Below are 115343 nucleotides of genomic sequence, written 5' to 3' on the forward strand. Positions count from 1 at the left end.
CAAAGTGTTTGATTCCCATTGTCTTCGCCATCCTGGCGCATGAGTTTTCGCACCAATGGTGCTCAAACAGATTTTTATTATGTGATGTAGAAAAGGTTCTTCGAACCTTTTCTACATCACATAATAAAAAGGGCGCAGGCGCGCCTGCGCCTGCCAGCAGGTATCCCGATGGTGATGGGAATCAAACACTCTCTCAGAGTGTGTCAGCCTCCCGTGGTCTCCACGGTCTCTGTGCATGAGTTTTCGCACCTGCGGTGCTCAAACATCTTTTTAGTGTGTGATGCAGAAAAAGTTCTTCGAACTTTTTCTGCATCACACACTAAAAAGGGCGCAGGCGCGCATGCGCCTGCCAGCCAGTGAGCAGCAAGATCCCGCTGGTATTGGGAGGCTGACACATTCTCAGTGTAAAAAATGGTTCCCGGGCTGCCAGCCCTGCGCACAATACACATCCAGTGTCTGCTGATCCCCCGGTACATAGCTCACCATCGAATAATTGGAGAGATTTGTAAATACCGTGGTCGCGGTGCGCAAGGTGATACGACCCAGATCATCATGCTGGATTTGAAAGACGAATGACGGCGCAGGCTTACTGCGTGTATATACCGAAGAGGCAATACGCCGATATTCAGGATAGTCGCGCAAGGTTTTAATCAGTGCTTTATACTCACTCAGATGGGTCAGAGTACGCGTGTTATACAAAAAATCGCTGACGAGGCGACGAGCTAAATTCTCCCACCCATGAAAACGCTTGCGCATCTCTGGATCAAAGACCAGTTCCAAGAGATGAATATGTTCGTGGTTCTCCAACACTTTCTGAACCTCAAAAAGATAGATTGATGCCTCATTCCAGGAATGAAGGAACCATAAATTATCCAATGAGTGCGCTGGATAAGAGGTATTTAATACCAGCAAACGAGCCAGTGCGCCCAGATCAAGCAGGGTACTCTCCATTTGATCAGTATCCACAAATTGTCCCGTCTGACGGTTATACGCTTCAAAGAAACTGACACGATCTCCTGTGCTTAACTCAAGCACCCGCGCTATATTTTGTACCACCTGCGGTGAGGGATTGGCACGCTGTCCCGTTTCTAGATGATAAACATAGGTGCGTGAGAGGCGCGTCGCCTGCGCAAGCTGACCTTGCGAAATACCACGCCTCTGGCGGTAATATGTTACCAACTGAGCAAACGGTGAAATTTCATGAGTCTTATCAAGCATCCCTATATCCTCAACAGTTACATTTTCGTTAGCTATCTGCACATTATGACGTAAAAAATGTTAGCTGGCAACATGTTCATATTCACACAGGTACCATATAATTATGAATAGTGGGTTGTTGCTTGTAGGTAGCGACAAAGTTGTCGCCCAGGTGTCCTATATGGGATGCCCCTATGGAGAGGAGCTATTACCGAATGTCTGATCCGTCGTTAATACACAACACACAAGCAGAGCAGCACTCAATCAAGCCAACGAACGTTGATCCGGTAATGCCTTCTTATCCCTGGCTACACCACTATGATGCTGGTGTTCCAAGACAGCTTGACATACCGGAAAGATCCCTTACCTCGATTTTAGATAATGCAGCCAAAAATTATCCACATCAGACTGCCTTTATCTATTATGGGAACAGGATCTCCTATGCTCAATTTTCAAATCTCGCGAACCGTTTTGCGATTGAGTTGCAACGTCTGGGAGTGCAAAAAGGGGACCGCGTCGCCATTGCACTGCCAAATATTCCACAATTTCCGATTGCTTTCTTTGGAACCCTGCGCGTAGGGGCGGTTGCCGTTCCTACCAATCCATTGTACACCGAACGCGAGATGCAACATCAACTCGCCGATTCTGGAGCCAAAGTGCTGGTTGTCCTTGATAGATTTTATCCTATAGTTCGCAATATTCGTCAGCAAACAAGCCTGGAACAGATCATTGTCACCAGTCCAGCGGATTTTCTGCCACCCTTGCTCCAGAAATTGTATCCCTTGAGCTTACGAGGCACCAAACAACCTCAACTACCTCTGACCAAAAGGGAGGTTGCGCAAGATCCAGGCTTGCATTTCATGCAACCCTTCTTGAAGTCACGCACAAAAGGTGGGATCGAGCTTTTCCATTTACCAGTCCATATCCAGGGCAATGATCTGGCGATACTTCAATATACAGGTGGCACAACTGGCCTCTCCAAAGGAGCCATGCTGACGCACCGCAATGTCCTGGCAAATGCGATGCAAACACGCTATTGGGTACCTCGCGTCAAAGATGGCACGGAAATAACCCTCTGTGTCACGCCGCTTTTCCATGCCTATGGTTTGACAGTCGGCATGAATCTCTCTATTCTCGCCGCCGCTACTATGGTTTTACTGCCACAGTTTAAAGCAAAAGACGTGCTCGAGGCCGTTCACCGCTATCATCCCAGCATGTTCCCTGGTATTCCAACTATGTATGTCGCTATTATGAGAGAAGCAGAGAAACATCCCGAATATCTAAAATCTGTAAAATATTGTATTAGCGGCGCATCTCCGTTAGCAGCCAAAATCCAGGCTGATTTCGAAAAGATTACCAGCGGCAAACTGGTTGAAGGCTATGGATTAAGCGAGGCTGCACCGGTCACACACTGCAATCCTCTCTCAGATCAGTGCCGTAACGGCAGTATCGGTCTGCCAGTACCCGACGTTGAGGCCGCGATTATCAATAGCATAACCGGCACATCTCTTCCAGCGGGCGAGGTGGGTGAAATCGTGGTCAAAGGCCCAAACATCATGCAGGGCTACTGGCAACGTACCACGGAGACACAGGAAATGTTTATCAATGGCTGGATGCGCACCGGCGATATCGGCAAAATGGATGAGGATGGCTTCTTTTATGTAGTGGAGCGCGCCAAGGATATGATTATCGCCAGCGGCTTCAATGTCTATCCGCGTGAAATCGAAGAGGTGCTCTTCCAGCATCCAGCTATCGCCGAGGCTGCGGTTGCGGGTGTGCCGGATTCCTATCGTGGAGAAACTGTGGCAGCATTTATTGTCCTCAAGGAAGGATTTACTCCCTCGGAAAAGTTAGAACAAGAGATTGTGCTATTCTGTAAGCAACAACTTGCAGCATATAAAGTTCCGAAACGCCTGGAATTCCGCGACCAATTGCCAAAATCCATTATTGGCAAAGTCTTACGTAGAGAATTACGCAAACAAACCTGATACTCATTCTTTCTACGAGCAATAACAACTGATACATCATTGTAAAGCGATGTATTAGAACAGAATGCACCCTGGCAGGCGCAATGGTGCGCCTGCCCATTCACACAAGTAGTGTCTGCATATTCGGAGGAGAAGAACGACCATGTCAACGACCACGAAACCAATGGAAGCAGGGACAGCATTTCTTACCAATCCTGTGCATGAGAATGCAGCCAAGATATTCACATTGGAGGAGCGGGATGAGGAGCAGCGCTGGATTGAGGAGTCGGCGCATACCTTTGTGACACGCGAAGTATTGCCGAAAGTTGAGGCCATTGATCGTCAGGAACCGGGTGTAATGCCTGGATTGGTCAAACAGGCTGGCGAGCAGGGTTTGTTGATGATCGATATCCCAGAGCAATATGGTGGCGCTGAATTGGGATTACTGACCAGTGCGCTGGTGGCTTCTCAGTTGCGCGAGGCTTCGTTCAGTGTGGCTTTCGGAGCCCATACCACCATTGGAACTCTGCCCATTGTCTATTATGGGACGGAAGAGCAGAAACAGCAGTATCTCCCCAAATTAGCCAGCGGCGAGTGGATCTCAGCCTATGCCTTGACCGAGCCAGGCGTGGGTTCAGATGCGATGGGACTCAGCACACACGCCAAGCTTTCAGAGGATGGTACCCATTATATTCTCAATGGTACCAAGCAGTGGATCTCGAATGCGGGCTTTGCTGATCTGTTTGTCGTCTTTGCTCGCATTGGCAATGAGCGTCCTTCGGCCTTTATTGTGGAAGCAAGCTGGCCTGGCATCTCGCTGGGAAGCGAAGAGAATAAGATGGGTATCAAAGGCTCATCTACCCGTCAGGTGATCTTTGAGGATGCGAAAGTTCCGGTCGCGAATGTGCTGGGTGAACTGCATAAAGGCTACAAAATTGCCTTCAATATCCTCAATATCGGACGCTTGAAGTTGGGCGCTGGCAGCGTTGGTGGCTCAATCTCAGCATTGGGTCTGGCCGCAACATATACCACCGAGCGCAAAGCTTTTGGGAAATTCCTGCATAATTTCGGTATGATCAAAAAGAAACTCGCACGCATGGCCGCGGAAACCTATGCCGCCGAGAGCGAGGTATTTCGGACCGCTGGCAATATCGCACAGGCCCAGAAAAGCGCGGGCTCTGATACCGAGACGGTCTTCAAATCCATTGAAGAATATGCTATCGAGGCTTCTATCGCCAAAGTCCATGGCAGCGAAGTGCTGGCTCTGGTCGTGGATGAAGGCGTACAGATCTTCGGCGGCTACGGCTTTATGCATGAATATCCCATTGAGAAAGCCTACCGCGATGCGCGTATCCAGCGCATCTTCGAAGGCACCAATGAGATTAACCGTATCGTCGCAGTCACAACACTCTTCCGCCGCGCTATGGCTGGCAAGATCGATCTGATGACAAAATATCCTGCCATCGAGGCACGTATGAAGGCGGATCAGGTACCTGCTGGTGTAGGTGAAGAGGTACCTGCCGAGTTGCGTGAGGGCGTCAATGCCCTGGAACGCGCAAAAGACGCTACCATCTATGCCACCATGCAGATCGCACTTAAGTACATGCAGAATCCCAATGCACTGGCTGAAGAGCAAGAGTTTATTGAGTATCTGGCAAACCTGTTGATCGATCTCTACGCCGCCGATAGCGCGCTGGCACGCGCCATCAATGTCACGAAAGCGGGAGATGAAAAGAGCAGTACCCATATCAAATTGGCCCAACTGGCAACGCTGACCGCACTGACACGTATCCGTAGCAATCTGGAGCAGTTGATTAGCGCCTATGTGGATGAGGCACGGGCTGAAAAAGTTCTGAGCCGCGTACGCACCTATGTCGGTGACTATCGCATCAACGGTGTTCAGTTACAACGCGAAATTGCCGCTCTGGTCATTGAAAAGCAAGGTTATCCATTGTAGACCAATCCCGGTATTCCATCCAGGCACCACTATGTCGGGATCGCAAGCGCACACGGCATAGTGGTCGACCACACTCTGAAGAGAGAAGGCACCATGCAAATCGGAGACATTAAAAAGTGGAAACGTACCTTCACAGACGAAGATGTACGCCTTTTCGGCAAGGTATCCAGAGATATGGGTACCCACCATATCCTGCCAGATGAACAGGGACGCGTCATGGTTCATGGCTTATTAACAGCTACCCTGCCTACCAAGCTCAGCGGAGAACTTAATTTTATCGCCCATGACCTATCTTTTGAATTTATTCGCCCTGTCTTTGTCGGAGATACCGTTCACTGTATGGTCACGATTACTCATCTAGAGCAGGTGGATAATCGCACCAAAGTGACGGCAGCGGTTCTTTGTCACAATCAGTATGGCAAAATTGTGCTGCGCGGCCATACGGCTGGAATTATTCGTGAGCCACAACCAATGAGTGTTGGTCTGCTTTAAGCGCCGCTCTATCTTTTAAAACAACAATCATTGAATTGACAAAATAGTCCATCATGCACGGCGTGCCGGATACATCTACCTGATACGCCATGTGTGGTGATGCAAAGGAGCAAGTAGCCATGGCTGAAGCTGTTATTGTCAGTGCCGTCCGTACGCCAATTGGACGTGCCCATAAAGGCTCTTTAAAAGATGTACGCCCGGATGATCTGGCCGCGCTCGTTGTCAGAACGGCGGTTGAGCGTGTCCCACAACTTGATCGCGCCTTGATTGAGGATGTTATTTTAGGCTGTGCCTTTCCTGAAGGTGAGCAGGGTATGAATCTGGCTCGCCTTGTCGGAGCATTAGCCGGTCTGCCCGAAACGGCTGGCGGTGTTACTGTCAATCGTTTTTGTGCCTCAAGCTTACAGGCAGTCAATATGGCAGCGCAAAATATTCTCCTGGATCTGGGAGAGGTGATTATCGCCGGTGGCGTGGAAAGCATGTCCCGTGTGCCCATGGGCGGCTTCAATCCCAGCTATAATCTTCGCTTGCTGGACTCACTCAGCGAACAGGAAAAGCAGAAGCTCCAGGCCAGCCCTTATCCTTCCTGCGAACTGGAATATGCTCATTCCAGCTATATCCCTATGGGTCTCACCGCTGAAAATGTCGCCAAACAATATCAGATCAGCCGCGAAGCCCAGGATGCCTTTGCTTTACGCAGTCATCAACGCGCTATAGCTGCCATGGATAATGGAATCTTTCAGCGCGAAATAGTGCCCGTTCCCTTGCCTCAAGGCGGTGTCCTGGAGCACGATGAAGGACCACGCCGGGATACCTCTCTGGCAAAACTCGCCAGCCTGGAGCCAGCCTTTGTCAAAGATGGTACCGTCACTGCTGGCAATTCCAGTCCCCTCAATGATGGCGCTGCCGCGCTCGTGATGATGTCAGCTGACCGCGCTCGTGAACTGGGCATTGCCCCTCTGGCACGCGTCCATACCATGGCTGTCGCGGGCGTCCGCCCCGATGTGATGGGCATTGGTCCGATACCAGCAATCCGCAAAGTGTTAAAACGCGCCAATATGCAACTTAGCGACATCGATATCATTGAACTCAATGAAGCCTTTGCCGCGCAGAGTCTGGCCGTGGTACAGACGCTGGGCATCGATGAAGAGAAGCTTAATCCCCATGGTGGCGCAATTGCAATTGGACATCCTCTGGGCTGTAGTGGCGCACGCCTGGTTGGCGCGCTCATCAACGATCTTCAGACCAGAGATAAAACGTTCGGTATTGCCACGCTCTGTATCGGTGGCGGGCAGGGACTGGCAACATTGATTGAGAGGATATCGTAGCCATGGCATATACTATTCACAGCGCAGCTGTCATTGGGGCAGGTGTTATGGGAGCCGCAATTGCGGCTCATCTCGCCAATGTGGGCATCCCCAGTTTGCTGCTCGATATCGTGCCGGAGAACGCCAAAGATCGCAATAGTATTGCCCGCACCGGCCTCGAAAAGACGCTCAAATCTCGACCAGCCTCGTTCTATAGTAAACGCGGTGCCCAATTAGTCACTATTGGCAACATCGAGGATGACCTGGAAAAATTAGCACAGGTCGATTGGATTATCGAGGCCGTGGTTGAACGTCCTGATATCAAACAGCAACTCTATAACAAGATTGAGAAAGTCCTGCAACCGCACACGATTATCAGTTCGAATACATCGGGCCTGCCAGCTCACCTGTTAATTGAGGGACGGTCAGAACAATTTCGCCAGCACTTTCTGATCACCCACTTCTTTAATCCAGTGCGTTATATGCGCCTGCTGGAACTGGTCCCCACGGTGGATACCGATCCGGCCCTGCTGCAATTTATGCGGATCTTTGGGACGGAAAAATTGGGTAAAGGCATCGTAATCTGTAAGGATACACCAAACTTCATTGCCAATCGCCTCGGCGTCTACGTCTCCTTGAATACTATTCAGCATGCGCTCAACGAGGGCTATAGTGTCAACGAAGTAGATACCATTCTGGGCACGAGTATGGGGCGTCCGAAATCAGCTGTCTTCCGTACAGCCGATCTCTCTGGCCTGGATACGCTGATGCATGTGGCAAACAATCTGTATAAAAACGCCCCGGACGATGAGCAGCGCGAGACGTTCCGCATACCACCTATCGTCCAGCAAATCATCGACAAGGGATGGCTCGGTGAAAAGAGTGGTCAGGGCTTCTACAAACGGGTCAAGGGACCGGATGGAGCCTCAGCCATCCTTGAGCTGAACCTGCAAACGCTGGAGTATGAACCACAGACAAAACAGCGCTTCGCCTCCCTGGGCGCAGCTCGCCGTCTGGATACACCGGCTCAGAAAATCAAAGCCGTCCTGCAGGGGGATGATCGTGCCAGCCATCTCGCGCGCGAAACGACTGCCGCAGCTCTTACGTATGCCGCTAATCGTGCGCAAGAGATCGCGGAGAGTGTGGTGGATATTGATAATGCCCTGCGCTGGGGCTTCAACTTTGAACTGGGCAATTTCGAGCTCTGGGATGTTCTCTTGCAGGAACCGGCCTTACTGGCACAAATCTTTCCAGAGCAAGAGCTACCCGAACTCGTCCGCCGCGTGCAGGAAAAAGGACAGGGTACCTTCTATATCACCGGCAATGGACAAAAACAGTTCTTCGATTTCCACACGGATACCTATCAACCAGTCCCTACGACAGAGAATGTCATCTCTCTGAGTACCTTTAAAGCTGGCCCAATCACCCAGGGCCAGGGTGTCATTAAAGACAATGGCTCGGCATCCCTCATCGATCTCGGAGACGGCATTGCCTGCCTTGAGTTTCATACCAAAATGAACTCGATTGATGAAGGGATCATCGAGATGATGCGCTACGCTGTTGAAGACGGAGCAAAACAGTTCAGAGCACTGGTTATCAACAACGAGGCACCTGATTTTTCGGCTGGTGCCAATCTATTCCTGGTATTGATGGGTGCACGCCAGGGAGCCTGGGATATGCTAGAAGGTGCTATTTCAGGATTACAACAGGCGCATCAACTACTGAAATACAGTTCCCTGCCAGTCGTCGTAGCGCCACGCGGACGTGCTCTGGGAGGTGGTTGTGAAATTATCCTGCATGCTCACCACACGCGAGCCCTGGCGGAGTCCTATATCGGTCTGGTTGAAGTAGGTGTTGGCTTGATACCAGCCGGTGGCGGGAGTAAAGAGTACCTCTTGCGCATGGGAGCTGGTGTTGAGAGCCAGAAAGATGGCAAAGGAAACGGACCATTTACACCAGCGCGGCGTGCCTTTGAAACCATCGCCGTCGCCACGGTCTCAACCAGCGCCGTTGAAGCACAGGAACTTCGCTTCCTGCGTAAAACGGATGCCATCACGGTCAATCCAGAAACCCTCTTACGCGACGCCAAAGCTGATGCCATCAAACTGGCTGAAGCCAAAGCCGCTGGAACCTGGCAGCCAGCTCAACCACAGCAGTTGCTCCTACCGGGAACAGGCGCACGCCTTGTGCTTGAGCAACAGATTGAAGGTATGCTCCTGACAGGGAAAGTCAGTGAACATGATGCCGTGGTGGGACGTCATCTCGCTCACGTGCTCACAGGAGGAGACTGTTCGCCCATCACACCGGTCAGCGAACAATACGTCCTCGATCTTGAGCGTGCGGCCTTCTTGAGCCTCTGTGGCATGGAGAAGACCCAGGAACGTATCCAGTATACCCTGGAAACAGGAAAGACACTGCGCAATTAAAACCCGCGTCTCCTCCTTGCATAACAAAAAGGCAACCTCTTATTCCCAAACGAAAATGAGGTTGCCTTTTTGTTATGCTACACCGGCTCACTCCAGCAAGACGGGGACCCTATACAGTGTAGTAGGATAGGAAAAGCCGCTTTCAGCCCTTACTTAATCTAAGCGAAGCAGGAATTCTTCCACCTCCTCGCCGCGTGCATGAGAAAATCCCTTGCCCTCTCCGATCCTCAAGAACCCACATTTTTCCAGAACGCGCAGAGAGCCGATATTGTCTTTAGCAGCACGAGCATACAGGGGGCGATCTTTTATGTGATTCAGAAAGGCGATCAGCGCCCTGGTCGCAATACCCTTACTCCAGTAGGGCTTTCCAATCCAATAGGTAACTTCTGGCTGCTCGTCTTCATCAATATATTTCGAGACCGAGCCTGCCACCTGCCCATCGAAGAGGATCGTTTGTATGCTGCTCGTCTCATCACTCAAAATCCTTGTCCAGTGTGCCATAAAGGCATCCTTATCCGCCGGATCTTTGGTGGTGAAGGCGGCCATATAATTCGCCTCCGGGTCTAACTGCTGGTCGAAGAAAATAGGGAGGTCATTCATCGTTACGTCCCGCAAGACAATGCCGGGGGTGAATGCTTGTCTTTCCATTTTACCCTCTCATCTAATCCAAAGTAGCAGCCACCCTTCATGGGTGGAGAGAACCGACCCTCTTACTTCCGTGCGTTAACGCAACCCCGAAAAATATATCACCTGATGTTTGGCGCGTCTTCGGAACGAGACGTATGTACGACTCCACTCGTGAAGGACAATATCGCTTAAACAAAGGGTGGCTGCTACTTTGCATGCGCGATACTCAAAAAAAAGCAACAGTGCATATATTCATATTGTGCACTGTTGCAAACATATGAATGTGGAGCTACTCCTGGCTCCTCATGCACATGAGATAGCTATTTAGTTAGAAAATAGCTTCGCCGGTGTCAGTATCGAACAAATGAATCTGATCGCTATCAACAAACAGGCGGATCTTGTTACCGGCGGTAACATGAGCACGGGGATCAAGGGTTGCGACGATATTCTTGCCACCAGTGGTGAGATATACCTGTAATTCGTTACCAAGGTTCTCGACCACATCAACAGAAGCATCGATAGCCGAGCGGATATCTCCATGGTTGCTATTGGCGCTAACCAGGTTGACATCTTCCAGGTGAACCGGGCGGATACCAAAGGTAAGATTGCGGTCAGCAGCAGCACGAGCGCGCTCCTCATAAATCTGAGGAACTTCTACTTTACCAATGCCCTCAAGAATCACCGAGGTGCGGCCATCAACGGTACCAACTTTAGCTCCAGGAATGAAGTTCATAGCAGGGGAACCAATGAAACCAGCTACAAAAATATTGGCAGGATGATCATACAGTTCCTGTGGGGCACCCAGCTGCTGGATAACGCCACCATTCAAGACGGCAATGCGATCACCCATCGTCATGGCTTCAACCTGGTCGTGGGTTACATAGACCATGGTTGTCTGAATGCGCTGGTGCAGTTTGATGATCTCTGCACGTGTCGCAACACGCAATTTAGCATCCAGGTTGGAAAGAGGCTCGTCCATCAAGAAGACTTGCGCTTCACGGACAATAGCACGTCCCAGAGCAACACGCTGACGCTGACCACCGGACAACTCTTTTGGCTTACGTTTGAGGAATGGCTGGAGACCAAGGATCTCAGCGGCTTCTTCCACGCGTTTCTTGATTTGATCTTTGGGGAAGTGACGCAACTTCAGACCGAAAGCCATGTTGTCAAATACGGTCATATGGGGATAAAGAGCGTAGTTCTGGAAGACCATGGCGATGTCGCGGTCCTTAGGATCTACACCATTGACGACGCGGTCGCCAATATAAATTTCACCCTCGGTCGGCTCTTCCAGACCTGCAATCATACGTAAGCAGGTACTTTTACCACAACCGGAAGGTCCAACGAGGACGAGGAATTCTTTGTCTTTGACATCAATGCTGATGTCGTGCACAACTTCGACCTTATTGAAGGTCTTGTATACATGGTCAAAACGTACTTGTGCCATGAAGGTTAACTCCTTTTTCGCTTCTGTAACAGGTTCATTCCTGTTACCCCTCACATTATTTAAAGAAGCATTCGCTTAGTGCCAGCATTGCAACTGATCCCGTATCAGCTGGGAGTCAATGTGGCCTCTTAACATCATACCGTCCATTGAGTTTCGAAAAGCTCTTGTTTTGTAGATGTTAAACGAGAGTATACCATATCGAGTGCTGAAAGTGAAGCTTACAAGCGCTGATTTTGAGCAGTTTTCTGGCGTGGGTAAAAAATTGGGATCATCCCAACATTTGGGGAATAAAGCTTGCTTGTTTGCCTCTCTACAGAGAGAATAGAGAGCCTCTGTTCAACTGCTCATCGAAGCAGATATGTTTCCTGCTCGCATCCTACGTCCCTTTTTTGCCTTTGTTTTGATTCTGTACAAAGTCATGTGCGTGGTGATAGAGTAGGAGGAAAAAGCCAAAGAGAAGGGATTATCAAATCATGATCAAATCTCTAAACGAATATCTACATGTATTGCCTAATAGACTTTAACGTCTCATGGTGTGGCCTCTCATCGTGTTTATCTATGCCTGGTCAGATAGGAGTGGAGCACATCCAGTTCCTGGACTCAGCATCGTAGTGGCTGCGCTCTGGTTCGGGTGTATTTCACTTCCACTCTTGATCCTGAACCTTCCCATTTTCCTCATATGGAAGCTCTTCCTCAACAGGTATACTATTTCCCAAACCTGTAAATTGCATCTTAATGCCAAGATGTACAGGTTTGGAAAACAGAAAAGCTTTGATGATGAACGTTTCCCCGTTGTAACTTTGTATGACTCTTCCTATCATTTCCATCACCAAGGCTTCCGCGCTAGTGATCAGACATGCTAGCTATTTGTACGCGTAAGCCGAATAACTGGAATTTCACGTATGCCTTTTGTTTGCTCTAAATTTAGAGCAAAATGAGAAGACAGAGAGAGTGCTTGTGCATAAAATCGATCCCATTCTGGTTTCGGCACGAGAGAGGCCCGTACGTTCACTACCTCCTCCCCTAGTTCAATAGATGCTTGTGGATTCGCCAGCAGATTATAGTACCATCCAGGATAGCGAGGGCGGCCGTTATTAGAGGCCATGACAAACCAGTGATCACCCTCGGTGATGTAGCCTGTAGGGTTTACTCGATCCTCCCCACTTTTTACACCCATTGTATGAAGAAGGAGTACAGGGACACCTTCAAAAACTCCGCCAAGCGTGCCCTTGTTTGCACGGAATTCCTGCATAACCTGTTGATTCAAATTCTGGTCGGCCTGATTTGGGGTTGACATAGTTTTCTCCTATGAAACTGGTACTTGATCAGTTTCTTGATAGTATTTGGAACGGTAATGGTAAATGACTTGAAAGGTAGGCACAAGTTGACCCGAATGTTGCACAGTTGCCCTCACTGTTGAGCCTCCGTGATGTATCGGATGCTCGCAGGCTCCTGGAGCCAATCAAGGTGTTCGAGAGAGGGGAATGCATGAGCCGGGTGAGCGAGCAATTTCCTCCTGCACTTCTGTACTGCTCTCAAGATAGCCTCAGTGTTCTTCAAGCGCAATGATTTTCATATCGTTTTTTCTTTCCGTTTCCCCAATGCGAAGAGTACACTCACGCCACGCGCTATTTATTATGGCACCATAGCATCGGGGCAAAAAAAATTAAGATGAAAGAGCTTGAACCAACTGGTGGTGCAACTTGACGAGTAAGGTACGCAGTTGCTCCAGTTCTTCTTGCGTGAATGGAGCAAGGAGCGCCTTGATCTTGTAGAAACGCTCGGAGAAGATCTGGTCAAAGAGGGCAAGTGCGCTGGGAGCGAGGGTAATGGTTGCTTTGCGCCTATCGGTTGGATGCTCCTCGCGGCGAATATGTCCCGAATGCTCCAGCCCGACCAGTAAGCCGGTAATGGTTCCCGGCGTCACCTTGAGCGCCACTGCCAGTTCAGACGGAGTAGACTGACCAGATGCTTTGAGAAAGGCGAGGACGGCCATCTTTCCTTCGGAAAGGGCAAACTGGTCGAAAAATGCTTGTCGATCGTTGAAGCCCTCCCCTGCAACTTGCAAGAAAAGGAGGTAGGTTTCGACCTCACGCATCTCTTCAGTGTGCATCACCTGACGGAACTCTTCCAGAAGCGGCTGGTGATCGATTGCGCGTTCCATGTCTGTCTCTCTCATTGCATCTATATTCGCCTCTCATTATTCTATGGCACCATAGTGTTTTTGTCAAGGAGGGCAAACAAGAGATACCGTGCCGTGTTCTGTGTAAGCTAGAGGCTGAACGCTCCTGGTGGTTGGCGTCAAAGCAACCTGCCGATCTTGGAGGCGAGTATCCCTTGTTTTCCTGGAGGGAGAGGCCCCACTAACCAGCGTAGATGGTGCAGTAGTTTTTGGAACGAGAAGCGGATCTACACTGCATGCAGGACTTTTACCCGTAACAAGTTGAGATGGGCACGACCGAACATTTGACGCTTCAGAAATTTCAGGCGATTGACATGCCCTTCGGTGATGCCATTGCTCCATTTGGAAGAGCAAGCGGCGTGAACAGCGGCGTAGTCTCGGCTGATCTTCTTTTTACGCTCGGCATATGTCAAGCAAGAAAATTCTTCCTCTGTTGTAGCGCTTTGTCCTTCTTGTCGCCTTGATGAAGGGAGAGCGATTTGCTTAGCAAACAACGGTAAACAACATATCATACATGCAACAACAAAAATTTCTTTTTTTAAGTCTTGCAAATCTCACAGTCTTATATAAGAGAAGCACATAAAAATTTCATTAAAATGGTCTGAATTATTTAGAATATGAGTGCATCTCTGCTACATTGCAACATATCTTTTACATCCCAAAGGTACTAAGTACGGCACAACAAATCTGAACATTTTGCATTACGGCAAAAAACTGCTATTTCATTACATATTTGCACTTTGTAAAGCTTGAAAAGTAAGAACAAATAAGGAGCGTGCAGGTTACTCTGTTCAGAGTAATGTAAAAATATTATGAAGATTTGTATAGTTTGTGTAATAAATAGCATTAAAGCACTGGACAAGCACATAAGCAATAATGCATAATAGTCATATGCATTGTTAATCTTGTTTTTACAAAGAACGAACAATGTATTTACATCGTTTGTAAGCTGTTGAATGTAGTAGCAAAGAGATAAAAACACCACCTAGAGGGTTAGGAAGGATTGGAAAAACCATGCTTGAAGCATACGAACAACGCAGCGAAGTGGCCCGCTTATTGTCTCAGATCAGCTCAGAATACGAAGCTGCACAACGTGGCCTCACAGGGTTGTCATACGGTATGTCACAACATGACTTTATTACCGCTCGGATGGAGAACATGGGCCAATTACATACACAACTACAATCAATTGTTGGTGATGTTGCAATTGCAATGATTGCAGATCGCTTAAATACAGTCCATTCATAACTCATGTGCAAGAAGAGATGGCCTTCCAATTTTTATCTCATTAATCAATCTTCGTAGCAGTGCACGTTCTTTTCAAAATATATTGTTGTAGCCATCGCCTTTAGTAATGAATCTATACAATTTTTCCTGGCATTTCCTCACTCAAGCTGAAAGGGTATCTGGCGACAGGTCAGATGTCCTTTCAGCTTGAGCGCTTTGTAGCTGGTAGCCTCCTCTATCTTCTCCCCTCTTCACAGATGATTTTTCGTGCTCAATGGCGCTCCAAAAGGGTTTATTTGTGGAATTGTTCAAGCGAAAGAAAATGTCAGGTACTTAGAGAAAGGAGGAGAGGGGCATATGAATAGAAAATTATTCTAGAGGATGAGGAAAAATCCTACCCTGCACTGTTTTTTCTCAGGGGAAATGAAACAGCGCAGGACAGGCATGGGCGCATTTAAGTACGGCAAACAGAATGCAAAGCTACTTACTAACCATGCTAAGTGGCTCTATGTGCTCAATATCAACATGCATATCTGCAAAGAAGCGTGGCTGAACCACATCCCAGACACCAGACACCACAAACTCAGTTTCTTCGTAAACAAAATTCTCGCGCTCCAGCATATTTCCCGGATCATCAGAAAAACATTGTAACCACGCTGTGACATCATCAGGGGAAAGATAGGGTGCTCCTTCACAGACAAACCATTCAGCAATACCGCGCAGATAAAAACGGAAATTCTCTGGCAAGGGATAATGGCGTACAATACGGTAAGCCTTCTCTTCTACATCGCGATAGCCAGCAGCACGTAAGTATTCAGATAATTTTGAGCCGACCCAGCTATCCTCATACGCATAGCCATTGTCTGCACGTTCCGCCTCCCACCGTTCACGCGCCTGGAAAACACGCGCCTGTAACATTGAATCAATGGTATGGAAACACATTGTCCCAAAGTCGATATCTTTGATCACCAGCCGTCCACCGGACTTTAAATACGGGCCCATAGCCGCAAATGTCTCCGCAGGCTCAGGTAAGTATTGGCTAACGTTAGCGCTAAAAATGAGATCAGCACTCCCGCATTCAAGTGGGAGCTGCTCTAACACGGCTTGCTTGTATTGTACATTCTGTCGGTACCAGGTATTGCTACTTCTCCGTTGTGCGGTCACTAACGCCTCGGCCGAAATATCAATACCCAGCATTTTTCCCTCCGCCCCAATTGCCTGGGCAAGGAGAGGCGTCCACAATCCAGGGCCGCACCCTGCATCCACAACCAGACTCCCTGCGACCAGATGTAAATCTTGAATCATCTGGCTTCTTTCTTGCAGCTTGCTCTGATGGTGCTTCATCAGCCAATCTACTGCATTTAGTGGGAGTCCACACTCATTGACATGCACAACATTGTTGACTGCCATCTTCTGCCTAATTCCTCCAGCCATCAAATGTATTATACTTTGTAAACACGTTTCATTATAAGAATTACTATACATGCCATATCACAAAAAATCAATAGTTTGTTAAACATTGTAGTTTTTCCGTTTAAACATTGTAATTTACAGGCATTAATACTAATATATATTAAAATTTGTTAATATTACTGACAACGTTTGACTTTGTTCAGGAACCATGCCCGGTAGAGGTAACTTCATGCATAGTGATATAAATAGAGCCACGAGCAACAACAATTTCTATATAAAGATGGTGTAAAGATTTTTAAATCATGTAACATTCCCTATCTCACCTATGGTATAATAACAACTGTGCATCTTATAGATATTGTGTATCTCTCAACTGAGAGAAGGAAGGTAACATGGCGAATAGACTCCCCCCGAATGAACAAGTCAAAAAGAAACGTGGACGCCCTCCTGGTCCACTGAAAGAGAAAACAGCACTTCCTCATAAGCGGGAGAGACGCTCAAGTGCTACCTCAAAGTTGAATCCTGTGTATACAGCAACAATAGAAACAAATGGTTATACAGCAAATAGTGCAGATCAAGCAATGCACAATACATCGAATGAAGAATATATAACGCCTTTTAGTACGTATATGCAAACAATTATGCATCGAGACCGTATTGAGATTGCGCGTGTCGCAAGAGAATTAACGGTTGCGGAAAATACCGTGTATCGATGGATGAATGGTACCTCGGAACCACGTGCAAACTATTTGAAACGATTGCCTGAAGTATTTCCTGAACATCGCACCCAATTGATTAATGTGATTAATGAAACATTTGGAGAGGTCATTGGAGCGCCAGTGTTAACTATCCGTGAGGTTCAGGCTGACACCTATCGGCGTGCGTTGGAAATAACAGCCAACAGCCAGGATAGCGATACACTCTTCTGGCAGATTTCTGAATTGATCTTTGATGATGCGTTAACGTTACTGGATACAGAACAGCTCGGATTGGCAATTACGTATGCAAAATTGATGCCTCCACATGAGGATGGCATTCATTCTTTGCGCGAAGTCAAAATGCATGGGCATGCTCCCTGGCCTGAGACGGTCGATAGCAAGGCTTTTCTTGGCAGCACAACCTTGGTCGGTTCGGCGGCCGTTTCACAACGAATGCAAGTTTGGAATGATATTGACAATAATCGCACACTGGTAGATATTGATGATAACGAGCATAGTGCCTGTGCGGTTCCGGTTATACGAGGAAACAGAATAGCTGGTGTCCTGATTGTCTCTAGCACACAAGCTGATTTTTTCAATAATCCTTCCGCTTGCCAGGCTGTCAGCGAATATGCCTTACTGATGGGAGTTGCCTTGTGTGATCGCGATTTCTATACATCTGCCCTTTTGCATTTAAGGCCAATGCTTCCCTTAAAAGAGCAACGTGCAGAGATCTCACGCGATTACGTGCGACGTATTATCGCATTTGCACACAAAAACGCGACATCTCGTTGTGAAGCGGAGGCTTGGATTCAGCATGAGATGGAGCTGGAGTTTGAAGCCAAAGCCCGCACAGTACAGTAGAAGGTGAATAGTGGTCCACGGCCAGTCTTCCATCTCTTTCATTATTCCTTGAATAGAGTAAAAAAAGATGCAAACGTCTGACGAATCACCAGAAGAAAAACAACCAGCAAGCGATCAACAAACTCCTCTAAATGGGATTTCCCCAACGCCAGCAACACAACCAATATCTGTTGAGCCTGCATTGCCCGCCGATTTGAAACAATCTGAACAGTCACGGGATACCTCATTGAGGACGGATAGCAATGCCGTTCACCAGGAGGGTCTTGTCTATCCTCCACTACCATCTTTTTATGAAGAGATGCCATCACCGCCGCAGCAATCTATTCCTGAGGTTCCACGTGTGCCTCAAGCGGAGCAGATACCAACCCCACCCGTGACAAGACAAGAAGAGCTGAATTCTCCACCTGCCTTCTGGCAAGGACCTGTTGGACAACCATTACCGCCCGGCTATCCACCCTATCCTCAGGGTCAGAGCTATTTAGGGAATCAGCCTCCTCCCTTTGTCGTCGGTCCACCACGCCCAAAAAAAACAAACAAATGGACTGTCATTGCCATCTCCATTCTCGTCGGCCTTCTTTTACTGAGTTGTGGCATCTGTTTCTGGGCCGGGACATCAATGTTCGGAGGTATGTTTAATCAAGTCTACAATGGATTGAGCAACGGAACACAGGTCGTTAACAACTTTTATGATGCCCTCCAAAACAAACAATATGCACAGGCGTATCACGCGCTGAAACCACAAGGTTCGCTCAAGAATATATCAGAGCAAGATTTTATCACGCGTGCGGAAAAGCAGGATACACTTTATGGGCCAGTCTTACGCTACTCTGTCGGACAACCCGATCTGAGCAAATATGATGGACAAGTCCTGGATACTATTAGCTTACCAGTTGATGTTGCTCGTACTAAAAAATCATACACTGCGCATATTCAACTCAAACTAATCAATAATCAGTGGAAAATCACTGCTATCGATAATCTTTAATACTCCAGTTACAAAGCAAAAGAAGGAGCAGCCTTATGAAGTCTGCTCCCTCTTTTGCTTTTTTCTTTTTAAAGGTTTCTATGATTTGATCGGGGTTTTTCAAATATATAATGCATAAATATAAAACTGAATAGTTAGATGGCGGTGTTCGTCGCCGGAGTCATAGAAACTTCACGCCCGACACAGGCTCGAAGATCTTCGCGATAAAAGCGCCAGGTACTCCCAACCTTATGCCCTGTGAGTTGACCCGACCACATCAGGCGATAAAGCGTTGAACGGCTTACGCGCAAGTAACCCATCGCTTCTTTGAAAGTCAGCAGAACATCTTCCTGAAGCATCTGTACGACCATGGATTTTCTCCTTAAATAAATAAAACGAATAAATAAGTGCACTTGACACTAACAATGTAGCGCTGAGAACAGGAAAAATGATGATATCTTTGTCTCATTGCATGTTATAGTAACCAATCTTGACACGCTTTCATGTTAAGGAATAGTTGCGATCTGGTTAATTTTGCGGAAAGCCTGGTTTGATATTCACTACCGACATATCTGGCAAGCTCAGGATTATCCCGATCAAGGCCCATAACAAGATTAAGCAAACATATCTATCGTATATCAATATGATTGAACGTGCTTTTCATTATTTTCTTCAATTTTAGAACGCTTTACCAGGACTCTTTTACCAGGGATGGATCAATAAGGCGTTAAGCTCTTGCTCTTCACAGGCCACTGGAAAAATCGTGAGTCCTGTGATTTCATGTAACCGCGTCAGCATGGTTGCATTGGTTGGTTCACGCATAGCAACGGTCAATTGCTGGCGCTCATAACCTACGGGCGCGCAATGGAATTCACAAGCGATCTGATAAGGAAGCAGTGCCTTGACACGTTTTGGTAATACATGTGGCAATTCCAGATAAGGGACCGCTCCGGTCAATGACGCATTCCCAACAGGCTGTTTGTGGTCTGGTTGTCGCTCAGATACAAGTACAGGCACTGAGCGTACACCACGACGATGCGCCACCAATGCTGGTCGAAATGTGACAGTATACGCGCAATATTCTATTTGTTGATACAAGGCGTCCAGTGAAGCTGAGGGCTGGGGATAAGTCCCATAACCAAACACGATTGTGGTTTCATGAGTCAGGGGTGGCGTCATTGTCTGGGCCTGCAAAAGAGAAACACTTCTATATACGCGTTCGACTATAATACGTATGCCTTCTCGATCCACCTGTGAAAAAATAATCGCAGCACCGCCGGGCCCATTAATGAACATTTTGTCATCTATCCGCAAAACTCGCCGTACATTGCGCAATACTTGTTGTAACAAATCAGGGGAAGCATGATAGTGTCGACGTTCATAGTGTGTTGTCAGTGAGGAGGCTTCCAATTGCGACATATGCAATAGTAATATGCTGAATGTCTCACCATGTGTAAACAAACTCTGTATCATAGTAGACATGGCTGCATACAATTCTTGCGCGATTGGAACAGTGGTATTCTTACCCTCCCATTGCTCCATTGCTTGCACTCCCTGCATCCTCTGTTCAACCGGTGTCAGCACAACACAGGTACAGGGTTCACCTGCAAAACGCCTGGAGGTAGCGCGTTTATTTAACTTCACTGCGAGTTGTGGGCCAGCGCCAGTCGCTGTACGCAATGGGACTCTACTTGTTTTATTCTTCTGTTTCTGACCCATAACATTTCTCACACCTTCGTCCGGCACCATACCTATGGTGCGTGGCACGCAACCAGCTTTCGTCTATCCATAGAGCAAGATATGAAAATGTATCACTCTCACTCTCACTCTCACTATACGCAATTCATTCCGGTAAAAAGAGAGAGAGATTGTTCCATAGTGGTTAATATCTTCCCTCCATGGTTAAGATGAGCGCAACCGACTGGAAGATTACTCATCAAGCGGGGCAGCAAAGGTATAACCAACTCCAGGTACCGTCATGATATAGCGGGGTTTATTGGGATCGGGCTCCACTTTCTGTCTGAGATGACGAATATGTGTCTTGACGAGACCCGAATCACCTGCCTCATCATATCCCCAGACGCGCTCAATAATCATATCAGTCGTCAAAACCTGTCCGGTATGTGAAATTAATAAGTGCAACAAGCGACTCTCGGTGGGCGTCAGGCGCACCTTTACACCCTCGCGAGTTACTTCATGGCGCATCGCATCGTGGGTCACCGGTCCGACCGTAATTTCTGAAGAGCCAGTCGTACCACGACTACTATTAGAACGACGCATCACAGCTTTAATGCGTGCAAGCAATTGACGTGGACTAAACGGTTTCCGTAAATAATCATCTGCGCCCAGTTCCAGGCCGCGCACCTCATCATCTTCACGGTCATGGGCAGTCAAAATCATCACCATGGAATTGGTTTCCATACGCATCTGACGGCATACTTCGAAACCATCAAGCTTGGGCATTTGAATATCTAAAATTACCAGATCCGGCAATGTTTCACGCCAACGTTTAATCGCCTGCTCACCATCAAAAGCGCGGACAACATCATAACCATGTCCCTTGAGCCAGTAACTCAACATGTCCACCATGTCGCGGTCATCATCCGCCACCATGATCTTCAAAAGTAACCTCCTGCCTGCCCTATATTACAATACTAGGATGTACCGATGCTCCGTTACAAAATCGAATTCCTTGATACACTTCCGTTTGTAGTAACGGGAATGTTCAAAGCTCAGTAACATCATGACACAAAATAGGCTATAGCTAGACAATTTTACGTTCTAAATACGTCAAAACAGGGGTTGCTACTTCATCAGATCAACAGGGTTCGTACCTACTTCATTCATACGTGCCGTCTTTTGCCCGCTCTGGCGAGTAATCCAGGCGGCAGTGTTCATCCCTCCGTTAGTAATGATCGGCTTGACGAGGCATGGCAAAAAGGTTAGATTGTAACAACGCCCATGCCTGTTACTGGACTCAACGTAAAGGATAGAGATGATGGATCGAGAAGCGTTGTTAGATTTAGCCCGTCAGACCGCTCAGGGAGCACATTGCCCTTACTCGCATTTTCATGTTGGTGCCGCGCTGCTAGCCGGTGAGAAGGTCTTTACCGGCGTCAATATCGAAATTTCAAGCTATGGCCTGACCCTTTGCGCGGAACGGTCTGCCCTGGCAGCCGCGCTCACGGCACAGGCTGGCCCCATCACACACATTGCCATTGCTTGTATCGATGCCCCTGAAGATGCTCCTACCCATGAACGCATGCCCTGCGGCGCATGCCGACAGTGGATCGCCGATCTGGCGCCAGAGGCGACGATCTTTATCGATGGGTGCGAACGCGATTTTCAAGCCGGGGATTTGTTGCCATTCGCCTTCAGATTGTAATCTTGCTGGTACACATTGGCACATTTTGCCTCTTGACAGACGTAAAGTCCTTGTGTACGCTATAAGTCCAGTACTTTTCAAAAAGTAGTGCTCACTATGCTAGCACCACAATGCATTTGTGCAATCACACAGAGGTGCTTTTATGCTGGTTTCGTGCACTTATGCACAAGGGCCGTTCCAACACTCTATGCTCCCAGGTGACGGTATCATGCCACTCTCTACCGTCATACGCACAATACATAGACTCTTCCATTTTTTCGAGCGGATCTTCTTCTCCTGTAGGTTGCTACCACGTATGTTTGCTCACATCGGTTGGCTAACGTTATCCAAAAGGAGATTACGATGTCATCACGTTTCACCCTGGGCGTAGAAGAAGAGTTTCAGATGGTCGATAGAGACACAGGACAACTGGTATCCCATGTACATACGGTTCTGGATAAAGGAAGTGCTGTTTTTGGAGAATTAATTAAAGCAGAAATGCTGCAATCTATGGTGGAGATTATTACTGGGGTGTGCGCGGATATCCATGCTCTGCGCCAGGATTTGTCTACGAAACGTATGCAGCTAGCCACTATCCTGGCAAATGAAGGGCTGGCAATGATCAGTTCGGGTACCCATCCTGTCGCTCACTGGCGGGATCAACGCCGGACCGTTAATGAACGCTATAAAGAAATAGAGGAAGAGTTTCAGGATGTGGGACGCTCGATTCTGATTTGTGGACTCCATGTCCATGTGGGTATCGATACTCATGAGATTGCCATTCCACTGATGAATCAGCTCCGAACCTGGATTCCCCATCTATTAGCCCTCTCATCTAATTCTCCCTTCTGGATTAATTACAATACAGGCCTCAAGTCGTACCGCTCCATTGTCTGGAAACGCTTTCCCCGCTCAGGTATCCCTCCCACCTTTACATCAAGCATGGAGTTCGATTGCTATGTCTCTGATTTGATGCGCAACAACTGCATCGATAATGCCAAAAAAATCTGGTGGGATATTCGCCCTCATCCTTTTTTTGATACTCTTGAGTTCCGCGTCTGCGATATGCCCGTAACCTTTGAGGATACGATGGCAATCGCGGCTCTCTGCCAGGCACTGGTCTGCAAATTGACCTTCTTGCTTGAACAAAATATGAACACCCTTGTCCTGCCAACTCATTATATTGAAGAAAATAAATGGAAAGCAGCTCGCTATGGATTGGATGCCGTGATCGTAGATTTCCCACACCATCGGAGCCTGACATTGCGCGATTCACTGCATGAAACTCTCGATTTTGTAGAGGATGTGGTAGATGAATTAGGCATTCGACGTGAGATGAACTACTTACGAATCTTGCTCACAAGTTCCCAGGGAACTGGCGCTGACCAACAAATCGCGGTTTACAATGAGACTCAAAACATACAGGCAGTGATCAGATATTTGATGGAATGTACCATGCAGTCCATACAAACAAATTCGGTCATTTCCACAGCAGGTAAACCAACCACAAAACTATAGGAAATCCCAAAGGGTCTATGACTACCACGATCTCTGTGCATGAGTTTTCGCACCTACGGTGCTCAAACATCTTGTTAGTGTGTGGTGTAGAAAAAGTTTCTTCAAACTTTTTCTACACCACACACTAACAAGGACGCAGGCGCTTGCGCGCCTGCCAGCCAGTGAGCAGCAAGATCTTGATGGTACTGGGAGTCTGACACATTCTTAACTCGACTTTGTACATTTTTAGGCTTTTGAGCCTGCGAAAAAGGGCCAGTGCGACGCATTTCGAGCTCATGTTTTCAAAATTGTACAAAGTCGAGCTTAAGCAAAAGCACAATCTCCATTGAGAGGCTGCGCATATTTAGTACCCAACAACACCTTCTAAGATGGTATCAATGCGCTCTAAATCATTGTCCGACAACTTGATATCAGCGGCGCTGACGTTCTCTTCTACCTGAGAGGGACGAGAAGCACCAATGATGGCAGAGCTGACGTTTTTCTGGCGCAAGATCCAGGCCAGGGCCAGTTGGCTGACTTTATAGCCACCCTCTTCAGCCAGCTTCTGCAATTCCTGTACCGCGCTTAATGTCTTATCACTCAATGTCTCACCCATAAAACCATTGATCTCCGCATTGGCGGCACGGGTATCGGCGGCTGGCTGCTGTCCGGGTTTGTATTTACCGGTCAAGACACCCTGTGCCAGAGGCGAAAAGACGATCTGTCCGATGCCTTCGCGCTCACATAGAGGAATGATATCCTTTTCAATCCGGCGATGGAGCAGATTATAAGCAGGCTGATTAGAGACAATCTTATCCAGATTGAGCTCACGTGCAGTATAGACGGCATCAGCGATGTTGACTGCCGACCACTCGGAGACACCAGCATACAGAATCTTCCCCTGGCGTATCAGGTCATCGAAGGCACGCAGTACCTCGTCAATGGGCGTCTCGGGATCATAGCGATGACATTGGTACAGATCAATATAATCAACGCCCAGGCGTTTCAGGCTGGCATTACATTGCTCAATGATATGCTTACGCGACAAACCGCGATCATTGGGACCTTCGCCCATAGGGAAATAGACCTTGGTTGCCAGCACATAAGAGTCACGGCTATATGCGCTCAAGGCGCTTCCTACAACCTTTTCGGCCTCACCGCGATTGTAGACGTTCGCCGTATCAAAGAAGTTCACACCAAGATCGTAAGCGCGATGAATGCAATCGATAGCTACCTGCTTATCGGTTGACATACCATACGTCAACCAGCTTCCCAATGAAATCGTACTTACCTTGACACCCGCCCGACCTAAATGACGATACTCCATATTTAAATATCCTTCCAATTCATGTATATATTCGTATTGTTCCAATACAGCTTGATTATAAACACATAAAGCGCTCGCATACAAGCAGACGCTTATCATGAACAGACAGGGTCTTCCAATGCTCATCCATGGAGATGAGGCTGCAAACTACCGTAGCGGCCATCCTGCCCCACGCATGAGAATTGGAATGCCCTGTTGTCATGAATACGATCCGGGTTGGCTATCTGGATCAGGTCGTTAACCATGCCACCCGATGACAAGAAGAAACCTTCCTGCTCGAGGTGGAAGGTTTCTTCTTGTCAGGCACTTGTTCAGGAATCTATGCTGGCAAGCCAGAAGATGGATGAATGCAGCCAGCAGGTAAGCCATGATCAGGCTCGGGCCAGTTCGCGCACGCCCTCGTAACGCTCTGGATAGCGTAGTTTCCGCAGGGCTTTGACCTCAATCTGACGAATGCGCTCACGGGTCAGACGGAAAATTGTGCCGACCTCATCCAGGGACAACGAATGGCCCTCTTTCAAACCATAGCGCATCTCAATAATGGTACGTTCACGGGGGCTTAATACGGTTAAAGCCTGCTCGATTTGAGCTTGCAGAAGCTGGTCAGCGGTTTGATCAACAGGAGGAGGTGTGGCCGCATTTTCAATCGCATCGGCCAGATGATATTCTTCATCATCCGCCATGGGAGCATCCAACGAGATGGGTTGCTCGGAAGCGTTCAAAAGCTCAACCACGCGTTCGCGCGGTAGACCCATCTCAGCGGCAATCTGTTCTGGCAGTGGCTCAATTCCCTGCTCCTGATACATACGCCGGGCAATGCGCTTGATTTTATAGATAAGTTCGACCACATGCACAGGAATATGAATGCTGCGCGAATGCTCGGCAATGGCCCGACTGATCGCCTGTCGAATCCACCAGGTTGCGTAGGTACTAAAACGAAAACCACGCTGATAATCAAACTTCTGGGTCGCCCGCATCAATCCAATATTGCCCTCTTGAATGAGATCCAGCAAGGGCAGGCCCTGATTGGAATATCTTTTCGCGATGCTTACAACCAGGCGCAAATTGGCCTCAATCAGCCGCTGGCGGGCACGCAGATCTCCACGCGCGACACGCTCAGCCAGTTGTAATTCTTGCGCAGAGGTCAACAGGGGATACATACCAATTTCTTTTAAATATTGTTTTACTGCATCATCAACTGCCATCCGTTGGTCTTCTTCGACATCTTGTATTTCTTCATCTGTATCATAGAAGCAATCTCTCTCATCTTCTAATGGAGCCTCATCAAAGACAACCTCTTTTGTGCGTCGCTTCTTCTCAACTTTTTCTGAAACCAGGGACTCACTCTTTACCGTTGCTTTGACTGTTTTTGCCGCCATACCACCGACTCCTTCTTCTCACGCACTATGATGCATGCATCAAACTCCAGGAAAACAACCCTGCCAATGTCTTTCTTCAATAGCTTCTCTTCAAGCTTTTAGGATTACGCTTACATCTTTTCTTTATTGCAATAATCATGCCAAAGGCCGAAGCTATTTTGTCGTGCGCTTATACTGACAGTATTTCTAGATACAGGCCGCACAAAACTAGTTGGATAGGGCTTTTTGAAGAGCACAAAAGTTGTGTCAGGAGTGCCAGATGAGAATAAAAATCGGGAGCAGTCGAACCAAAAAGCTGAAGATATTTCTAGAAGTGGGGAATTTTACCCATAATTGTAGACCTCACCGTAAAGATGAGGTCTACAATTATGGGTGGTAATGTTTATGAATAGGCTGGTGTTGTGGAGTAGAGTAGCTGAAAAGGCATCTTCAGCAGTGCCAAAAAGGAGTTGCTCGTTTGATGGAAGCGTGCCATACTAGAAAAAAAGCCAGGAGTTAAAGGAGTACTCGTCGTCATGGACAAGCAAAGACACGCGCCACGGCTCGATTTCACAAATGTCGTGCCTAGCAATATACTGCAAACGATTGTGATCGATCTGGCCTTCCCCTATATGCTCTATCCCATTTTAACGGCGCGCATGCCTCTACTGGGCGCACTCGGCATAGTGGCACTGTTCCCCATCGCACATATTATCTGGAATCTGTATCAGCGCCGTATGCTGGATCTGATTGGCATTGGGGCGCTCTATTTTCTGCTCTGGGCGCTCATCAATGATCTTGTACCAGCTTCCTCGCTATTACAGCTAGAACTGCAACACTATACACTGCCTATCGCGCTAGTGGGATTACTGATATTGCTGACACATGTGGTGGGGAAACCACTACTGTTCTATATTGATCGCTACTGCCATGCGCATTCCACGGCACAAAACACTGCCTATAACGATTACTGGCAGGAAAACGCTACCTATCGCCGTATGCTTTACCGCTTGAATATCGTCTGGGGAGTTGGACAAATCATTTTCGCAGCACTATTGCTGGCACTCTTTCGTGTCATTTCTTCGGATATTTATTTTACCGTGGCATTGGTCGCAAGCTGTCTATTTTATGTGATTATGGCAATGTGGAGTGTTCACTACGAAGATACCTATACCCAGAGCACAGAGACAACCAGCAATGATGATCAGAAACCATATAAATAGGCCATGCTCCTAACGGAGCACTCTGAACCATGAAATTGCTCCCAATTTCAGAAGAATAGTTGAGGACATGGGAAGCAAACATTTTGAAAGAAATATGATTCATGTTATCTCTATGCATTCCGATATAATAATGCAAGAGGTTTTATCCACCTCTCAGGCTTATGCATCACACCTATCCCTTTTTCGAGAAGGAGCAATGCTTATCCACAGCATTACTCCTTCTTTTTTATGGAGCGAGTATACTTACTGGTGGATGCGATGATGAAGCGGTTGTTATAGCGAATAATTCCTTTTCTAACTGCTGCCAGATAATCTTTTCCGCCTCGATGCGGGTGGTTGTATGCTTTTGGTGGGCAGCCAGCATAATCTGTTGCGTGACGCGCTGCTGGAAGGTTAGGAGAGAAGGGAATTGTTTTTCACGCGCTGGCATGACCCCAAGTGCCACATCACGAAAGAGATAATATTCATTTTCGTCAAAGGATAGACACAGCAACTCGGCATATTTCTGAATACATATGATCAAGGACGATGAAAAATAGCTTGCCTCAGCACTCGCGACGTACAATCCTCCCACGATGCGATTTGCCAGCACAATAGGGACAGCAACAGCGCTTTCAAGTCCATCAATATAATCGCCAGGAAAATTACGCAGAATTTCTGCCTGATTCTGGACGGCGGTCATATGTCCTGAAGAAACGACATACCCAACCATGGATTCGATGCCCAGAAATTGAGGATGGGATTCGATATTGTTGCCCCAGGGAGCTGAGCCACGCCCTGCTACGATGCGTAAACTGCGTACCACTTGTCCTACAGATGGAGGAACACATTGTGCCACAGAGACCAGCATTCCGGCTCTGCCTGCGTCTAAATGCCTGAGCATTTGCTGTAAAATAAGATTACTTATGGTTGAGGAACGCAGGTGACGGGAGACATTTACATAGGAGCTAATAACGCAACCGTAAAAATCGGCAGAAATTTGAAATATTTCTTCCTCTTTCAACACGTTAGTCGTGCCAGCCGGAGGAAACTCCTTTGCTAATAGGTCGATCATTTGCTTGCGATATTGTGGAAGGGCATTAAGCAATAAGCGCAAATTTTGCGGACGTGGATTTGTCTCTCCAGTAATCCAGCGCCGTAACGTCATAGCATTCACAGAAAGCGCATCCTGAATCCTTTGCTGCTCTTGCGGATCCATCAGGATGGTTCCAAGTAATTCACGCCATGTCATATCCATTTTTGTACACCACCAATAAAAATAATAATATACTTCTCATGCAATTAATATATTTACATGATATATAGCATAACGCTTATTATGATATACATCAATGTATTTTTACAGTATACACTCTACTAATTTAATCCTGGCTGGCACAAATTTCATCTATCTCAGTGGCAAGTAAGATTACGCCGCACAGGATGCCTTCTGGCGCGCTCGATAACTTAGATAATCATCAAAGATCTTTAGTGTATGTTTGTCTAGACGCTCACGTAGCTCACTTTCAGCAACCCAGCAGGGGCGACCTTCAATATTGTTGCGCAAACTTCCACCCGTTACACGCGCATGATAGACAAAACTCAAGTTACTCATGTTCAGCCAGCTATGACTGGGACATGAATAAAAGCCAATTAAATCATCCGCCTTCACATCCAGCCCCGTTTCTTCGTGAGCTTCACGCTCCGCAGCCTGAATAGGATTCTCACGCCAGTTCATAAAGCCACCGGGCAAGGCCAGACGATGCCTGGGCAATTCAACTACCAGATAGCACTCATCCTGCTCAACAATCACTGCGGCACTTCCGAAGGGGGGAAGCTTACCGCCAAGCAGCAGATTCAAGAGATGAAAAGCGATGCTCACGCACATCTTCAACAAATCATATAACATCACCAATTCTCCTCAGCTCGTCGTGGCGCGAGCATCTTTTCTCTTGCATAAACAATATAGGTATTAGAATCCAGTATAACATGGAACTCCTGATTATGGTACGTTTATCATAACTCAATAGATGCCATCATACACAGCATTCGGGTAGACACACCTGGTTCTATTGATCATAGTAACTCCACTATAAAGAAATTCAATAAGCCCTTCCTTTATTTAAACGAATTTCTTCATATGTTGACTTAGTTAGTCAATTTAGTCAAGAAAAGTCTTGACAGCAAGGCGTGTTATGGATTATGCTTTGTGTAGAGTAGAAATACAGCGATAGCGAAGGCAGCTTCATTATCTCTACAAGTCTAATACACAATATATAGCTGTTATGAGGGGTTATAACAGGCAATAGATTGTCGTCATTAGCATGAGTGGTTGACCCCATGTCTCTACTGGATAAAGGAGATGGCGGTCAAAGGATGAAGTGGAATGAAAGATGATGGAAGCGAGTCAAGCTATCAACTGGATTTTTCGCATACTACTCCGGTTCATGCTTGTGTCTCCTCTGTTCGTGCTTGTGTCTAAGGGAGGCGGTCTCAGTGATACTTCTGGAGAGTATCATCGAGACCGCTTCTTTTTGCCTCTATCAAAGCGTCAGACTCCCATGCTCTCCACAGTCTCTGTGCATGAGTTTTCGCACCTGCGGTGCTCAAACTTCTTTTTATTGTGTGGTGTTGGAAAAGTTCGAAGAACTTTTCCAACACCACACAATAAAAAGGGCGCAGGCGCGCACGCGCCTGCCAGCAAGTGAGCAGCAAGATCCCGCTGGTATTGGGGGGCTGACACTCTCTATCAGAGTGTCAGATTACGGCTGCATCGCGGCCAGTTCGTTGCGGCGCGCCTGGAGCTTACTGAGGCGCTCTTCATGCGCGGCCAGTTTCTCCCGTTCCTTCTCCACTACTTCTGGCCTGGCACGAGAGACAAAGTTCTGATTGGAGAGCTTACCTTGCAAACGTGCCTGCTCCTGTTGCACCTGCACGATCTCCTTATCCAGACGCGCCAGTTCCTTTCCAATATCTAGCAGGCCAGCCAGCGGCAGATAAATCTCAACCGCACCAGCTAACAGGCTCATAGCCTGCTCTGGCTTCTGGGCCAGGGTGCTAAATAACTGCGGCTTTTCAGTTGTTGCCAGGAATTCGATCAATGGTGCCTGCGCCTCGAACATTGACACATCCTCACCCACAGCCATAATCACAGGATTACGATGTGAACGCTCAACATTCATCTGGTTACGAGCATCACGAATCAAGGTGATCACTTGCTGGAGCAGGCTAAATTGTTGCTCAGCAGTCTCATCCTCAAAGGCCGCGTGATATTGAGGCCAGGGAGCAATGATCAAAGCAGAAGCAGGCCATGACGCTCGATCTGGCTGGCTGAAGTGATACAGATATTGCCAGACTTCCTCGGTCACAAAAGGCATAAAAGGATGCAGCAGACGCAGGCTCTGATCCAATACCGCTCGTAGAATACCAGCGGTATTCTGTCTGGTCTGCTTATCTCCACGCATCTGTACTTTAGAAGCCTCGACATACCAGTCACAATAATCTGACCAGAAGAAGTCGTTAATCTGACGACCGGCTTCACCAAACTGGAACTCTTCAATCAAACGTGTGACCGTTTTCGTCAGACGCTCAAAGCGCTGGAGAATCCAGCGATCTGCTAATGTCTGTGGCTGTACAGACTCAATAGCGGGTACACCACCAGGAATATCAGCCGTCGTCATCAGCACGAAACGCGATGCATTCCAGATCTTATTGGCGAAGTTGCGGTTGCCCACAATGCGCTCATCGATCAACTTCATATCGTTACCCGGCGTACTGCTGGTTGCCAGGGTAAAACGGAGCGCATCCGTCCCAAACTTATCCATCACCTCCAGAGGATCAATCACGTTCCCCTTGGACTTACTCATCTTCTCACCTTTGGCATCCCGCACCAGGCCATGCAGATAGATGGTGGAGAAGGGAGCATTGCCCATGAAATGGATACCAGACATGACCATACGCGCCACCCAGAAGAAGATGATGTCATAGCCTGTCTCCATCACAGCGGTTGGATAGTAGCGCTGGAGATCAGGGGTATGATCCGGCCAGCCCAGGGTGCTAAACGGCCAGAGCCAGGAGCTAAACCAGGTATCGAGCACATCTTCATCCTGCCGTAACTGCGTGCCTTCGCAATGGGGGCAGATCGTGATATCCTCCCGGCTGACGGTCATCTCGCCACAACTATCACAATACCAGACTGGAATGCGATGGCCCCACCAGAGTTGACGTGAGATACACCAATCGTGGATGTTCTCAAGCCAATCAAAGTATGTCTTGTTAAAACGCTCTGGCACGATTTTGATCTGACCATATTTGACTGCATTCAGGGCCGGGGTTGCCAATGGCTTCATCGAGATAAACCACTGTTTTGATATCAAAGGTTCAATCACAGTATCGCTCCGCTGGCAGCGTCCCAGCGGCACCACATAATCTTCAATCTTCACGATCAAGCCAGTTTTTTCCAGATCCGCCACCAGATTTTTACGGGCCTCATGGCGATCCTGACCGGCATAGGGGCCAGCCTCAGCGGTCATCTTCGCGTCAAAGCCAATCACCTGGATACGTGGCAGATTATGGCGCTGCCCGATCTCAAAGTCGGTTGGATCATGGGCAGGAGTGACCTTCACGGCCCCGGTACCGAAATCAGCCTCAACCGCTTCATCAGCCACAATCGGGATCTCACGCCCAATTACCGGCACAATTGCCAGACGACCAATGATATTGACATAACGATGATCTTTCGGATTGACAGCGATGGCGGTATCACCCAGAATCGTCTCGGGACGGGTCGTGGCAACAGTGATATAGTCACCCTCACCCGCTACCTGTCCATCAACTGGCTTGAGGGGATAGCGTACGTAAGTCAGCTTGCCCGGCGTATTCACGTGGTTGACTTCGAGATCTGACAGCGCACTCATACAGACTGGACACCAGTTGATGATACGCTCGCCACGATAGATCAAGCCTTCCTCGTACAAGCGCACAAAGACTTCACGCACAGCTTTGGAGAGGCCTTCATCCAGCGTAAAGCGCTCATGTGACCAATCGCAAGAAGCGCCCAGGCGGCGATGCTGATTCTGAATACGGCTCTTATACTGGTCCACCCACTGCCAGACACGCTCCAGGAAGGCCTCACGTCCAATTTGATGGCGATCGGTGCCCTCGGTTGCCAGTAAACGCTCGACAACCGTTTGCGTCGCGATACCGGCATGGTCCTCACCGGGAACCCATAGCGTCTCGTCGCCCTGCATGCGATGGTAACGAATCATAATATCTTCAATAGTTGAGGTAATACCATGTCCCAGATGGAGCGCGCCCGTCACGTTGGGAGGAGGCATACTGATCACAAACGGCTTGCGAGCGGGATTGGGTCGGGGTTTAAAATAGCCACCCTCCTCCCAGAAGCGATACCATTTTGCCTCCACCGCCTGCGGCTCATAAGCCTTGGGCAAGTCTGCAACATCCGTGATTGGTGTTGTCTCAATTGTTTTCTCTTGATCGATCATATCCACCTCTTGCTAACACATAAAAAAAGCCCTTCCCGTCAAGGACGAGAAAGGACGTAACTCGTGGTACCACCTTGTTTCGATCAATCCGGCTGTAGAGCAGTATGGCGCATCTGAGATTGATCCTCAGCCAGTGCTGTATCGGGCATACCCGTGAAAACTAGACTACGCAGTATGTTGCGCTAGCTTTATTTTCAGGCTCGCAGGCGACCTTCACTGTACCGTTCCGAGGAAGACTTGCAGCCGGTGATCTTCCTTCTCTAGCCGGGGAGGTACACTTACTCCTCCTGGTCTGTGCCAGTATAAATTCTTGTTTACATTAGTCTATCGAGTACACATCCAAATGTCAAGCCCGAGCATTCTACATTTCTACCACAAGGTCTTCCAATTCTGATACGTGGAGAAGAGACTGCAAGCCAACGTAGGGGTCTGATTTCTATGCGACTCTACCCCTAAAGAGCAATACCGCTTAAACAAGAGGAATCTCGACAAAAAACGTAGGTGCGGCCCCTACATTGGCTTATCGGTGCGCTTCCACTGAAAACTGATCAAGCTTGTTTGAAGGTGCTGGTGATTTTGCCAAATTGCAGCGTATCTCCAGCATTGATGGGTGTTGGTGTGTCTGGTGTCAGGCGTTTACCATTGATACGCGTGGCATTGGTGCTGTTGAGATCAGTCAGGGTATAACTGCTGCCATGGCGTTCAAAGGCCGCGTGGATACGCGATACGGTATCCGCAGCAGGGATTTGACTGAGGTCTACTTCAGGTTTATCCCCCCCCAGATCGTGATCGTAGCGTCCTACGACAGCATGGTCACTGACCAACTGGATCTGCTGTCCATCACTGAAAGTTAGACTTCCCCAGGGTGCCGATGACTGGTTGCCAGCTACTGCGTTGGTGGCATAGATGGTCGGCTCATCGTGTGGATCAACCTGGGCCTCAGCGGATTGCGGCACAGACCCCTGGACGGTGGGCTGATCTTCTGGCTGCGATGGAATATAGTATTGTTTCTGCGGTCGCTGTTTATGTGGCGGCGGCGGTTCCTGTTTAGGTGTACTGGGTACTATCGTTACCCTCGGCTGTGATTGAACAGTTGGTGTCTGTGTCTCCGGTGGCACGTAATAAGGCTCCGCAGGCTTCTGTGGCGTGAGCTTTGACTCGCTCGGAGCTGACTGCTCAGAGGGCACGTAGAAGACCTGTGGCTGTGGAGCTGCTGGCGGCGTCTGCGTGACCGGTGGCGTATAGGTCGGTGGCTCTGGCGGACGATAGGCCGGGGTGGCGGGCGGTGTATAGGTTGGAATTGCTGGTTCCGGTGCCTGATAAAGCGGAGGCTGCGGCGCAGGTGCGCTGGACTGATAGGTTACTGTGGGCTGTGGCGGTACTGCTGGCTGTGGAGCCACTTTTTGCGAAGCCGCTCCAGCGGCAAAGGTTGAGGCACCACATTTCGGACAGAAAGAGGTTCCAGCCTTGAGATCTGTATGACAGTTGGGACAGGAAAAACGTGGCGTGGCTAATGCACGGCCACAACCTGAACAAAAGGTATCGCCAGCCTCATAGGGCGTATTACACTGGGTGCAGCGCAAGCTTGTAGCTGCCGGAACGGATTGCGACGATTGCACAGGAGGCGGCGTTGGTGTAAAAGATGGCAATAGTGGTTGTGGAGCCGCTTCGACCACAGTATTAGATGGAACATAATAAGGCAATTGCTGCTGTGGATCTGGCTGTCCCCATTGCCGCTGGATTTGCGGCACAATTTGCGAAGGGATCGGACCTGCCAGCAGACCAGGCCGTTGCTGACGCACCAGACCATCAACCACATTGAGCACTTGATTGCCCAGGCTGGCCTGCCGCAACGCACCAGCTCCTGCGGTCAATGCCAGAGGCCAGAGTATCGGAAAGCCTACCAGACCCACGGCTCCCACAGCCGCTTTATCTACCCAGCGTTGTCGGCCAATCATCGCCAGCACGCCACCAGCCGTCCGCTGTATCGTCAGCGAGACCGCCGCTTGCATACCAATAATGGCCTCAAAGTCGCCACCTTTTTTCAATTGGATCAAGACCTGATCATTATTGCCAAAATTTTGTGCCTGATAGCCCTGGGAGAGATAAACATTCACAAGATCACTGGCAAGCCGCTCGATATCTATATCTTCTGAATTATAAAAGCGGGCATCCATCCATTATCCTCCAACGTAACATTCTTTCTCGGTGTCTTTAAGTGCATCACACGGATGGTCACTGGTCACATACATGGAATACTTGGCGGTGTACCTTACCTGTCCCTGGCACTACATGTGGATTTTTCAAAGTTATCTTCTGCATTCACTACTATCTACACATGTGATTTGTCAAAGTTGAGCAGTACAATTACCCTCTTCTTGCTAAAGTATACCATAATCGTATGCTGCCGCATTCTGATCCTTTTATGGGCCTCCAACCAATCGCATCCAGCCTTCCGGCAGTCTCCATTACAGATCAGATATGCAGCAACAGCGAGGAATCGTGTTAGCGAAGCTTAGAAAAAGCTGGGACCCTGCGCATTGGGATTAATTTGCACCTCAGGATATTGCTGGCGTACCAGTCCATCCAGAAATGAGAAAACTTGATGCGCGAGATTGATCTGACGTAGCGCTCCAAAGCCAGCAGTCAAGACCAGGGGCGCCAGGATTGGCACCATCAGACTGGCAGCGCCAACCGCCACTTTGTCGATCCACTTCTGCTGACCGGCGGTCGCTGTCATGCCACCCTCGGTACGTTGCAATGAAAGCGAGAGTGCGGCCTGCATACCAATCACAGCCTCAAAATCACTCCCTTTTTTAAACTGTACAATAATCTGATCCTGATCTTTGACGTATTGCGCCTGATAACCCTGCGACCGATAGGCGTTGACCAGACTATTTGCCAGAGTTTCAATATTGATTTCTTGATTCTTTAAATTATAAAAACGTGCATCCATTTTTTTAATCCTCCAGAGAGAGCTTTTTTTATGACAAAGAGCCCCAAACTCAACAATCCAATGCCGGCTGGCTCTATAGTGGTATAAGTATATCTACAGCAATATATACGCTCTGTCTGAGAGAAAGTTGGAGAGCAGTTAAAAATCCCTACTGGCCTCTGACGAGGAAAACGTAGAGAAGAACCAGCCATGCCGCATAACAGCGCCAGAAGGATTAAATGGATGCATATGAACTACTTTGATTCCAGGTCTTGCCACCATCCAACGTCAGATACAGTTGATTTTCCATATTTTTGCTGATCCCAATTGCCCATCCATCCATTGGAGAGATAAATTGTAGCTGCGTGATAGAAACCAGGGCAGATCCCAGTTGTGCGGCTACCTGCCAGGTATTGCCTCCGTCATCAGTACTATAAATCGTGCCTGGATGACGACTATTGCCAGCGGCCCAACCATGCAAAATATTGATAAACGAAACAGTTGAGGTAATCTCGGCAGCAGGCCGTGAGCCAGTCCAGGTTTTTCCACCATCTACAGTGGTACACATCACGATAGGATGGCTATCAACATTCAATTCAATTGGCATAATACCACTATCATGCTGAAAGAACTGGGGCGGAAAGCTACGCGCTGCTTTCCCGGCTAGGAGGGATACACTCTGGGCGCTCCAGGTATAGCCAGCATCCTGGCTATGATAGAGGACATTGCGGTTGTCGGAGGTAGATACCTCCGTCACCCAACCCTCAGTTGGCGTATGAAAGCTAATCCCTGACTTTATGCCAGCGGCAGGTGGGACATTGCGTATACCTGCACCCACAGGTTGGCTACTATCAATGCGGTACCAATTGGCTCCCCCATCCATGGTTCGAAATACAGCAACAGGCTGCTCGGTCAGATCTGTGCCGGGCTGATCGGTATTGAGTAAGAGCCAACCATTTTGTTCATCCACGAAACTCATATTGGTGACACTCGATCCATCAACGGATAAAGGAGTCTCTAACCAGAAGTCCCCACCCGTATAGGTACGCCAGATAGAAACCTTATCGCGTACCAGCACCGCAATCCAGGCATTTTGCGCATCCAAAAATACAGCTGGCCCAAATACTGAGGAGACATCCTGTACTGGCGGTGTAATATCCTGCCATTGGAATACTCCCTGTGAGGTATGTAAAACATGGCTATCAGTCGTCACGGCCCAGCCATCTTTTACATCTAACATATGAATCATACTCAACATCACCGCTTGATTGGGACCAGGGGTTGGGGTAGGAAGAGGAGCAACCACATTGGAAGAAGGGTTGGTAGGATCAGAAAATATACCACAGCCAGCCAGACCTGAACAACATAGACAAAATAAAACGACGCCGCAAATATGTTTGAGGGGCTGCATACATCTGGTAATAGATGGTTTACGAGAGTATAAAGCATACATATTTTTACATCCTCTAAAGACAAAAAAGGAGTGTCAGCAGAATAATGGCTCTCCTTATTGTATGTGCCAACTCATAAAATTACAATGCCTATTAAGAGTTGGATTGCCATGTCTTCCACTCTCTTCATTCATGATTTTTCGCACACAAGGTGCTCAAAAAATTTTATCATGTACGGCAGAAAAAGTTCTTCGAACTTTTTCTGCCGTACATGATAAAATGTGCAGGCACATTAGCGCCTGCCCAGGAAAAGCGGGGATGTAAACTCCATTCTTGCAGTGTGGTTTACATTCTAGGCCAGTGTCTCTTCTTCGACGGTAACGGCCTGGAATTGTTCCTGATACAATTGGGCATAGAGTCCATTGGCTTGCAGGAGTTCCTGATGAGTGCCACGTTCAACGATCTCACCCTTATCGACGACGAGGATTACGTCGGCTGCCAGGATGGTTGAGAGGCGGTGAGCAATCGCCAGGGTGGTACGGCCCCGCATCAATGGTACGAGTGCGGCCTGGATCAAGCGCTCTGAATGGGTATCCAGCGCGCTGGTGGCCTCATCCAATATCAGGATACGTGGATTTTTGAGGATGACACGGGCAATCGCGATACGCTGCTTCTCACCACCGGAGAGACGATAGCCGCGCTCGCCGACCAGCGTATCATAGCCCTCATCCAATTCCATAATCCGTTCATGGATCGCCGCCGCTTTGGTCGCCGCGATCATCTCCTCATCGGTGGCATCGGCACGCGCATATAAGAGATTCTCACGCACGCTGGCATGGAGCAGATAGGTCTCTTGCGTCACCATACCAACCAGATTGCCCAGCGAGGCAAGCGAAAGATCCTTCACATTATGTCCGTCAATTTCGACTGCGCCACTATCCACATCATAGAGGCGTGGCACCATATAGGTCATCGTCGTCTTGCCCGCGCCACTTGGTCCGACCAGCGCCGCCAGTTGGCCGGGAAGGATATCAAATGAGACATCGTTCAATGTCAGCCCATTTTCCTCAGGCTCGACTGGCGTATCAACTACCATAGCGGTCATATCAGAGATATTCGTGTGACCGTTGGCACCATTGCGCTGCCCGCCATTATATTTATTGCGAGCGGACCGCTTACCGTTAAGTAGTATATCCGGGCCCTTGCCATCCTCAGGTGTGGAGGGAATTTGACGGAGGACGTCAGGCAGGTCGCGCTTATAGGAAAAAGAGACATGGTCGAAGGTGACACGCCCACTTGCTTCCTGAGATGTCAATTGCAAGGCTTCGGGCTTGTCGGTAATTTCAATCGGAATGTCCAGATATTCAAAGATGCGATCAAAGAGGGCCAGCGCGCCCTGGATGTCTACCTGGATCGATAGTAATTGCGCAATCGGGAAGAAGATGCGTGTCTGTAAGGTCGTGAAGGCCACAATCGTCCCAAAGGTCATCCCAGGATCATGGTTGATAACCATCCAGCCTGCCACCAGATAGACTACAGCGGGCATAATTGAGAAGAAGACATTGATGGACATGAAGAACCAGCGCCCGACCATCTGCTGACGTACCTCTAACTCCGTCAGATTCTGGTTCTCGGCCTCAAAAACCTGACGTGCGTACTCCTGACGTCCAAAGGTTTTCATTAAGAGAATACCGCTGACGGAGAGGGTCTCCTGCATCATGGCGGTCAGGGAGGCCATGGACTGCTGGGTCTCTTTACTGGTGGAACGGCGCACATTGCCCACCTTGACCGTGATCCAGAGGAAGAGCGGCAACATACAAAGCGAAATCAGTGTCAGCCAGTAATTAAGCCAGATCATGACAATAATGGTACTCGCGACAATAGCGATATTCGAGACAATACTGGTTGCGGTACTGGTGACAACAGACTGCACGCCATTCACATCATTCGAGAGGCGGGACTGTATCTCACCGGTCTTGGTCGCGGTAAAGAAGCGCAGGGACATTTTCTGCATATGTTCGTAGAGGCGATTGCGAAAATCGCGCATCACGCTTTGTCCAATCACATTATTGAGATAGGATTGCCAGACGCCAATCAGACCAGTCACGACCGGCGTAACAATCATAATTATCACATAAATGATCAGCAAGCGGAGATCGCGTTTCGTGATCGCATCATCAAACGTACGCGCAATCAACAAAGGATTTATCAATCCCAGACCAGTCGTTAAAAGAATCGCAAATACGACCAGCACCACTTTTATCTTATAAGGTTTGAATGAGATCGCGACCCGACGGAGGGTGTGGGCATCGGTTTTGCGCCCACGACGTTTTTGCTCCTCCAAATATGAAGCCATACCACTGGCGCCGCCACCACCCCTGCCACCTCTTGGACCCATACCCATGCCCATACCTGTTATCTCCTCAACGAATGCATGTGATTACATGTCAGTTACATTTCAATAGTGTTCAGCAGCCTGCATAAAAATTTATAGTACTTGCCCAGCATACTCTTCCCATAAGAGAGTATAGAAGAATTTTGGATTGAATGCACTGTCTATGGCAACGGTTTTTCGGCCTGTCCATTTTAACAGGGTCGCTACTATAAAGTGAAAAGGAGACGCAAAACAGGTAGAGAAATCAACACAACGGCCTGAACTCAACCAGCAACAAGCTACCGCGCCGATACATACGCCAGAAGTCCCTGCTGGCCCATTTGTCCCAAAACACACAATCATAACCAGGAAAACATACAATCTTAACCGTCTGCATGCTATACTTAGTTCCATAAATACCGTTTTAGAGAGTAGCGCATGGGCCGGATTCACAGGAGGGAGTCACGGTTGACGAGGGGGAGGCCGTTCGGAATTGTCAGCGGGGAGCCTCCAGGGATGATCACGTTCCTGAGAAGAGAATGTACAACGCCTGCCGGTAACGACCAGGACAAAACATTTTCAGTGATGTAGTAGAACAACACATCTGTTCTTGCATTCAGATGCGAAGAGTGTCTCTGTGCGTTTTTAACGCCGAGTACCACGCTCCTTGTATTGCTGAATGTCGATGGATGTCTGATACTGTTTTATTACAATACAGAAAGGTACCCGACCACATGTGCGGTATCATAGGCTACGTCGGCTCACAAGAGACCGATGTTACTTCCATATTGCTTGACGCCCTCGCGAAACTTGAGTATCGCGGTTACGACTCCGCAGGCATCGCCGTTTTAAATCCCGCTGGCACCATCGAACTCCATCGACAGGCTGGTAAGATCACCAATCTGGTCGCCACGGTTGAGAACGGAACACGTCCCGGCAATAGCACGCTTGGTATTGGTCATACACGCTGGGCCACCCATGGACGCCCCAATGAAAGCAACGCCCATCCTCATCCCGACTGCACCAACGGCATTATCGTCGTCCATAACGGCATTATCGAAAACTACGCCGAACTGCGCTATGAGTTACAACAGGATGGTCACAGCTTCAATTCAGAGACCGATAGCGAGGTCCTGGCCCATCTGATCGAGCACGCATACTATGGATCAGCCGAGCACGATCTGGTGCTAGCGGTGCGCACTGCGCTGCAACGTGTCACCGGTTCCTATTCCATTGGAGTCCTCAGTCGAGAACATCCTGATCTCCTGGTAGGAGCGCGCTGCGCCGGTCCATTGATCGTCGGTCTGGGTGAAAACGAACAATTCCTGGCCTCCGACATTCCCGCCCTGCTCACGCATACGCGCCGCATCCTCATCCTCGAAGAAGGCGAGATCGCCGTCCTGCGCCCCACTGGCGTACAACTGATGACCCTCTATGGGACGCCCATTGAGCGCGAACCCCAGATCATTGATTGGGATGCCGAGGCTGCCGAAAAGGGAGGCTATCCTCATTTTGTGATCAAAGAGATCAACGAGCAGCCTGATGCCCTGCGCCGCGCCCTCACCGGCCGTATTCGCGATGGACAACTACATCTCCCAGAGATGGAGCGCATCGAGCATGCGGGCCTGCTAAATGGTATCCAACGCATCATCGTCGTCGCCTGCGGCACCTCCTACCATGTCGGCATGCTCGCCAAATATGCTATCGAGAAATGGGCGCGCATCCCGGTCGAGGCCATCACCGCCGCCGAGTTCCGCTATAGCGATCCCATCGTTGGACCCGAAACGCTCTGTATCGCCATCACACAATCAGGAGAGACCGCCGACACCCTGGTCGGTATCCGTCAGGCCCGCGAGCATGGAGCGCCCGTCATCGCCATCACCAACATCGTCTCCAGCGCCATCACGCGCCTCGCCGACGCCGTCCTCTACCTGCAAGCGGGACCAGAGATCGGGGTTGTCGCCACCAAATCCTTTGTCAGTTCCGTCGCCGTCCTCTATCTGCTCGGCCTCTACCTGGGTCAGGAACGCGGACGTATCAATCCCGAACAGATGCAAGAGTTTCTTGAGGCGCTCGAAATCCTACCAGAACAAATTCAGCAGATTCTGGACCATGCCAATAGCGAACACGACACCATCGAGCCACTCGCCAGACGCATGGCGGACCTCAAGAGCATCATGTTCATCGGACGAGGCGTCGGCTATCCCACCGCGCTTGAAGGAGCCCTCAAGCTCAAAGAAATCTCCTACATCCATGCCGAAGGCTTTCCCGCCGGCGAACTAAAACACGGCTCGATAGCCCTGCTCGATCCAGAAACTCCACTGGTCGGTATCGCCACCGCCTCGCATGTCTATGAGAAAGTCCTGAGCAACATCCAGGAAGTGCGTGCCCGCGACGCCCACGTCATCGTCGTCGCCACCGCCGGAGACGAAAGAATCAAGCAGCACGCCAACGACATCATGTACGTCCCGGCCACCCTCGAAATGTTCAGCCCACTGCTGGCATCAGTCCCGCTGCAACTCTTCGCCTATCACGTCGCCGTCGCCCGCAACTGCAACGTCGACCAACCCAGGAATCTAGCCAAATCCGTCACCGTCGAGTAAGCATCGGAAAAGTTTCTACAGTCCTGTCCACGAACATTAAAGTTATGGGCAGGACTTTTTTTGTCAACAGCAACCTTGTCTTTGAACTATTTCGCATAAGCTCACCTGAATAGTTACAATGATGTTATAATCAATGAGCAAAAATACGTTGCAAATAGAGTGGATAGATTACAAGATTCATTTTACAACAAACACATCAATTCAGGCTGAAACGATTTCTTCTTCGTCTTCGTCTTCAGCATCTTCCCTTAACTTAGCATAGTCCAAACACCCATTTAACCAGAGCAGGCCAGCATTAGCAGAAGCCAGATCAGCAGGGTTAATATCGTTTCCATGCTTGATTGCATTGCGCACATTAATCACATACTGGGTATACTGCTCCATATTCAACTGCTTTTGAAATACATCTTCAAACAGTGACCAATTTTCCTTGATAATCTTTGGATACTGACTAAACAGGCAAAAGGAGAGCTTTTCAAGTAGAGTTCCAAACTTATCAGCTTCAAAAGGCTTGTTAACCTTACGTTGCGTTATAAGCTTCTCAACACTTTTGCGAACATCATCTGGTTTAAGTAATTCCCAGGCTTTTTCCCCATGTTCCTCTTCCAGACGTGTTGCTATAAGCAAACGAAATTGGTATTCCAAATGGTCAATCTGAGCTTCAAGCATTTCTACTGGTGTGTCTGCCCAAACAGTATTTTCATCACTAAGCATCAGTAACAACTGGTTAATACCATTAGCAAGTTGCGTTCGTCTTTGTTTCATAAAATCATCAAAATGATTTAGCTTCCATAAAACTTCATCCAAAGGAATTTCCTGGGCCTTCAAACGCTGTTTGTCAATCTTTAGTAAATAGCTATCAGGGGCTTCTACCAAATATTCATTCGGAGGAGTAGTTGATACAAAGATCAGGTTGGCTAATTGAGAAGCAGCCTTACTACCATCATTGGATTTATATGTTTTTGTCAGTAACTTTTTAGGAAAGATGTGGTGAAGTTGATAATCCTGCCCATTATTGCCAATAGCCATGCCATTAAACCAATCCTGGGCATGAGCGCGCCGGGCTAATACATAAGACATGAGTAGAAATGGCGAGTTTTTAAGCTGGCCTTGTATTTCACGTTCAGTAATTGGGCGATTCCCAACCACGTCTTCAATATTTTGAATCATCGCCTGCACTGGTTGCTCTTTTGCTAATGCATTTAGATCCTGATCCAGTGCCGTTTCGGATGAACCGCTATAACGAGCCCGAATAAGTGCAAGGTAGACCCAACGCTGTAAATCTCGCAGCATACTATCACTAGCATGATTCTCATATCGATCAAAAAAAGCGATCAAAGGGATAATCAAGGTCCGCGTTGAGAGCATCTCTAAACGATCAATCAAGCAATTATGAACCAGAAAATCGATCGATCGATCCAGGGCTTTTTTGACTTTTTCCCAGGCATCTTGTAATTTTTCAATCGTAACCTGCTCTCGACCGCCCCGTATCAATTGATTAAAGCGGCTTTGTCCACTTAGAAGTACCACGATCGCTCTGATAATCAGCCCGCTATCAAGTTTAAAACCAAATTGTTTACCAATAAAGGTATGTTGATATTCTTCAAAAAGTTGTGTTGCTCCCTGCCAATAGCTAGATACTTGTGCTAGTGCAAGATCAGCATTTCCTAGCTTGGTACCCCCAGAGTTGGTACGCACAAAGATGTGTGTTACCTCTTGATAACTCATATGTTGCAGAACATTGACATTATATTGGTACTTCTTGATATTATCTAATTTATTTAGACGATCATACACGTTTTGTGCTTCGGTGCTCTTCAAATCGAGGCCAAGATGTGCATAAGTGGTCATTGCTCCTTTAACGAAAAAATCGCTGATGGAAATCCAATTTTGCTGTAGCTTATAGTTAGAGGGAGCGATTTTAAAATTACCGGTGTAGACATTAAAGGCAATATCAATAGGATTTTGGGCATCTCGCACTTTAAGAGGTCGTCCCAACATAATATTTGCTAGTGAAGTCAAGCGCTGCTGGCCGTCGAGCAAAAGTTGAGCATGATTTTGCTTGAGGTAGATACCGTTCACACCAGCTTGACGAGAAAGCAAAATTTCGTCTGTATCCCAGATTAATAACTGACCACTAGGATACTCACGGTACAGAGAATCAAACAGATCTCGTACTTGACGCCCTTTCCATACATATTGACGCTGTAATTCTGGCAATACTAATTTTTCATCTTTAATAGCTGCTATCAATGATTCAATACTACGATATTCTGTCTGAATCACTTGTATTTCCCTTTCACTACTTAATTGCTTTATTCGAATTAAATATTTTTACCGCACTATAGCTATTCCAATATAAACATCTAAATTTGGTTCTAATTTAGAATAATACCCATAAGATTGTCAGTTGAGAAATTTTTATCAGGATTCCAGAGGAGCAAATAAGCCAAGTGAGCAGATGATTTGCGGTTCCTGTGGCTCTTCCTCTTCTAGAATGTTGCAGAGGCGATTGGCGTCGCGTAATTTGATGACTAGCCCTGCAAGTTCGTCGTCAGTGATGCCAGCGCGTAGTTGCCGGTTCAGGGTATCTCGTGCCGATCCCTGGAGGGGATAGCGATAAATTTCGTCGATGGCTTTTAACAGCTCTGGTTGTGGCGGAAAGAGTGTCTCTCTGGTTGTTTCAACAAAACGCTTTAATTGGTTATACGTTCGCATACGTGCTCCAGATCGGCTGCCCAATTGTCCGATAGATCCGCTGGTTTCCTCTTTGATGATATGTTTCACCCCTTCTATCACCAGCTCATGCTGCTCTTCTGGACGCGCTATGATGGGTGTGAGGGAATTACAGGCGGCGGCACGTAAGATGGCGAGTTGCGATTGCGTGACACTTTCACCTTTACGATTGATCCAGGCCAGCGAGTCGTTGCCTTCGGAGGTACGCATATAGACAAGCACGCCCTCTGGAGCTATAGCGGTTCCTCGATGTTCTCGTGTGGAGAAAGCAACATTGGGTAACTTTTCAACAATGCCTTTGAGACGTGGATCAGCATCAATTGCGTTCTTCCAGATTTGATAGGCTTGCGATGCTAAATCAATATCAGAGTCGCCATCACCGTCAAGAATGCTGGCTTTCTCGTTATAAAGATCTTGCATAGATTGATTGGAAAGATCATCCTCAGCCACATCGTCTTCAAAAAAGTGTTCGTCGGTACCAACCACATCAGCGTTCTCTTGTAAGCGCTGCCGCACACGCTCCCGCAGTCGAATCAGGCGTTCAACCCCTTCAGCAGGTAAAAATGAATAGCAATAGATACTATCCGCCCTCTGCCCAATACGATCAACGCGGCCTGCCCGCTGGATCAGCCGAATGATGGCCCATGGCAGGTCATAGTTGACGACAATCGCGGCGTCCTGCAAATTTTGTCCTTCACTCAAGACGTCTGTCGCGATCAGGATACGCAACTCTTTTTCTGGAGCGATTTGCTTGCGCCGATTGTTGCTGACCGGGCTAAATCGCCATGCCAATAACGTAGGATCTTCATCACTGCCGGTGACGCCTTCGATGGAAGTTATACCATATGCTTTGAGTTGTTGGGTGAGATAGCGTACAGTGTCGGCAAACTGGGTAAAGATCAGCACTTTCTCATCAGGATGTTGTCGCGTCAGAAGATCAACCAGGGCATTGAATTTGCCATCCAGGTCGGTCTGCCAATCACCACATTGGGACAATATCGATAGCAACTTATGAGCATCCTGCTGCAAATCTTTTTTGAGATGAGCATTGAAGTAGTGAGGCTTGATCCACTTGAAACGTCGATGATATTGTCCCGCATATTGTTTATAGATGGCCGCTGCTTTTTGTTTAAAAACCGCTTCATTTTGTGCATCCAACGCATCCGCATCAATCAACTCGCCCGGCTCTAACAGTGCATTTACAAATGTCAGTCCTTCATTGCTGGCATCGTTCTCATCGGATGTAGTGGATAGCACAGTCTCTTCATCTTCATCATTGGTGTTAAGATCCAACAATTCGACATTCTGCGTGCCGATAGGAATATCCAGATCATGCTCAATCGCATAGATTACGATATAGTTGCGTAAAATATGGCGTTCAATTGATTGCAGAAAAGCCGGACCACCACTCTCCAGGCGTTTAAAAAGATTGATGCGGCAAAAGCCCATCAGACGTTTGCCACCCTTGGATAGACCTTGCAGGATCAAATCATCGGTTCCTTTAGCCTTGACACGCTTGTTGACATAACTAGCCATCCCATAGCGCGGTAGATTGAGCTCGCTGATCGTGGACACAACCTTCTCGGAATAAAGCAGCGCATAGGGATCATGGTCGGGTTGCTGTTCACTGTTAACATGAAACTTGACGGTCCGAGGCACACGCAATGGGAAATAGGAACGTGTTTTATCCGGGAACTCAAGATATTTACGACCACTTTTTGCGTCCAGGCGAGCATAATTATCTTGAATGAAACTACGGGTACGCCGTACGAGAAAATGGCGCATCAGTTCGCGCCAATCATCCGCATGCTGACTCTTCTCGAAAGCTGTCAATGAGCGTACAGGACATTGAAAGGCTGCGTTAAACTTCGCCTCCCCCATCTCGCTCAAGAGAGCCTCTGGACGAATACCCAGATCTTTGCTCATCTCATCATTCAGAAAGAGGCGCAACTGTGTCGAGATATCAATATACGTCTTGTTGTAAGGGGTAGCTGTGAGCAGAATACACTTGCTTTCGTTTTTCTCAATATAGTCTTTGATGACCTTATAGCGTTTTCCTTCGCGGTTACGCAGATTATGGCTCTCATCGATAATTACTAGCCGATAGCGTCGTAGTTCGTGTAATTCATTGATTGCCATACTCATTGAACAGATGTGCCCGACAATCCCATATTCCTGCAAGTAGCTATCCCACATCTTGACCAGATTCTTGGGGCAGATGACCAGCGTCTCCAGGTTATAGTCATCCTGCATGATACGGGCCAGGGCGGTCGCCATCAGCGTTTTACCCAGACCGACAACATCGCCAATAATCACGCCGCCACGTTTATTGAGATGGCGTGCAGCGATCTTGACGGCGGCGGTCTGGTAATCGAAGAGCCGATCACGGAAGATATGGGGGATGGTAAAATCGCTCAGGCCAGCGCGTGCCTCTTCGGACAGGTGATAAGCCATCTTCAGATAGATATGATAGGGAGGAATATCGTCTTTACGCGCCCAACTCTCGTCGATGATATCCGCCAGTTCGGTTGAAATATCCAGGCACCAGCGATCCTCCCAGCGACCCTCAAACCACTGTTCCAACTTGCGGCAGGCATCATTATCTACCACATCCACATTCAGCTCGCCCTGATGGGATAAGCCTGAAAATGTGAGATTACTACTGCCTACATAGCCAACCGACTTCGCGTAAGGATGGCTGGGATTATAAAGCAGATAGAGCTTGGCATGGAGATGATGGCGCAAGAACAGCTTGACAACCAGCCTCCTGGAACGCAACTGCTCGCTCAGACGACGCAAACCCTCATAATCCGCATTGGTAGGTGCGCCGACCAGAAGTTGATCACGGAACTCCTGAGCCACCTGCTTTTTAATACGCACCGCCACAGAATTATCGATGCCTTGATCATCGCGCAGACTAAAAAACTTGCGCAACTCATTCTCTGGCTTATCCTGCATGCCAATCATCAAACGGCAACAGGACTCATCACCTCCCTGCCACGCCTCCATCAAATGATCAACATGCCGCCAGCCACGCAAATTAAAATAGCCCACACAAAAATCTGCTCGCTCCGACACCTTCAGCGTATCCTGCAACGCCCCCAACATCTTCTGCTCTATATTATCAAAAATCCTCGGCATCTATTTATTGTCCTCATCGTTTATATCTTCCACACTCATACGATATTTTATATCATAGTTAATAATGAAGTCGATTTCTTCATCAGTAAAATCATAGTGAACAGCTAATATACGATCAATTTTATCAATGATATGCTTAGATTTACGAGGAGAAAGTTCTTCATATATGACTTTCCCTGTTGTTTTGTAGTAACACTCCTTCGAAATGGCATTCCTTTGCAAATCATCCATTAGTTCATAAGACAACGACACAAGTCTTTCTCTGACATCTTCTGCCATCTTGTTTATACTTACGGGAAACGACTCAATCTCATGCTTGCCACAGTGGTATCCCTCAAACAACGTATACCACCACCAAAAAAAGAGGTTTGAATTTAAAATGGCAACGATGATCAATGCGTCGCCTTGTTCAAACAGATAATAGGGTTTGTAATCCTCAGATTTCTTTTCTCCATCAATTTCGTTCCAGAAATAAGGAACAAAATTAACTGCCTTGACGTAGTTATACGGAATTCGATGAACATAAAATGGTGCTCCAAAATTCTTTTTAAAGTAAGCAGGCTTAAGTTTGTTAATTTTATTCAAAATTGTTTCGTCTAACTTCTTTCCTAATTTAGGTATTGTATATAATTTATGATCGTAAAAGGTGCTAGAATAGGAAAGATACTTAAATAGATTATCACGCTCTGCATTTTTCCATCTATGATATTTACTGGATAATAATGTATGCTCATTGCCACTTGGTGATGTCAACAAAATTGTTAATCTTTGTTTAGCTCCTTCAAACAATTTTGAAGGATAAACATCAAAACTACTCAACCATGCATCATTTTTTTTATGGTCCATTATAGTCTGTAAAACATTCATTCTCTCTGTAGATACAATGCTTAATGGAACAATGAATCCAATTCGACCGCTCTTAGACTTTAGTATATATGCCCGCTCACACACAAATGCATAGATGTTTCCACAATCAATTGTCTCATAACCTTTTAATGTATATTCTTTCCTGATTTTACTATATTCTACATAAGGTGGGTTCCCAATTATCACATCAAAACCGCCGCCCTGCATAATTCTATAAAATTCTATCCACCAATGAAATGGCCGATGTTTTTTAATCCACTCTTTGTATTCGAGACTTTGCCCTTTATCAACATAGTTAAATTTAAAATCGTATTCGGTAGCGATATACCCATCAATTTCTTTTCTCAAATGAGTAAGTTTTTCGTACAATATCTGTTTATGTTCCCGCAGAGTCTGACCTTCGAAGGTAAGCTTATATTCAGTTTGTAAGCGACGAAAAACTCCCTCACTACGCTCAATTTCTTTCGCTTGTTTTTCGATATTAATTAAAGTGTCACTTAGGGTTGCTCTAGCAATCAAATTATGTTGCACGACCTGGCGCACCTCTTCCAAGTTGGTAAAGCCTATAAGAGTGTTACCTGCAAGAATATTAAAGTCAATATCGGGCAAGGGTTCGAGTTCGTTGGGTTTGGTGACGTGAGAAACCAGTTTGAGGAAGAGGCGCAATTTGCAGATTTCAACTGCTTCTTCCATAATGTCCACACCATAGAGGTTATTGATGATTATAGATTTGAGAATAAAATATTCCTGACTATGATGCGTTCCTACAAGTGCCAGGATCTTACGGAAGTAATTGATACGGTTACTGACCATACGCTTACTCACGGGCAGCTTTGCATCGAGCTGATCGCGCTCTTCGACCAGTTCCTGCATGCGTTTCAGGCAAGCTTCGTAGAGCGGCTTGAGGATATTGAGGGCGGCGAACAAGAAGGCTCCTGAGCCACAGGTGGGGTCCAGAACAGTGACTTTCTCAATAACCTGATAGAAGGCTTTTAGTAACTCTGGCCCTTCGCTATAAGCGATGACGTGTCGTGCGAACTTACAGATATCCAGGTTGTAGGTGATCAGATCATTGATGGAAGTGATCTCGCCTGAGATCATCTTTGTGCGCACCTCTTCATAGCGCTGGCGTCGCGCAATTACCTCGCGCCAGATCTCAGTTGGTAAGGCATACTCTTCAGGAGCTGGCTTATTCCACAAGGTTCGTTGCGCAACATCCTGCACACCTACCTCAATCTCCGCAGGCAGAGGTTCATTCACGCCCTTCGCCACAGCTTCATAGATATATTCATCTGGATTATTGCGCAACAGTGCCCAGACCGGCCCATCGGCCTCAAAAGCAATTGAGCACTGGTTTGCAGCCTTCTCAAACAGAAACGGAATAACGGTATTCTTGCTAATATACTCCGTGATGTCCTCTTTGGTATAATACGCCCCCATCTGCTTCTGATTGATATACTTCTCAAAAATATAGCCCAGCACATCGGGATTAATCTCATTGCCCTTACTCGTGGGACGATCATCCAGATACCAATCATAAACATCGAAGAAGGCGAAGAGATGCTCAAATGCCTCATCGTCAATCTGAATATTCTCATACTTCTGTTCTAGCATATGTACATCAAAGAGACCACCATTCAGATAGGGCACATTACCAATGATCTTATCTATCTCAGGCGTACGTTCACGTTTGCTCAAGCCATCATGAAAAAGGCACAGCAAGAAATAGCGATAGAAAGTATAGAAAAATCCCTGTCCATTGAGTTCCTGCGTTAACTTTAAATGATTCCGCAAATAGTGTGGATCACCCTTCAGCTCACGCTCGCTTGTATTGTCCAAAAAACCTTTGTGCTGGATAAAATAAATAAACATCAAGCGATTCAACATCAGTGAGGCGTACCACTCCCGATCCTTATCGTCCTTGATGTCATCATTGATGCCATGAATGTGTTCCAGAAAAAAGGTATGCTCTTTCTTGAAGCGTTCATAAAACTTCGTTGTAACCTTATCAACATCAAAACCGCTCTTCACACGCCCATAGGTTACAATCACATCAGCATTTTCCTCTTCATCGATGCCAAAGGCAATATTGGAGAGCTTATGGGCCAAAAGTTCAGCGCTTTGACCTTGATAGAGTTTATTGATACGCGCAGCCGCCGGTTCTCCTGGCTCTCGCTTGATCCATAGCCAGGCCTGATTGGCTTTCATTCCATCCAGAAAGATAATAATTTTTTCATGGGCATAAGGTTCCAGCAAACGATCAAGTTGTTTGAGGACCTTATCCTCCGGGATAGGACCATTTGTGCACATACATGTGTAGGTTTTAAAACCACCTTTTTCTGCCAGAGGCTCAAAAATATAGTCCTGTCCTTTATAGGGGATTGAAAGAGCTGTCTCTTTCAGGCGGTTCCAACCTAATTCCTCAAAAAAAAGATGCTTTAAATTACATGCCTCAAGCTGCTTTTTGATCTGTTGAATATCCACTTTAGTTAACATAAGCCACTTCCCTGCTAAAAATAAATATATATGTCATTAGTCTATTGGAAACCATTAAATCAAAGATTCTGTTTATATAATAATATGCAGTAAATTATTTGTAAAGGATAATTATTATGCAAATCATAAATTCAAATCAAACGCATCTTTTTCCTATAAGCTTTTTATGCGCAGAAATGGAGTAGGCCCGATCCCTTGCGGTCGGGCTTTGCGACGCGTACGATCACCTCCCCTCACCACTCCCAACACGTTGCGGTGGGCATGATCCTTCACGGCTCTATCCCTCTCCGCAATACCACTTCAAGAAGAGGAATGATGAATACAAATGGAGAGGTATTCGTACCCCACCAACAGTGCCAGGGCAGGGGACAGAGCGTTGGGGAGCGATGTAGGTGCGTGCCGAGGTGACAGCCGAGGTGCGCTTTCCTCGTCACGTACGACCATCTCGTCCCTACGCGCTGGCCTGATGGGATTGGAGCCTACGGGAGAGTACGAGAACGGGAAAGCGCACCTCGGCTGCGGCCTCGGCACGCACCTACATCGCCTTCGAGATTCTCGTTTCCGGTAAGCAGGCTCACTCCAGGGAGTTTTGTTCTAGTTCCAGGAGTTCTTTGAGCAGGACTTGCAGGGCGTGCTCTTGTTCGCGGTAGAACTGGCGCATGCTGCCGATGCCGAGACGGCCAGCGGCCTGGGAGTTGTGCAGATGGTGCTTGAAGTAGTGATACCACAGGATATTATACAGCCGCCATTCGGGCGCGGAGTCGACACGTATCCCGCCAGCTTGCATGCGTTCAAAGCCGGCTTTTAAGAAGCTGCGTACGTGTACGCCTTTTCTGATGGTGGGATTTTTCTCGCAGAGCAATGTGACATAGTTCATTTCGGCGAGGCGGGAGTTCTCAAGGAAGTCGTTGTCCTTCATGTTGTCGAGGACGTCCTTGAGCTCCTTAAGCTGGAGTTCTGGTCCGGTGATCTGTACGAACTCACGGACACGCTGGCGGAATAAGCTGCTCTCGCTTAATTCGGGCATTTTGCGGCGTTCGGGATTGCTTTGGATGAGTTCTAATCGCAGGCTCTGCTGCTGATCCTCGTTGAGATCGTTCCAGGAGTTGACGAAGTGTGGTGCTAACTCCCGATAGATCTGCTCTTTGATCAGTTCATAATCCAGGACGTCGGCGGGCCGATGGATTTTTTCGTTGACCAGGAAGCGGCAACTGACCTGGACATAGAAAGGATGCCGACCAGCCAACGAAATGATCCAATCGACCTCGGTGGGGATGATTTCAAAGCCTGCCTGTCTGGATGGGACACGGATGAGCTGGCGCGTCTCTTCGAGCGTTAATGAGCTGACAATACACGTCTGAAAGATATTGAAGAAGGGTGATGAGGCAACGGCATCGGAATGGCAGACGTCATAGAGCGGCTTGATGGAGGCGGTGACATAGGAGATAAGATCATAGATGCCAGCCAGCGAGCGCAAGAAGGAGAAGAAATCGGGATCAAAGTGGGGATTTCGCGTTACTTTATCAAAGCCGTCCATCAGTAAGACGGGTCGCAATCCGGCGTCGCGAATACCCTCCAGGAGCTTTTTTAACTTGTCTTCTCCACTGAATTGATCGGTGGGAATCTGCAAGTCTACCATAGCTCGACTCTGTGCAACTATTTGTTCGCAGACCGAGCGAAAAAAATCCTCACGTGTCTTTTGCAGATATTCGCGCCAGTCGGTCAAAATGAAGATGCGATCCCGTAGCTCGAAACCAACACGCTGCTGAATCTCAGGCCAACCCAAAAATTTGAGCAATGAAGATTTGCCACTATGGCGCGAACCAACCAGCGCCACACACTGTCGCTTCTCAATAGCATTATAGAGCATTTTTAATTCTTGCTGGCGCCCAAAAAACATCGAAGGATCGCGCACCGCATCATAGTCATAATATGGATTTATACCTGGAGGATTCATCGCTTTCAAATCCTTTCCTTCATTGCCTGCTTCTATTACAGTATATATTTTCGCATACTACTCCTTCATTGTCCATATATAATGATATATACCAGTATATATGCCTTACTCTGCCATTTTCTGTCATTCTATTCCTAAAAATACTATTTTGCCACAATGACTGGTTTTAAAAATTCAATCCTCAGCCGTCTCATCTAGAAGATACTTCCCGTTGTCCTGAAAGGAGATACGTTACTATGTGTGAACAAAGATGCTTTCTGATTACTACATAGATAAAACCAAATTCCGATACTTTGACAGAGATCCGGCACTATATGGCAGACCGCTCGCTATATACTTCTTGAAAAGTCAGGATCATTTCCTGCCAGTGCGCGAATTTTTTATGGGGAACGATACAATAATTATAACTGTACGTCTCATCTGAAGATTGGTGCTGGCAGGTTGCCTTTCCGGTATCCGGTATGGGGAAATGACTTTAAGCACGGATACGGTCCGGCCAGCGAGAAACAGGGGTTATGCGATGTTAATCAAACCACCACAGTCAAGCACCTCGAGCATTCGTCAGCTAAAAGATGCCCTCTGGGATGGCGCGGCAATTACGTCGATCCTCTGGAATCATCGTACGAAAGACTGGGTGACCAATGTACAGGCCGCCGATATTGATAACGACGGCGATATTGAGGTCTTGCTCAGTTCACGCGATGGGACGGTCCGTGTTCATACTCCGCTCGGCGCGAAAAAATGGGATGCTTCCTCCGAAGGCAACTATATCAGCGCGCTGTGTGCTATTCCCATTTCCGGTCCACCATCCCCTAATAAGAGAAGCATGCAGAAGCAGGCTTGCGTGATTGTCGGCACGCGTAACGGCCTGGTCTACGCGCTCGATCAGGATGGTGAGCGTATTCCGAACTGGCAATATACAACCGGGCGTATGGTCCGCCAGATCTACGTCCATCCCAATGCACCAGATTATATCGTCGTTGGTGGACAAGATCGCATGGTCCATGTGCTCAGCCGAGCCACAGGCCAACCGCTCTGGCGTCCCTATCAAACCGATGGTTGGGTACGTAGCGTTTTTGTATGTGATATTGATGGTGATCAGCGCTATGAGATATTGGCAGGATCAGGAGATAAATATCTCTATCTCTTCGATGATCATGGTCAATTGTTGGATAAATTAAATGTGGGGCATCAAATTTATGCTCTCTTCGCCGCTCCTCTAAGGACGGGGGGACCGATGAAGGTTATCACCAGTTCAAATCGCAGCGAACTCTTCGTCTGGACAATCGAAAAAGGTTCCGAAGGTCAGTGGGTCGCGCACAAAGATTGGGAATTAACATCCGCCAGTGGGATGTTTGAAGATCGCATCCACGCCATTTACGTGGATGATATGAATGATGATCAGGAGCCGGAAATTCTGCTTGGCGCAGAAGATGGCTGGCTGTACATTCTCAATGCAAAAGGTGAACTCCTCTGGAAACGCCGTTTCGGGACATGCATCTATAGCCTCTTGTCATCAGATATTAATATCGATGGCCAGAAAGAAATTATTGTGGGGACGGAAGATAGCGGTGTCTATGCAATACAACTTGAACTCAATAGCAAAGTGTATACAAAAATAACGGAAGAGTATCAACATGCATTGCAAGATGAACAGGTTGATGACAATAATAGCATCTTAAAAATGTTGACCCCTAGAGAGAAGGCAATCTTGAAAGACTTTATTGACGAACGTCCTCCCATCAGCCATGTGCAAATGGCGCTTAGCAAGGGTATAGAATTGATGGAAGAGGGACACTATGAAGCGGCACTCTCACTCCTCTTGCGGGTACGACAACAACGCGTACAATACAACTGGTCACAGCCGATTACGACCAATGGACATATACGCACTATAGATATCGGACAACTCGAACGACCAGGGAAATATGATCTGGTGGTGGGCACTGATACCGGTTATATCTATGCCATCGATGCGCGGCAAGGAGCCGATCAGTACATCTGGAAAAAAGATGTGCCGGATCGTATTAGATTTATCGGTGTCGCGAACTTACGCCCGGGCGAGCTCGATTCGGTTGTCGCACTTGTGGGAAACCGCCACGTCTCCGTCCTCAATCATCAGGGCGAAATCGTTGTAGAACGTGCCTTTGAACAGGAAGCGCAGAAGCCACGCAGCCTATACATCAATAGTTTCCCTACCGACCAGAATAAAGAAGCCGAAATTTTGATCGGACAAGAAAATAAGAGCATTGCGATCTGGGATGCTAACATGGAACATATCAAGAAAACTATTCCGACACCCCAGGATAGTAGCATCCTTTATGTATCACGCATCATTCAACCGGGTGCCATCGATATTATCAGTGGCTCAGTCACTGATCATGTCTATGCCTACGGCCACGATGGAGCTCTCCTCTGGAGCTTTCAAGCCCAGGATCGTATTCAGGCACTCTGTGTAGACGATATCGACGGTGATGGAAAGGCCGAAGTCATCGTGGGTTCCGAAGATCGCTATGTCTATGTGCTGAGCAATACGGGCTACCTCAAATGGAAATATCGCATGAAACGAGGTGTCCTGAATGTAACCACCGCCAAAATGAAACTGGATAGTGATGATGTAGAACTCAAGACTGCCGTTCTGGTCAGCAGCGCAGATAGCTATCTCTATGCCTTGAAAGCGAGTGGCGATCTCCTCTGGAAGTACAAGAGCCGTACCCGCATCAAAGCAGTCCAGGCCGCAGACGTCAATGAGGATGGTATTGTTGAGATTGTGGTAGCCACAGAAAATCAACTGGATCTCCTTCAGGCTCCTGACCGGAGTTATGTCTTTGAGATTATCCAACAATGCTGGGAAAAGTGGCAGAAATTGCAGCCAGACCGTCACACAGCCATTATGAAATTCACTCACCATCCAGATGAATTTATCCGCGCCTTTTCTCTGGCCAAACTGGCCGGTCAGCACACACGCTATGAAGAAGATACAAAACGGTTCCATGATGCATTGCGTTACGAAGAGTCTCTAGAGGTCAAAAAAGAACTGGTGCGCGCTATTGTCGTTTTCTTGCTTGTACCTACCTACAAAGAGGAAAATGCGCGTCAGGCCAGAAACTTTATTCGTCAGCTTTCCGCCGATCCAGAACCTGAAATTCGTCTCGCCATCGTCAACCTTCTGACAGCCCTGATTGATCTCGATGAAGGCCTCTGTTTTGACTACCTTGAATACTTCACGCATAACGTTGACCTCTGGGTACGCCGTACCGTGGTCCGACAAATCAATACACTGGTGGAAGCATATCCCGAACGCACGTTTCATCTCTTACAAATCACGATGAATGATGAGGAGGAATGGATTCAGCAAGAGACTGGGCGCACACTGGCCCACTACTTTACCGTGCATCCAGAGCGCGTTATTCACGACAGCCTGCTTCTCCTGTCGGCCCGTATCAAACCAGCCATTCTCGAACAGATTTCGCACTCAACCGATCTGCCAGCCATTCAACACTGGTTTAGCAGCCTGATGTCCCTGCTCACCAGATTCCAGAAACACACCCTGGCAAGCGCATTGGATGATTTTCTTGCCGCTATCCAGGATCTGCAGGCCTTTTCGCCTCAGTATGGCGATGATTACTTCCAGATCTATACAGAATTTCGCCGCATCTTACAAATACATTCCAGTAATACGCTGGCTCAATATCAATGGACTAATACTGCGGATGATGAAGAAAAGGATAAGGCATACAGCATCATCAAGACCTGTATGCATATCTTTGATGAGTTCTGCGAGGTGGCGAATATTATTCGCGGCTTTGAGAGACGCGAGGCCGTGCGGGATCTGGTCACCAGTTTGATCAGCGCGACTGATAAAATTGAGCTGATACGTGCCCAACTACGCCAGGAAGAATTGCGGCAGGAACAGGCATATACCCAGGGCTATTATACCCTGCCAGAAATGGCGATCCTTTCCCTTTTATTGGACCAATTCTATCAGATTGTCAAGGTTGAGATTAATAGATTACGCGGCAGCGCTCGTCTGGTCGCTGAGATTCGCAATAAAGAGATACAACCCGAAAAGGAAGTAGTTGTCTCATTATGCGTGAGTAACAAAGGGGTCAGTGCCGCCGATAATATTCGTGTCTGCCTTGCTGAGGCGGAACAGGATTATAAGATTGTCGGAGCCAGACAACAAATCCTGACGCAGCTTCCTACCGGAGGAGCGGCCTCAGTCGAGTTTCAGCTTCAGCCCTATAGCCCCGCGCCCCGTCTCCGCTTTCAAATTACATATGATGATGCCGAAATGCACGCAAAAAAGGAAGAGTTTGCAGATGTCTTCATCCTGAAAGATCGGCAACATCCTTACATCGAGATCGCGAATCCTTACACCAGCGGTACTCCAATTCGTGATCGCCATATGTTTTATGGTCGGCGTGAAGATATCGATACGCTACGCGAAAAGCTGAGCAGCGTCACAGCCAATAAGGTCGTGGTCCTCTCGGGACAACGCAGGATGGGCAAGACGAGCCTGGTCTATCAGCTCAAAAAAGAGCTGACCTATGGTCCTCAGGTGCCTGTCCTGATCGATCTCCAGGGCCATGATTTGCAAAGCATGGGACACTTTCTGTTCGGGATGGCCCAGCGGGTACGTGAGGAGATGCAATCGCAACGACAGATGGTTGTTCCTATGGCGGAGCGCTCAGATTTTCTCGCCAATCCTATTGATAGCTTCAACTTCTTCCTCGCACAAACCATTGACTCTTTGCAAAACGAGAAGATCGTCTTCCTCTTGGACGAATTCGAAATGCTGCAAGAAAAGATTAACAAGGGTCCGCTGAACGAGAATGTCCTGCACTACCTGCGCAGTTTGATGCAACATCGTCAGGGCTTGAACTTTCTACTCGTCGGCGCGCCACGGATTCGCTATGTCACAGAACCATTGTGGTCAGTCTTCTTTAATATCGCCATTCACCATAACTTAAAGAGGCTGGAACAGAGCGAAGCCCGGGCCTTGATCACAGAACCTGTCAAAGGCATGCTGGAATACGACATGCTCGCCCTGGAGCGCATGCATAAATTATCGGGCAACCTCCCCTACTTTATCCACGTGCTCAGCGAAATCTTGATTTCCTACTGCAACAGGCAACACAAATCCTATGTCACGATCAATGATATCAACAATGTATTAGAGATCGTGCTGGAAGAACAATCCGGTACGATCAACTGGATCTGGAACCAGCCATCCTCAACAACTGAACGCTTTCTCCTTTCCGTGCTGGCGCAGGATAAAGGGGAAGACGGTCGCATCTTTACCTTCAGTGATATCTACGCGGAGTGTGATGTACAGGGCTTCCACTATGAACAACAAAAAATAGTTGCCGCCCTCCAAAATCTGGTACGCGAAGATCTGATTGAAGAACTCCATCATGGAGCACAATACCGCTTACCCGTCGGTTTGTTCAAAGAATGGCTGCGTAAAGCCAAATCGCCCGAACGCGTGCTGCAAGATGAATGTGCTTACGACGATTAACATCTGATCATGTGGAATAGTACAGCGCTGTACTATTCCACATCCTGATCCTGCCAGAACAGATCAAATCAGGCCGTGGCGACCTTGTAGCGCTGCTCAAGATGTTCTAATAACACATCTGTCGTGATCTTGATGCGTAAACGGCAGGCATGCGTTTCTGTAGAGTCAAAACTACCGTTTTCATGCAACTTATTTGAAGGCGCGCCACCACCACATAAAGCGAAGTAGTCACAACTCTCCCGACAGCTCGCGATGCCGCGCTGAATTGCTGCATACATCGGCACAAATTTACCATCCTGCAAAATATCTTCCAGTTGTGTGGTGAAGACATTGCCAAAGGTGAATCTGCCATACACAGGATGAGTGAAGGAGAGCAATTCAGGTGAGAATGTCGATATGTTGCCCTCATAATCAAAATTGAGGATCGACATTGGTGTATTTGTGCCAGCGTTGTTCGCTACCTGGCCCGCCTGTATCTTTGCTAACAGGGTATCGAACTCACGAATAGGTAAAGGGGATTGACTCTGCTCATTTAAGCTTAACAGGCGTTGCAGAAAGCGTTTATACTGTTCGATACCTGCAAGCGTATGCAGAGACGAATGCCGATTACAACCTTCCACCTCCTCAGGATTCAGTCCTAACCTGCTGGGTTGTAATTCCGCAAAAAAGTGCCAGAATTCGTCTGGATAGTGGACCGTTTCACCTGTTACTACCGCGATGGCCGAGTAGGGGATATCATTGGCACGCAACAATGCGATGCCTTTGAGCACACGTTCAAAGGTGCCTCTGTTTTTGCGGTCAACACGCTGCGCATCATGCAGATATTGCGGCCCATCGATACTGACGCCAACATGGATATCGTGTTCACGAATAAAGTCGCACCATTGCTGCGTGATCAGGGTAGCGTTGGTCTGAAAAGCATTGCTGATGTGCAAACCATTGACGTTATACTGCTGCTGCAACAAAAAGGCTTGTCGATAAAAATCAATGGATAGCACAAGGGGTTCTCCGGCATGCCAGATACAGGTCAGCTCGTCTTTAAGAAAAGGCGAGGCGCAAAGGACCTGAAAGATCTGTGCCAGTGTCGCATTACTCATGCGCCGACTTAAGGTACGCTGCGGCAAGTAGCAATAGCGACAATTAATATTGCAGAATGGTGTTGGTTGGATCACAACAAGTTGGTTCTTCACAGAGAAGCCTTTCCCCATAAACATTCAGGGCCCATACCTGATCACGCGATATATGTGTTTTTGAAGCACAGCATTTATTTCTCAGCATCAGTCCAGCCATCATCCCATCCAAACAAGCCTTGATTTGTTTGACGCAGATCAATCTTATACACTGCTGCAAGCTTACGTAACTGTGCACGGATAAATGGGGAGAAGAGCCATGCTTGATAGGGGGAAAACGAACTGCTTACTCCATGCGAAATGTTGAGGAACTTGCTCGCTTCATCGCATGTATGCTGTTGATCACTATCAGTACATTTTTCAATTTCCAAGGATATCATACATGTTGTGGCTTCTGAGAGCATATGCTGGCGCACGCTGGCAATGCGCTCAGCAAGAGGTGGCGGTTCAGTTTCAGAAGTAATCGTCATAGGCCTGGCTCCTCTGCTGGTTAAGCGGCATCCAGTGAAATACATGGATGCGTCAACGATTACTCCAATTCTAACATAAGATAACACAAATTTCTATACTACCTATATGGCATTTTTAAACATATAGACCAATAAATGTAATCAGTTTATGACTAATGGTATCTACATCATTTTCAATGTGCATTTATGTGCCAACCCCATGCCATTTTTGAAGCACCATGAGATCACTTTTAGCCATCGGTATCCCATTGATCGTGCTATCCCCACGGCAATAAAGTGCTTTTTTTATGAGCTGCACAGATTCGGCAGAAGACTGCATACCTCTGATTCTATACTCTGTAGTATACGATATTATACCAGCTTGTACCATAGTATTTCACAATTTCATTCTAAGAAAGCATGCAATACACAACGCCATCTATAGGATAAAAAAATTTAGGGCAGCCCCACGAAAGGATGTTTATCTATGCTAGATAGTAAGACGCTTATAGAACCCATTCTCCACCTGATACAGGATCATCTAGATAGCTGGATTCAAGCAATAGTGCCACTCCTGGGGACAGGGATTGCGGCAGCGTTTGGGGTCGGCTTTCATGCCATTATAGCGCAGGCCAGGAAACGCACCCCGCCTCAGGAAAGCCAGAGCGAAAAGATAGATCAAAATAAATTCAAACACGCAATTACAGCTTATGAGCAATCAGTACTGACAAATTCGCATATCGCACAGATACAAATTATAGATATGCCACATCCCCTCAATCTCCTGGAGGTCTATGTCCCACTGCATCTGCGCTCCCATAGCGCCCTTCCCTATACCATTAATCTGATCTATGAGGAAAATGATGAAATACCAGATTCTGAACAGCTCTTATTAGCCCCCTCCAATACGCATTTGTATACTGATAACACGCCGATCCTGGACAAGGATATACTGCAACACTACAAGCGCTGTATCATCATCGGTGATCCTGGAAGTGGGAAGACCACGCTGCTTCATTATCTGGCCCTCAAGACCGCGCAACATACACTTGAGAGCGCTCCATGCACACCTGTCTATATCGCGCTGACAACCTTTGATTGCGAGCGACACAAGAATCTCTTCGAACTCATCCTGGCCCAATTTGAACATTTTGGGGATCTTCCTGCTCTGAGCGCCCGCTTACAGCTCGCGATGAAAGCGGGACAAATACTGCTCTTGCTCGATGGTCTGGACGAAACTCGCTCCAGCACTCCCGCCAGAAATACCTATGACTTCCTGGTTGGAAATATTAAACAACTGGTCAATCGCTATGCGGATATGCCGATGGTGATCTCGGTTCGTAAAGCGGGTTATCAGCAACGGGTTAAGATTACCGGCTTCAATGAGCTCGAAATTATGGATTTTCAGATTGAGGAGAGCCGTACTTTTATCGAAAACTGGTTTCGAGCCTATCCAACCAACCAGAAAGAAGAGAAGATCAAGGCCCTCACAGGCTATCTGGAACGCAACGTCCGTATCCAGACACTGGCGACAAATCCCCTCCTTCTCTCACTCATTGCCATTGTCTGTGAAAGGCAGCGTCGCATGCCCACACACAAAGCTCAACTCTATAGAGCCTGTATTGACATCCTGCAAACAGGCTGGGATACCAGTCGGGATATCGCACGCAGCCAGACCTTTACACAAATCGCGCTCTCTCGCCTCTATGAGGAGATCGCCTGGCACTTCCACAACCAGAAGAAACGCTACTTTCCTCTGGACGAACTCCTTGCCGTGCTGCAAAACTACTCCCAGACCAGTCATATGCCACTTGAAAGCTGCCAGCAGTTCCTTAATCAGATCGCAATTGACAATGGTCTACTACGCGAACAGGCTCATGGCTGGTATGGTTTTTCACATCTCACCTTCCAGGAGTACTTTGTCACCCAGTACATCATTCGCAATCAACAACAAAAGCTCCTGCGTCAACACTTTGTTGATCCCTGGTGGGAGGAAGTTATTCTCCTCTATGCCAGTAGCACGTCGGATGCCAGTCAACTCCTGAGCATTCTCCTGGGACAACATCGCCAGCTTTATAACACAGATGATCTCTTTCATACCCATCTTCTCCTGGCTGGCCGTTGCCTGGGAGAGAATCCACGTGTGAAGCAGCAAAAATTACCCGAACAGATCATTGATCAGTTGTTGCAAACCTTACAATCTACACCATACGCGCTGGATCGTGAACGCATTGCGTCTATACTCGCAGGAATGGACCATGCGCACGCCAATCATCACTTGCTACAGATTCTGACTGCACCCGCCAGTACTCCTGACCATATCTATGAATGCGTAGTGCGAGCCATCGGATATGCTGGCAATCCATCCTTTGCGACAGAGCTGGTAGCGCTCCTGGGGCAGTCGCACATAGCTCGCTATAAACGTATCATGCTCGCGCGAGCATTAGGGATCTTACAAGAAACGCACACTGGCAAACAACTCGTTAGGCTCCTCGTCAATCCAAAAGAAGATCCTTTTGTGCGCCAGGGCGTTGGGATGACAATTGGACAACTGGGTGAAAGTAGCGCGCTTTCAGCCTTAATTCACGTCAGCCAGCAGGCAGATGAGCATACGCTGGTACTCCAAAGCATTGCCTTTGCCCTTGAAAAACTGGGCGGCCCACAGGCGATACAAGCACTCATCACAATGGTACAGAACAGACTGCTCGACTCGGCTGTGCGCGGCAGTAGTATCAGGATGCTGGGCAAGCTACACGCCAGGAGCAGCATTCCCCTCTTAGAGACGATTCTAAAGGATCGTGAAGAGAACATTTACGTTCGGCGTTGCGCGGCCCTGGCGCTGGGTGAGTTTAGCTATGCCGAAATCCCTGTACCAACCATGCTGGCTCTTCTGCATAGCAAATATGTTGAAACTGGCGTACGTGTCAGTATTGCCAATAGCTTTGCGACTCTCGGAGATCCTCGCGTAGCCAGCGAGCTCATCGAAGTGCTTCTCAATCAGGATTGCCATATCAAAGTTCGCATGAGTGTTGCGCTAACGCTCGGTTTTCTCAAGCAACGCGAACAGATACTTACGCTGAGGAGCATCGCGCAAGAACAGCAACACGGTGATGTAAATCTCTATACCTGCCTGATAGTCGCGCTCAGCATGCTGGGAGTGAGCACCGTGATCAATGATCTGGTTGATCTCCTGCTGCATCCAGACATCGCGCATGATACACTCCCACATATTGTCAACGCGCTACTGATACAAGCTGAACAACATACCATTGATACCCACGCGATGGCCCGGAAGATGGTCGGTCACCTGCAAGTTGTTACGCTGGACCGCTATCGAGGACAGTGCATCCTCAAGGTGCTCTGCAAGTTACGCGTCACCGCTATCGTGCCAGAGCTCTGTCTTCTGCTCGCAGAGCCAGCCATCGACCGCACCCTCAGACGCGGTATCGCCGATAGCATCGCTCAACTGGCACAGGATGACGAAACCGCCCAGAGCCTGGCTCAACTACTACCGGCTTCAGATATACCCGATGACATCTATCTTACCTGCTGGATTGTCAATCGGCGCGCACGTAAAAATGCAAGCACCATCTCAGAAAAATCGCCGCCATAAAAATCATCCAGAAAGAGCTGGATAATTCCTATAGAATAGCTCAATTATGATAAAAAAAGCAGTTGGACAATCCATTGCTTCAGCTTGATACTGTATACTAATGGAGCAGGGTTTCGTATTGTAATGTAGTATGTTCCCAACTTTTAAAAGTTGCAAGGAGGCATCGCCTATGTCCCTGCAAGCACATCATTCGACGCTAGGTTTTACCATCGGTGTCGAAGAAGAGTATCAAATTATTGATCCTCATACACGTGCCTTAAGTCAGGCATCCCATCTCGTTCTGCCTTTGGCGCAGAACAATCTGGGGGATGCTGTCCAATATGAGATGATCCTGTCTCAAATCGAGATCGCGACTCCTGTTTGTCAGTCGCTCAATGAGGTGCATAAAGAACTGGCACGCTTGCGTGGTGGTATTATTAACGCTGCCCATCAGGTAGGAATGCTTATCGCAGCAGGCGGAACCCATCCTTTCTCACCCTGGTATGAACAAGAGGTGACACCGAAAGAACGGTATACATCCCTGATCGATACCTATCAGCAACTGATCCGCGAACAGGTTATTTTTGGATGTCATGTGCACATTGGCGTGCCTGATCCTGAAATAGCAGCCTTGATTTTAAGCCATGCACGAGTCTGGCTCTCTCCGCTGATTGCGCTTACAGCCAATTCGCCCTACTGGTTGGGCGCGGATACTGGCTATCAAGATTATCGAACTGGACTCTGGTGGACTGTGCCTCTGGCCGGACCACCGCCCTCTTTTACCTCCTACGATGACTATCGCAATGTCATTCAGGGACTGATTGAGACCTCCAGTATCGATGACGCAACCAAGATCTATTGGGATCTACGCCTCTCGGAGCGCTTTCCAACCATTGAGTTTCGTGTCATGGATGTTTGCATGACACTTGATGAAACGATTATGGTGACCGGCCTGATTCGCGCCCTGGTGCGCACATGCTATGAACAGGTCATGCGTAAGATACCATTTCCAGATGTGCCGGTTGATCAGTTGCGTGCGATGCACTGGCGCGCGGCACGTTATGGTCTGAATACACAGTTAATCGATGTGCCAACACGGCGTATTGTTTCTGCCCACCAGTGTATTGAACAGATGCTGACATTTGTGCGTCCGGCACTCGAGGCTGAGGGTGACTGGGAACGCGTTTCACGAGCCGTCTATAAAGTATTACAAGAGGGCAACGGAGCCCGGCGGCAAGAACAGATCTATCAACGAACCAACGATTTTTCAGCGGTCGTTGATTATATGGTCAAGCAAACTTGTAGCTTTTAACACGCTACCAGCACCAACCTGAATACAGCATAGCATAACCCTGCATGCGAGGAGAATGCACAGTAGCGTGTGCATCTCCTCTCAATAGCTCCGCCCTCCCGTTGAGGACGGAGCTTTTTGCTCACGTGTAGACATATGCCGACGCATGTGCGACTTTTTATTACGATTGCGCGGCGGGAGCCGTGGTCTGCTGCTGGATGGTTTGATCGGTATAGAGGAAACAATTGGTCCAATGTCCATTCCCTAACTCCGTACGAGCGGGAAAGTGTTGCTTACAGACAGGCATGGCATGTGGACAGCGAGGATGAAAACGACATCCTTCAGGAGGATTGATCAGGCTGGGAATTTCACCACGCGCATGCACCTCTTCGGACAATCCATGGCCCTGAGCCTTAATGCGATCAGGATCGGGCGCAGCCGCCAGTAAGAGTTGCGTATAGGGATGTTTCGGCGTTTGAATGACGGCCTCACTGGGACCACCTTCAACCATCTGACCCGCATACATTACCAGCGTATTTTCCGCGAAATAACGCGCACTGGCAATATCGTGCGTAATAAATAACAGGGCCAGTTGCTCTTCTTTCTTTAAGCGCAGCAACAAGTTGAGGATGTCCAAACGGATGGATACGTCCAGCATTGAAACTGGCTCATCAGCCAGCAGAACTTCAGGATGTACGGCGAGCGCGCGGGCAATTGCGATACGTTGCCGCTGTCCTCCACTTAATTGATGCGGAAATTTCTGGATAAATTGTTCCGCTGGACTCAAGCTGACACGCCGCAATAAGGCCAGTACCTGCTCCGTTACTTCATCTTCAGTATGGGCATGCCCGAATAGACGCAAAGGACGGCTCAGATGATAGCGTACATCGTGAATAGGATTGAGGGAGGCAAAAGGATCCTGAAAAATAAGTTGGACATGCCGACGATATTGGCGCAGGACCGCTGCCCGATGGCTCTGTAACTTGATTGGCTCACCCCGAAAACTGATTTCACCAGAGGTTGGATCATAGAGACGTGCCAGCATACGTGCAACCGTGGTTTTGCCGCTTCCACTCTCTCCGACCAGGGCCGTCGCCTGTCCTGGATAGAGCTCGAATGTGGCATCCTCAACGGCATGGACAACCTTGCGCGGTGCAAATAATTTGAAATCGTTAATCGGAAATTCTTTGCGCAGATGATTAGCCACCAGCACAGGCTCTTCCATCCTGTTAGAACCTGTTGGGTCATATGCTTGATTTATGGTACTCATTCGATACTTCCTCCAACGCTTCTCTGCGCTAAATTTTCATACCCAGAGGCCAGATCCTGCGTTGCGGGTGCTGGTGACGACAGAGCAGGATTATATAAATGGCAAGCCGCCAGTTGATCAGGCGTTGCTCGTACAGCAGGACTCAACGGCGGAGTGATGTGGTTACAGGACTCGAACGCGAAGGGACAACGATCCCGGAATGAACAGCCTTCGGCGAGCGTGCGCAAATCGGGCGGTGAGCCAGGAATGCCTACCATGATACGCTGTGGTCCATGCAGAGTGGGAAAGGAATTCAAGAGGCCATAACTATAGGGATGGCGGGGATGCAGATAGATATCACTACTTTTGGCCTTCTCAACCATCTTGCCCGCATACATGATGGCGACATTATCCGCCAGTTCTATCAGCAATGACAGGTCATGCGTAATAAAGATCAACGCCGTAGAGAGTTCTTTACAGAGGCTACTGATCAACTGCAAAATCTCGCGCTGCACCACCACGTCCAGAGCGGTTGTTGGCTCGTCCATAATAATAAGTTCTGGTTGCAGGGCCAGTGCAATCGCAATTACGGCACGCTGACGCATCCCACCACTGAGTTCATGGGGATAACTCTTCAGGCGATCAGGAGCGATACCGACCATCTCAAAGAGTTCAGCGGCACGACGTTTGCGTGCATCGGCTTTCATATTACGACGATGAGTAGCCAGTACATCCATGATCTGATTACCTACCGTCATAACAGGATTCAGTGCATTCATCGCGCTCTGAAAAACAATCGAGAGTTCATTCCAACGAAATTCACGCAGATCCCGTGGCGACAATTGCAGCACGTCAATCGCCCCGCGTGCATCAGTCGCGCGCACATGGCGAGGCAGACGCGTACTACCATCGGTGCGTGCGCCTGCGTAATAAAGAACTTCTCCTCCGGTAATGTATGCAGGTGGTCGCAATAAACGCGCCACTGCATAGGCTAACGTCGATTTACCACACCCACTTTCCCCGGCCAACCCCAGGATTTCTCCGCGTCCGAGACGAAAATTGACATTACGCACAGCGTGCACCGCGCCATTTGCCGCCAGATAATCAACACTCAGATCGTTCACTTCCAGGAGTGTTTTTGTGTCTGCCTGTGTCGCCATTATGCTATCACCTTTTTCTCTCTCACCAACTTTGGTATCTTCTCTTGCCGCAAACGAGGATCGGCAATCTCATCGATACCAAAATTTATCAGGGATAAACCCGCTCCCAGCACAGCGATACATATGCCCGGTGGCACGAACCACCACCATAAACCTGAAATCAGGGCATTATCTTTTTGCGCCCAATAGAACATTGCTCCCCAACTGATACCGTTTGGATCGCCTAAACCCAGAAATTCTAGAGAAGCAGATGCCAGTATAACATAAAGCGTGGTACTTACAAAATTAGCTGCGACAATCGAGATTTCATTCGGAAAGATCTCAAAGAATATAATGCGCCAGATCGTCTCTCCATTAGATTTGGCGGACGAAACAAACTCACGACTGCGCATTGAGAGCGTCTGAGCACGCAATACTCTGGCGCCCCAGGACCAACTGGTCACAATAATCACAGCCGCAACTGTCTGAGGTCCGCGTGGAAAGTAGGAGGCCAGCACAATTGCCAGTGGCAGGGCTGGCAAAACCAGAAATACATTCGTCAATAAGGAAAGAAATTCATCGACCGCACCCCCAAAGTAGCCACCGACTAATCCTACCAAAATAGAGATTATAGTGACAGCAATACCCGTCAAGAAGCCCCAGAAGATCGAGGAGCGGGTCCCTACGACCAGTTGCTTGAAGATATCCTGTCCCAATGCGGTGGTTCCCAATGGATGTGCCGCAGATGGCGCGGCCTGCGCATCCATCGATAGAAGATTAGGATCGGTATGCACAAAGAGGGGACCAAATGCGGCAACCAGTATAAAAAACAGCACAATGATGAGGCCAATGGCGACTTTCTTGTTCTTGGTGCTTTCATGCCAGACCACTTGCGCACCCCGCCCGGCACGCTCGTACCAGGGACGCCGTAAGGCACGCACCATCTCACGTTCGGGGGTGAGGGGATTATCCTGCTTGATCTGCTTTGCAGTTGAGTTAGAGCCCTGCGAAAACTGCGACGAGGATGTATTCATGATAAGTTAAGCGCTCCTTTCCTGTCGCACCCGCGGATCAAGTGCTACAAATGCCAGATCAGCGAGAAAGTTGGCTCCCAGTACCGCCAGCGCAATAAACAAGAAGATGGCCTGTAACAATGGATAGTCCTGTCCTTGTACGGCCTGCAAGAGAGAAAAACCAATCCCTGGATACGAAAAGACAATTTCAGTCAATAATTGACCACCCACGATGGTTCCCAGGGCCAGCGCAAAGCCAGTAATATTCGGTAAGATCGCATTACGCGCCGCATAGAAGAACATCACGCGTCCCTTCGTGAGACCCTTGGCATTCGCCATCAACACATAATCCTCTGAGAGCGTCGTGATCATCGTATTGCGCATCACCAACAACCAACCCGCGATAGAGGAGAGCACAATCGTCAAAGCTGGCAAGATAGCATGATACACGGCGCTGAAGATAAAGGCCGAATTCCAGCCCACATCCAGGCTCGTATCATAGCCATCGGAAAAGGGGAACCAGTTCAGGGTGAACCCAAATACATAGAGGATAATCAGGGCCAGCCAGAAATAGGGAATCGCTGACAGAAACGTCATTGCGGGTGCCAGAAAGGTATCCACAAAAGATCCACGCTTCCAGGCCATGATGACGCCCAGTAAACAGCCCAGCGCAAAACTGATAATGACCGCAACCGCGCCAAGAATCAGCGTCCAGACAATGTTCTGACCAATAATGGTAATCACGGGAGTAGGATATTCGATGTAAGAGATACCAAAATTTCCATGCAGGAGATTATTTAAATATTTGCCGTATTGTAACCAGAGAGAATCGGTGGTATTGACACCAAAGGCAGCTTCTAACGCCTTCTGGGTCGCGGGACTGATCGGGCCACGCCGCTCAAGCCGTGTAAGCATTGCCTCCGCTGGATTGCCGGGGGCCAGACGTGGAATAAAGAAATTGAGGGTAACCGATATCCAGATCGCTAGAATATAGAATAAAATGCGACGAAACAAATGGCGCATTCTGATACTCCTTCGACACATCATGAGCAAACTCAACAATGAGTACGTCTTCCTGTGTGTGACACTGTGGCAAGGAATAATGAAAGTATGTCAGACAGACATTGACGACGCCGACAGCACAGGTGACGTTGCTGTCCTCCCTTATTGCTGAGCAGGGGATGGTCATAAGAACCATCCCCTTTTTATTGCTCGCTCCTCTCTCGCGCGGGCCAGAGAAGAAAACGCGCCTCTACAACTTAATTGACGGGTGTCAAGTGACGAATGACGATCAAATCATCAGGGACAGCGTAGGCGGCGCCTACAGCGTAAGGATTGCTTTTATCGGGCCAGCCGGTAAAGTTTTTGGTGCTATACTCATACCAGGAAGCCGCATTCACCAGAGGAATATTTGGCAACTGGGTAGCATAGATTTTTTCTAACCCCTGGATAGCCAGCTTCTGCTTATCGGGATCAAGGGTCGAGGAGTACGCCTGCAGCAGTTTGTCGGTCTGGCTATCATTCCATTTTCCCCAGTTATAGCCCTTTGGTGACAGATTCACGCTGTTCAGATGGGTATCGTAGAGATAGAAGGGAGTAGGACCACCAAAGAGTCCACCGATCAGAGCATCAAAGTTGCCATTATTACGAGCATCAAAGTAGGCGGTATCTTGAATATCATCCACTGTGGCATTGATACCGGCATTGTGCAGATTTTGTTTGATAACAGCAGCCATCGTCTCCCAGTCGGTCCAACCATTGACGACTTTGATACTGAAAGACAACTCCTTACCATTTTTGGCGAAGATGCCATCAGAACCTTTGCTATAGCCTGCACTCTGCAACAACTGGGCCGCTTTGGCTGCATCAGCCTTGGCCTGCACAGTCTGATAGGTCGGATCAAGATAGGAATTCCCATTCGGCAAGATCAAGCCTGTGGTGCTGGCTGGAGCAACATAGCCGCTTTCCGCCTGCTGTGACAGTTGTGAACGATCCAGTGCCGCACTAATTGCCTGACGCACCTCAACCTGATTAAAAGGAGCCTTGGTCAGATTGATATAGAGCGTAAACATATCTGTGGGAGACATCCAATAATGATTGTGCGTGGGATCTTTTGCCACAAATGTCTGATCCAGGTTGGGCGCGAAAAACGAGCCCCAGTCAATTTGACCCTGCATCATCTTCAGTTGCAGTGTCGCATTGTCCTTCACGGCTGGATAGTCTAATTCATCTACCTTGATATCGTTCGCATCCCAGTAGCCAGGGTTTCTCTTGTATACGAGGACCTGGGGTGAGAACTTATTGAAGGTAAAAGGACCGGTGCCAATAGGATTCTGATTTTGGGTTTTGGTGGGATCAACATTTTTGAAAATATGCTCAGGAACAATCCAGGTTTGACCACCAATATACCAGAGCAATGGAGGATTGGGCTTCTGGAATGTAACGACGACAGTGTTGTCATCAGTTGCATTGACACTGCTCAAATAGGGCCAGATACCTTTGCTATCAGCGGCGGGATATTGCTTAAGCATGTTAAAGGTAAAGGCTACATCATGCGCGGTAAAAGGCTGTCCATCAGACCATTTGACGCCCTGACGTGTCGTGAAGGTTAATTGCTTCTCGTCAGAACTCCATTTGTAATCAGCCGCCAGTAAAGGAGTAATCTTACCATCATTGCGATTAAAGAAAAGAAGGGTCTCATAAACCATACCCTGAATACCTTCATTGACCTGGGTAGGATTATATGGACTTAATGCCGAGGTGAAATCGCCACCAACATGAGAACCGATATTCAGCACATGTTTTTTATCTGTTTTTCCCTGTGATCCACTACCGCCATTGCCACACGCCGCTACTACAAAAGCCATAATAACCAGGAAAGAAACTAGAGAAATACCTACTCGATATTTCTTCCCGCCGATCGATGAAAAGAGATTTGGAGCCACGCTAACCTCCTAAACTCCTGCATACTTACGTTCAACTTTTTACAACTCTGGAAATTCTGAACAGACACCGTGTCAAAGATATTAAAGCTACCCATGCACCCAAATCAGCACAGGAACGCAAACCAACCTCCAGAACATTTCCTGATACCGATCTAGCTTGCATCTGGTATTACCCCTGGTAGTCTAGACGACTAGACCAGAAAGAGTAAAAAACACTACTGCATTCATCGATAAATCATTCCTTCACGCCAGAGAATGCAGATAAACATATGCAATGCATTCGAGCGATCAACTTTCGTCATCCTCTATAGAATGATTTCGCTGTATCAATCTAACCCTGGCGAAACCTGATAAAAGAACAAAAGTGTAGTAAGAAAAAGAGTTTTCCAAAGATTGCTATCAGCAGTGTTTATAAAGAAACTTTACACTTATTTACTGGTAATGTCAAGTCATCTAGACCACTAGACATTAAAAACAAAAATTATAGATAGTATGTCCAACAAATATCCTCAAGGCTGAGCAGAAAATCACGAATTTTCGCGCCGTTGGCTCTCAAAAAAGTTGTTTGGCGTTGTGACAAAATGTACCGAACACATTTTGTCACAGCATATAAGAAGAAGAGTGCTGTCACGTTAGTGTGCGTATGTATGAAGAGAACAAAAATAGGGAAATCAAGCGCTTTGTAACACTTTCTAAAAATAGTGAGCCAGTTGCTCTTTTAGTTCTGGAGCAAGGCGTAAAAGATTCTTTAATCTGAAGAAGATGCTGCCCTGTATCTGGGGATAGCGCCGATTTAACGCTAACTGCTTTAGCAATTCCGCTGGCGGTGACGATGTAGGGGAGTTGCGACCAAATGTATAAGCAGCCTGCCCGATATAAAGTCGGACATGATAACCCGCCACCTCATGTGCCCACCAGGCCAACAAGGTTTGATAATCAGCAGGTGCGAAGCCGATATGCCAATAAAGTTGCGGCACGATATAATCAATCCAATGCCGCCGAATCCAGGTACGAGTATCCGCATAGAGGATATCGTAGTCAGTAACGCCAGCTCGTGTATGTGAACCAGTCGCATCTGTACTTTGATTGCGCCAGACCCCGAAAGGACTGATACCAAATTGTACTCCAGGTCGCACTTGCTTGATGCGCAGGAAAACCTCGTGTATTAACTGGTTGACATTGACGCGCCGCCAATCAGCCAGACTGGCAAAATGGCCCGCTCCATAACGTCGATAGGTTGCAGCATCAGGGAAAGCCAATCCTGCCACTGGATAAGGATAAAAGTAATCGTCGAACTGTACTGCATCAACGGCGTAATGCTGGACTACTTCCATGATGCTGTTGATAATCGCTGCTCGGACCTCCGGTATGCCTGGATTATAGTAGAGTGCCCCGCCATAGTGCACGATCCAATCAGGATGTAAACGGGCAGGATTATTAGCGGCCAGCGCCGCAATGTTACCATGCTGACTGACACGATAAGGATTAAACCAGGCATGGAAAGACAGGCCACGTTGATGCGCCTCGGTAATCATAAAGGCCAGGGGATCATAGCCTGGAGACTGGCCCTGTTGTCCCATCAGATATTGTGACCATGGCATGTCATGAGAAGGATAAAAGGCATCCCCCATTGGACGCACCTGCACCACCACTGTATTCAGATGCAGAATTTGTACCTGATTGAGCAAATCCCGAAACTCGCGCTGTTGAACCGCTACCGCCAGACCCGGACGCGAAGGCCAATCCAGATTAGAAACCGTCGCCAGCCAGACGCCGCGCATCTCAGGTGCCACCGGCCATTGCCTCCTGACAGCCTGAGTATGAGGAGATACGGTTGGCGACGAGACCTGCGTGCAGGAAATATTCGCTAATCCGCCTATAGCGACCAATAAACCCAACAGCACCCGAACAACAGCTTGCATGCTCTGAATACCTCACCGCTCAAATTAATACATCCTATCTAATCATAACTCACCCTTCCAGACAGGGTGGCTCCTACTGATCCTGGCGTGCTTGCATGCGTTCTTTTGCGTGCTCTACCATACCGCTTCATGAAGAGGAATGAAGAGGAATGAAGGCGCGTGGAGCCATCCGTAGGAGCCACCCTTCACGGGTGGAGGGCCATGACCCTCTCGCACTGGCTCTCCTTCCCGCCTGCTCTGGGGCGGCTTTGGGGCGCAATGGCCATTCCCCTCCACCCGTGAAGGGTGGCTCCTACGGATGCATCGGCGTTCCCCATGCTCCCTCTTTCCATTCATTTGTTGGAGTAGGTGCAGCCGCGGTGCGCACCTACAGTATTCTTCGAGATTAAAGATTAAGGCGTTGACGCCATTGATCCGTGACATAGCCGACCTGGCCGCGACAGATGGTCGCCTGGAGTTCCAGGTCTTTATTATAAATAACTAGATCAGCATCATAGCCAACTTTGAGCAATCCCTTGCGATCCGCGACATGCGCTGAACGAGCAGGATTATAAGATAACATGCCGGAAACATCCGCTAAACTGACCTGTGTAAACTGTAACATGTTACGTAAGGCTTGATCCAGAGTTAGCACACTACCGGTGAGGGTGCCATCGTTAAGGCGTGCGGCACCACAAATAACATGGGCCTCTTGTCCAGCAAATTCAAAGGTGGCATCGGTCATGCCAGCCCCTGCCAGGGCGTCAGTTACCACGATGGTATGCTCAGGCCCGAGCAAGCGTACCAGCATATCGATCATAGCGGGATGGACATGGATACCATCTCCAATAATTTCACCCAGTACCTGTTTGGATTGCACAATGGCCGCCAGCGGTCCAGGTTCACGATGCTTTAACTGGCGCATGGCATTAAAACAATGGGTGGCATGGGTAATACCAAGTTTGATAGACTCGCACGCCTGCTCATAATTAGCATCTGTATGACCAATACTGACGGTAACTCCTGCCTCGACCATCCTGCGGATCATCGCATAGGCACCAGGGAGTTCAGGGGCAACGGTAATTAATTGCAGATACCCTTTCGTCAGGGATAAAATATGCTCGGTCTCTTCCGGTTCTGGCTGCCGCAACCAGTAGGGGGGATGCGCTCCACGCTTGTGCAGGCTGATATACGGACCCTCAAGATGAATACCGACCGGCTCTGCGCCGCTTTCGCGCCGTGGCTGTGTCTCCAGTTCAATCGCAGCGACCGCAGTACGCAATTGGGTCTCAGGCACTGCGTTTGGCGTGCCAACTACCGCGATCAGGAAGGAAGTCACGCCCGTAGTGGGAATCCAATGGCGATAGGCCCGGATCTCATCCACCTCCGTCGTATGCAGATTAAAGCCTCCGCCACCGTGAGTATGTACCTCGATAAAACCTGGCATGATAATAGTATCAGATGCATCGATAATATACTCTGCTGAATTACTCGTTGGTTCGATAGCCTGGATGCGCTCATCTTCCACAAGGATCGTTCCTTGCTCTCTATCCATTGTCGCGTCCACAAGGCGAGCACCGTGTAATGTATACCGCATTGAGTCTCTCTCTTTCACAGAATGTCTTTTCCAAGAACTTGACGATCATCGAGCACAATAGTGGTCTATACAATATGCCAATTATACCACCATACCTATCATCTCTAAAGTAGGAAATTTCTCTATTATTCAAGCTTCTTGCTTATACATAAACACAGTTCACAAGATATACCATATATCCGACAAAAATATAGAAGCTCTGCATATATATATATATCACTCTCTGGTAAGCGCTTTCCCATAACTAAAATGAAGGTAAGAAGCTATCAGAAGCATGCAGAGCATAGGAAAGAGCTAATAAGGCTACCAGCATAGCCAATAAGGAATATCAGGAGCGATGCTAAAGACATTCCGGTTAATGATGGATGTGAGTGACCATGAATAAGTACCAAATTATAGTATTTATTACTATACACTGCATACTCAAATCGCGTATACTATGCGTAAAGAGAGTAATGCATGCTACTATTTATCCATAAAAACAGAAAAAGTTTTATAAAGGATGAGAACAAGCAAAAACCTTGACGTTTCACAAAATATCTGTGATGATTAGAGAAAGGTATGTGGTATAGACGATATACCAATTATACCAGCCTGTTAAGAGGTGGGTATGAGATGGCTCTGTTATGATCGCCTATGCTACGTCATACCGTTTCCGTTAGAGGGGTGAGAACATCGGAGTGCATATCGACAGTTGTGATGGCACCACCGATCCTGCTTAGCCCGGAAAAAGATTGGATGCACTATATGAGTACTGTTTTTCGCAAAGGCCCACTGCCTCGCTACTACCAGCTCAAAGAGATTATGCGCGAGAAAATTCGACTCGGAGAATGGAAACCAGGTGATCTTATCCCATCCGAGCGCGAGCTTGGCGAACAATATGGCATTAGCCGTATGACCGCTCGTCAGGCCATCACTGAACTGGTGAATGAAGGACTCTTTTATCGTGAACAGGGTAAAGGAACCTTTGTGAGCCGCCATAAAATCACTCAACAACTCCTCCATTTAACGGGCTTTACCGAGGATATTCGTGCCCGTGGTCAACGTCCAGGAACCAAAGTTCTGACGGCGAAGATGATGCCCGCCGATGAGACGACCGCCGAACGCTTACGCATTAAGCAAGGTCAGCCAATCTTCTTCCTGCAACGTCTGCGACTGGCGGATGGCGAACCACTGGCGGTTGAAACCTCTCAACTCTCCTTTATGGGTTGCGAAAAATTGATTGAAGAGGATCTGGAGCACAATTCACTCTATCGCATACTGGAAACCAAATATGGCCTGCCCCTGGTTGAGGCTGAACAGGAGATTGAGGCAGGTCTGATCGATGAAGAAGCGGCCCAGGTACTCCAGATATCCGTGAATAGCGCGGTCCTCTTTACACGCCGCATTACCTATACCGAGCGCGATCAACCTATTGAATACGCGAAAGCGATGTATTGCGGTAACAAGTACACGTATTATACAAATCTGAAGCGCGAACAGTTGATGCCATAGATGGATAGAAGATATCCATCTATAAATTTATGATCTGTACGAGATGCACTGAAATAAAGATAAAACTCATTAGCGGTTACACCTACCCCTTCACTGTTACAGATACCACGATCTTTGCCTATGGAGGACGAATATTCATGGCAGATTTACCTCATCAAAACGAGACGCAGAACCTGGGAACACTTGCGACAGAATCCATTAATTCGGCATCAGCAGAAATTGATCGCATGAGCGCGCTGGAGATTGTGCGCGTGATGAATGCAGAGGATGCAAAAGTAGCACTGGCCGTGGAACAAGAACTTCCACAGATAGCTCAGGCCATTGAAGAGATTGCAGCTCGTATGCGCGAGGGTGGGCGTTTGCTCTATATTGGAGCGGGCACATCCGGCCGTCTGGGCATCCTCGATGCCTCCGAGTGCCCTCCTACCTTTGGGACCACACCGGAGCAAATCGTGGGCCTGATCGCGGGTGGTCCTATTGCAACAGCCAACGCGGTTGAGGATGCCGAGGATAGTCCCGATGCCGGTCGCGCCGAGCTGGAACAACTACACATCCAGGCCAGAGATACCGTCGTGGGTATTGCCGCCAGTGGGCGTACTCCATACGTACTGGGTGCGCTAGCCTATGCTCGTACACAGGGTGCCCTGACAATTGGGATTGCCTGTAATCCTTACAGTCCACTCACACAGCATACCGATATCATGATCGAACCAGAAGTGGGACCAGAAATATTGACTGGCTCAACGCGTTTGAAATCCGGCACCGCCCAGAAAATGGTTCTCAACATGCTCAGTACCGGCGCCATGATCCTGCTGGGTAAGACGTTTGGCAATCTGATGGTCGATGTGATCGCCACCAATCAAAAACTCGTCCAACGCGCCACAAAAATCGTCCAAACCGCTACCGGCCTGGATCGAGAACAGGCGGCTATCCTGTTACAGGAGGCCGACGGCGAGACGAAAACCGCAATTGTCATCGGATGTACCCATGTCTCTCCCACAATTGCCAGAGAACAACTGGCAGCGCATCAAAATAATTTGCGTTCAACGCTAGAAGCTCTAAAAAAATGATAAGTGCACAACAACCTCTGATCGAGCATGATCCCCAGGCATCCTATTATCTGGGTGTGGATGGAGGTGGTAGTAAAACGCTAGCCATTGTTGTCAATGCACAGGGCGAAGAAATCGCACGTGGCGTCTCCGGCAGTTCAAATTATACTGGCGTTGGCTTAACCACAGCAGTGCAGAATATTTATGATGCTGTAGCACAGGCTCGCCGATCCCTGGGAGAACAGGTCATACTCCAGCAAGCCTGGCTGGGCCTCGCAGGAGTTGATCGTCTGGCGGATCAACAGATTATCGAACCTCACCTGCGCGCCCTGGCCTCCACAGTCTATGTCACGAACGATGCCGAACTAGCATTGAGTTCTTTACCGGATGCGGTTGGCATCGTACTGATCGCCGGGACGGGTTCCATTTCATTGGGGCGCAACGCCCAGGGAATAACCACGCGCGCTGGCGGCTGGGGGCATATTCTAGGCGACGAGGGAAGTGGCTACGCACTGGGTCTTCAGGCTCTGCAAGCAGCGGTACGCGCAGCGGATGGACGTGGACCACAAACGCTCCTGTTAGAAATTATTCTGGCATACTGGCAATTACAGCAAGCAGATGACATCATCGGCGTCGTCTATGCCAATGAGGATAAAGCCCAAATTGCCGCGCTCTCCCGCTGCATATTCCAGGCAGAGCGTGCAGGCGATGCTGTGGCGCATACGATAGTCGAGAACAATCTGACTGAACTGGTACAGGTCGTCAAGGCCGTCAGTACCAAACTTGGCTTCACATCTGAGCAAGCCATCTCACTGGCACTGGGGGGAGGACTCATTCTCAACGAAACGAGCTTTCAAGAGCGCTTCCTGACACAATTACAGCACACCCAGGCCATTCGTGAAATTATCGCGGTTGAACAGCCAGCCTTGAGTGCGGCACGGAGCGTGATCCATCTCACAGATTTTCAGGATTGGATACGCGTTTAACTATTATTTCAGCAAAGGGGATCTTACAATGCCATCAACACCATCTCTGACAGAAGCTATGAGCCTGGAAGAATGTCTGGGCCAGGTATTTATGGTTGGCTTCCCTGGTACTACCGTGACCCCTGAAATTATCGATCTCATCAAAAATGAACATATCGGGGGCCTTGTACTCTTCAGCCGTAATCTGGAACATGCCAACCAGATCCAGACATTGACCACGCAACTTCAGGCGATTGCCCGTGAGGCCGGTCATCGTTATCCTTTACTGATCAGTGTGGATCAAGAAAATGGGATGGTACGGCGTTTTGGGGAAAGTGCAACAGTCTTTCCAGGCAATATGACGCTGGGAGCGATAGGCTCTACAGAGATGACGCGTGAGGTGGCCCAGGCTACGGGACGGGAAATGGCCGCCCTGGGTATCAATATGAATCTGGCCCCCGTTGCCGACGTCAATAACAATCCAGCTAATCCAGTTATCGGCATTCGCTCGTTTGGGGAAGATGCGCAAGAGGTAGGACGCCACGTGGCGGCAATGGTTGCGGGCTATCGAGATGCGGGTATTATTACCTGCTTAAAACATTTTCCTGGTCATGGAGATACCGCCGTCGATTCGCATCTAGCCCTACCCAGCGTCCCCTATACGCTCGAACGTCTGGAAAAACTGGAGCTTATTCCTTTCAAGCAAGGCATTGCGGCCGGAGCCGATAGTATTATGATCGCGCATCTGGCCCTACCAGCTCTGATGTCCGCAGATGAACTATTCCCGGCAACCCTCTCACCTGTTGTCGTCCATGACCTCTTGCGCCAGAAAATGGGTTATCAGGGCGTCATCATTACCGATTGTCTGGAAATGAATGCTGTATCAGAAACGGTTGGTGTGCCAGATGGCGCTGTAATGGCGCTACAGGCCGGAAATGATCTGATACTGGTATCACACCAGTATCCACGCCAGAAGGGTAGTCTTGAGGCTGTCAGAAACGCGCTAAGGACAGGGAAACTGAGTGAGCAAACGATACGTTCAGCCAGTGAACGCATCCTGAATTTGAAGGCTCATACCCTCTCATGGGAGAAGTTACCTGATCAGGCGGATTTAGCACTGATTAGCAATTCCGCTCACCAGCAATTGCGTGATAGGGCCTATGAACAATCCACAACGCTTGTACGAGATCAACAAAAATTGCTGCCACTTCATCTCACTGCTGAGCAACGGCTTCTGGTGCTTTTACTTCAGCCAGATGCATATACCGTAGCAGCGGATAAATCCGCTGCTGGCAATATCTTCATTGAGCAGATACGGCAGCATCATGCGCAGGTAGAAAGTATCACCGTTACCTCTCAAAATGCCGCGGAAATCCAACAAGGGATTGACCAAACGGTTAGTGGATTTGCTATGATTATAGTAGTGACAGTGAATGCAAACCTGGATCAGTATCAAGGGGATTTTGTACGGCATGTGCTTCAGACAACCAAACCGACAATTGGATTGGCTGTTTACAATCCCTATGACCTGCTAGCATTTCCGCAGTTGGGAAGCTATCTCGTCACGTATGAGTACACCGCTCCGGCATTGGGAGCCGCGGTACGTGTACTCTTTGGTGAAGTTGCAGCACATGGAAAGCTCCCTGTTAGCCTGCCCGGCTTGTATCCATTGGCGCGGTAGGACGCTGTATCATATCTAGCAAGATAAGGACAAGCAGAATGCAAGTCACCACCGAAAATATTCAGCCTTATGACGTTAACCGCGATGCTGCGGATGTCTATACGCTCTGGCAAGCGGCTCTCGGCCAAACATGGCCCATCACTCAGGAGCGTCTGCACAAAGTTCTTAATGGCCCCGAACCCCATCATTTTGTCGCTCGTGTCAATGGAGAGATAGTCGGTTTTGCCGCCACCTTCAAAAGTATTCGAGATGGGGAAAGAATCGGGCAACTGGCCGCGCTCATCGTCCATCCAGACAAACAGCGAGGCGGCATTGGTACAGCATTGCACGATACAGCACTTGCCCATTTCCAGGACGTGGAAGTCCAGGACATCCAGTTGGGAAGCATCACACCTCGCTTCTGGCCGGGAGTGCCAACCAATTTACCAGTCGCGGTGGCCTTCTTCAACGCCAGAGGCTGGACAACATCTGAGACCGTCTATGATCTCAGCCAGGATCTCAGCACGTATCGCACTCCAGATGCTATCGTAGAGCGTGTCAAAAAAGAAGGGATCACCATCACTGCGGCCACCAGCCAGAACGTAACGGATGCCCTGGCCTTTGAAGCCAAAGAATTTTCTGGTTGGCTTCCTCTCTACGAGCGCATCGCCGACCTGGGCGATTATCGCGATATCCTGATCGCCCGTGATAGCGATGGCACCGTCCTGGGCACTCTGATCATGTATTCCGCCATCAACTCGCATCCCGAACGGATCGATCTCATCTGGCAAGGCATTCTTGGGGAAGACGCAGGCGCGCTGGGTGCCGTAGGGGTTGCGGAAAGTGCCCGCAACCGAGGTATCGGCATTGCCCTGGTAGCGGGAGCCTCCGAACTACTCAAAAGCAATAACGTCAAAAACAGCTTCATCGACTGGGTCACACTGACCGACTTCTACGCCAAAGTCGGCTACAACAAATGGCGCAAATACAACTATAGCCGCCGCAATCTCTAACCACCTCCCCAAAAAATCCATGCCCATATGATTCAATTGAATCATATGGGCGCCATCTCTATGTAATGTACAAAAACGTAGGTGCGGGCCGACGTCGCAACGCCCCTTGCTCATACAACTATCTCACTCCCAACGCTCTGTTACATACCCCGACACATTTCTTGAGGTATGAATGGGCCTACCGGGCGAGATTATCATACGATTCACGGAGCACGGGCCTACGCTACGCTTCGTGCCACGCCCACGTTACCAATCATTACAGTCAATACAGATTATTGTATTTCTCCGAAAAAAGGCTGGAGGCACTATATAGTGCTTCCAGCTTTTAATGGATTGAATTGACCAGGTATATTCACGTCCCGTAATTAAGACGAACATCATCAATAATCGTTATGAAATAGGCCAATTGAAGATAGAGAACTTCAAAATGGATAGCCAATTCAGACGTGCTATGCCTCTTATTATTTTTTCCTGCTATAGGATAATGCTATGGGGTGAGGCGTTCAGCCAGGTACTTGAGGCTGACTGGATAGCGATATTCAATGGACGAATGAGTGCCATCAAAGAGTTCAAAGAAGATGTCTTTGACACCGATGCGCTTGAGCTCATTGTAAAAAGCGGTTGCCCCCAGATCCAGGAAGTATTGATCCCGATTGCCCGCATCGATATAAATGGCTTTCATGGTGCGTAAGGATGCGGCGTGCTTAGGGGCCATGCGTACAGGGTCCCAGGCCAGCCAGCGCTCCCAGATCTCGGGAATGAGTTCACCAGTACTGGTATCATAGGGCAGATGGATGGTTCCATCAGGATCAGCAGAATAGCAAGCAGCCATACAGAGATCATTCATGGGGCCTTCGTCACCGCTCTGAGTGAAGGCCACACGGCTCTGGAAGCTTTGCCAGAACTTGTCGATTGATCCATCGTAACGTGAACGCAATGTGCGCACAGATTGACGGAAATCAGGAAGGTAGCAGGTCTCAAAGAGGGCATCACCCGCATGGGTCGCTAATCCACCCCAGAGATCGGGACGCAACATCGGCGTGATCATTGATCCATAGCCACCACTGGATTTGCCAGCGATACCGCGATGGTCACGCGCTGGCAACGTACGATAATGAGTATCCACCCAGGGTACAATCTCATCACACAGATAGGTATGATACTTTCCGGTCGCTGGCGAATCCACAAACTGACTGCCACCATACGAGGTCCAGCAATCCACCCAGACAATGATACAGGGGGGTGCCTCTTTGCGGGCAAACAACTCATCTGCTAATTCGGGAAAATTCTTGCGAAACGCCGAACGGTTGCGCCACATATCCAACTGTCCTGTCAGGCCCTGGATCATGTAGACCGATGGATAGCGTCGCTCAGGCTCATCGTCATAGCCAGGTGGTAGATAGATCCATAATGGACGCTCAAAGGGATCGTGCAGCGGATTATCTTTGAGCACCGTGCTTTCAAATACAACTTCATCGAAGCGCCCACTGAGCGGAGCAAACCATGGTAACATACTACAACCTCCTCAAGAGCATATCCATCAGCATACTCTTTTCAGGAACGTCCTTCCCATTGGCAAGGAAGAACCAGACAAACAGCCATATCTTTCAAGTGTAACATTTTTCTCAAACATTGACACAGATCTATTCTATCCGGTTGCGCTCAGGTGGAATATTGATCGACTATCAATTGTGCATTATGCTGCGCTTGAATGGTCTGAATAGCGGCCAGACAGACCGGGAATAATCAGTGTACAGCCGGGCTTAGTGTGTGCTAGAATATTATTTATGCTGAGAACAATACACGCAACACGCTACGTGGTGCCCTTCCGCGAAGGTGGCTCGATGCCAGCCCTGGTCGAGGCCAATGATGATGGACTCTATGTGCTCAAATTTCGCGGCGCGGGCCAGGGACCAAAGGCATTAATTGCCGAACTGGTCGCAGGAGAGATCGCCCGTGTCCTTGATCTGCCCATCCCGGAGATCGTCCTGATGGAACTCGATCCTTTGCTCGCGCGCTCCGAACCTGATTTTGAGATCCAGGAACTGGTAAAAGCGAGTGCGGGCCTCAATCTGGCCCTCGACTTTCTGCCCGGTGCCCTGCCTTTTGATGCACTGGATACCCTTACCTTCGATCATGAGCTGGCCTCTGAAATTGTCTGGTTCGATGCCTTCGTCTCCAATGTTGATCGCACGCCACGCAACACTAACATGCTCTGGTGGCATCATCAGATCATGTTAATCGACCATGGGGCCTCCCTCTACTTTCATCATATCGACACCAATTATCTAGAACGGAGCCGTAGCGCCTTTAGCACTATCAAAACCCACGTCTTATTACCGATTGCCAGTGCATTACCTGAAGCCGATCAACGCCTGAAGACACGTTTAACGCCAGCCATCCTGGAAGACATCCTCAGCATGATCCCTGATAACTGGTTAGAGAACGAACCGCAATTTGCCACACCGGCATTACATCGACAGGCATATCTGGACTATTTGCTGGATCGTCTGGCACATTCATCCAAATTTGTAGAGGAGGCTCTGCGTGCCCGCGACCAGCTCCTATGATTACGCAATCATTCGCCTGGTACCCTGTGTAGACCGTGGCGAATGCATAAATATCGGCATCATCCTCTTTTGCCGCACCAAACGCTTTTTAGATACAATCATCCATCTCGATGAAAAGCGTATCCAGGCTTTTGCGCCCCAGCTCGACCTTGAAGCGGTCCAAAGGCATCTCAACTATTTGCAGCTTGTCTGTGCGGGCAGCAAAGCAAGCGGACCAATCGGGCAATTCTCCCAATCTGAACGCTTCCACTGGCTCGTCTCGCCTCGTAGCACCATCATCCAGACATCCCCGGTCCACTCTGGCCTCTGCGAAGAACCCGCCCAGACAATACACAGCCTGCTTGAAAAGATGGTTCTCTAAACACATACTGAATCACATATATCTCAAGCAGCTCCACAAAAAACACAAGCCCTTGCTTAAGCAGGTTTGCAAAGGGCTGCAAGCCCTTGCCGAGGTTTATGGGGTGTCCCCATAAACTTCATTTTTCTTTTACGCGCCACCGCAGGGGGTGCCAGACAAGAAAAATGAATGTTTGCAAACCCATGCGGTTAGCGGTACACTATTTTTATCCCCTTTGACAATAAAGAGGTTGTAGATAGAGAAAAGGACCATTCATATGCAGTATCGTAGCTTTGGACGTACCGGTTGGAACGCATCCGAGATTGGATTTGGAACATGGGGCATCGGAGGTGATGCCTGGGGAAATACAGATGATTCAGATGGCCTGAAAGCATTACATACCGCCATCGACGAAGGGGTCAATTTTATTGATACTGCCGATGTCTATGGTGATGGACATTCCGAGCAGTTGGTAGCGCAGGTACGTAAAGCACGCAGTGAACCACTCTTTATCGCCACCAAGGCTGGGCGCCGCCTGAATCCCCATACAGCAACAGGTTATAACAATGTCCAGAATTTGACCGGCTTCGTGGAACGCAGTCTGCGCAATCTCGAAGTGGAAGCATTGGACCTGCTCCAGCTACATTGTCCGCCATCCGAGGTCTATGATATGCCAGAAGTCTTTGGCATCCTGGATGGGCTGGTTCAACAGGGAAAACTGCGCCATTATGGTGTCAGCGTTGAGCGCGTGGACGAAGCCATGAAGGCGATCCAATATCCCAATGTAAAGAGCGTGCAGATTATCTTCAATATCTTCCGACTCAAGCCAGCCGAAGCTTTTTTCGCCGCCGCCAAACAACAGGATGTAGCGATCATCGTACGTGTTCCCCTGGCCAGCGGCCTGCTCACAGGCAAATTTACCATCGACTCAAAATTCGCAGCCAATGATCATCGCAACTATAATCGTCACGGTGAATCCTTTGATCAAGGGGAAACCTTCTCCGGTGTCGATTACGAAACAGGACTACAGGCCGTCGAAGAACTGCGTACACTCGTACCCGAGGGCATGACGCTGGCCCAGTTTGCATTGCGCTGGATCTTAATGTTTCCAGAGGTTTCAACCATCATTCCAGGTGCCAAAAATCCTCAACAGGCCACCGACAATGATGCCACCTCGAATCTACCGCCATTGAGCGAGGAAACGATGCGCCGCATTCAAACCTTATATGACACCCGCATTCGAGCACAAGTTCATCAGCGCTGGTAAATATACACATATATATCTTGCAGGCCGTTCTCTTGCCTTACCACTAGAGTGCAGCCTGCAATCCAATCATCAAGCGATAGCATACAATTATTCTATATAAAAGGAATAACGCTTATTGCTTGACCTGGCGCATCGCAAGGGCGCAGCCTGCAATTTTTAATCCATCACATACAATTGTCCTATACAAAAGGGATATAAATTTTACACTCAACCTCATCTGAGATATAGTAGGTGCATAAGGTACGATAAGTATCAAAGGGTACTTACACAAAGCGGTAGAAGTACATCCCTGGCGATTTCGCGTAGAGTCTACCAGGGAAGGCAGTGACGCCCCAAATTGACGATGCATTCTCTATTTTTTCTGAATGCATGCAATCTTTTGGCGCATCCTCTTTGTACCAGGCCTCTCACAACCACAATTCATCCACAGTAAATACCCATAATCATCATATTGCCCATTAAACAGGGTGGGCATTTCATTTTTCTAGGTAGGAAGAAACTGTCATGACAGCTCACAAAAAACATATTGCATTCCCCTCAACAATGGAAGAGACACTATCGGTAAAGCCGGCCCCGATAGCTCTCAGTGAGGAAAAAGAACAGGTTAATGCGACACCGATTACCCTGAAAAGTGGCGATAGCTTTCTGATCATGGATGTTTGTGGGGATCTTCTCTCGTCACGACAAGATATGGGCCTCTTCCGGCAGGGAACGCGGTTCTTGCGCACCAGTAATCTCTTTTTGGAAGGGAAAAAATGCGTTTCCCTTTCGCATCAAACGTCACATATGAGTAATGCCAGCCATATTGATCTTACCAATGTCCCTTTACAGCTTGCGCCAGACACTGTCCTGGAACAGGGCGTGATCCATATCGACCGCTTTATAGAACTTACCCAGAATGCTCTGATCCATACCTGTACCATTACCAACTTTCATACGACAAATCTAGCGCTCACCTTGAGCCTGACGCTCGGTGCAGATTTCTGTGATCTCTTTGAGGTGCGCGGCTTCACCCGTCCTCAGCATGGACAGCAACAGACACCAGTTGTTACGCCAGATGGTGTACGGCTCAACTACCGTGGATTGGATACGGTCGAACGTACCACAACCATCCAGATCACTCCTACGACACCTTTTATCCAGGCTGATCAGATCGACTGGCAACTTGACTTACAGCGTGGTGAGCCTATCGAACTGCGCATCGTCTTCCAGATGGGTGAGTCCAGCCAGAGTACCCTGGATACCGCTTCAGCGGCCACGCTCTGGGCTGAAGCCGCGCAACCCACGATCACCAGCAATGATCCATTTTTTAATCGCTTGCTGGATCGCAGTTCACAAGATCTAATGATGCTGAGCACCATGACCCCTTACGGCTATTATCCTTACGCAGGTATCCCCTGGTTCAACTGTCCTTTTGGTCGGGATGGACTGATTGCCGCTCTGGAATTCCTACCCCTGTATCCACAGGTTGCACGCGGCACCTTAGAATTTCTGGCCGCCTACCAGGGCACTAAAGTAGATACCTTCACGGATGAAGAGCCAGGTAAGATCCTGCATGAGTTCAGGACCGGTGAGATGGCAGCGATGCGTGAAGTCCCCTATATTCCCTACTATGGAACCGTGGACGCCACCCCACTTTTCTTGATCCTCTTTGAAGCCTATATGCACTGGACAGGTGATCAAGCTTTACTGGATAGACTATGGCCGAATATTGAGGCCGCCGCCCGCTGGATGATTACCTATGGCGATCGGGATGGGGATAGCTTCCTTGAATATCATCGTGTCGCATCTAAAGGATTGGATAATCAGGGCTGGAAGGATTCCTGGGATAGCATTAATCATCGGGATGGACGGATTGCGCACTCACCCATTGCCCTCTGTGAAGTACAGGGCTATGCCTATGCTGCCTATCGTGCCACCAGTTATCTGGCACGGAAAGTAGGACGACAGGATGAGGCTCCTTTCTGGGATACCAGGGCCGAAACATTACAGGAAAATTTTCTGCAACGCTTCTGGTGGGAAAATGAGCAAAGCATCTATCTGGCGCTGGCTGAGGATAAAGAACCCTGCGAGGTCGTCTCCTCGAACGCCGGACAGTGCCTCTGGACGGGCATCTTACCTGATGACAAAGCCCGACAGGTTGTCGAGCGTATCATGCAACAGGATATGTCCAGTGGCTGGGGTATTCGCACCCTCTCAAGCACTGCCGTGCGTTATAATCCTCTCAGCTATCACAACGGCTCTGTCTGGCCGCACGATACCGCCCTGATCGGTAGTGGCTGCGCGCTCTATGGAGAAAAACAGGCCGCCAGTCAACTACTTAAGAGTTTATTTGATGCCAGTCAGCACTTCACCGACGCCCGCCTGCCTGAACTCTATTGTGGTTTTGAGCGACGTGAGGGATACGGACCGACCCGTTATCCAGTTGCCTGTTCCCCACAGGCCTGGGCAGCCGGAGCCATCCATATCCTGCTCTTATCGCTGCTTGGACTACATCCCAACGCAGACTCCGGTCATCTGACGCTCCACCAACCGATCCTACCAGATTGGCTAACAAGCCTGGAGATCAACGGCATGCATGTTGGCAATCAACGGGTCCACCTGAAGTTCACGCGCCAGGATGACCACACCACAGTCACGTTTGGACGCGATAACAAGGTAGACATCCGCATTCTCTAGCTCCGTATACTCATACCCTTTAACAGGGAGAACTCGAACGCATAGAACGAGCCCTCCCTGCCATTGAGCTCCATTGACAAACTCCAACACAATCAGACATAGTTTAAAGGCATGCTCACCCTGATAGTAAATGAGTTCAACGTTCCCATGAAGTGAGCCGTAGCTGCGCAGAAGGAGGGCGGCTACGTTGGTTTCTCGGCTTTTACTCAAATATGAGGATTACACGAGAGAATGGAGAAAATACACTGATGTTATCAGCAGATATATTACACGTCCTGGGACAACATCCACTTGGGTTGGTCTTTGATATCGATGGAACATTAAGTCCCATTGCCCCCACACCCGATGAAGCGCGCCTGTATCCAGGGACAGAAAATTATTTACGACAGGCCAGCCAGTTCGCGCGGGTAGGAATTCTGACCGGGCGTGCCGTTGAGGATGGAGCACGTCTGGTAAACGTCGAAAACCTGACCTATATCGGCACTCATGGACTGGAATGGTGCGAGGGGCTCCCAGCCAGCCATCCTGTGAAGCTACTCCCAGAAGCTGAGCCATATATCAAACCAGGACAACAATTACTGGATCTGGCAGAGCAACAACTCGTCCCCGAGATCCCCAATCTCATCGTACAACGCAAAAGCATCGGGGGAACGCTTCACTATCGCCTCGTCCCTAATCCAGAACAGGCGCGCGAACTTATCTTATCTACCTTACGGGAACCCGCTCACAGGCTCAATATGCGTCTCGACGAAGGCAAACGCGCTGTGGAAATACTTGCACCGCTCACTATAAATAAAGGGATTGCGCTACGGAGCTTCGTCGAACGTTTCGGACTACGGGGTGTCATCTTCGCTGGTGACGACCGGACGGACCTGAACGGCATTTTAGAATTAGCGCACTTGCGTCAGGATGGCATTGCAGCTCATGGGATCGTTGTCCAACACCCCGATACACCACCGGCATTGCTTGAACATGCCGACACAGTAGTCCAGGGGGTTGCTGCAATGGTCGAGTTGTTACAAGACATCACAACCAATCTGAGCAATGCAAAAAGCCTGAGCTAAGTTCAATGGAAGCAAAGGTAGGGGTACCAGCTCCGGTACCTCTACAGTTGCAATGCCATCCCATCCTATAGGATGAGCTTTTTTGCCACTACCAGCACCGCATCCTTGCTCTTCCGCCACATACACATAGCTTGCAATTCAGTTACGCCATATTGGCAACAATCGGTGTGCCCGAATGAGGATCGATATCAGATGATACAGCATTCGTTGCTGTGGTATTGGCAAAGGTACGCTCAAGCAATTCATTAATATCAGCAATTTGACGAGCCATCCATACGTTTAAGTCACTACGCTCAACCGCCTGGCGCGCTAACGTTGCCTTCATGCGCCGTTCCTCTGGCGACAATGTCAAAGCTTTATATAGTGCCTGTGAGGTCTCTACAACGTCAGTGGGAGAAGTGGGAATGGAGCCTTTTGCAAGTTGCTGAAAGGCACCGGCTGTTCGTGATAACACGAGTACCCCATCAGTCTGGTTCACGGCAGGGCCTTCTTTAGCCACCAGATTCATGCCATCAATGATGGGATTTACAAGCAACACATCATAATATTGCATCGCAGCCAATGCACGCGCACGATCATTGCCAAAGAACGCCTGAATGGGCGTCCAGTCATCTGTCCCGTATTTGTTATTGATCTCTTCAATTAATGCACGCACATCACCGTCGAAACGGCGATATGTGGGCAAGGTTTGACGCGAGGGGACAAGAAACGCGAGAAAGGTGACTTTATTATGAAGTTCTGGATGCTGCTCAAGCACGTCGGCGTACGCTTGAAAACCGCGAATGATATTCTTGGTTGGCTCTACACGATCCACCCGCATAATGGTGTTTTCGCATAACAACTTTTTCATGTCTTCCGCAGCACGTCGTCCTGCCGCACTATTGACCACACGCCGCTCTTCAGTCACCGAAATGGAGATAGGATAGGAACGTGTCTGAGTCCGGTGACCCTGCCACCAGATTGCCCCTTCCTCAAAGTCTACGACCGCACCATCTAATAAGGTACGAACGCCTTCTAAGAAGTTGCGCGCATCACGTTCGGTCTGAAAGCCAATAATGTCATTCCCGACCAGACCACTATAAATGGCCTGTGCGATATTGCTGGGAAGAAAATGCCAGCAGCGGATATCAGGCCAGGGAATATGGATAAACTGCTGCATCAGGATGGTCGGATGGCGTTGACGTATCATCAAAGGTGCCAGGTACAGGTGATAATCTTGCAACATCACCACCGGCACGCTATCTTCACGCTCGATCTCAGCGCAAATAGCATCAGCTATCGCCTGATTTGCGACCGTATAACCATTCGTCCAGGCATCTTGCAGTTGCGCATTCGATGCAGATTCCTGGGTAGGATCATACATATAATGCTGCAAGAACCAGAGTAACTCGTTACTGATTTTTTCGTAGTGTTTGCGATATGCATCCTTCGTTATAGACACATAGCGCAGTTGCATTTTTTGACCAGGGATAGGCGACTGAAGTAGACCGCCGTTCTCTTCCTCTGCTCTTTTTACAGCCAGACGGTCCCCATCAGTCATGGTCATTGCAACCCACGAGACCTCCATACGGTTTCCAGCATCAATTAATGCTGTCACCATACCGCCAGCGCCACGCCGCGCTTTCAACGTCTTATCCTGCTTCAACTGGAACTCTACTGGACCTCGATTTGAAGCAATGATTAAACGCTGCGCATGCGATAGCTGCGGAGGAGGGACCTTTGTCGTCTTCCGCGTGGGCATGGATGTATCCTTTCTAACAGGTGTTTACTGTTCTTGTCTTCGGTCATATGAACATCTCGCGGTACACAGGCAGTGTTCATTGTCTTATTTACCATTACTTGCCTGTATGCATCTGATACGCTTTGACCTACTAACAAACCTAATCATGCATGACGGAGCTATGCAAGTCCCCACGAGTAATGTTACCATACAACGAAGCAGAATGCCTAGAGTCTGCCTGTGGTGACACCCTACCAGACAAGTAGAAAGCGCACCAGAAACCCTATTCACTATAGCTGTGCGCCAAAAGTGCATTCGAGCCACCTCCTGGCAAGGAAATAGAGGTGCTTTCCTGCTATTGACACGTACGATCAATAATACAGACTCAATACAGTACGCTTGTCACAGAGAATGACCTTGCTTTCTCCTCGCAGGTATTCAGGTATTATAGAACGAGCAGGAGATATCGAACATGGTTCATTCTCTCTCTTAAGAAGACGAACGTGACGTCAAAAAAATTATTCTGCACGACCAGTAAGCATGAGACAAGGTGAGACAATAGTCCCACCTGAAACAAAGCGTGTGCATGTACGCGTTTTGGTTAGTGGGGGTAATTTTGAGGCTATTTGAGCGCCATCTTGACACTCCAGGTATGCATTTATCGCTATTCATATCATGTATACTCAATTACTGGTATCTTTTCTTGAGATACTCTATAAATATCACCCATAACTACTATCCGTTCAGGAAAACTTTGCGGCTACATAGGGCATCATGCTAGAATTGCCCTGCAAGAAGCAGAGAGTGATATGTATTTACTCTATCCTGCGGAACTATTGAGAGGAGCGCAAATTGGAACAGACGACCGGCAGGAAATGGTATTGGCGTATTCTGGATTTTATCAATCCGCTGCGCGACCCTAGCCTCACCGTCGCAGCCGTATTAACATTTATTGAAGAGGCAAACCAGCCTACCCAATGGTATATCATTGTTGTTGTTGCGCTCGTCAACTGGTTAGCGGTGCGTGGTATTGTCTGGTTAGTAGTCAATTTTACGTTTGCAGCTGTGTTTCTTGGGCGCCGCCTCTGGTGGTCCATCAAACATCCGCATCTGGCATGGCGCATCCTGGATGCCGTCGGGCATGAAGAAATTGTCATTGGAGGCAATTCAGGCTTCAGCGATAGCATTATGCTCCAGGATGGCACAACAATTATGAGCCCGATGCTAGGTGCCAATGGCATCCACGTGATCGGCGAGCTGCCCGCTGGCACTGAACTTCCCATGCTCGGAATGCCCGGGGGCCAGATGCCTGGCGATGGAATGCAACCCTTTGGGAATAACGGAGGCTTCTTCCCCGGTGCCAACGATTTCGCTCCCAATGGTTTTCCTGGTCAGCCTGCCCTCAATTATCAGCCTGCGGGAAACAACACCTTTAACAATGAGTTTGTGAGTACACAGAGTACCGATGGATTGCCGCAAAACTTTCCAAAACGGCCCTCTGATGAAGAAGAGCAGTTACGCCAGCAGGTGGCTGCCTTCAATCGGTTGCTTGAAGATTGGATCCAATTCACAGAAGAAAAATGGCGTACAATCAGCGATAGCCAGCTTGGCTGGAAACCTCTGCGTGGACGCTGGGGCGACTGGGATGATATTTTTCAGGATGCCTATGCCGCGAAAACTTCAGATCCAATGGCTGAAGCAGCTCAACTCGCTGGTGAGGCAACCGCCCGCCGCTATGAAACATCAAAAGAAAGAGGTTCGGCGGCTTCCGCTGTCGCTTGCTTTATGCGCGATATGATGACGCTGCGCCGTGGTCTCGATATGATTCAACAAACAACGGGGGCCCTACCCGAAACACCGAAGGGGCAGCCGAACGTTCAGTCACAATCTCGCAAGTTTGGACAAAATAGCGGCTCACTCTTCAATGGACAATCTGGAGCTACTTCTCCACGGAGCACACTGATTCGTCGACCAACACAAATTTTTGTGGATGCCGACTCTAAAAAATAGGACAAACCATGTATACTTATTCAACTAGTCCTGTTCACGTGCGCCCAGAATTGGACCGAATGGCTGAATATACACCTGGTGAGTCTCAGGAAGCATTCAGTGCACGGACAGGAATCCCGGTTGATCAGCTGATTAAGCTGAACGCCAACGAAAGTCCCTATGGTCCAGCCCCGCAAGTGATCGAGGCACTGGGCAACTTTAGCAATTATAATAATTATCCCGATACGGACTCACGCCTGCTAAAAAAAGCACTGGCCGAGTATGCGGGGGTCGATAGCCGCCATATCGTGGTAAGCCACGGCAGTAATGAGCTAATCAATTTGCTCTGGCATATATTCCTTTCTGTGGGAGATAATGTTATCTGTTGTCCCCCTACCTTCTCCCTCTATACGTCTGTCACGACATTCTGTGGCGCGTATGTGTTAGAAGTGCCGCGTGCCAGCGACTATGAATTGGATGTCGAAGCCATCCTTCAAGCACTCACACCAGAGACAAAGATTATCATTCTCTGCTCTCCCAATAATCCAACGGGTAATCCCGTGAGCGAACAGGATATATTGACGCTCCTGGATACTGGACGTATCGTAATGGTGGATGAGGCCTATATCGAGTTCTCAGATAAACCACAGGGCTTCGCCCATCTGGTGCCTCAGTATCGTAATCTGGTCGTGATGCGTACCTTTAGCAAATGGGCTGGCCTGGCCGGACTACGCATTGGCTATGGGATCTTCCCCGAGTGGATGATTTCATATCTACTCCGCGCACAATGCCCCTTTGAGGTCAATCTGGCCGGTCATATCGCCGCAACAGAAACATTGAAGCATCTCGATTACACGCTGGATAAGGTCAAACTACTGGTCAATGAACGCGAGCGGCTATTTCAGATGCTAGCAAGCCATCCCTATCTCCATCCCTTCCCCTCCCAGGGGAACTTCATTTTAACCGAAGTGGATGTGGAAGAGGTGAAAATGGAACAACTTCGCCACGTATTTGAGTCGCGTGGTGTTATGTTGCGCTATTTCAACCACCCCTATTTAAGTAACTTCGTCCGCCTGACAGTAGGGCGCCCCGAACATACCGATATCATCGCCCATGCACTTGACGGCATCAAAGCATAGATATTATCCATTTACAACCCATAGAAGAGTGTGGAAAAGGACACTGCGATCATCACAGTGTCCTTTTCCACACTCTTCTATGGTTTTTTTGCCCTTGCTCAAGTCCCTCTCGTCGATGTACAATAGCCCCGCAAGGATGCTAACATATACTGAACCTGTACCGTACCATAAACGCTGGACAGTTAAGCGTATTATGCTCATACATGGTTTTATGGAGGAATTTCTATTTATGCCCTACAATACAGACGATCTTACGACGATAGAAGCGGTAACCGCACGTGAAATTCTGGATTCACGTGGCAATCCCACAGTCCAGGTAGAAGTACTTCTGATGGGCGGCGCACAGGGTACTGCGGCTGTTCCATCGGGTGCCTCGACTGGAGCCCATGAAGCTGTTGAACTGCGCGATGGCGACAAGAGCCGCTATGGCGGCAAAGGTGTTCTGCAGGCAGTCGCAAATGTTCAGGATGTCATCGGCGATGCACTGGTGGGATTAGATGCGAACGATCAGGCTTTGATCGATGAAGTGATGATTTCCCTGGATGGCACTCCCAATAAGGCTAAACTGGGCGCAAATGCGATTCTGGGCGCCTCATTAGCAGTCGCCAGAGCAGCAGCAACGGCGCAACAACAACCTCTCTATCGCTATCTGGGTGGCGTATCCGCGCGTACCTTGCCTGTACCGATGATGAATATTCTCAATGGCGGCAAACATGCTGATAATTCAACCGACTTCCAGGAATATATGGTCTTGCCGGTTGGAGCTGCCTCGTTCCGCGATGCTCTACGTATGGGCGCAGAAGTCTATCAAGCCTTGAAAAAAGTGCTTCATGATAAGAAATTGAATACTAACGTCGGGGATGAGGGTGGCTTCGCTCCTTCTCTCAGTGATAATCGCGCCGCTCTGGAAGTTCTGGTTGCTGCTATCGAGACAGCTGGCTATAAGCCCGGCAAAGATATCTTCCTGGGTATGGACTCGGCCGCAACGGAACTCTTCGAGAACGGCAAATATACCCTGGCTCGCGAGGGCCGCACCCTGACCTCTCACGAAATGGTGGATCTCTATGAGAAGTGGATCGGTGAGTATCCGCTGATCACGATTGAAGATGGTCTGGCCGAAGATGACTGGGAAGGCTGGGCGCACTTCAAGCAGCGCGTTGGCAATCGAATTCAAATAGTCGGTGATGATCTGTTTGTGACCAATACCGAGCGCCTGAAACGCGGTATCATTGAGCAGTCAGCCAACTCCATTCTGATCAAGCTGAACCAAATCGGGAGCCTGTCTGAAACATTGGATGCGATTGAGATGGCAAAGCGCGCACAGTTTACTGCTGTTATTTCTCACCGCTCCGGCGAAACCGAGGATACTACGATCGCTGATCTGGTAGTGGCAACCAATGCAGGACAGATTAAAACTGGTGCTCCCGCTCGCAGTGAGCGTGTGGCAAAATATAACCGCCTATTGGTTATCGAAGATGAGCTTGGCACAGAGACCGCTCGTTATGCTGGCTATAGCGCCTTCTATAACGTTCCCAGCCTCTATGCGAAAGCATAAATATACAGAGCAGCGTAGACGATAGAGGGAAATGGCAATTCCCCGGCCAGGGTTTGGGACCACCCTCTTCTCTCACCGCCGCCGAGGCGCAGGGGACAGGGACGGCAGTTCCCCGGCCAGGGTTTGGGACCACCCTCATTCTCTCACCGCCGCCGAGACACAGGGGGGCAGGGGGACGGCAGTTCCCCGGCCGGGGTTTGGGGTGTCCCCAATCCTTCCCTCATTCTCTCACCGCCGCCGAGACGGCAAAAGGAAACTCTGTACGCTACGCTTCAGATGCGCTATTATTAAGAATGAACGTGCGGGCAATCATAGGTGGACGAGGGTATGTTCATACAGCAAGAAGCCAGAGCGCTTCTGTATCCTCGCCCGCCTTTGATCGTCCGCGCTCATGATGATGATCGCAACTAAAGAGAGGGTTTATGGCAAGCAAAACATCTGACGTTCAGGGTACAAGAGAAAGACGTACCGGACGTTCTGTTCACTACGATATTAGCTATCTGGTACAAGGCGCAGAGTACGGCACCGATGGTGCAATTGTCCTGCTACATGACATTCCTGCCGGAGCATTTGCCTGGGAAAAAATCATGGGACAATTGACGGGATTGAAGCGCGCCGTTTACGCTTTCGATCTGCTGGGCTTCGGTCAGTCGGAGCGCCCCTGGCCCGCCGATACCTCTATCTGGGGACAAGCAGACGTCCTGACATATCTGATCCAGGATCTTCATCTTACGAATATTGTCCTGGTCGGCCACGGCCTGGGCGGGGGTATCGCACAGGTTCTGGCAACACGCCTGCTCCGTCAGCAAACAGGTGCCCTGGTGCTGGTTGACTCAATTGCCTACCTGCACACATTCGCTGAAAACTGGCCGCTAACAGAGATGGAGAAGCGCCGCGACTTCGACGCTCCTCAGAATACTTCCCTGGAAGATCTGATCACCGATCTGCGCAATACTTTGCCACAGGCAACCACCAATCCGAAAGGCTTCGCCGATGTCATTCAAGACTACGTTGAGCCCTGGAACAATGAGCATGGCAAAGAATTGTTGTTCCAGCAGGTTCGCAACCTGGTTCCCTACTATTTGAATGCAGTAGCCAGTGATTTGCACGGAATTGGTAAACCAATCCTGCTCATCTGGGGTGACAAAGACGAGCAGACCCCATTAAAGGATGGAGAACGCCTGCATCGCGAAATTCCTAATTCGCAACTGGTCGTGGTTCCCAATGCCGGTCACCTCTCTCTGTTTGACGCACCTGACGCAGTCGCCAAAGCATTGGTCGATTTCGTCTCACACATCTAATACACTCGATCAAGCCATTGAGGCGCTCACATCTCCTCCGCAGAGATTGCTTAGAGCGCCTTTTTTAGAACCAAAATATGACTAAACTCTCATTATAACGTATTTCTGCATCATTATTCTTGCATCATTCATTGCTGATCGGTATAATAAAAGACGAACCAGAAGTTGTTGAGGAAATGTAGAGGGGGGATATGTATGCATCCAAAAACTGTACACACAGATGAACTTTTCCAATCACCAATCTCGACAGAACATAATCTCACAAGTATCCGCTGCGATAAAACGCCAGATCCAGCATTAGCGCAGGCCGAACTTGTAGTAGAGCCGTTGCCTATTCGTCCATCTTTACTGCGTCTCATCTTGATTGTCAAACACGTATTATTGGCACTCGATACAGTTGTTCTGAGTGTACTCTGTTATCGCCTGCTCGAACAACATCCAGTCTATTGTGCACTCGCCTGGCTGGTGCTGCTACTGCTATGGGCGTATCTGGCCTGGACACCATTGCGCCAGCGCATACGCCAGATGCGCCTCAAGTGCCTCTGGATTCTCGGCATCTCGCCAACCCCAGACGGCATGCCACACCCCACGGTGAATACCTACCGCGATGCCCATTTACGCGAATTGCAGGATGATACCACAGCTTACATGCAAGCTCTGCGCCAGATGCACGCAAAAACCAAACGCTAAAAAATGCTCAAAAACGTAGGTGCGGGCCGCCGTCGCAACGGAGGTCCGCTTTCCCGTGACTCGTACAACCATCTCGCCCGTAGCTCTCCCCCGTTCCCAAACAAGAATGCAAGGGATCTGAGCGAGCGTTGGGGCGAGATGGTCGTACGAGCAAGGGAGCGTCAACACACGCTGCGTTTCGTACGATGCCTACGTTTTCGATCATTTGTGTTGGAGTGTGTAGAGAGATAAATATGGTTATTTTATATTATAGTGGTATCATGGCATGGTACCAGGCTGCCGTGCAAGCACTGGATAAAAAAGCAGTTACTGGGCCTGTTGGCCTGAGTTAGAGAGATATTGTTATGGGAAATGACTCGATGCTGCCTTTGTTCGCACGCGTACAATCTGCCGCGACACAAATTCGCAGCAATGTTGCACGCATTATTATTGGTAAACTTGATGTTATCGATCTACTACTGGTGGCTCTGTTAAGCGATGGACATGTATTGCTGGAAGATGTACCAGGCATGGGAAAGACGGTGCTCGCGAAAGCGCTTGCGCGTTCTCTGGGTGCGACCTTTCAACGCGTTCAGGGCACGCCCGATCTTCTCCCCACTGATATTATCGGCGTGAGCTATTTTGATCAGAAACAAAATGAATTTATCTTTCGCGACGGCCCTATCTTTGCCCAGATCCTGCTGGTCGATGAAATCAATCGCACCACTCCGCGTACACAATCGGCCCTGCTCGAAGCAATGGCTGAACGCCAGGTGACGGTAGAACGCGCAAGCAAACAGCTACCAAAGCCATTTCTGGTCCTGGCTACTCAGAATCCAGTCGAGCTTGAAGGCACCTTCTCGCTACCCGAGGCACAGTTGGATCGCTTCTTGTTACGCGTAAAATTGGGCTATCCAGATGTAGAGGAAGAACAGGCAATCTTACACCGCTTTAAACAGGCCGAGCCTCTGGAGAGTTTGCAGCCGGTGGTCGATGCTCAGGAATTTAGCAGCTTACAAGAGGCTATTCGTCAGGTACAATGGCAGGATGAGGTTGAACGCTATCTACTGGCTATCGTGCGGGCAACACGCCATCATGACGCCATCCAATTGGGCGTTAGTCCGCGTGGAACCCTGGCACTCTATCGCGCCTGTGCAGCCTATGCTGCAATCCAGGGACGGGATTTCGTGCAGCCAGATGATGTGAAATATCTGGCTCCCTTCGTACTGGGACATCGTATTCTGACCACGAATCGCAATCGGATGCGCGGTAAGCGAACCGACGATGTGCTCACCGAAATACTTCAAGCTACGCCGGTGCCGGTAGAGACTATTGCGACGCCATCTATAACAAGGTAAGTATGATGAACCTTGAACAGAAACCGCTAACCTTACTAGAGGAACATCGCCAGGTCCTCAAAAGACGTCGTCCCTGGTATTATCTGGCATTGGTATTGCTGCTACTCAGCGCACTGACCCGTGTGCCCTTTTTAATCCTGGCTGCGGCCTTTACGCTTCTGATTGGGATTGTGCCGGAACTCTGGTATCGCGCTGCCCAGCGGCATCTCCTGATACGCCAGCAGGTAGAGCAGCATCATCTCTTTTTTGGGGAACAGATGCGGCTCACGCTGACGATAGAGAATCGCAAATTGTTACCACTCCCCTGGCTCCAGATTGATGATATAATCTCGCCGCCTCTCACCGTCACTGACAGGCGTGAGAAACGGCTCAGTACAATACGCCGTGATACTCTCACCAGTACCTGGCTCCTGTGGTCCTATCAACGTGTCACACGCCGTTATCGGATGCTCTGTCATGCACGTGGCTTTCATCTCCTTGGTCCCATTCAGTTGCACAGTAGTGATCCCCTGGGCTGGTTACAGCGTGAACTGATCGTGCCCGCGCACGAAACCTTGCTGGTCTATCCCTTGATTACGCGGCTTGAAAATCTCGGCCTCCCTTCGATATTTCCGATGGGTGACCGGGTCGGGCGGCGCCAGCTCTTAGAAGATCCACTCTGGTTTGCGGGCAATCGTGAGTATCAACTCGGGGATGATCCTCGGCGCATCGATTGGAAGGCGACGGCTCGCGTGGGCAGCATGCGCAGCAAAATATATGAATCCACAACTGAGCGGCGCTTGCTGATCTTGCTGGATACCTGGACCTATAGCAAGGAATTACAGAGCATGGATCTGGATCTGCAAGAGTTCGCGATCTCGGTCGCGGCCTCGCTGGCAACCTGGGGCCTGGACGAGGGCTATATGGTAGGATTGCTCACGAACTGTGCAATGGTCACGACAGGCCATAGCTTCAGCAGTGAGATCAATACAGACCAGATTCTTACGACAACGGGGGGACAGAGCGCCAGTAGCCTGACCTTCTCACCACCTGGCGTCTCGCTCCCCTTTGCCAGCGATGATGCACACTACGAACAGATCCTCACTACCCTGGCTCGACTGCTCCCCACGGCGAATACGCCCATCGAGCGCGTGCTTGAACTGGAAGATAATCTGTTCCCGGCAGGCACGACTGTGATGCTTATCAGCTCTATCAATACGCTCAACGAGACTGTGCTGGAGGATTTGCGGATACGAGCAAAATCCGGCAATGCGATCAATCTCATGCTGATTGGCGATCTAGAGGCTGATAAGGAACTACTGGATACCGAGAATTTCCCAACCTATACCTTGGGAGGAATGGAGAAATGGCATGCGCTTATTCAAGCCAGCGTTAACGGACAGGACGACGTTGCCAGCCCACATAGCCTCCAGATGGATTGAGATCCTGGCGATCCCGCTCACTTCCGCTCTGATGGAGACGCAGGCGCTGTTCCTGCTGATCAGCCTGTTTACGACCCAGATAATGGGAACGGTCGATGCTATCGGCACGAACAGTATTCTCTGCATCCTGCTCTTCTTTCACTGGTGGGCGATGTGGAGAGAGGCACGCAATCAACGCCGTGGTATCCAGATCGATCCGACCAGGCGCTTTCCCTTTACGTCTGTTGATGTCGTAGCAATCGTGCTGGCGCTGGCAGTATTTGGGGTGACGCACATCTCTGATGAGGGCTATCTGGTAACGGTTCTGGTCGGGATTGTGCTGATTGGCTGGGCCTGGAAACGCGGCATTGATCGCACGCGTGCAGGCTATGATGAAGACCACATTATCCTCTGGTTTAAGATCGGCTTTGGGATACTGCTCTTCATTATGTTCTTCTCCCTGCTCGGGAAGGCAGATCATACCGATAATGCCTTTGATGCCAGCGATCAATTGCTGCGCAACCTGCCGATCTTTTTCCTCTCAGGCTTTATCGCGCTCTCCTACACGCGCATAGCTGCGATCCGTCAGGAGCGTGAGCGTCAACAGCTTCCACTTAAAATGGCGGGCACCAATCGCTGGCTCACCACCCTGACTATCACCTGGATACTCTTGATCCTCGCCAGCATTGGCACCGAATTTTTACCAGCAGCATTACTCATCACGCTTCTCACACCTCTCTGGCTGGTATCAGGTTTTCTCATCCAGATTCTATTCACGGTCCTGGGATGGCTCACCTACCTCATTGCGCTGGGCCTCGCCCTGCTGATCGCCCTGCTCGCACGTCTCTTTCCCGGAGGAAGTATCTCGCAAGGTCCAGCCAAACTCTCGCGTCCGCCCGCTTCCACACCGCCCCCGGTAGACAACTTATCGGTCCTGATATTCCATATCTTGCTGGTGATTGCAGCGATTGCTTTGCTGATTGGTCTGGCAATGTATGTGCAAAAGCATCGCAGACGGTCGAAAGGTGATATGCAAGAGGAGGAGGAGATACGAGAGGGACTAAACGCCGCTCAGATCCGCAAAGAGCGTCGTCAGCAACGCCAACAATCCCAACCGACAACCGGAGCATTGATCGAAGCAGATCCTGATTCTGCCCGCGCCCGCTATCGTGCCTTTCTACGTACGATGGCAGAGAAAGATGAGCATCTGGCCCGCCAGCCAGACGAGACGCCCGCTGAATATCAACAGCGTTTCCTGATCGAGACAGGCTATAAACTCCCTGCGGCAACAGAAGAGGATGTACCAACGGATGCGACAATTCTGACCAGCCTGACACAGGCCTATACCCGGGAACGCTACGGTGGAAGGCAAACGCAGCCAGAGCAGCGGCAGTATCTGCATCAATGGGTTCCCCATCTCTTGCAGCGCCTGAGCGCCTATCTGGCAGTCACACCCAAAACCATTACTCATCGTCCCTATCAAGCCTCACGTTGGGGCGAAGATGAATAATCGCAGCAAAATGGCCTCAGAGGCTGAATGGGAGGTATACCATTCAGCCTCTGAGGCCACAACTGCCTATCGGTCAGGATGCTTTACGCTTGCGTGCCGCTTTCTAGGAGGGCTTCATCTGTGCTTCATCTGCCGGACTGGATGCAGTGGCGCGATTATAATCCTCAACCGAGCTTATATATAATCCGTACAGACACTCAAGTTCCTGGACTGAAACCGCACGCTGCCCGGCCTGAATAAACTCATACCATGTATCTTGCATCGCTTGATAAGCATTATCTAGCTCAGCCTGAGTCATAATAATCTTCCTCAGGAAGCCTTGGGATGTTGTTTGGACTCCCTGTACTCTGCGGTCAACTGTTGAATCATCTTTCTGGCTCCCTGAAAGCTCAAGGTATCCAGATCTTCAGGTGCGGGCTTATTCAGATGCTCGGATAACTTACGAATACTCGCCACCTGCTGCTCGGTCGCATTGGTGGGCACATCGGCATCCCCTGCACGATTAGTATTGCCATTGTTACCGACATGGTTATGACTATTGCTATTGGTAGCCGCCGTCATAGCAGATCGCACCGCAACAAAGGTTGAACCATTACTGGTATTCGTGCTGCTGCTAGTGCCTGGATTGGTAACTGGTTGGCGCTCGACCGGGCTATCGACAATGCGATGTGCCTCTTCCCATTCATCGCCCGTAAACTGCGTGCCATATCCCAGTGCAGCCAATGCACGGCCAATCGCGCCTGTTTCAGCCTTCTCAATAAAATCTGGAAAGCTCGCCGCCGACTCAGATTTGGTTCCGGTCGCCATACCGCCCACCCCATCTCTGACGGTCGCACGAAATACACAAAAGCCTTTGGCCTGCTTCATAATTTTCTCGCTTCGTCGACGCTCTGCATTCCACACAAACGCCTCTTCCTGTGTATCGCGGTCCAGGTCAAGATGCAGCATCTCTGTCTCGATCATGCCTTGCGGGAAAACAGAGCGAAACCATACTAAACGCCACTGGACTGGCAGATAGTCCTTAGAAGTTTGACCACTACGAATGTAGGGTAGATAGCCGACGAGTTGTCAATTGACACTTTTCCGACTACCCCCCCCCGAACCGTGCTTGCGACTTTCATCGCACACAGCTCTCCAGTATCGCTATTTCATGTGTTTGATAGTTTATCGTGTCATTGGTCGTCCTGCATGAACGTCTTCGTGACACGTTCGACAAAGAATGAGGGTTTTCCGCTGTCGGGTCGCCATTTTTTGCACCCATAATGGTTTTTCGCGTCCCGTGTATTCGTTGAGGTCTTTCAGTGCTCTGATATGGTGGACCTGGATGTTTTCCTTGTTTCCGCATAATTCACAAGTATCCATCAATAGTCTCTGTATCAATTCTGATGTTCCCCACCAATTACTGCGGTCTTTATCCTCTAAGATTGCCTTTGGATTCCGTATTAATGGAATCCCACCCCATTTTGCTACAATTGGCTCTTTTCCCTCTCTTGGTGTGATTACGATTAGCCCTTTATAGGCTTTTCCTTCCACATCATGAGTTGTCCCATATTTTCTGTACACTTTGTTTACAGACATCCTGTGTTTGTGTGCCAGCGTTTTGGTTAGGGATATTTCCATGGTCCATTTTAGTTTACTTAATGCACCAATGTTCTGCGCCATTTGATAGTAATTGACGATACCTCGATATTCAAGCTGATAGGTTGACACGATTGTATGATCAGTGTCGTTTGTCAGTTCTTTTCGGTGTATTGCCTTTCCATCCTTTTTGTAGCGATTACACTTTTCTTCTATGATGTCTCTTGGTACGATGAGAGCAATTCCTCCGTTAATACCTCGTCGTGTGATCTTTCCTCGATTGGTTTGGTATGTCACACGCTTACTATCTTCTTGGAGCGTCTTGATCTCATATCCTAAGAACCTTGCAGCTTCGCTTCTCGCATTTGTGATAAGCGTTTTGGATTTTGATAACTCCAGCTTGAGTTCATCACGTAAGTACTTCTCTAGCTGTTGTTTGATATCCTCTGCCTCTTCCTTTGATCCGACGAATCCTAGAAGGAAATCATCGGCATATCGTACATATTTGAGACGTCGATAGTTTGGATCTTTGGGATCAATGGAGGGCATGTTGTGAAGTTGTTGCTTCACTTCTTGCGCTTCTTTGATTTTCCCTTTTTTCAGAAGCCTGCGGTAATGTCCCTTTACTCTTTCGTAATCAGGACTCATCCTCTTTTTGGCTCCTTTTGTGTAATTTGGGATGAGAACCGTTTCCACAAATTGATCTAATTTGTCCAAGTAGATATTGGATAGTAGAGGACTGAGTATTCCACCTTGTGGGGTTCCACTTAGTGTTTTGTTGAATTTCCAATCTTCAAGATATCCTGCTTCTAGCAGTCCACTGACGAGCTTGATGAATCTTCCATCATCAATTTTCTCTTTCAGTATTGATAGCAATAGATTGTGATCTAATGCATCAAAACACTGAGAGATATCTCCCTCGATGAACCATGTTGTACCTAACCATGTGTAATGTATGTCTTGTAATGCCGTATGACATCCTCTTTCAGGTCGAAACCCATGAGAATTATTGCTAAATTGTGGTTCATAATATGCCTCTAGTATGAGTCGTATTACTTCCTGTATTAGCTTGTCTGACCATGTTGGCATTCCGAGTGGCCTTACTTTTCCGGTTTTCTTCGGTATATAAGTCCTTCGTGCTGGATTCCATCGATACTTTTCATTTCGAATTGCCTCTATGATGGTATCTATTTTATCCAGTGACATCCCATCGGGCGTTTCCTTAGTAACTCCAGGTGTCATTGCACCTTTGTTCCGATAGATTTTTCCGTAGGCGGTTAAGTACAATTCTTGGTTGAATAGTAATTTGTAGACACGTTCTAGTGGCAAACCTTTTTTGCCTCGCTCATGAATGAGCCCTTGAATAGTTTCGGCATTACGCATCTCACGTACCTTTCTATTTGTGACTCAGCGATACCTGCCCTGCTTGCCTTTATCAAGGGCAAGCTCTGGCCCTCCTTCGAGGGCTGCCCCTTCGCCATGTGAACAGCTTTCCCGTTCTCGGACTACTATGGGGGCTCCGTCACCATAGGACTCGCGTCCCTTAGGCGATCCCACCTTTACACTCACTGAACGTTTAAGTACGTTTAGGTGCCCATTCCGTTCCCTTACCCCATGTCACTCATGGGTACTCATTACAGAGAGCATTCCGTATCCATACAAATCTGATACGTTTTGCAATGTCATCGTCTCAGGTATGCTACGATGGGTGCACCTTTTCACCGTTGGGAACTTGGGTTTAACCAATTCGGGTTTCACCATGCGTACAGGACTTGCGAAGCGTGGATCGTACATACCTTCTATTCACCTTCGCTTTAATGACAGGCTGTTGTCCTCTTTGAGTTTCCTCTCTAAGTAAGCCATCGTCCTAGAGGTTATTGCTCTCAACCTCTCCATCTTTTGATGGTATTCTAGTGAGTGCCGAAGTGGCGCGCTTGTATCAGATGTTCATTGGGATGAAACACACGGGTTGGTGCTTGCTCTTCCTGAACTTGCCCTGTGGTTTGATCGTTCATGCTCTGCTCCTTTTCGAAAATTTGTTCTATTGATTTTAGAACACTGGATCTAACTTGTCAAGTTTCAGCCTATATCATTTTGTATCAGACAATAAAACTATTCTTTTCCAGGTACAAAAAAGTGGTAGTAAACAAGGGAGCATTATTACTAGCAAATCTACGTATCACCTCACTAAAAAACCTGGCGAGGGACAAAAAAAGAGACTTTTTTGTCCCTACTCTATACTGTCAATGAAGCACAAACTTTATAGTCTCACAGTTATATCTGGAGTAGAGAGAAGGCATATTTTCGTCAACAGCTATCCCTGGAGTCTGGGAGTTTGCGCGTAGTAAAAGGACTGCAATCCGTCAACCTGTACACGGAAGGGTGCTCAAAAACCCATCATATCCTTATGTTTACAGGTCCAGACAAGCGTACTGGCATACAACAGACGGTCATAGTTAACACAGTGATACTTTGTGGATGCTTAGCAAGAAGACGTTGCGAAATAAAAGGAGATGTTCTCAATGAAACTGACAACCGTTCAGCGTTATATCCTCCCCCCACACATGTTGACCGCCCTGGCTCAACATGGTAGTCCCGAACAGCGCGCCATCGCGTTACATATGCTGGGACATGATCATTCCATTCGGACGGTGCGGATGGTGCAGGGCTTACAGGTCAACCATCATCATCTGAGTGTCCAGGCGTCCATCAACGCTGAGGGTGCCCTGCATCGGGTTATCTACGATGATCATGGAACCATGGATCTTCCTGGTGAGTGCGTGCGTGTAGAGGGCCAGCATGCCATTGGGGATGTTGCCGCCAATGAAGCCTATGACGCCCTGGGCTGGACCCATGCCCTCTATCTCCAGGTCTACGGCCGCAACTCAATCAATGATGCCGGACAACCCCTCGATGCCTCCGTACATTATGGTACCCAGTATAATAATGCCTTCTGGGATGGTGAACGCATGATCTTTGGCGATGGTGATAATCAGCTCTTCAATCGCTTCACCTGCGCCATCGACGTTATCGGCCACGAACTGACTCACGGTGTGACAGAAGATGAGTCGCATCTCGCCTATGTCGGTCAATCGGGATCGCTGAACGAATCCATTTCCGACGTCTTTGGTTCACTGGTCAAACAATACTCACACCAGCAGACAGCCGAGCAAGCTGACTGGTTGATTGGGCACGGTCTCTTCACGGATAAGATTCAAGGTGAGGCGCTACGCTCCCTCAAAGCCCCCGGCACGGCCTATGATGATCCCTTGCTGGGTCGTGATCCACAACCAGCACATATGGACCACTATATGCATACGGTCGAAGATAATGGCGGTGTCCATATCAACTCGGGCATTCCGAATCATGTTTTCTATCTTGTAGCGACCAGAATTGGTGGCTTCGCCTGGGAGAAAGCTGGACGCATCTGGTATGAAACCCTGCGCGATCCAGGCCTGCGCCCAACCGCCAACTTCCGCATGTTCGCACGATTAACGATGGCTAACGCTGAGCGCATGTTTGGCTCCAATAGCCGCGAATTAGCAGCCGTTCACGAGGCATGGACACAGGTTGGCGTCCAGATCCCCGCCTTTGCGAAGGAATACTAAGCATGCGTATTCAGATGCGTACCGAGGGTGGCTTCGCATATATCCCAGGTTTGTCCAGACCAACCATCCTGGATAGTGCCACGCTTTCTCCTCAAGAGTCTGATGAAATACAGCATCTGGTGAGCGCGGTCCACTTTTTCGACCTGCCCACGCTCCAAGAGCAAACAGTGCATGGGGGAGATCAGCGCACCTATAAAATCACCATTGAAGACGGCGTAAGAAGCCATTCAATCCAGGTCACTGATCCTGTGAAAGATCCACAACTCCAGGCGCTGCTCACCTTCGTCCAACAACACGCATCTATGTAGCCGGGCAGACATGAGTCACCCCGAACTTTTGTTTCAAAAGTTCGCTACAAGGAGTGCAGAGGGCAAAGCCTTCTGCCGGGGTGTGGGGTGTCCCCACCTACTTCTTTTCCCTTTTTTGCACGCCGCCTGCGGCGGCGCGAGGGAAAAGAAAAAAGGACAGGGGACACCCCTGTCACCCCGGCAAGGGGCTCGCCGCCCCTTGCAACCCCGCTTGTGGCGCGGATTAAAGCAGATCGAACTTCTGTTCAAAAAAAATTCGGGATGACTCATGTCCCTTTTATACAAGCTCGCCCCAACGACGCACCTGTACACAGGTGGCTGCTACGGTGGTTCGGTGGCGTCCCGGCAATTCAGAAATAAGGTATAATACATTATATATACATACTACTCGATCAGTGAGCATCCACCGACAGACAAAAAGGACGATATATGAGTACAATAACTATTTATAGTGAAATCCAATCTGCCTTGAGTCGTGGAGAGAAAGTTGTCGTTGCAACCGTCACGAAAACGATGGGGGCCGCCCCCTGTCCTATCGGAAGCAAAGCATTGATCTATCCTGATGGGAAGTTGAGTGGCGGTTTCGCTGGCCCATATACTGATGAAAAAGTAGTTCAGGCAGCCTTAAAAATACTCCAGACTGGACACGCCGCGACAGCGCATATTCATCTAGACCCCGATCAGGGTGAAGCGGTTGGCAGTTGTGGCGCGACCCTGGAAATCTTTTATGAGATCTTACGCCCCGAGCCACGTCTGATTATCATTGGGGCTGGTTATGTCGCTCAGGCGCTCACGCGTATCATGACCCACCTCGACTTCCGTATGATTGTGGTCGATGACCGCCGCGACCTGGCGAATCCCCAATCCTTCGACTCGCAGGTACAAATCACTTTTGGCGACATCCCCCAGACCATCCATGAACTGGCCCCTGATGAGGTCTCATGGATCATTATCGCCACCCGTGGGCATAATCTAGATAAAGAAGCGCTCCGCGCTACCCTGGATACCAGCGCGACGTATATTGGTATGATTGGCAGTCCCGGCAAAGTTAAACGTATTTTCCAGGAACTCCATGCTGAAGGCATTCCACACGAACGACTCGCACAGATCCATGCGCCCATCGGACTTGATCTAGGAGCTGAGACACCCGACGCGATTGCGCTCAGCATCGCCGCTGAAGTTGTGATGCTACGTAACAACGCCAGCGGCATATCTTTAAAAAACAAACACCATATCCTGGAATCCGACCAGAACAAGACGATGGCCCCAACCGAAAAGGTAGGATCTCTTCCAGAAACGGCTGATGTACCTCAAGCGAGATCATGATACACAAACAAGGGCTCCCTCTGCCTGACAGAATTTGTCAGAACATCAACGCCTGACGCTGCGTATGTAGCGTACGGTGACAGTGCCAAGGACACAGTAGATGATCGCCATGATAAAAAGAATCTGATATCCACGGACGGTCTGACCGCTGCGCGCGAATGTATCCAGGAGGGGTCCACCCAGAACGGGGGCGACGATCTGGGGGATGGATAATGAAATGTTCCAGACACCCATGTCGCGGGCATAATGCTCATGGGATGGTAAGACGTCGGCAACCAGTGCCCAGTCGACACTTTGGTAGGCTCCATAGCCCAATCCAAATACCGCGCCAGCGATCAGGACAATGGTCAGCGAGTGGAAGAGAACAAAAGTCAGTCCTACGACAGCCATAAAGCTGCCGGAGAGATAGACCATACGCTTGCGTCCAAAATGATCGGAGAGCCAGCCCACGGCGATAGCACTGACCAGACTGGTGAGCGCGACAACGATGGTAAAGTTACTTGTTTGCTCTTCTGGATGCGCCACACGCACGACATCGCGCATATAATACTGGAGAAACGTCTGGATGGTATAGATGCCCATCATCATGAAAAGACGCGTGAACAGGACCCAGGCGAAATCGGGATTGCGCCGGGGATGAAAATCGAACAGGCGCAGGATGCCAACTGCGACAATCAGTTCTAAAATCATCTGTGTCACATCAGTACTCAGTTGAATACCACCAGGTTTGAGCGCGTTCCAGCCTGTGATCAAGCCCCAGATAATCAGCATTGCCAGTACGGTCCCACCGACGGTGAGGAGCAGAGAACGGCTTAGCCAGGATGGATAACGTCTACTTACCGCTGCCTCAACCGTTGTCCCACTATCCTGGCTGTCAGCATGCGGAGGGCGTTCATGCACCGTGAGAATGGTAATCAGCATGCAGATAAGCAAGACCCCGATAATAATGGCGTAGATCAGCCAGAGGTTGCGCTGATATTCACTCATCGGATTCGAGGCATCGACAAACAGGCTGGCCGTGAGGACACCGCCAATGCTCCCTGCAATGGATAAGAAGCCCATAATGCCTGATGTCAGACCGCGTTGCTCAACCGGGACGATATCAGGTAAGAGTGCGTGGAAAGGAGCCTGAGCCATATTGCTGGAAAGCTGCACCAGCACATAAGCGCACAGCAACGAAAAGATATCCGGCGCCACCGCCATCCAGATCAGGGCGAGCATGTTGAGGCTTGTACCGAGAAGGATATACGGGCGGCGGCGTCCCCAGCGCGCCCAGCGACCACGCGTGCGATCACTGATCATGCCCCAGAGAGGATTGGTAGCCAGGGCCACGAAGGCTCCAGGCACCAGGATAAAAGCCAGAGTCTCACCCTGATGGAGTTGTCCCACTAGCTTAAATATCTGACTGGGAAGAATAATCGTGCCAATCGCCGTCCAGTGAAAGTTCAGCGCAAACCAAAAGATACTGATAGCGACAATTTGACCCCAATGCAATTTAGTCAGTCGCGGTTGTGGTACAGTATGTGTGGACGAAGTATCAGTAGTATCATCCCCATGATCGAGCGTGGTCATTGGCTGGTGGCCTCTCTTCTCAATACACATTTATCCATAGCACTTATAAGAACGCCCAAAACACTGTTTTCAGCCTATCAAGTACTCCATATACAATCCACTAACAAACCTTATCTTATACACGAGCATACCAGCATCTACTCGTACAAAGAACATCGGTGGTAACCTTTTGTACGCTATATGGGTCTTCTTTATGAGAGCAAGAAAATAGTACAGATAAAGGTTGCAGGATGCCATGGATGCATTATCACAACAGATTGTCGCCGCTCAGGCAGGAGATTTAACTGCCCGATGACCCTTGCAAGGAGAACCTGAAAGCCAGAAACGAAGACGAGGTTTCGCGTCTCGGATGAGCTATGGGCAGTGCTGAAGCCGCTGGATTATTCGGATAGGCACTTAACTACTTGCATGTATGGGTAATGCATACTATCATACAGGCTAAGCGTGAAAGAAGTGTTTTTAAACTGGAGTTACAAATTGAATACTCTCCCACTTGCCAATTTGTTGAGCGGTGGCTGGCTACACATCGGCCCGCCCTATATTTACATTAATATCGATCCGGTCCTGCTCCATCTCGGGCCACTGGCGGTACGCTGGTATGGCTTGATGTATGTCGTTGCCATCGTCGTAGGATTATGGATCATCAAAGGATACACCGAGCGCAAAGGTATCGATCAGGATATGGTGTATCGAATCGTCTGGTGGTGTATTGCCGCCGGGTTGATCGGTGGACGCCTTTATTTTGTCCTGCAACAACCTAATCTGGTGGATGGCTATCTCTTACAACCGCAACATATCCTGGCGACCTGGGAAGGAGGCATGGCCTTCTATGGTGCGATCTTTCTGGTCATTCCCACACTGGTCTGGCGTGCCAGAGTCGAGCGGATTAATCCTCTTGTGCTGATCGATGCGGGAGTGCTCTTTGCCGCCGCAGGACAGATCTTTGGACGTATTGGCAATCTGATCAATGGCGACATCATCGGCTATCCCAGCACCCTGCCCTGGTCAACCGTCTATGTTCATCCCGATAGCTGGGCCTGTCTCAATCCCGCCACCTGTGGTGTGCCCGTCCAGCCTGCCGCTGGCTATGAACTATTGATAAATCTAGTTGTCCTCGGCATCATGCTCTATTTAGCGCGTCGTGTCAGACGACCCGGCATTCTCATGCTCGTCTACCTGTTCAGCTATACCATTTCACAATTCCTGATCTTCTTTACGCGTGCCAACGATGTCGTCAGCTTCTTTGGACTAAACCTTGGCCTCAAGCAGGCACAATATACATCCCTGGTTGTCTTTATCCTGCTGCTCCCACTAACCTACTGGGTCATCCGTCGTTCACGTCCCATACCTGTTGGAGAAGTCGCAGCCACCTACGGCATCCCCCAAAAGACGCAACCCATAGTCGCCACTGAGCCTGCGGAAAATGAAATACCAACACCCACAGAAGATACCCCCAACCAACAAGAAGCTTAAGCAGGTCTCGATCAATTTTGAGGATGGGCGAAGCGCCGTGGCGCTTCGCCCATCCTCAAAATTGATCACTTTTCCCTCTTGACGGGAACGGGACAGTATGCTATTATCATTTTGCCGAACGAAAGGCGCGGGTGACTAGCTCAATGGTAGAGCAAGCGACTCTTAATCGCTAGGTTCAGGGTTCGAGTCCCTGGTCACCCATTCTCTAAAGTCCACTTCTGATTGTGAAGTGGACTTTTTTTGTATGCCCCTCCCTTCTTTCTCATTACCTTGACTTCTATGGTCATAAACCATAATATATAAATATAGTTTTATGTATTGTTCGTAGCTATCCAGAAATAAGGATATTCATGGAAGACTGGCGCGACCTTAAACGAATGATGAAAGCGTTATCCGGAATCGCTCGCTTAACCATCATCTATCATCTGGCACGTAACCACGAAGTTACGGTGATGGATATTACTACGCTATTGAATATCAGTCAGCCCCTCGTCTCATGGCATTTGCGCAAATTGCGACGAGCGGGATTGATACAAACACGACGAGCCGGTCGGCAGGTCTATTGTTCCCTCAATCAGCAGCGTTTCCGACTCTGTATCCAGCGTCTCGAAAGTCTGATCGATCCCAGCTTCCTGGCAGAACCGCTCCTGACGGGCCCGGCTCTCATTGAGGCTGATATGGGATCGGAAGACTGAACCTGACACGTACCAGCCATCATGGATACAGCTCGTAGTGGCAAAGCTTTTTTCCCTCGCCCGTATGCAATCAAAGCAGTGGAGCACGACCGGTAACTCACTAACAGCCATCCTCGGGGACAGGCAGTAAGCGTGAGTGAGAGGGTTAGTGGGCAGGCGTCGAGAGTAAATAAAAGCTTAACACAATTAGTAAAAAATATTACAAATCTTTAATTCAAACGCTTAATGTACCTGTGGTAGTGTATAGATGAAACCAGATTTCTGGGGGCTGGATAGCTAATGACTCCGGAATGGATGTCAAGGGAAGCGGTTGTGTAGACGAGTGGAGCTTGCCAGAACAGGAAAGCAGCAAGCGTATGTCTATGTACTCAGCCATATACAGGCAGCAGCAAAGGAATAAAATGATCACAAGCACACCCAAGCCAGGACAAACAGATCTTGAGAAAGTAATTTCTGGAACCGAGAGATTGGGAAAATGGAGCCGTATGACGATTGAAGAGGCACAGAACGCTGGCAAATATGGCAAGGCCGACTTGCATATGCACAGTACCTATAGCGATGGCTGTGCCACCATTGAAGAAATTCTCTCCCATGTACAGAATAATACTGACTTGAATGTTATTGCGCTCACTGACCATGATGTTATCGAAGGATCGCTGCGTGCCCGTGATCTCTGGTCCAAAGGCTCTTATCGCTTTGATTTCGTCGTTGGAGAAGAGATAACCACCACTGAAGGCCATCTGCTTGGCTTGTTTATCGAAAAACAGATTCCTCGTGGTTTAAGCATGGAGCGGAGCATTGACTTAATCCATGAACAAGGAGGGTTAGCAGTCGTGGCACATCCCTTACATCGCTTCTTCCGCCATAGCTGTCAGCGCGCCGTCATGGATCGCATCCACGCCTCCTCTGATGTCTGGTTGGATGGTATCGAGACCTGGAACGCCAGCTTCTGTGGTATCTACGCCAATTATATCGCAATGGGCACCAATCGAGACATCTACCATCTCCCAGAACTGGGAAATAGCGATGCCCACATGCTGAGTGCCATTGGCAGTGGCAGAACCTGGTTTGAGGGTCAAACCGCCCAGGATATTCGCACCACCATCGAAAAGGGAACCAGCGCTCCCGGTGGCAAAATGTGGAACATGCAATCCTACTATCACTGGGCTCGCTATTTACTGAATAAAGAACAGCGTGCCGCACGCCAACCAGCTGCCATTGCCTGACATCGACATCACAATCTCGACACAGCGAGAATATACGCGGCGGGATAATAGCACGATCATCAACCTTAAGCAGGGTTGTTCAGAGCAGCAATCCTGCTTAAAAATCCTCAAATAGGCATTTCGCCTATCAAATATTCTGGATGGCACGAGCGAAAAGTAAATGTCCATTATGAAGGGCTTGAATGGCTCGAGAGCGGCACTGAATGGCCTTGAAAATCGGGCACATCTCCTCCAGAATACATAATTATTGCTGAGCATGGCAAATCTATAGCGACAAACTACTAGTCCCATCGAGCCTTAGTGTGGTACAATAGGAGTAGTTTAGCAAACCGATAGAGCAATGAACCTGGCGATCTATCAAATAGTTGATCTCGCAATGGACAACTACATACAAATGGATCGGGGTTACGCCGCGATGGGTCATCCTGACCAGCATAGATCAGGGCAACAGATTCATCTGGATATCACTCCTGGCATATTCATAGGTATCAGGTTCTCGTCCGGACTGATGTTTTTCTGTTCTGGCCGACAACATGAAGAGACTTATGCCTGGGAGGACTGTTTGTATGGTTTGTGAGCGTTTTTGACACGTTTGAAGGAGCGATGGCCTGCGTCCCTGATGCCGCCACAATCTCTGGCCGCATTTCCCAACTCGACGCTTGATCGTTACTCAAAGAGCAGTATCCGTCTGGTTTGTGTTTTTATACGTTGCAGCATCCAGGCCTTTAAAGATTCACTTTGGCCTGCTCCGTATAAACAAACTGGGGTAATGGTATCCATCTACTTAGCAGTATTGGCTCACTCACTTGAGGTCAGCTATGCCGTAGCTCGCACTGAACAATCAGGTAGTGAGTGCGGGGCTAAAAATGGGATTGCCGGCTCGCCCGAAACGTGCCTACTTACTGGCTATGAGACTCTTATCCCGTCCCAGGTGTCTGGACATTCGCCATGCCAACGGCCAATTCACACTTTGAATGCCGTGGACGCATGATTGTTCTGTGGTGTCATAATTGTCAGCCGCAAGAACGAAGAACCAGAGAGTGTGTCAACAACAGAATACCAGGATGAATAACCGCCATATGCCAGCAGTGTTTACGTCGCTTGAAGCAATTGCTTCCGACGTTCATTTTGTGACCACTGGCCTTCTGCCATTCACTGGTGGTGTACAACAAGATTCAGACAGCAATGGCATTGACAAAGGCAAGCCCAGACCGGGATTGTGTAGCTGAGCGCAGAGTGAAAAGACAGCCGAAGATAATGATGGGGCGGAATTGTGACAATTCGCCAGAACAAGATCTCTTGTAAAACCCGCCCATGAGAAATGTGCATCGGCAGTAAGTTGGTTAAGGTTTGAAAACACATATTCGCCCAACTGTCTTCAGTCAATTGAATTCGATCAGAGTGACCTGCGCCCCCGGTTTGTAGCGACTGAGACTGGAGATCTTAGTGACAACGCAACATTCACATG

79 protein-coding genes and 1 tRNA gene (1 of these 80 running past the window's edge) are annotated in these 115343 nt (G+C 48.8%); 42 read left to right on the top strand and 38 right to left on the bottom strand.

Features of this window, described 5'->3' with window-relative positions; genetic code table 11:
• Positions 1–399: 399 nt before the first annotated feature.
• Positions 400–1218 (bottom strand): helix-turn-helix domain-containing protein, encoded by an 819-nt coding sequence (locus F1593_RS00005; protein ID WP_149399027.1) that lies wholly within the window; start codon positions 1216–1218, stop codon positions 400–402.
• Positions 1219–1412: 194 nt separating this feature from the next.
• Here F1593_RS00005 and F1593_RS00010 point away from each other — a divergent pair, with 194 nt between their 5' ends.
• From F1593_RS00010 to F1593_RS00030, 5 genes are all read left to right on the top strand, one after another.
• The gene (locus F1593_RS00010) at positions 1413–3185 is read left to right on the top strand and encodes a long-chain-fatty-acid--CoA ligase (protein ID WP_149399029.1); all 1773 of its coding nucleotides are present in this window, start codon (positions 1413–1415) and stop codon (positions 3183–3185) included.
• Between the two features lie 142 nt (positions 3186–3327).
• The gene (locus F1593_RS00015; RefSeq protein WP_216368732.1) at positions 3328–5121 is read left to right on the top strand and encodes an acyl-CoA dehydrogenase FadE; all 1794 of its coding nucleotides are present in this window, start codon (positions 3328–3330) and stop codon (positions 5119–5121) included.
• A 93-nt stretch (positions 5122–5214) separates the two neighbouring features.
• Positions 5215–5613 carry a hotdog family protein gene (locus F1593_RS00020; protein WP_149399031.1) on the top strand — a complete coding sequence of 133 codons (399 nt, stop codon included), beginning with the start codon at positions 5215–5217 and terminating at the stop codon, positions 5611–5613.
• A 119-nt stretch (positions 5614–5732) separates the two neighbouring features.
• On the top strand, positions 5733–6941 hold the full coding sequence (locus F1593_RS00025; protein ID WP_149399033.1) for a thiolase family protein: 1209 nt from the start codon (positions 5733–5735) through the stop codon (positions 6939–6941).
• Positions 6942–6943: 2 nt separating this feature from the next.
• Positions 6944–9346, top strand: coding sequence for a 3-hydroxyacyl-CoA dehydrogenase/enoyl-CoA hydratase family protein (locus F1593_RS00030; protein WP_149399035.1), 2403 nt, complete (start codon positions 6944–6946; stop codon positions 9344–9346).
• 153 nt (positions 9347–9499) lie between these two features.
• On the opposite strand, the gene F1593_RS00035 is transcribed toward F1593_RS00030, so the two are convergent.
• The 5 genes from F1593_RS00035 to F1593_RS28830 all read right to left on the bottom strand — a co-directional run bounded on the left by F1593_RS00035 (position 9500) and on the right by F1593_RS28830 (position 14015).
• Entirely contained in the window at positions 9500–9994 is a 495-nt protein-coding gene (locus F1593_RS00035; protein WP_149399038.1) for a GNAT family N-acetyltransferase, read from the bottom strand.
• Positions 9995–10301: 307 nt separating this feature from the next.
• Positions 10302–11420 carry an ABC transporter ATP-binding protein gene (locus tag F1593_RS00040; protein WP_149399040.1) on the bottom strand — a complete coding sequence of 373 codons (1119 nt, stop codon included), beginning with the start codon at positions 11418–11420 and terminating at the stop codon, positions 10302–10304.
• Between the two features lie 859 nt (positions 11421–12279).
• Positions 12280–12717: a nitroreductase/quinone reductase family protein gene (locus F1593_RS00045; RefSeq protein WP_149399042.1), complete on the bottom strand. Its 438-nt coding sequence runs from the start codon at positions 12715–12717 to the stop codon at positions 12280–12282.
• Positions 12718–13086: 369 nt separating this feature from the next.
• On the bottom strand, positions 13087–13584 hold the full coding sequence (locus F1593_RS00050; RefSeq protein ID WP_172631738.1) for a MarR family winged helix-turn-helix transcriptional regulator: 498 nt from the start codon (positions 13582–13584) through the stop codon (positions 13087–13089).
• A gap of 245 nt (positions 13585–13829) precedes the next feature.
• Positions 13830–14015 carry a transposase gene (locus F1593_RS28830; protein ID WP_216368733.1) on the bottom strand — a complete coding sequence of 62 codons (186 nt, stop codon included), beginning with the start codon at positions 14013–14015 and terminating at the stop codon, positions 13830–13832.
• A gap of 601 nt (positions 14016–14616) precedes the next feature.
• On the opposite strand from F1593_RS28830, the gene F1593_RS00060 reads away from it, so the two are divergent.
• Positions 14617–14850 carry a hypothetical protein gene (locus F1593_RS00060; RefSeq protein ID WP_149399046.1) on the top strand — a complete coding sequence of 78 codons (234 nt, stop codon included), beginning with the start codon at positions 14617–14619 and terminating at the stop codon, positions 14848–14850.
• A gap of 459 nt (positions 14851–15309) precedes the next feature.
• Here F1593_RS00060 and F1593_RS00065 read toward each other — a convergent pair whose 3' ends face one another.
• On the bottom strand, positions 15310–16239 hold the full coding sequence (locus F1593_RS00065; RefSeq protein WP_172631739.1) for a methyltransferase domain-containing protein: 930 nt from the start codon (positions 16237–16239) through the stop codon (positions 15310–15312).
• A gap of 395 nt (positions 16240–16634) precedes the next feature.
• Here F1593_RS00065 and F1593_RS00070 point away from each other — a divergent pair, with 395 nt between their 5' ends.
• Together F1593_RS00070 and F1593_RS00075 are read left to right on the top strand one after the other, a co-directional pair.
• Positions 16635–17804, top strand: a complete 1170-nt coding sequence (locus F1593_RS00070; RefSeq protein ID WP_149399050.1) for a GAF domain-containing protein — start codon at positions 16635–16637, stop codon at positions 17802–17804.
• Positions 17805–17871: 67 nt separating this feature from the next.
• A complete protein-coding gene (locus tag F1593_RS00075; RefSeq protein WP_149399052.1) occupies positions 17872–18789 on the top strand; it encodes a hypothetical protein in 918 nt (305 codons plus the stop codon).
• A gap of 134 nt (positions 18790–18923) precedes the next feature.
• On the opposite strand, the gene F1593_RS00080 is transcribed toward F1593_RS00075, so the two are convergent.
• From F1593_RS00080 to F1593_RS00090, 3 genes are all read right to left on the bottom strand, one after another.
• Positions 18924–19139, bottom strand: coding sequence for a helix-turn-helix domain-containing protein (locus F1593_RS00080; protein WP_216368734.1), 216 nt, complete (start codon positions 19137–19139; stop codon positions 18924–18926).
• Positions 19140–19470: 331 nt separating this feature from the next.
• Positions 19471–20487 (bottom strand): GspE/PulE/PilB domain-containing protein, encoded by a 1017-nt coding sequence (locus F1593_RS00085; RefSeq protein ID WP_172631740.1) that lies wholly within the window; start codon positions 20485–20487, stop codon positions 19471–19473.
• Positions 20488–20697: 210 nt separating this feature from the next.
• Positions 20698–21381 (bottom strand): response regulator transcription factor, encoded by a 684-nt coding sequence (locus tag F1593_RS00090; RefSeq protein ID WP_235932457.1) that lies wholly within the window; start codon positions 21379–21381, stop codon positions 20698–20700.
• A 382-nt stretch (positions 21382–21763) separates the two neighbouring features.
• On the opposite strand from F1593_RS00090, the gene F1593_RS00095 reads away from it, so the two are divergent.
• Complete coding sequence (locus F1593_RS00095) at positions 21764–22153, top strand: cytidine deaminase (RefSeq protein ID WP_149399058.1); 390 nt, start codon at positions 21764–21766, stop codon at positions 22151–22153.
• Positions 22154–22495: 342 nt separating this feature from the next.
• Entirely contained in the window at positions 22496–23650 is a 1155-nt protein-coding gene (locus F1593_RS00100; RefSeq protein WP_149399060.1) for a carboxylate-amine ligase, read from the top strand.
• A gap of 343 nt (positions 23651–23993) precedes the next feature.
• On the opposite strand, the gene F1593_RS00105 is transcribed toward F1593_RS00100, so the two are convergent.
• Positions 23994–24956 carry an aldo/keto reductase family protein gene (locus F1593_RS00105; RefSeq protein WP_149399062.1) on the bottom strand — a complete coding sequence of 321 codons (963 nt, stop codon included), beginning with the start codon at positions 24954–24956 and terminating at the stop codon, positions 23994–23996.
• 371 nt (positions 24957–25327) lie between these two features.
• Positions 25328–26335, bottom strand: a complete 1008-nt coding sequence (locus F1593_RS00110; RefSeq protein ID WP_149399065.1) for a sigma-70 family RNA polymerase sigma factor — start codon at positions 26333–26335, stop codon at positions 25328–25330.
• Between the two features lie 515 nt (positions 26336–26850).
• Between F1593_RS00110 and F1593_RS00115 the strand changes: the two genes are divergently transcribed.
• Positions 26851–27537: a DUF3159 domain-containing protein gene (locus tag F1593_RS00115; protein ID WP_149399067.1), complete on the top strand. Its 687-nt coding sequence runs from the start codon at positions 26851–26853 to the stop codon at positions 27535–27537.
• 226 nt (positions 27538–27763) lie between these two features.
• Here F1593_RS00115 and F1593_RS00120 read toward each other — a convergent pair whose 3' ends face one another.
• From F1593_RS00120 to F1593_RS29190, 7 genes are all read right to left on the bottom strand, one after another.
• Positions 27764–28774 (bottom strand): hypothetical protein, encoded by a 1011-nt coding sequence (locus F1593_RS00120; RefSeq protein WP_149399069.1) that lies wholly within the window; start codon positions 28772–28774, stop codon positions 27764–27766.
• A 171-nt stretch (positions 28775–28945) separates the two neighbouring features.
• Complete coding sequence (locus F1593_RS00125) at positions 28946–29425, bottom strand: NUDIX hydrolase (RefSeq protein ID WP_172631741.1); 480 nt, start codon at positions 29423–29425, stop codon at positions 28946–28948.
• Between the two features lie 853 nt (positions 29426–30278).
• Entirely contained in the window at positions 30279–33020 is a 2742-nt protein-coding gene (locus tag F1593_RS00130; protein ID WP_149399071.1) for a valine--tRNA ligase, read from the bottom strand.
• A 548-nt stretch (positions 33021–33568) separates the two neighbouring features.
• Positions 33569–35197: a double zinc ribbon and FHA domain-containing protein gene (locus tag F1593_RS00135; RefSeq protein WP_149399073.1), complete on the bottom strand. Its 1629-nt coding sequence runs from the start codon at positions 35195–35197 to the stop codon at positions 33569–33571.
• Positions 35198–35535: 338 nt separating this feature from the next.
• Positions 35536–35976: a hypothetical protein gene (locus F1593_RS00140; RefSeq protein WP_149399075.1), complete on the bottom strand. Its 441-nt coding sequence runs from the start codon at positions 35974–35976 to the stop codon at positions 35536–35538.
• Positions 35977–36190: 214 nt separating this feature from the next.
• A complete protein-coding gene (locus F1593_RS00145; RefSeq protein WP_149399078.1) occupies positions 36191–37408 on the bottom strand; it encodes a WD40/YVTN/BNR-like repeat-containing protein in 1218 nt (405 codons plus the stop codon).
• 290 nt (positions 37409–37698) lie between these two features.
• Complete coding sequence (locus F1593_RS29190) at positions 37699–39756, bottom strand: ABC transporter ATP-binding protein (protein ID WP_235932449.1); 2058 nt, start codon at positions 39754–39756, stop codon at positions 37699–37701.
• Positions 39757–40454: 698 nt separating this feature from the next.
• Here F1593_RS29190 and glmS point away from each other — a divergent pair.
• On the top strand, positions 40455–42323 hold the full coding sequence (gene glmS, locus F1593_RS00160; protein WP_149399080.1) for a glutamine--fructose-6-phosphate transaminase (isomerizing): 1869 nt from the start codon (positions 40455–40457) through the stop codon (positions 42321–42323).
• Positions 42324–42524: 201 nt separating this feature from the next.
• Here the strand turns inward: glmS and F1593_RS00165 are convergent, their stop codons facing one another.
• From F1593_RS00165 to F1593_RS00180, 4 genes are all read right to left on the bottom strand, one after another.
• On the bottom strand, positions 42525–44609 hold the full coding sequence (locus F1593_RS00165) for a GmrSD restriction endonuclease domain-containing protein (RefSeq protein WP_172631742.1): 2085 nt from the start codon (positions 44607–44609) through the stop codon (positions 42525–42527).
• A gap of 138 nt (positions 44610–44747) precedes the next feature.
• Positions 44748–48200 carry a helicase-related protein gene (locus tag F1593_RS00170; RefSeq protein ID WP_149399084.1) on the bottom strand — a complete coding sequence of 1151 codons (3453 nt, stop codon included), beginning with the start codon at positions 48198–48200 and terminating at the stop codon, positions 44748–44750.
• Positions 48201–51563, bottom strand: a complete 3363-nt coding sequence (locus tag F1593_RS00175; protein WP_149399086.1) for an Eco57I restriction-modification methylase domain-containing protein — start codon at positions 51561–51563, stop codon at positions 48201–48203.
• Between the two features lie 574 nt (positions 51564–52137).
• Positions 52138–53520, bottom strand: coding sequence for an nSTAND1 domain-containing NTPase (locus F1593_RS00180; RefSeq protein ID WP_149399088.1), 1383 nt, complete (start codon positions 53518–53520; stop codon positions 52138–52140).
• A 520-nt stretch (positions 53521–54040) separates the two neighbouring features.
• Here F1593_RS00180 and F1593_RS00185 point away from each other — a divergent pair.
• A complete protein-coding gene (locus F1593_RS00185) occupies positions 54041–59041 on the top strand; it encodes an outer membrane protein assembly factor BamB family protein (RefSeq protein ID WP_172631743.1) in 5001 nt (1666 codons plus the stop codon).
• A 68-nt stretch (positions 59042–59109) separates the two neighbouring features.
• Here F1593_RS00185 and grrM read toward each other — a convergent pair whose 3' ends face one another.
• Both grrM and F1593_RS00195 read right to left on the bottom strand, forming a co-directional pair.
• Positions 59110–60231, bottom strand: coding sequence for a cyclophane-forming radical SAM/SPASM peptide maturase GrrM/OscB (gene grrM, locus F1593_RS00190; protein ID WP_172631744.1), 1122 nt, complete (start codon positions 60229–60231; stop codon positions 59110–59112).
• Between the two features lie 74 nt (positions 60232–60305).
• The gene (locus F1593_RS00195; RefSeq protein ID WP_149399095.1) at positions 60306–60641 is read right to left on the bottom strand and encodes a hypothetical protein; all 336 of its coding nucleotides are present in this window, start codon (positions 60639–60641) and stop codon (positions 60306–60308) included.
• A 466-nt stretch (positions 60642–61107) separates the two neighbouring features.
• Between F1593_RS00195 and F1593_RS00200 the strand changes: the two genes are divergently transcribed.
• Both F1593_RS00200 and F1593_RS00205 read left to right on the top strand, forming a co-directional pair.
• A complete protein-coding gene (locus F1593_RS00200; RefSeq protein WP_149399097.1) occupies positions 61108–64233 on the top strand; it encodes an NACHT domain-containing protein in 3126 nt (1041 codons plus the stop codon).
• Between the two features lie 169 nt (positions 64234–64402).
• On the top strand, positions 64403–65524 hold the full coding sequence (locus F1593_RS00205) for a carboxylate-amine ligase (RefSeq protein ID WP_149399099.1): 1122 nt from the start codon (positions 64403–64405) through the stop codon (positions 65522–65524).
• Between the two features lie 160 nt (positions 65525–65684).
• Here F1593_RS00205 and F1593_RS00210 read toward each other — a convergent pair whose 3' ends face one another.
• From F1593_RS00210 to nagA, 7 genes are all read right to left on the bottom strand, one after another.
• Positions 65685–66773 (bottom strand): ABC transporter ATP-binding protein, encoded by a 1089-nt coding sequence (locus tag F1593_RS00210; protein WP_149399101.1) that lies wholly within the window; start codon positions 66771–66773, stop codon positions 65685–65687.
• Entirely contained in the window at positions 66770–67912 is a 1143-nt protein-coding gene (locus F1593_RS00215; RefSeq protein ID WP_149399103.1) for an ABC transporter ATP-binding protein, read from the bottom strand. Before F1593_RS00215 ends, F1593_RS00210 begins: the two co-directional genes overlap by 4 nt.
• Positions 67912–68925, bottom strand: coding sequence for an ABC transporter permease (locus tag F1593_RS00220; RefSeq protein ID WP_149399105.1), 1014 nt, complete (start codon positions 68923–68925; stop codon positions 67912–67914). The genes F1593_RS00215 and F1593_RS00220 overlap by 1 nt, the downstream gene beginning before the upstream one ends.
• A 6-nt stretch (positions 68926–68931) precedes the next feature.
• Positions 68932–69927, bottom strand: a complete 996-nt coding sequence (locus F1593_RS00225) for an ABC transporter permease (RefSeq protein WP_149399107.1) — start codon at positions 69925–69927, stop codon at positions 68932–68934.
• 236 nt (positions 69928–70163) lie between these two features.
• Positions 70164–71849 (bottom strand): ABC transporter substrate-binding protein, encoded by a 1686-nt coding sequence (locus F1593_RS00230; protein WP_235932450.1) that lies wholly within the window; start codon positions 71847–71849, stop codon positions 70164–70166.
• A 692-nt stretch (positions 71850–72541) separates the two neighbouring features.
• A complete protein-coding gene (locus F1593_RS00235) occupies positions 72542–73771 on the bottom strand; it encodes a glycoside hydrolase family 10-like protein (protein WP_149399109.1) in 1230 nt (409 codons plus the stop codon).
• A gap of 385 nt (positions 73772–74156) precedes the next feature.
• Complete coding sequence (gene nagA, locus F1593_RS00240) at positions 74157–75347, bottom strand: N-acetylglucosamine-6-phosphate deacetylase (RefSeq protein WP_149399112.1); 1191 nt, start codon at positions 75345–75347, stop codon at positions 74157–74159.
• 747 nt (positions 75348–76094) lie between these two features.
• Here nagA and F1593_RS00245 point away from each other — a divergent pair.
• The 5 genes from F1593_RS00245 (at position 76095) to F1593_RS00265 (ending at position 81528) form a co-directional block, all read left to right on the top strand.
• Entirely contained in the window at positions 76095–76841 is a 747-nt protein-coding gene (locus F1593_RS00245; RefSeq protein WP_149399114.1) for a GntR family transcriptional regulator, read from the top strand.
• Positions 76842–76978: 137 nt separating this feature from the next.
• Positions 76979–77911: an N-acetylmuramic acid 6-phosphate etherase gene (gene murQ, locus F1593_RS00250; protein WP_149399116.1), complete on the top strand. Its 933-nt coding sequence runs from the start codon at positions 76979–76981 to the stop codon at positions 77909–77911.
• Positions 77908–78876 (top strand): N-acetylglucosamine kinase, encoded by a 969-nt coding sequence (locus tag F1593_RS00255; RefSeq protein ID WP_149399118.1) that lies wholly within the window; start codon positions 77908–77910, stop codon positions 78874–78876. Before murQ ends, F1593_RS00255 begins: the two co-directional genes overlap by 4 nt.
• A 28-nt stretch (positions 78877–78904) precedes the next feature.
• Positions 78905–80536, top strand: coding sequence for a beta-N-acetylhexosaminidase (nagZ, locus tag F1593_RS00260; RefSeq protein ID WP_149399120.1), 1632 nt, complete (start codon positions 78905–78907; stop codon positions 80534–80536).
• A gap of 38 nt (positions 80537–80574) precedes the next feature.
• Positions 80575–81528 (top strand): GNAT family N-acetyltransferase, encoded by a 954-nt coding sequence (locus F1593_RS00265; RefSeq protein WP_149399122.1) that lies wholly within the window; start codon positions 80575–80577, stop codon positions 81526–81528.
• A gap of 487 nt (positions 81529–82015) precedes the next feature.
• Here the strand turns inward: F1593_RS00265 and F1593_RS00270 are convergent, their stop codons facing one another.
• A complete protein-coding gene (locus F1593_RS00270; RefSeq protein ID WP_149399124.1) occupies positions 82016–83041 on the bottom strand; it encodes an alpha/beta hydrolase in 1026 nt (341 codons plus the stop codon).
• A 277-nt stretch (positions 83042–83318) separates the two neighbouring features.
• On the opposite strand from F1593_RS00270, the gene F1593_RS00275 reads away from it, so the two are divergent.
• From F1593_RS00275 to otsB, 5 genes are all read left to right on the top strand, one after another.
• Positions 83319–84098 (top strand): HipA family kinase, encoded by a 780-nt coding sequence (locus F1593_RS00275; protein ID WP_172631770.1) that lies wholly within the window; start codon positions 83319–83321, stop codon positions 84096–84098.
• A complete protein-coding gene (locus tag F1593_RS00280) occupies positions 84076–84459 on the top strand; it encodes a DUF3037 domain-containing protein (protein ID WP_149399128.1) in 384 nt (127 codons plus the stop codon). The genes F1593_RS00275 and F1593_RS00280 overlap by 23 nt, the downstream gene beginning before the upstream one ends.
• A 256-nt stretch (positions 84460–84715) precedes the next feature.
• Positions 84716–85705, top strand: a complete 990-nt coding sequence (locus F1593_RS00285) for an aldo/keto reductase (RefSeq protein WP_149399130.1) — start codon at positions 84716–84718, stop codon at positions 85703–85705.
• Between the two features lie 504 nt (positions 85706–86209).
• Entirely contained in the window at positions 86210–88384 is a 2175-nt protein-coding gene (locus F1593_RS00290; protein ID WP_149399132.1) for an amylo-alpha-1,6-glucosidase, read from the top strand.
• Positions 88385–88632: 248 nt separating this feature from the next.
• Positions 88633–89448: a trehalose-phosphatase gene (gene otsB / locus F1593_RS00295; RefSeq protein ID WP_172631745.1), complete on the top strand. Its 816-nt coding sequence runs from the start codon at positions 88633–88635 to the stop codon at positions 89446–89448.
• A 142-nt stretch (positions 89449–89590) separates the two neighbouring features.
• Here otsB and F1593_RS00300 read toward each other — a convergent pair whose 3' ends face one another.
• Entirely contained in the window at positions 89591–91189 is a 1599-nt protein-coding gene (locus tag F1593_RS00300) for an alpha,alpha-trehalose-phosphate synthase (UDP-forming) (RefSeq protein ID WP_149399136.1), read from the bottom strand.
• Between the two features lie 831 nt (positions 91190–92020).
• Here F1593_RS00300 and F1593_RS00305 point away from each other — a divergent pair.
• From F1593_RS00305 to F1593_RS00340, 8 genes are all read left to right on the top strand, one after another.
• Positions 92021–93178 carry a hypothetical protein gene (locus F1593_RS00305; protein ID WP_149399138.1) on the top strand — a complete coding sequence of 386 codons (1158 nt, stop codon included), beginning with the start codon at positions 92021–92023 and terminating at the stop codon, positions 93176–93178.
• A gap of 8 nt (positions 93179–93186) precedes the next feature.
• Entirely contained in the window at positions 93187–94296 is a 1110-nt protein-coding gene (gene hisC, locus F1593_RS00310; protein WP_149399140.1) for a histidinol-phosphate transaminase, read from the top strand.
• Between the two features lie 229 nt (positions 94297–94525).
• Positions 94526–95851, top strand: a complete 1326-nt coding sequence (gene eno / locus F1593_RS00315) for a phosphopyruvate hydratase (protein ID WP_149399143.1) — start codon at positions 94526–94528, stop codon at positions 95849–95851.
• A gap of 422 nt (positions 95852–96273) precedes the next feature.
• Positions 96274–97152 carry an alpha/beta fold hydrolase gene (locus F1593_RS00320; protein WP_149399145.1) on the top strand — a complete coding sequence of 293 codons (879 nt, stop codon included), beginning with the start codon at positions 96274–96276 and terminating at the stop codon, positions 97150–97152.
• A 195-nt stretch (positions 97153–97347) separates the two neighbouring features.
• Entirely contained in the window at positions 97348–97842 is a 495-nt protein-coding gene (locus tag F1593_RS00325) for a hypothetical protein (protein WP_149399147.1), read from the top strand.
• 344 nt (positions 97843–98186) lie between these two features.
• Entirely contained in the window at positions 98187–99179 is a 993-nt protein-coding gene (locus F1593_RS00330; protein WP_235932451.1) for an AAA family ATPase, read from the top strand.
• A 2-nt stretch (positions 99180–99181) separates the two neighbouring features.
• The gene (locus tag F1593_RS00335; RefSeq protein WP_149399149.1) at positions 99182–100600 is read left to right on the top strand and encodes a DUF58 domain-containing protein; all 1419 of its coding nucleotides are present in this window, start codon (positions 99182–99184) and stop codon (positions 100598–100600) included.
• Positions 100530–102089, top strand: a complete 1560-nt coding sequence (locus tag F1593_RS00340; RefSeq protein ID WP_149399151.1) for a DUF4129 domain-containing protein — start codon at positions 100530–100532, stop codon at positions 102087–102089. The genes F1593_RS00335 and F1593_RS00340 overlap by 71 nt, the downstream gene beginning before the upstream one ends.
• 103 nt (positions 102090–102192) lie before the next feature.
• Here the strand turns inward: F1593_RS00340 and F1593_RS00345 are convergent, their stop codons facing one another.
• The 3 genes from F1593_RS00345 to F1593_RS00355 all read right to left on the bottom strand — a co-directional run bounded on the left by F1593_RS00345 (position 102193) and on the right by F1593_RS00355 (position 105050).
• Positions 102193–102387, bottom strand: a complete 195-nt coding sequence (locus F1593_RS00345) for a hypothetical protein (protein ID WP_149399153.1) — start codon at positions 102385–102387, stop codon at positions 102193–102195.
• 11 nt (positions 102388–102398) lie between these two features.
• A complete protein-coding gene (locus F1593_RS00350) occupies positions 102399–103037 on the bottom strand; it encodes a hypothetical protein (RefSeq protein WP_149399155.1) in 639 nt (212 codons plus the stop codon).
• A gap of 216 nt (positions 103038–103253) precedes the next feature.
• Positions 103254–105050 carry a reverse transcriptase/maturase family protein gene (locus F1593_RS00355; RefSeq protein WP_149399157.1) on the bottom strand — a complete coding sequence of 599 codons (1797 nt, stop codon included), beginning with the start codon at positions 105048–105050 and terminating at the stop codon, positions 103254–103256.
• 1139 nt (positions 105051–106189) lie between these two features.
• Here F1593_RS00355 and F1593_RS00360 point away from each other — a divergent pair.
• The 3 genes from F1593_RS00360 (at position 106190) to F1593_RS00370 (ending at position 108909) form a co-directional block, all read left to right on the top strand.
• Positions 106190–107275, top strand: a complete 1086-nt coding sequence (locus F1593_RS00360; protein ID WP_216368735.1) for a M4 family metallopeptidase — start codon at positions 106190–106192, stop codon at positions 107273–107275.
• Positions 107276–107277: 2 nt separating this feature from the next.
• Positions 107278–107583 carry a protealysin inhibitor emfourin gene (locus tag F1593_RS00365; protein WP_149399161.1) on the top strand — a complete coding sequence of 102 codons (306 nt, stop codon included), beginning with the start codon at positions 107278–107280 and terminating at the stop codon, positions 107581–107583.
• A 429-nt stretch (positions 107584–108012) separates the two neighbouring features.
• Positions 108013–108909: an XdhC family protein gene (locus tag F1593_RS00370; RefSeq protein WP_149399163.1), complete on the top strand. Its 897-nt coding sequence runs from the start codon at positions 108013–108015 to the stop codon at positions 108907–108909.
• A gap of 45 nt (positions 108910–108954) precedes the next feature.
• Here the strand turns inward: F1593_RS00370 and F1593_RS00375 are convergent, their stop codons facing one another.
• On the bottom strand, positions 108955–110481 hold the full coding sequence (locus F1593_RS00375) for an MFS transporter (RefSeq protein WP_172631747.1): 1527 nt from the start codon (positions 110479–110481) through the stop codon (positions 108955–108957).
• A 477-nt stretch (positions 110482–110958) separates the two neighbouring features.
• Between F1593_RS00375 and lgt the strand changes: the two genes are divergently transcribed.
• From lgt to F1593_RS00405, 6 genes are all read left to right on the top strand, one after another.
• Positions 110959–111954, top strand: coding sequence for a prolipoprotein diacylglyceryl transferase (lgt, locus tag F1593_RS00380; RefSeq protein WP_149399167.1), 996 nt, complete (start codon positions 110959–110961; stop codon positions 111952–111954).
• Positions 111955–112083: 129 nt separating this feature from the next.
• A tRNA-Lys gene (locus F1593_RS00385) sits at positions 112084–112155 on the top strand.
• 149 nt (positions 112156–112304) lie between these two features.
• Complete coding sequence (locus F1593_RS00390) at positions 112305–112649, top strand: ArsR/SmtB family transcription factor (protein ID WP_149399169.1); 345 nt, start codon at positions 112305–112307, stop codon at positions 112647–112649.
• Positions 112650–113050: 401 nt separating this feature from the next.
• Complete coding sequence (locus tag F1593_RS00395) at positions 113051–113875, top strand: PHP-associated domain-containing protein (protein ID WP_172631748.1); 825 nt, start codon at positions 113051–113053, stop codon at positions 113873–113875.
• Positions 113876–114915: 1040 nt separating this feature from the next.
• Positions 114916–115104, top strand: a complete 189-nt coding sequence (locus F1593_RS00400) for a hypothetical protein (protein ID WP_149399173.1) — start codon at positions 114916–114918, stop codon at positions 115102–115104.
• Positions 115105–115321: 217 nt separating this feature from the next.
• Positions 115322–115343 carry the start of an NYN domain-containing protein gene (locus F1593_RS00405; protein WP_149399175.1) on the top strand. 2900 nt of this gene lie beyond the right edge of the window, so only the first 22 of its 2922 coding nucleotides appear in the window; its start codon is at positions 115322–115324; the stop codon falls past the right edge of the window.

Source organism: Dictyobacter arantiisoli (assembly GCF_008326305.1).
GTDB classification, from domain to species: domain Bacteria; phylum Chloroflexota; class Ktedonobacteria; order Ktedonobacterales; family Ktedonobacteraceae; genus Dictyobacter; species Dictyobacter arantiisoli.

Coding starts and splice junctions, on each gene's coding strand:
- F1593_RS00005 (WP_149399027.1), bottom strand. CDS start 1,218: ATGCTTGATAAGACTCATGAAATTTCACCGTTTGCTCAGTTGGTAACA.
- F1593_RS00010 (WP_149399029.1), top strand. CDS start 1,413: ATGTCTGATCCGTCGTTAATACACAACACACAAGCAGAGCAGCACTCA.
- F1593_RS00015 (WP_216368732.1), top strand. CDS start 3,328: ATGTCAACGACCACGAAACCAATGGAAGCAGGGACAGCATTTCTTACC.
- F1593_RS00020 (WP_149399031.1), top strand. CDS start 5,215: ATGCAAATCGGAGACATTAAAAAGTGGAAACGTACCTTCACAGACGAA.
- F1593_RS00025 (WP_149399033.1), top strand. CDS start 5,733: ATGGCTGAAGCTGTTATTGTCAGTGCCGTCCGTACGCCAATTGGACGT.
- F1593_RS00030 (WP_149399035.1), top strand. CDS start 6,944: ATGGCATATACTATTCACAGCGCAGCTGTCATTGGGGCAGGTGTTATG.
- F1593_RS00035 (WP_149399038.1), bottom strand. CDS start 9,994: ATGGAAAGACAAGCATTCACCCCCGGCATTGTCTTGCGGGACGTAACG.
- F1593_RS00040 (WP_149399040.1), bottom strand. CDS start 11,420: ATGGCACAAGTACGTTTTGACCATGTATACAAGACCTTCAATAAGGTC.
- F1593_RS00045 (WP_149399042.1), bottom strand. CDS start 12,717: ATGTCAACCCCAAATCAGGCCGACCAGAATTTGAATCAACAGGTTATG.
- F1593_RS00050 (WP_172631738.1), bottom strand. CDS start 13,584: ATGGAACGCGCAATCGATCACCAGCCGCTTCTGGAAGAGTTCCGTCAG.
- F1593_RS00060 (WP_149399046.1), top strand. CDS start 14,617: ATGCTTGAAGCATACGAACAACGCAGCGAAGTGGCCCGCTTATTGTCT.
- F1593_RS00065 (WP_172631739.1), bottom strand. CDS start 16,239: ATGGCAGTCAACAATGTTGTGCATGTCAATGAGTGTGGACTCCCACTA.
- F1593_RS00070 (WP_149399050.1), top strand. CDS start 16,635: ATGGCGAATAGACTCCCCCCGAATGAACAAGTCAAAAAGAAACGTGGA.
- F1593_RS00075 (WP_149399052.1), top strand. CDS start 17,872: ATGCAAACGTCTGACGAATCACCAGAAGAAAAACAACCAGCAAGCGAT.
- F1593_RS00080 (WP_216368734.1), bottom strand. CDS start 19,139: ATGGTCGTACAGATGCTTCAGGAAGATGTTCTGCTGACTTTCAAAGAA.
- F1593_RS00085 (WP_172631740.1), bottom strand. CDS start 20,487: ATGGGTCAGAAACAGAAGAATAAAACAAGTAGAGTCCCATTGCGTACA.
- F1593_RS00090 (WP_235932457.1), bottom strand. CDS start 21,381: ATGGTGGCGGATGATGACCGCGACATGGTGGACATGTTGAGTTACTGG.
- F1593_RS00095 (WP_149399058.1), top strand. CDS start 21,764: ATGATGGATCGAGAAGCGTTGTTAGATTTAGCCCGTCAGACCGCTCAG.
- F1593_RS00100 (WP_149399060.1), top strand. CDS start 22,496: ATGTCATCACGTTTCACCCTGGGCGTAGAAGAAGAGTTTCAGATGGTC.
- F1593_RS00105 (WP_149399062.1), bottom strand. CDS start 24,956: ATGGAGTATCGTCATTTAGGTCGGGCGGGTGTCAAGGTAAGTACGATT.
- F1593_RS00110 (WP_149399065.1), bottom strand. CDS start 26,335: ATGGCGGCAAAAACAGTCAAAGCAACGGTAAAGAGTGAGTCCCTGGTT.
- F1593_RS00115 (WP_149399067.1), top strand. CDS start 26,851: ATGGACAAGCAAAGACACGCGCCACGGCTCGATTTCACAAATGTCGTG.
- F1593_RS00120 (WP_149399069.1), bottom strand. CDS start 28,774: ATGGATATGACATGGCGTGAATTACTTGGAACCATCCTGATGGATCCG.
- F1593_RS00125 (WP_172631741.1), bottom strand. CDS start 29,425: ATGTTATATGATTTGTTGAAGATGTGCGTGAGCATCGCTTTTCATCTC.
- F1593_RS00130 (WP_149399071.1), bottom strand. CDS start 33,020: ATGATCGATCAAGAGAAAACAATTGAGACAACACCAATCACGGATGTT.
- F1593_RS00135 (WP_149399073.1), bottom strand. CDS start 35,197: ATGGATGCCCGCTTTTATAATTCAGAAGATATAGATATCGAGCGGCTT.
- F1593_RS00140 (WP_149399075.1), bottom strand. CDS start 35,976: ATGGATGCACGTTTTTATAATTTAAAGAATCAAGAAATCAATATTGAA.
- F1593_RS00145 (WP_149399078.1), bottom strand. CDS start 37,408: ATGTATGCTTTATACTCTCGTAAACCATCTATTACCAGATGTATGCAG.
- F1593_RS29190 (WP_235932449.1), bottom strand. CDS start 39,756: ATGGGCATGGGTATGGGTCCAAGAGGTGGCAGGGGTGGTGGCGGCGCC.
- glmS (WP_149399080.1), top strand. CDS start 40,455: ATGTGCGGTATCATAGGCTACGTCGGCTCACAAGAGACCGATGTTACT.
- F1593_RS00170 (WP_149399084.1), bottom strand. CDS start 48,200: ATGCCGAGGATTTTTGATAATATAGAGCAGAAGATGTTGGGGGCGTTG.
- F1593_RS00175 (WP_149399086.1), bottom strand. CDS start 51,563: ATGTTAACTAAAGTGGATATTCAACAGATCAAAAAGCAGCTTGAGGCA.
- F1593_RS00180 (WP_149399088.1), bottom strand. CDS start 53,520: ATGAATCCTCCAGGTATAAATCCATATTATGACTATGATGCGGTGCGC.
- F1593_RS00185 (WP_172631743.1), top strand. CDS start 54,041: ATGTTAATCAAACCACCACAGTCAAGCACCTCGAGCATTCGTCAGCTA.
- F1593_RS00195 (WP_149399095.1), bottom strand. CDS start 60,641: ATGACGATTACTTCTGAAACTGAACCGCCACCTCTTGCTGAGCGCATT.
- F1593_RS00200 (WP_149399097.1), top strand. CDS start 61,108: ATGCTAGATAGTAAGACGCTTATAGAACCCATTCTCCACCTGATACAG.
- F1593_RS00205 (WP_149399099.1), top strand. CDS start 64,403: ATGTCCCTGCAAGCACATCATTCGACGCTAGGTTTTACCATCGGTGTC.
- F1593_RS00210 (WP_149399101.1), bottom strand. CDS start 66,773: ATGAGTACCATAAATCAAGCATATGACCCAACAGGTTCTAACAGGATG.
- F1593_RS00215 (WP_149399103.1), bottom strand. CDS start 67,912: ATGGCGACACAGGCAGACACAAAAACACTCCTGGAAGTGAACGATCTG.
- F1593_RS00220 (WP_149399105.1), bottom strand. CDS start 68,925: ATGAATACATCCTCGTCGCAGTTTTCGCAGGGCTCTAACTCAACTGCA.
- F1593_RS00225 (WP_149399107.1), bottom strand. CDS start 69,927: ATGCGCCATTTGTTTCGTCGCATTTTATTCTATATTCTAGCGATCTGG.
- F1593_RS00235 (WP_149399109.1), bottom strand. CDS start 73,771: ATGCAAGCTGTTGTTCGGGTGCTGTTGGGTTTATTGGTCGCTATAGGC.
- nagA (WP_149399112.1), bottom strand. CDS start 75,347: ATGCGGTATACATTACACGGTGCTCGCCTTGTGGACGCGACAATGGAT.
- F1593_RS00245 (WP_149399114.1), top strand. CDS start 76,095: ATGAGTACTGTTTTTCGCAAAGGCCCACTGCCTCGCTACTACCAGCTC.
- murQ (WP_149399116.1), top strand. CDS start 76,979: ATGGCAGATTTACCTCATCAAAACGAGACGCAGAACCTGGGAACACTT.
- F1593_RS00255 (WP_149399118.1), top strand. CDS start 77,908: ATGATAAGTGCACAACAACCTCTGATCGAGCATGATCCCCAGGCATCC.
- nagZ (WP_149399120.1), top strand. CDS start 78,905: ATGCCATCAACACCATCTCTGACAGAAGCTATGAGCCTGGAAGAATGT.
- F1593_RS00265 (WP_149399122.1), top strand. CDS start 80,575: ATGCAAGTCACCACCGAAAATATTCAGCCTTATGACGTTAACCGCGAT.
- F1593_RS00270 (WP_149399124.1), bottom strand. CDS start 83,041: ATGTTACCATGGTTTGCTCCGCTCAGTGGGCGCTTCGATGAAGTTGTA.
- F1593_RS00285 (WP_149399130.1), top strand. CDS start 84,716: ATGCAGTATCGTAGCTTTGGACGTACCGGTTGGAACGCATCCGAGATT.
- F1593_RS00290 (WP_149399132.1), top strand. CDS start 86,210: ATGACAGCTCACAAAAAACATATTGCATTCCCCTCAACAATGGAAGAG.
- otsB (WP_172631745.1), top strand. CDS start 88,633: ATGTTATCAGCAGATATATTACACGTCCTGGGACAACATCCACTTGGG.
- F1593_RS00300 (WP_149399136.1), bottom strand. CDS start 91,189: ATGCCCACGCGGAAGACGACAAAGGTCCCTCCTCCGCAGCTATCGCAT.
- hisC (WP_149399140.1), top strand. CDS start 93,187: ATGTATACTTATTCAACTAGTCCTGTTCACGTGCGCCCAGAATTGGAC.
- eno (WP_149399143.1), top strand. CDS start 94,526: ATGCCCTACAATACAGACGATCTTACGACGATAGAAGCGGTAACCGCA.
- F1593_RS00320 (WP_149399145.1), top strand. CDS start 96,274: ATGGCAAGCAAAACATCTGACGTTCAGGGTACAAGAGAAAGACGTACC.
- F1593_RS00325 (WP_149399147.1), top strand. CDS start 97,348: ATGCATCCAAAAACTGTACACACAGATGAACTTTTCCAATCACCAATC.
- F1593_RS00330 (WP_235932451.1), top strand. CDS start 98,187: ATGGGAAATGACTCGATGCTGCCTTTGTTCGCACGCGTACAATCTGCC.
- F1593_RS00335 (WP_149399149.1), top strand. CDS start 99,182: ATGATGAACCTTGAACAGAAACCGCTAACCTTACTAGAGGAACATCGC.
- F1593_RS00340 (WP_149399151.1), top strand. CDS start 100,530: ATGCGCTTATTCAAGCCAGCGTTAACGGACAGGACGACGTTGCCAGCC.
- F1593_RS00345 (WP_149399153.1), bottom strand. CDS start 102,387: ATGACTCAGGCTGAGCTAGATAATGCTTATCAAGCGATGCAAGATACA.
- F1593_RS00350 (WP_149399155.1), bottom strand. CDS start 103,037: ATGCTGCATCTTGACCTGGACCGCGATACACAGGAAGAGGCGTTTGTG.
- F1593_RS00355 (WP_149399157.1), bottom strand. CDS start 105,050: ATGCGTAATGCCGAAACTATTCAAGGGCTCATTCATGAGCGAGGCAAA.
- F1593_RS00360 (WP_216368735.1), top strand. CDS start 106,190: ATGAAACTGACAACCGTTCAGCGTTATATCCTCCCCCCACACATGTTG.
- F1593_RS00365 (WP_149399161.1), top strand. CDS start 107,278: ATGCGTATTCAGATGCGTACCGAGGGTGGCTTCGCATATATCCCAGGT.
- F1593_RS00370 (WP_149399163.1), top strand. CDS start 108,013: ATGAGTACAATAACTATTTATAGTGAAATCCAATCTGCCTTGAGTCGT.
- F1593_RS00375 (WP_172631747.1), bottom strand. CDS start 110,481: ATGACCACGCTCGATCATGGGGATGATACTACTGATACTTCGTCCACA.
- F1593_RS00390 (WP_149399169.1), top strand. CDS start 112,305: ATGGAAGACTGGCGCGACCTTAAACGAATGATGAAAGCGTTATCCGGA.
- F1593_RS00395 (WP_172631748.1), top strand. CDS start 113,051: ATGATCACAAGCACACCCAAGCCAGGACAAACAGATCTTGAGAAAGTA.